Annotated in this window: 82 protein-coding genes and 1 tRNA gene (1 of these 83 only partly in view); 49 read left to right on the top strand and 34 right to left on the bottom strand. The window is 62.7% G+C overall.

The features are described from left to right. The 4 genes from AB7783_RS19570 to AB7783_RS19555 all read left to right on the top strand — a co-directional run. Window positions 1–16, top strand: the final stretch of a protein-coding gene (locus tag AB7783_RS19570) for a hypothetical protein (RefSeq protein ID WP_184512101.1). The gene continues 518 nt to the left of window position 1, outside the view; the window shows 16 of its 534 coding nt (coding positions 519–534); the start codon falls outside the window, past its left edge; its stop codon occupies window positions 14–16. Between the two features lie 221 nt (window positions 17–237). Then, entirely contained in the window at window positions 238–846 is a 609-nt protein-coding gene (locus AB7783_RS19565; protein ID WP_120288019.1) for a hypothetical protein, read from the top strand. Between the two features lie 177 nt (window positions 847–1,023). Beyond that, window positions 1,024–1,227 (top strand): hypothetical protein, encoded by a 204-nt coding sequence (locus AB7783_RS19560; protein WP_068729147.1) that lies wholly within the window; start codon window positions 1,024–1,026, stop codon window positions 1,225–1,227. Between the two features lie 105 nt (window positions 1,228–1,332). Beyond that, a complete protein-coding gene (locus AB7783_RS19555) occupies window positions 1,333–1,875 on the top strand; it encodes a methylated-DNA--[protein]-cysteine S-methyltransferase (protein ID WP_093757381.1) in 543 nt (180 codons plus the stop codon). 79 nt (window positions 1,876–1,954) lie between these two features. Here the strand turns inward: AB7783_RS19555 and AB7783_RS19550 are convergent, their stop codons facing one another. The 3 genes from AB7783_RS19550 to AB7783_RS19540 form a co-directional block, all read right to left on the bottom strand. Continuing rightward, entirely contained in the window at window positions 1,955–2,572 is a 618-nt protein-coding gene (locus AB7783_RS19550) for a glutathione S-transferase family protein (RefSeq protein WP_441230771.1), read from the bottom strand. A 69-nt stretch (window positions 2,573–2,641) separates the two neighbouring features. Next, the gene (locus AB7783_RS19545) at window positions 2,642–3,484 is read right to left on the bottom strand and encodes a fumarylacetoacetate hydrolase family protein (protein ID WP_441230770.1); all 843 of its coding nucleotides are present in this window, start codon (window positions 3,482–3,484) and stop codon (window positions 2,642–2,644) included. 89 nt (window positions 3,485–3,573) lie between these two features. Continuing rightward, complete coding sequence (locus AB7783_RS19540; protein ID WP_441278543.1) at window positions 3,574–4,425, bottom strand: MBL fold metallo-hydrolase; 852 nt, start codon at window positions 4,423–4,425, stop codon at window positions 3,574–3,576. A gap of 130 nt (window positions 4,426–4,555) precedes the next feature. On the opposite strand from AB7783_RS19540, the gene AB7783_RS19535 reads away from it, so the two are divergent. Then, complete coding sequence (locus tag AB7783_RS19535) at window positions 4,556–4,969, top strand: DUF3775 domain-containing protein (protein WP_175367645.1); 414 nt, start codon at window positions 4,556–4,558, stop codon at window positions 4,967–4,969. Window positions 4,970–5,041: 72 nt separating this feature from the next. Here AB7783_RS19535 and AB7783_RS19530 read toward each other — a convergent pair whose 3' ends face one another. Further along, window positions 5,042–5,824, bottom strand: a complete 783-nt coding sequence (locus tag AB7783_RS19530; RefSeq protein WP_441278542.1) for an SDR family oxidoreductase — start codon at window positions 5,822–5,824, stop codon at window positions 5,042–5,044. Between the two features lie 86 nt (window positions 5,825–5,910). After that, entirely contained in the window at window positions 5,911–6,426 is a 516-nt protein-coding gene (locus tag AB7783_RS19525) for a CvpA family protein (protein ID WP_175367647.1), read from the bottom strand. A 111-nt stretch (window positions 6,427–6,537) separates the two neighbouring features. Here AB7783_RS19525 and AB7783_RS19520 point away from each other — a divergent pair, with 111 nt between their 5' ends. From AB7783_RS19520 to AB7783_RS19495, 6 genes are all read left to right on the top strand, one after another. Next, window positions 6,538–7,299: an SDR family NAD(P)-dependent oxidoreductase gene (locus AB7783_RS19520; RefSeq protein WP_441278541.1), complete on the top strand. Its 762-nt coding sequence runs from the start codon at window positions 6,538–6,540 to the stop codon at window positions 7,297–7,299. Window positions 7,300–7,582: 283 nt separating this feature from the next. Continuing rightward, window positions 7,583–7,659 (top strand) — tRNA-Met (locus tag AB7783_RS19515). A 424-nt stretch (window positions 7,660–8,083) separates the two neighbouring features. Continuing rightward, complete coding sequence (locus AB7783_RS19510) at window positions 8,084–8,785, top strand: STN domain-containing protein (RefSeq protein WP_441278540.1); 702 nt, start codon at window positions 8,084–8,086, stop codon at window positions 8,783–8,785. 124 nt (window positions 8,786–8,909) lie between these two features. Then, complete coding sequence (locus AB7783_RS19505; RefSeq protein ID WP_441278539.1) at window positions 8,910–9,461, top strand: RNA polymerase sigma factor; 552 nt, start codon at window positions 8,910–8,912, stop codon at window positions 9,459–9,461. A gap of 9 nt (window positions 9,462–9,470) precedes the next feature. After that, on the top strand, window positions 9,471–10,493 hold the full coding sequence (locus AB7783_RS19500) for a FecR family protein (protein ID WP_441278538.1): 1,023 nt from the start codon (window positions 9,471–9,473) through the stop codon (window positions 10,491–10,493). A 205-nt stretch (window positions 10,494–10,698) separates the two neighbouring features. Beyond that, window positions 10,699–23,055 (top strand): filamentous haemagglutinin family protein, encoded by a 12,357-nt coding sequence (locus tag AB7783_RS19495; RefSeq protein WP_441278537.1) that lies wholly within the window; start codon window positions 10,699–10,701, stop codon window positions 23,053–23,055. 5 nt (window positions 23,056–23,060) lie between these two features. Here the strand turns inward: AB7783_RS19495 and AB7783_RS19490 are convergent, their stop codons facing one another. From AB7783_RS19490 to AB7783_RS19470, 5 genes are all read right to left on the bottom strand, one after another. Beyond that, a complete protein-coding gene (locus AB7783_RS19490) occupies window positions 23,061–24,779 on the bottom strand; it encodes a protein kinase domain-containing protein (RefSeq protein ID WP_441278536.1) in 1,719 nt (572 codons plus the stop codon). Between the two features lie 70 nt (window positions 24,780–24,849). Continuing rightward, window positions 24,850–25,671 carry a formate/nitrite transporter family protein gene (locus AB7783_RS19485; protein WP_175367737.1) on the bottom strand — a complete coding sequence of 274 codons (822 nt, stop codon included), beginning with the start codon at window positions 25,669–25,671 and terminating at the stop codon, window positions 24,850–24,852. A gap of 47 nt (window positions 25,672–25,718) precedes the next feature. Beyond that, window positions 25,719–26,063 carry a nitrite reductase small subunit NirD gene (gene nirD / locus AB7783_RS19480; protein WP_441278535.1) on the bottom strand — a complete coding sequence of 115 codons (345 nt, stop codon included), beginning with the start codon at window positions 26,061–26,063 and terminating at the stop codon, window positions 25,719–25,721. Window positions 26,064–26,065: 2 nt separating this feature from the next. Continuing rightward, complete coding sequence (gene nirB, locus AB7783_RS19475; RefSeq protein ID WP_441278534.1) at window positions 26,066–28,543, bottom strand: nitrite reductase large subunit NirB; 2,478 nt, start codon at window positions 28,541–28,543, stop codon at window positions 26,066–26,068. A gap of 415 nt (window positions 28,544–28,958) precedes the next feature. Further along, the gene (locus AB7783_RS19470; protein ID WP_441278533.1) at window positions 28,959–30,506 is read right to left on the bottom strand and encodes a methyltransferase domain-containing protein; all 1,548 of its coding nucleotides are present in this window, start codon (window positions 30,504–30,506) and stop codon (window positions 28,959–28,961) included. Window positions 30,507–30,740: 234 nt separating this feature from the next. Between AB7783_RS19470 and AB7783_RS19465 the strand changes: the two genes are divergently transcribed. The 3 genes from AB7783_RS19465 to AB7783_RS19455 all read left to right on the top strand — a co-directional run bounded on the left by AB7783_RS19465 (window position 30,741) and on the right by AB7783_RS19455 (window position 33,339). Further along, window positions 30,741–30,977 carry a ribbon-helix-helix domain-containing protein gene (locus tag AB7783_RS19465; RefSeq protein ID WP_089265762.1) on the top strand — a complete coding sequence of 79 codons (237 nt, stop codon included), beginning with the start codon at window positions 30,741–30,743 and terminating at the stop codon, window positions 30,975–30,977. Window positions 30,978–31,071: 94 nt separating this feature from the next. Further along, complete coding sequence (locus AB7783_RS19460) at window positions 31,072–32,328, top strand: aminopeptidase (RefSeq protein ID WP_441278532.1); 1,257 nt, start codon at window positions 31,072–31,074, stop codon at window positions 32,326–32,328. A 48-nt stretch (window positions 32,329–32,376) separates the two neighbouring features. Continuing rightward, window positions 32,377–33,339 carry a GlxA family transcriptional regulator gene (locus AB7783_RS19455; protein ID WP_441278531.1) on the top strand — a complete coding sequence of 321 codons (963 nt, stop codon included), beginning with the start codon at window positions 32,377–32,379 and terminating at the stop codon, window positions 33,337–33,339. Window positions 33,340–33,342: 3 nt separating this feature from the next. Here AB7783_RS19455 and AB7783_RS19450 read toward each other — a convergent pair whose 3' ends face one another. After that, the gene (locus AB7783_RS19450; RefSeq protein WP_176454660.1) at window positions 33,343–33,999 is read right to left on the bottom strand and encodes an XRE family transcriptional regulator; all 657 of its coding nucleotides are present in this window, start codon (window positions 33,997–33,999) and stop codon (window positions 33,343–33,345) included. A 140-nt stretch (window positions 34,000–34,139) separates the two neighbouring features. Here AB7783_RS19450 and AB7783_RS19445 point away from each other — a divergent pair, with 140 nt between their 5' ends. The 5 genes from AB7783_RS19445 to AB7783_RS19425 all read left to right on the top strand — a co-directional run bounded on the left by AB7783_RS19445 (window position 34,140) and on the right by AB7783_RS19425 (window position 39,637). Further along, entirely contained in the window at window positions 34,140–35,033 is an 894-nt protein-coding gene (locus tag AB7783_RS19445; protein WP_441278530.1) for a class II glutamine amidotransferase, read from the top strand. Beyond that, window positions 35,033–35,719 (top strand): protein glxC, encoded by a 687-nt coding sequence (locus tag AB7783_RS19440; protein WP_089265767.1) that lies wholly within the window; start codon window positions 35,033–35,035, stop codon window positions 35,717–35,719. The genes AB7783_RS19445 and AB7783_RS19440 overlap by 1 nt, the downstream gene beginning before the upstream one ends. Beyond that, window positions 35,719–37,050, top strand: coding sequence for an FMN-binding glutamate synthase family protein (locus AB7783_RS19435; protein ID WP_089265768.1), 1,332 nt, complete (start codon window positions 35,719–35,721; stop codon window positions 37,048–37,050). The genes AB7783_RS19440 and AB7783_RS19435 overlap by 1 nt, the downstream gene beginning before the upstream one ends. A 39-nt stretch (window positions 37,051–37,089) precedes the next feature. Beyond that, on the top strand, window positions 37,090–38,394 hold the full coding sequence (gene glnT, locus AB7783_RS19430) for a type III glutamate--ammonia ligase (RefSeq protein ID WP_089265769.1): 1,305 nt from the start codon (window positions 37,090–37,092) through the stop codon (window positions 38,392–38,394). Between the two features lie 91 nt (window positions 38,395–38,485). Next, a complete protein-coding gene (locus tag AB7783_RS19425; protein ID WP_441278529.1) occupies window positions 38,486–39,637 on the top strand; it encodes a DUF3095 domain-containing protein in 1,152 nt (383 codons plus the stop codon). A gap of 15 nt (window positions 39,638–39,652) precedes the next feature. Here the strand turns inward: AB7783_RS19425 and AB7783_RS19420 are convergent, their stop codons facing one another. Both AB7783_RS19420 and AB7783_RS19415 read right to left on the bottom strand, forming a co-directional pair. Continuing rightward, window positions 39,653–40,096 carry a DUF2147 domain-containing protein gene (locus tag AB7783_RS19420; protein ID WP_441278528.1) on the bottom strand — a complete coding sequence of 148 codons (444 nt, stop codon included), beginning with the start codon at window positions 40,094–40,096 and terminating at the stop codon, window positions 39,653–39,655. 144 nt (window positions 40,097–40,240) lie between these two features. After that, window positions 40,241–40,765 (bottom strand): GNAT family N-acetyltransferase, encoded by a 525-nt coding sequence (locus AB7783_RS19415; protein ID WP_093757224.1) that lies wholly within the window; start codon window positions 40,763–40,765, stop codon window positions 40,241–40,243. Window positions 40,766–40,881: 116 nt separating this feature from the next. On the opposite strand from AB7783_RS19415, the gene AB7783_RS19410 reads away from it, so the two are divergent. The 12 genes from AB7783_RS19410 to AB7783_RS19355 all read left to right on the top strand — a co-directional run bounded on the left by AB7783_RS19410 (window position 40,882) and on the right by AB7783_RS19355 (window position 50,554). Continuing rightward, window positions 40,882–42,123, top strand: a complete 1,242-nt coding sequence (locus tag AB7783_RS19410) for an MFS transporter (RefSeq protein WP_441278527.1) — start codon at window positions 40,882–40,884, stop codon at window positions 42,121–42,123. 106 nt (window positions 42,124–42,229) lie between these two features. After that, a complete protein-coding gene (locus AB7783_RS19405; RefSeq protein WP_093757222.1) occupies window positions 42,230–42,829 on the top strand; it encodes a superoxide dismutase in 600 nt (199 codons plus the stop codon). Window positions 42,830–42,999: 170 nt separating this feature from the next. After that, complete coding sequence (crcB, locus tag AB7783_RS19400; protein ID WP_320445587.1) at window positions 43,000–43,374, top strand: fluoride efflux transporter CrcB; 375 nt, start codon at window positions 43,000–43,002, stop codon at window positions 43,372–43,374. Window positions 43,375–43,463: 89 nt separating this feature from the next. Continuing rightward, window positions 43,464–43,676 (top strand): hypothetical protein, encoded by a 213-nt coding sequence (locus tag AB7783_RS19395; protein WP_320445586.1) that lies wholly within the window; start codon window positions 43,464–43,466, stop codon window positions 43,674–43,676. Next, entirely contained in the window at window positions 43,673–44,431 is a 759-nt protein-coding gene (locus AB7783_RS19390) for a metal ABC transporter ATP-binding protein (RefSeq protein WP_320445585.1), read from the top strand. The genes AB7783_RS19395 and AB7783_RS19390 overlap by 4 nt, the downstream gene beginning before the upstream one ends. 5 nt (window positions 44,432–44,436) lie before the next feature. Then, entirely contained in the window at window positions 44,437–45,306 is an 870-nt protein-coding gene (locus AB7783_RS19385) for a metal ABC transporter permease (protein ID WP_441278526.1), read from the top strand. A gap of 11 nt (window positions 45,307–45,317) precedes the next feature. Further along, window positions 45,318–46,211, top strand: a complete 894-nt coding sequence (locus AB7783_RS19380) for a metal ABC transporter substrate-binding protein (RefSeq protein ID WP_320445583.1) — start codon at window positions 45,318–45,320, stop codon at window positions 46,209–46,211. 51 nt (window positions 46,212–46,262) lie between these two features. Beyond that, window positions 46,263–47,306 (top strand): CobW family GTP-binding protein, encoded by a 1,044-nt coding sequence (locus AB7783_RS19375; RefSeq protein ID WP_184512079.1) that lies wholly within the window; start codon window positions 46,263–46,265, stop codon window positions 47,304–47,306. Beyond that, complete coding sequence (locus tag AB7783_RS19370) at window positions 47,306–48,328, top strand: WD40 repeat domain-containing protein (RefSeq protein ID WP_441278525.1); 1,023 nt, start codon at window positions 47,306–47,308, stop codon at window positions 48,326–48,328. The genes AB7783_RS19375 and AB7783_RS19370 overlap by 1 nt, the downstream gene beginning before the upstream one ends. A 96-nt stretch (window positions 48,329–48,424) precedes the next feature. Continuing rightward, the gene (locus AB7783_RS19365) at window positions 48,425–49,141 is read left to right on the top strand and encodes an MgtC/SapB family protein (protein WP_089265780.1); all 717 of its coding nucleotides are present in this window, start codon (window positions 48,425–48,427) and stop codon (window positions 49,139–49,141) included. Between the two features lie 105 nt (window positions 49,142–49,246). Further along, window positions 49,247–49,585: a hypothetical protein gene (locus AB7783_RS19360; RefSeq protein ID WP_175367751.1), complete on the top strand. Its 339-nt coding sequence runs from the start codon at window positions 49,247–49,249 to the stop codon at window positions 49,583–49,585. Window positions 49,586–49,813: 228 nt separating this feature from the next. After that, window positions 49,814–50,554, top strand: coding sequence for an acetoacetate decarboxylase (locus tag AB7783_RS19355; RefSeq protein ID WP_441278524.1), 741 nt, complete (start codon window positions 49,814–49,816; stop codon window positions 50,552–50,554). Window positions 50,555–50,675: 121 nt separating this feature from the next. Here AB7783_RS19355 and AB7783_RS19350 read toward each other — a convergent pair whose 3' ends face one another. The 7 genes from AB7783_RS19350 to AB7783_RS19320 all read right to left on the bottom strand — a co-directional run bounded on the left by AB7783_RS19350 (window position 50,676) and on the right by AB7783_RS19320 (window position 56,942). Further along, window positions 50,676–51,005 carry a GIY-YIG nuclease family protein gene (locus AB7783_RS19350; protein WP_068728996.1) on the bottom strand — a complete coding sequence of 110 codons (330 nt, stop codon included), beginning with the start codon at window positions 51,003–51,005 and terminating at the stop codon, window positions 50,676–50,678. Window positions 51,006–51,237: 232 nt separating this feature from the next. Beyond that, window positions 51,238–52,683, bottom strand: coding sequence for a homospermidine synthase (locus tag AB7783_RS19345; RefSeq protein WP_093757214.1), 1,446 nt, complete (start codon window positions 52,681–52,683; stop codon window positions 51,238–51,240). Window positions 52,684–52,811: 128 nt separating this feature from the next. Then, window positions 52,812–53,216, bottom strand: a complete 405-nt coding sequence (gene rnk / locus AB7783_RS19340; protein WP_309942932.1) for a nucleoside diphosphate kinase regulator — start codon at window positions 53,214–53,216, stop codon at window positions 52,812–52,814. A 271-nt stretch (window positions 53,217–53,487) separates the two neighbouring features. Continuing rightward, window positions 53,488–53,874, bottom strand: a complete 387-nt coding sequence (locus tag AB7783_RS19335) for a RidA family protein (protein ID WP_175367756.1) — start codon at window positions 53,872–53,874, stop codon at window positions 53,488–53,490. A 54-nt stretch (window positions 53,875–53,928) separates the two neighbouring features. Then, entirely contained in the window at window positions 53,929–54,525 is a 597-nt protein-coding gene (locus AB7783_RS19330) for a GNAT family N-acetyltransferase (protein ID WP_441278523.1), read from the bottom strand. A gap of 148 nt (window positions 54,526–54,673) precedes the next feature. Then, window positions 54,674–55,816, bottom strand: coding sequence for a type III PLP-dependent enzyme (locus AB7783_RS19325; protein WP_068728986.1), 1,143 nt, complete (start codon window positions 55,814–55,816; stop codon window positions 54,674–54,676). 874 nt (window positions 55,817–56,690) lie between these two features. Continuing rightward, on the bottom strand, window positions 56,691–56,942 hold the full coding sequence (locus AB7783_RS19320) for a hypothetical protein (protein ID WP_068728984.1): 252 nt from the start codon (window positions 56,940–56,942) through the stop codon (window positions 56,691–56,693). Between the two features lie 130 nt (window positions 56,943–57,072). Here AB7783_RS19320 and AB7783_RS19315 point away from each other — a divergent pair, with 130 nt between their 5' ends. The 6 genes from AB7783_RS19315 to AB7783_RS19290 all read left to right on the top strand — a co-directional run bounded on the left by AB7783_RS19315 (window position 57,073) and on the right by AB7783_RS19290 (window position 63,862). Beyond that, complete coding sequence (locus AB7783_RS19315) at window positions 57,073–59,163, top strand: M3 family metallopeptidase (RefSeq protein WP_441278522.1); 2,091 nt, start codon at window positions 57,073–57,075, stop codon at window positions 59,161–59,163. Between the two features lie 13 nt (window positions 59,164–59,176). Further along, on the top strand, window positions 59,177–59,812 hold the full coding sequence (locus tag AB7783_RS19310; RefSeq protein ID WP_244527976.1) for a DUF1007 family protein: 636 nt from the start codon (window positions 59,177–59,179) through the stop codon (window positions 59,810–59,812). Between the two features lie 89 nt (window positions 59,813–59,901). Beyond that, window positions 59,902–61,071 (top strand): nickel/cobalt transporter, encoded by a 1,170-nt coding sequence (locus AB7783_RS19305; protein ID WP_441278521.1) that lies wholly within the window; start codon window positions 59,902–59,904, stop codon window positions 61,069–61,071. Between the two features lie 72 nt (window positions 61,072–61,143). Then, window positions 61,144–62,181: a ferrochelatase gene (gene hemH / locus AB7783_RS19300; protein WP_441278520.1), complete on the top strand. Its 1,038-nt coding sequence runs from the start codon at window positions 61,144–61,146 to the stop codon at window positions 62,179–62,181. A 237-nt stretch (window positions 62,182–62,418) separates the two neighbouring features. Then, window positions 62,419–63,408: an SPFH domain-containing protein gene (locus AB7783_RS19295; RefSeq protein ID WP_089265787.1), complete on the top strand. Its 990-nt coding sequence runs from the start codon at window positions 62,419–62,421 to the stop codon at window positions 63,406–63,408. Between the two features lie 10 nt (window positions 63,409–63,418). Next, window positions 63,419–63,862 (top strand): NfeD family protein, encoded by a 444-nt coding sequence (locus AB7783_RS19290; RefSeq protein WP_441278519.1) that lies wholly within the window; start codon window positions 63,419–63,421, stop codon window positions 63,860–63,862. Here the strand turns inward: AB7783_RS19290 and AB7783_RS19285 are convergent, their stop codons facing one another. Beyond that, the gene (locus tag AB7783_RS19285) at window positions 63,863–64,204 is read right to left on the bottom strand and encodes a winged helix-turn-helix transcriptional regulator (protein ID WP_115032956.1); all 342 of its coding nucleotides are present in this window, start codon (window positions 64,202–64,204) and stop codon (window positions 63,863–63,865) included. It abuts the gene before it with no gap. A 73-nt stretch (window positions 64,205–64,277) separates the two neighbouring features. Between AB7783_RS19285 and AB7783_RS19280 the strand changes: the two genes are divergently transcribed. Further along, window positions 64,278–64,826: a carboxymuconolactone decarboxylase family protein gene (locus tag AB7783_RS19280; protein ID WP_089265790.1), complete on the top strand. Its 549-nt coding sequence runs from the start codon at window positions 64,278–64,280 to the stop codon at window positions 64,824–64,826. A gap of 6 nt (window positions 64,827–64,832) precedes the next feature. On the opposite strand, the gene AB7783_RS19275 is transcribed toward AB7783_RS19280, so the two are convergent. Further along, the gene (locus AB7783_RS19275) at window positions 64,833–65,810 is read right to left on the bottom strand and encodes a KpsF/GutQ family sugar-phosphate isomerase (RefSeq protein ID WP_410001886.1); all 978 of its coding nucleotides are present in this window, start codon (window positions 65,808–65,810) and stop codon (window positions 64,833–64,835) included. A 258-nt stretch (window positions 65,811–66,068) separates the two neighbouring features. On the opposite strand from AB7783_RS19275, the gene AB7783_RS19270 reads away from it, so the two are divergent. After that, window positions 66,069–67,757 carry an outer membrane beta-barrel protein gene (locus tag AB7783_RS19270; protein WP_441278518.1) on the top strand — a complete coding sequence of 563 codons (1,689 nt, stop codon included), beginning with the start codon at window positions 66,069–66,071 and terminating at the stop codon, window positions 67,755–67,757. A gap of 33 nt (window positions 67,758–67,790) precedes the next feature. Here AB7783_RS19270 and AB7783_RS19265 read toward each other — a convergent pair whose 3' ends face one another. Then, complete coding sequence (locus AB7783_RS19265; protein ID WP_089266229.1) at window positions 67,791–68,063, bottom strand: hypothetical protein; 273 nt, start codon at window positions 68,061–68,063, stop codon at window positions 67,791–67,793. A 199-nt stretch (window positions 68,064–68,262) separates the two neighbouring features. On the opposite strand from AB7783_RS19265, the gene AB7783_RS19260 reads away from it, so the two are divergent. Next, on the top strand, window positions 68,263–69,759 hold the full coding sequence (locus tag AB7783_RS19260) for a sensor domain-containing diguanylate cyclase (protein WP_441278517.1): 1,497 nt from the start codon (window positions 68,263–68,265) through the stop codon (window positions 69,757–69,759). 3 nt (window positions 69,760–69,762) lie between these two features. Here the strand turns inward: AB7783_RS19260 and AB7783_RS19255 are convergent, their stop codons facing one another. Then, entirely contained in the window at window positions 69,763–70,647 is an 885-nt protein-coding gene (locus tag AB7783_RS19255; RefSeq protein WP_068728967.1) for a UTP--glucose-1-phosphate uridylyltransferase, read from the bottom strand. Between the two features lie 262 nt (window positions 70,648–70,909). Between AB7783_RS19255 and AB7783_RS19250 the strand changes: the two genes are divergently transcribed. Together AB7783_RS19250 and AB7783_RS19245 are read left to right on the top strand one after the other, a co-directional pair. Further along, a complete protein-coding gene (locus AB7783_RS19250; RefSeq protein WP_441278516.1) occupies window positions 70,910–72,307 on the top strand; it encodes a lytic murein transglycosylase in 1,398 nt (465 codons plus the stop codon). A gap of 97 nt (window positions 72,308–72,404) precedes the next feature. Continuing rightward, window positions 72,405–73,370, top strand: coding sequence for a Bug family tripartite tricarboxylate transporter substrate binding protein (locus AB7783_RS19245; protein ID WP_441278515.1), 966 nt, complete (start codon window positions 72,405–72,407; stop codon window positions 73,368–73,370). Window positions 73,371–73,422: 52 nt separating this feature from the next. On the opposite strand, the gene AB7783_RS19240 is transcribed toward AB7783_RS19245, so the two are convergent. Continuing rightward, window positions 73,423–74,310, bottom strand: a complete 888-nt coding sequence (locus tag AB7783_RS19240) for a TauD/TfdA dioxygenase family protein (protein ID WP_441278514.1) — start codon at window positions 74,308–74,310, stop codon at window positions 73,423–73,425. A 118-nt stretch (window positions 74,311–74,428) separates the two neighbouring features. Beyond that, window positions 74,429–75,223: an SDR family NAD(P)-dependent oxidoreductase gene (locus AB7783_RS19235; protein ID WP_441278513.1), complete on the bottom strand. Its 795-nt coding sequence runs from the start codon at window positions 75,221–75,223 to the stop codon at window positions 74,429–74,431. A 106-nt stretch (window positions 75,224–75,329) separates the two neighbouring features. On the opposite strand from AB7783_RS19235, the gene AB7783_RS19230 reads away from it, so the two are divergent. Both AB7783_RS19230 and AB7783_RS19225 read left to right on the top strand, forming a co-directional pair. Further along, entirely contained in the window at window positions 75,330–76,064 is a 735-nt protein-coding gene (locus tag AB7783_RS19230) for an SDR family NAD(P)-dependent oxidoreductase (protein WP_441278512.1), read from the top strand. 82 nt (window positions 76,065–76,146) lie between these two features. Then, window positions 76,147–76,509: a CsbD family protein gene (locus tag AB7783_RS19225; RefSeq protein ID WP_441278511.1), complete on the top strand. Its 363-nt coding sequence runs from the start codon at window positions 76,147–76,149 to the stop codon at window positions 76,507–76,509. Between the two features lie 156 nt (window positions 76,510–76,665). Here the strand turns inward: AB7783_RS19225 and AB7783_RS19220 are convergent, their stop codons facing one another. Together AB7783_RS19220 and AB7783_RS19215 are read right to left on the bottom strand one after the other, a co-directional pair. After that, window positions 76,666–78,369 (bottom strand): SGNH/GDSL hydrolase family protein, encoded by a 1,704-nt coding sequence (locus tag AB7783_RS19220; RefSeq protein ID WP_441278510.1) that lies wholly within the window; start codon window positions 78,367–78,369, stop codon window positions 76,666–76,668. Window positions 78,370–78,536: 167 nt separating this feature from the next. Further along, window positions 78,537–78,917 (bottom strand): DUF930 domain-containing protein, encoded by a 381-nt coding sequence (locus tag AB7783_RS19215; RefSeq protein ID WP_441278509.1) that lies wholly within the window; start codon window positions 78,915–78,917, stop codon window positions 78,537–78,539. 242 nt (window positions 78,918–79,159) lie between these two features. Between AB7783_RS19215 and AB7783_RS19210 the strand changes: the two genes are divergently transcribed. Continuing rightward, window positions 79,160–79,510: an endonuclease domain-containing protein gene (locus tag AB7783_RS19210; RefSeq protein ID WP_441278508.1), complete on the top strand. Its 351-nt coding sequence runs from the start codon at window positions 79,160–79,162 to the stop codon at window positions 79,508–79,510. A gap of 63 nt (window positions 79,511–79,573) precedes the next feature. On the opposite strand, the gene AB7783_RS19205 is transcribed toward AB7783_RS19210, so the two are convergent. Further along, window positions 79,574–81,031 (bottom strand): glutamate synthase subunit beta, encoded by a 1,458-nt coding sequence (locus tag AB7783_RS19205; protein WP_441278507.1) that lies wholly within the window; start codon window positions 81,029–81,031, stop codon window positions 79,574–79,576. Window positions 81,032–81,178: 147 nt separating this feature from the next. Further along, on the bottom strand, window positions 81,179–85,936 hold the full coding sequence (gene gltB, locus AB7783_RS19200) for a glutamate synthase large subunit (RefSeq protein WP_184512061.1): 4,758 nt from the start codon (window positions 85,934–85,936) through the stop codon (window positions 81,179–81,181). 547 nt (window positions 85,937–86,483) lie between these two features. Here gltB and AB7783_RS19195 point away from each other — a divergent pair. Continuing rightward, the gene (locus AB7783_RS19195; protein WP_441278506.1) at window positions 86,484–87,329 is read left to right on the top strand and encodes a hypothetical protein; all 846 of its coding nucleotides are present in this window, start codon (window positions 86,484–86,486) and stop codon (window positions 87,327–87,329) included. A gap of 92 nt (window positions 87,330–87,421) precedes the next feature. On the opposite strand, the gene AB7783_RS19190 is transcribed toward AB7783_RS19195, so the two are convergent. Continuing rightward, entirely contained in the window at window positions 87,422–87,898 is a 477-nt protein-coding gene (locus AB7783_RS19190) for an Hsp20 family protein (protein WP_176454637.1), read from the bottom strand. Window positions 87,899–88,097: 199 nt separating this feature from the next. On the opposite strand from AB7783_RS19190, the gene AB7783_RS19185 reads away from it, so the two are divergent. Together AB7783_RS19185 and AB7783_RS19180 are read left to right on the top strand one after the other, a co-directional pair. Continuing rightward, window positions 88,098–89,045, top strand: a complete 948-nt coding sequence (locus AB7783_RS19185; protein ID WP_439074617.1) for an alpha/beta fold hydrolase — start codon at window positions 88,098–88,100, stop codon at window positions 89,043–89,045. Between the two features lie 12 nt (window positions 89,046–89,057). Further along, on the top strand, window positions 89,058–89,696 hold the full coding sequence (locus tag AB7783_RS19180) for a LysE family translocator (protein ID WP_441230716.1): 639 nt from the start codon (window positions 89,058–89,060) through the stop codon (window positions 89,694–89,696). 3 nt (window positions 89,697–89,699) lie between these two features. Here AB7783_RS19180 and AB7783_RS19175 read toward each other — a convergent pair whose 3' ends face one another. Next, entirely contained in the window at window positions 89,700–90,452 is a 753-nt protein-coding gene (locus tag AB7783_RS19175; protein WP_439074619.1) for a sulfite exporter TauE/SafE family protein, read from the bottom strand. Between the two features lie 93 nt (window positions 90,453–90,545). Between AB7783_RS19175 and AB7783_RS19170 the strand changes: the two genes are divergently transcribed. Then, on the top strand, window positions 90,546–91,439 hold the full coding sequence (locus AB7783_RS19170) for a LysR substrate-binding domain-containing protein (RefSeq protein WP_441278505.1): 894 nt from the start codon (window positions 90,546–90,548) through the stop codon (window positions 91,437–91,439). Window positions 91,440–91,449: 10 nt separating this feature from the next. On the opposite strand, the gene hisN is transcribed toward AB7783_RS19170, so the two are convergent. Continuing rightward, on the bottom strand, window positions 91,450–92,232 hold the full coding sequence (hisN, locus tag AB7783_RS19165; protein ID WP_120287185.1) for a histidinol-phosphatase: 783 nt from the start codon (window positions 92,230–92,232) through the stop codon (window positions 91,450–91,452). A 619-nt stretch (window positions 92,233–92,851) separates the two neighbouring features. Further along, on the bottom strand, window positions 92,852–93,016 hold the full coding sequence (locus AB7783_RS19160; protein WP_175367776.1) for a Flp family type IVb pilin: 165 nt from the start codon (window positions 93,014–93,016) through the stop codon (window positions 92,852–92,854). Between the last annotated feature and the right edge of the window lie 161 nt (window positions 93,017–93,177).

The raw sequence follows: 93,177 nt of genomic DNA, 5'->3' as shown, positions 1-93,177 counted from the left end.
GCTGAAGGACGACTGATCGTCGGAATGGCGGCCTGCGTTGTGGGTCGTACATGCACCATAAGCGGGTAATGGGCGGAAGATCGGCAACCGAGCAGCCGGGAAGGGACGACCGGCCGCTGCGATCATTCAGCCACGATTCAGCTGCAGCATTCCATCCTCTGCCAACCGGGCTCGTTGAACCGGTTTCGCTCCGCGATCGACTTTCCCTGGTCGCTCCAATTTGCCGAGGAGATCTTCATGCGTTCCATCCTTCGCCCCGCCATCGCCGCCCTGACCATCGCAGGCCTTGCGACGATTCCCGTCACTGGCGCTGCATATGCGCAGGCGCAGAAACAGCCCGCCGCAAAACAGACGCCGCCCACGCCGGCACCCACCGCAGCTCCCGCACAAAATGCGCCGGCGCCAAAGCAGATTGCGCTGACTGACAAGCAGATCGAGCAGGTGCTGGCCGCACAGAAGGATCTTGATGCGGTGACCGCAAAGCTGCCGCAGCAGGCGCCAGACAAGCCGGATCCCAAAGTGGTCGCGCAGCTCGATGACGTCGCCAAGAAAAACGGCTTTGCGAACTACGGCGACTACAACGACGTCGTCGAAAACATCATGCTGGTGCTGGGCGGCTTCGATCCGCAGACCAAGAAATATGTCGGCCCCGAAGTGGTCTTCAAGCAGCAGATCGCGGCCGTGCAGGCCGATAAGAAAATGCCGGCCAAGGACAAGAAGGCCGCGCTCGCCGATCTCAACGCCGCGCTCAAATCGCCGCCGCCAGCAGTCGAGAACAAGGGCAATATCGATCTCGTCGGCAAATATTACGACAAGCTGGCCGCAGCGATGCAGAACGACGAGTAAGTCTGCCATTGCCATCGCACGGCTTGGACTTCTGAAGATCGGGGCCGCTATGTGGTCCCGATTTTCGTTGGAGGCCTGGCCAACGCTACGAAATAACGCCTTGGCGTGCTCCGAATTGTTGTCTAAGCCCTCGTTATTCCGGCTTTCACGAGCCTTTCACTGACGCGGGAGACCGACATGTCGAATCCGAAAGAAGTTCCCGCCCTCCCGCTGAAGGGCTACAGCCTGTTGGACTTCCAGCCTGATCCGACCGTGGTCGGCATCTCCTTCGACACCGAGGCGGGTGTGTTCATGTTCGTGGCCACCAAGGAAATCCTCGACATGCTCGGCCAGGCTTTCATCCACAAGGCCGCCTCAATGCCGTCGCGCGAGCAGAGCTGAGACAAAGCTGTTTGCCGCTCCGGAATCGGGTGGCGAATGGCTGAAGATCGTCGCAAACTCCGGACCTCACCACATCGGATGCTGATGCGATCGATGGAGGCTCATATGACCGACGTTCAGTTCACTCTCTTCGACACCGCCATCGGCCGTTGCGGCATCGCATGGGCCGATCGCGGCATCGTTGCTGTGCAATTGCCGCAGCCGGACGAAAAACAGACCCGTGTACGCATCAAGCAGCGCCATGCGGAGGTCGTCGAGGCCGCGCCGCCGCCTGCGGTACAGGCAGCCATCGACGGTATCGTCGAACTGATGACCGGCAAGCCGGTCGATCTTCTCGATATCGATCTCGATCTCACCGACGTCCCCGAATTCAATCGCAACGTCTATGCGATTGCCCGCCAGATCCCGCCGGGCGCGACGCTGACTTATGGCGATATCGCCAAGAAGCTCGGCGGTGTCGAACTGTCACGCAATGTCGGGCAGGCGATGGGGCAAAATCCGTGTCCGGTGATCGTGCCGTGTCACCGGGTGCTGGCTGCCGGCGGTAAGCCGGGCGGATTTTCGGCCAATGGCGGCGTCGAGACCAAGCTCAAGATGCTCGCCATCGAGGGCGCGTATGTGAATCACACGCCCTCGCTGTTCGATTAGACCTGCCGCAAGATCGCCGCAGGCCTGACGCAGGATTTTCGCAAGCTGACGTGAAATTGCGTCAGGTCGCTTTTCGGTTCTAACCCTTTGGCGGAACGGAGATCTTCACCGATTCCCGCTGCAACATCTTGTTGTGGAAAGCGTCGAGTTTCGGAAACGCCTTGCGCCATCCGCAATCCGGGAAGCGGAAGTCGGCATAACCGAGCACGCAGACGAGCGCGATCTGCGCCGCATCCATCGGACGCGTCAGAATGTCCGGATGATTTTCGAAACGTGTGAGCCCCTGCCATGCGCGATCCCACTGATCGTCATACCAGGCCTGCCACAACAGCTCTTTCGGGCGCACGCCGACTTCGTAGCGGCACAGCAGCATCGCATCCGTCATGCCCTGCAGCATCGAATGCTCGCTCTTCACTTTCCAGCGCGCCGGACCCGCGGCCGGGATCAGCTTGTTGCCGCCGGCGAGCTCGTCGAGATATTCGGTGATGACATATGAATCCACGATGACATTGCCGTCATCGAGGATCAGCGCCGGCAATTTCCTGACTGGGCTGATGTCATGCGAATAGGCTTCGTTTTTCTGGGTGGGGGCGACAGCGGCAGGCGTCAGTTCGATCTTGTCGATCAGTCCGAGTTCGATCGCCGCGATGCGCACCTTGCGTGCAAAGGGCGAACCCGGAGAAAAAGTCAGCTTCATGTTGAGTATCTTTCATAAATTGAAAAAGCGCGGACACGCCCATGCATGTCCGCACGAGATCAAGGGCGCTTAAGCCGCAACCACTTTCTGCTTCTGCTCGCCGAGCTTCTCGATGCCGAGCGTCATGACGTCGCCTACTTCGAGGAATTTCGGCGGCTTCATGCCGAGGCCGACGCCGGGCGGCGTGCCCGTGGTGATGATGTCGCCGGGCATCAGCGTCATCATGCCGGACAGATACGACACGATCTGCGGCACATTGAAGATCATGGTCGCGGTCGAGCCGGTCTGGCAGCGCTTGCCGTTGACGTCGAGATACATGCTGAGCTTGTGCACGTCGCCGACTTCGTCTGGCGTCACCAGCCACGGGCCGAGCGGGCCGAACGTGTCATGCGACTTGCCCTTGGTCCACTGGCCGCCGCGCTCGATCTGGAAGAAGCGTTCGGAAACGTCATTGCAGACGCTGTAGCCGGCGACATATTTCAGCGCATCGGCTTCGGTCACATATTTGGCTTTGGTGCCGATGACGATGGCGAGTTCGACTTCCCAGTCGAGCTTGGTCGAGCCGCGGGGCTTTTCCACATCGTCATTGGGGCCGCACAGGCTGTTCAGCGCCTTCATGAAGACGATCGGCTCCGACGGAATCGGCATGCCGGATTCGGCGGCGTGGTCGGCATAGTTCAGGCCAATGGCGATGAATTTCGGCTTGCCGCCAACGGGCGAGCCAATGCGCGGCGAGCCGCTTACGGCAGGCAGCGACGCCGGGTCGAGCGCAGCGAGCTTGGCAAGATTGGCAGGCGCAAATGCATCGTCAGCCAGATCCTTCACCTGGCCGGAGAGGTCGCGCAGCTTGCCGTCCTTGTCGATCAGTCCCGGCTTTTCGCTGCCGAACGCGCCGTATCTTACGAGCTTCATTGTCGTCTCCCTTGGGGCTTGCCTGAAAGGTTGTGGAACAGGGCGCGGGGAAATTCAACCGCGCGACAGAAAGGTCAGAGCCGCAAAAATCAGTGCTGCAGCGCGGCAAATCTGAAAGCATCGCCCTCGCGCATGATGTGGCCGGCACCGAAGTGACCGCCGATCACCAGTGTCGGCGTATCCGCAAAACGCGAGAACAATGCGCGCCGCGATACGGCGGATTGCAGGGGATCGGCATCCGCCGTGGACGACCAGTCGAGATGCGCCATCTGCACCGGATGATGTGCGGCGTCGCCCGTCAGCAGCGCTTCCTTGCCTGCGGATTTGATGTGCACGCTCATATGGCCGGGGCTGTGGCCCGGTGTCGGGATCAGCGTGACCTCGTCCGAGAGTTGCGCATCGCTGGCAACGAGATCCATCAGCCCGGCATCGGCGATAGGCTTTACGGAATCGTTGAACACGGCGAGATGCGACGCCGTATCGCTATGCGCCGCCCAGTAGTTGTATTCGTGCTGCCCGAACACATAGCGTGCATTCGGGAATGTCGGCGTCCATTGGCCAGCGACCAGTTTTGTATTCCAGCCGACATGATCGACATGCAGATGGGTGCACAGCACCGTGTCGATACTGTCCGGCGCGAAGCCCGCCGCCGTCATGTTTTCGAGGAACGGCGTGTGCAGATTATTCCAGGTCGGCACCGAACGGCCCTGCTTGTCGTTGCCGAGACACGTATCGACTATGATCCTTTGCGTCGGCGTTTCCACCACCAGCGCATGGATCGACATTTTCAGCCGGCCTTCAGGAGTTGCAAATTCCGGCATCAGCCACGGCAGCGCATGGACCTCATCGGGGCCGACCTGCGGGAGAATGAAGCGTGTGCTGCCAATCGTCTCGCCTTCGATGATCTGCGTGATCCTGACTTTGCCGACCGTCCATTGCATCAGGCGTTCACCCCATTGTTCTTTTTAGGGCTGGAAAGATGCGGGTTTCCGGCGTGGCGCGCAATGGATCATCTCGCGGGGCTGCGCGTTGTCAGAGTGGAACACCGGGCCCTGCAGCGAGGAGCGTGCGATGCCAGAACTAGCGATTTCATCCGAGAAAGTGGGCTTCCTGATCGAGAAGGCCCGGCAGTTCGATGCCAAGGATATCGCCTCGGATCCCGATTCCGGTTCGAACGGCGCCGATGACGATATGATCGATGTGCTTGAGGACAATGGCGAAGATCCCGTGGCGCGGGAAATCGCGGGCTTCATCAGCGCGCTCACCGAGGACGAGCAGATCGACCTCGTCGCCCTGATGCGGCTGGGACGCGGCGACGCCACCATCGATGAATGGAGTGACTTGCGCCGCGAGGCCGCAGAGGGCCGCAACGGGCGCACAGCGCGCTATCTGCTCGGCGAGCCATTGCTGGGCGATCTCCTCGCCGAAGGCCTGGAAGAATTCGGCGTCGATTGGTCCAGCGAACGCACCACGCCGGTCCATTGAGCGCGTAACACAAAAACAAAAGGCGATCGGCATGCGAGCCGATCGCCTTTTCGCGTCTTGAGATATCGCCGCTTACATCGTGCCGGGGAAAGCGCCGCCATCGAGCACGATGTTCTGGCCGGTGATGAAGCCGGATTTAGCGCCGCACAGCCAGGCGCAGGCCTGACCGAATTCATCGGCTTCACCGAAGCGACCCGACGGATTTTCGGCCGCGCGCTTGGCCAGGATCTCGTCGACCGAAAGACCTGTCGCCTTGACTTGGCCGGCGGCAACGCCCTTCAGGCGGTCGGTGTTGAACGGGCCGGGCAGCAGGCCGTTGATGGTGACATTCGCACGCACGGTCTTGCGCGACAGGCCGGCGATGAAGCCGGTCAGGCCGCTGCGTGCGCCGTTCGACAGGCCGAGCACATCGATCGGCGCCTTCACGGCGGCCGAGGTGATGTTGACGATGCGGCCGAACTTGCGCTCCATCATGCCGTCCACCGTCGCCTTGATCAGCTCGATCGGGGTCAGCATGTTGGCATCGATGGCCTTGAGCCAGTCGTCGCGGGTCCAGTTGCGGAAATCGCCGGGTGGCGGGCCGCCGGCATTGTTGATGAGGATGTCGATCTGGCCGGCTGCCTTCAGCGCAGCTTCGCGGCCTTCGACCGTGGTGATGTCACCGACGACTTCGGTGACCTCGACGCCCGGATAGGCCTTGCGGATATCGGCAGCGGCTGCCGCCAGCACGTCGCCGCCGCGTGCAGTCATCGTGACATGCACGCCTTCTGCGGCCAGCGCTTCGGCGCAGCCACGGCCGAGGCCCTTGCTGGATGCGCAGACAAGCGCGCGGCGGCCTTTGATTCCAAGATCCACGATATCACTCCTGAAGTTGTCGAATTGGCGAAGAAAAGAGGGGGCCAGTCTAGCTCGTCGCAAGCGGCCTGATAAGGGCACCGACGTCAGAGCCGGTGCGCGCGTTTCCATTGCTCGATGGTGGCAGTCACGTCCGGCGGCAGCGATTTGACGCCCTTCTGCCCGGCCAGCGACAGCAGGGGCCGCAGCTGTGAGCCGGTCATATAGGCTGGCTGCCTGTCGGCCGGCACCAACTGGTCGAAGATCAGCACCAGCGTCACCGCGATCAGGCCGACGCGAATGGCGCCGAGCAAAGCGCCGCCGAGCCGGTCGCCGATGCCGATCTCGTGGCCGATCACGTCGTTGATTGCCATGCGCAGCAGCGAGCCGAGCACGATGCCTGACACGAGAAAGATCGCGAAGAACAGCAGTGAATTTTGCGTGGTCGAAGCGGCGGCGGCGCCGGACAGTTGCGGCGCGATCAGCCCGGTGATCCAGACGGCGATCGGCATCGCCAGCAGATAGCCCAGGATGGTCACGGCGCTGCGCAAGAGGCCGGCGCGGAAGCCGATGACCATGGCGACGATCAGGCCGACATAAACGACGACATCGAAACTATTCATCGCGGCTTCGTCCCCATGCGGCAATTCCGCTTCAAAGAAATCGGCTGAGCGCGCCGGTTTGCGATCGCGGCAAGGCCGGGTATCACTAGGGCAAAATCAAAGGGAAATGCCATGTCCGGGATATTCGACGTCAGTAAAGAAACCATCCTCATCACCGGAGCCTCGCAGGGCCTCGGCCGACGATTTGCGCGCGTGCTGTCCGCGCATGGTGCAGCTGTGGTGCTCGCAGCGCGGCAGATGGGCAAGCTAGATAGCCTGCAGAAGGAAATCACGGACAAGGGGGGCCGCGCTGTCGCGGTGTCGATGGACGTCACCGACAATGCCTCGATCGCAAATGCGTTCGATGCCGCTGAAGCTGCGCTCGGGCCGGTCAGCGTGCTGATCAACAATGCCGGCATCGCGGTGGAGAAGATGGCCATCGATCAGACTGAGGCGGATTGGGACGCGGTCATCGGGGCCAATCTCAAGGGCGCCTATTTCGCGGCGACCGAAGCCGCGCGCCGCATGATCGCGCATAAAGTGGAGGGCAATATCGTCAATATTGCTTCCGTCCTCGGATTCGGGCTGACCAAGGCGGTGTCGCCTTATGCGATCTCCAAGGCCGGCATCGTGCAGGCGACCAGGGCACTGGCACTGGAACTCGCCGCGCACCGCATTCGCGTCAATGCGCTGGCGCCAGGCTACATCGATACCGACATCAACCACGCCGCCTGGGACACGCCCGTGGGCGAGAAGTTGATCAAGCGCATCGCGCAGCGCCGGGTCGGTCATGAGAGCGATCTCGACGGTGCCATTCTGCTGCTGGCTTCGCAGGCATCGCGTTACATGACCGGCAGTACCGTGACCGTGGATGGCGGCTTTTTGCTGAATTAGGCCGCCAGAGCCCGTCCAGCGGGCCTGAAACGCCGGTTTCGGCGGTTGCATCCGGGTCGTGCCGGGTTGTGCCGAAACAGGGCAGATTGTCGTTTTCCCGGACCGTCATAAAAGCGCAAAAAGATCGCCGCTGCCCCTTTCCAAAGCAGGCAGGCATTGGTACATACCCCTCGCACCGAGGGCTTTGCCCCGGTTGCCTTCTCAGGAAGCCTCCGGACTGGGATCGATCGACGCCTTGGCGTTGGCCGACTTCGTTTCGTCTCTGGTTTTCCGAAAGGTTTGGCGCGGGGTGGAGCAGCCCGGTAGCTCGTCAGGCTCATAACCTGAAGGTCATAGGTTCAAATCCTATCCCCGCAACCAAACCACTAAACAAAGCCCAGCAATCTCAATGGATTGCTGGGCTTTGTTTTTTGATGCTGGAATCGGCACCAGTAACATCAATGATTTAGCCTGTAGGCTCAGGTCACCCCGCAACCATGTGTGTAGTTGGTGTAGGCACAGCAGCGAACCACAACGACTGCGCATTTCGTCGTATCGAGGACGCGATTCTGAGGGAAGCATCGGGGCGGTCGATACAAACACATCTGAGAGCTGCAAAACGTCAAAGAATGGTATTGGAAGATTTGACAATGCCGGCGTTGCGCGTGCCGCGCTTGATGGCTGAGACCGTGACCTGTAAGCGTCCTGTCAGCATGTTTTTGCGATTGCATTAACGACATCGCATCGGCGAGATCAGCTGCGGACGAATTTCTCCGTCTGATCGAGGGCTCGGCAAGGGAGCGTGATGCCATCGCATCTGGAAAATGCCGCCTTCGTTGTAGTCGTCCTTGGATTGTTGATGGCGGCCCCGGGCGCAGCCGTTGCTGCCAGTGATCCGGCCGCCGCGCCGCATCAGGCCGCCACGCAATGGCAGATCGATATGCCGCCCCAATCAGTGGATGAAGCCATCTACCAGCTCGGCGTCGTGACCGGCGTCCAGATTTTTGCTGACGGACAGGTCGTGGCCGGCCGCCGCGCCAGGAGCATTTCGGGGGCGTATACGGCGGAAGATGCGTTAAAAACCGTGCTGGCCGGGACTGGACTTGTTGTCCGCGCGACGGGGATGGGCTCGCTATTGGTGACGGAGGCGTTGTCGGCGCCAAAAAGCGAGGAGCTCCGTCGCCACTATTCCACCGAGTTGCAGCGTAGGGTCGTGAAATCGCTCTGTGCAGCAGCGGACCCGGGCATCGGAAATTATCGGCTCGCTTTGCGGATGTGGATAACGGAGCAGGGGCGTCCCGAACGTGTGGACCTGCTCAGCTCGACCGGCGATCGGGACCGCGACCTCCGTATTCGCGACGTGCTGCAAGGCATTTCAGCGAGCAAGCCGCCAGAAGGGGTGCCGCAGCCGGTGATCATGGTGATCTTGCCGCGATCTTCGCAGGATAGTGGTGATTGTAATCCGCACCAAGCCGTGCCGGCGGGACTGGACGGCCGGAAGCCGTGACGGGCGATAACGTCCTGTCACAATATTTCCATAAAGGGACGTGGCGCATAAGTGTCCTCGCTCGGCCGAAGGCTTGAGCGGGCCGCACGCATTCGCGCCTGTTTCGAGTTGGAATGACCATCGTATGAGAGTGAGCGGGCAGGCGCTGTTGTTGCAGACATTGCTGGACGACTACGGTCCGTTGCGAAGCAGGCTTGCGCGGCGCCTTGGCTCTCCTGACGCTGCCGACGATGTCTTGCAGGAAGCGTATTTGCGCCTTGGCCGGATCGAAGAGCCTGGCGCCATTCAGCATCCAAGGAGCTATCTTTTCAGGATTGCTCTCAATATCGCTGCCGATCGCCGCCGCTCGGAGGCCCGGCGGCTCGATCGATCGGAGGTCGAGCTCCTGCTCAAACTGGAGCATGACGAACTCGATCCCGAACGCGTCGCTGCCGGCCGGTCGTCAATGCGTCAGCTTGTCCAGGCGCTGGAGCAACTGCCAGATCGCCGCCGCACGATCTTTCTGGCTGCGCGCACAGAGGGACGGGCGATTTCCGACATTGCGGCGCAGTTCGGGATTTCGACGCGGATGGTCGAGCGAGAGCTCAAACAGGCGCTCGACCATTGCCGCGAACACCTCGAAATAAATCTGTCGCACAAGTTCGGTCCCGGCCACCCTGTGGCGTCTAAGGATTGAGGGAACATCGTGCGCGACGCGACATCTAATCCATCGGGCGACATTTCAGCGACGAGCGGCGATGGCCCACTCGCCGTGGAGGCCACCGCATGGCTGGTCCGATTGGCGTCAGGAGAGGCGACCAGCGAAGACGCCGCTGCCCTGCAGCGATGGCGTAGCCAAAGCTCCGCTCATCGTCAGGCCTTTGCTGAAGCGAAGCTTTTGTGGGAGGTGCTGGGTCCGGCGGGCGATATGGTGCGCGAGCGCGCGAAAGTCTCTGCTGTGCAAGCCCTGGTCGCTACAAACGTCATAGCAAGCCGTCGGAATGTGAAACTCGGCCGCCGCGCATTTCTTGGCGGGGCGCTGGCAGCTTCCGTTGCAGCTGTCGGTTATGTCGGGGCGCGGCCACCATTTCGCCTATGGCCGTCACCCGGCGAATTGACGGCGGATTATCGGACGGGAACCGGCGAACGCCAGACGATCGCATTGGCGGACGACGTCTCCATCGTCATGAATACCCAGACGAGCATCGACATCCGCTCCGGAGCAGCCGGCACGCGCGCATTCGAACTGATCGACGGCGAAGCAGCCGTGACGGCGAAAGCCTCTTTCGAGGTCTTTGCTGCCAACGGCCGTGTCACGGCATCCTCCGCCCGCTTCAGTCTGCGCAGGGATCAGGCTTCGGTCTGCGTGACATGTTTGGAGGGAGCCGTCAGGGTCAACCGCCACGATCAACTCGTCGAGGTCCTGACCGGGCAACAAGTTGTCTACGACGACAACGGATTCAGGCCGGTGGCTCCGATCGACGTTGCCGTTGCCTCGGCATGGGAGCGCGGACAATTAATCTTCCGTCACGAGCCGCTCGCGCGTGTTGTGCAGGAACTCAACCGCTATCGGCCAGGAAAGATCGTGCTATTGAACGATAGACTCGGCGAACGTGACGTCGTTGCGACATTTCAACTTAGCCGCATTGATGAAGCCGTCGTCAATCTCGCGCAGACCTTCAGCGCACGGCTGCGCCGCCTCCCGGGCGGAATGGTTCTGCTCAGCTGATCTCAGATTTTTTCAGAAAAGTTGCGGCGCGTGGTTCGGACTCGATCGCAGGGTGGCGGTCTTAGAGGTGAAGGGGTGCAAACCCGCTGACATCTCACGTTCAACCTCGCGAGTTATTTTCATGGTGTTTGAAAAAGCCGGCTTTCGTTCCAGGAAATTCCGGTCCAGCGAGTATGGTGAGCTGTCGGGTCAATCAGCAGAGGCGATGTCGTTCGCGAGCCGGAAGTTGTCGCGGCGATTGCTGCTGACGGGTGCGAGTACGCTGGCGCTGGTTCTCGCCGCGCCGGATCTCGTCTACGCCCGTTCTCTGAACGGCAGCGGCGGCGGTGTGGTGTCGGCGCCCAACATCGCCTCTGATGCCGCTACACTGGCGGCGCAGCAGGCCGCAGCGGTGGCACGGCAGACACAGAGTTCGCTGGCGCGTGCAGCGCGCGCCTTGCAGGACATGCAGGCACTGCAGGCAGCCGCGCGCGCCGCAGCAGCCGCAGGGCAGACCTCGGTGACGGCGCCGCTCCATGTGCCGAACGGCCTCGGCGCCGGTGGTCTGCTGCCGAACATCCCGGCGGGATGGTCCGGGGCCAATACGCCGACGCAGGGCGTGGATGGCGCGGGGCAGACCCAGGTCAATATTCGGCAGACCACGCAACAGGCGATCCTGAACTGGCAGAGCTTCAATGTCGGCGCACGCACCACGCTGACCTTCGATCAGCAGGGCAACGCCAGCTGGGTGGCGCTCAACCGCGTCAACAACGCCACAGCGCCGAGCCAGATCCTCGGCACCATCAAGGCCGATGGCCATGTCTATGTGATCAATCAGAGCGGCATCATTTTCGGCGGCAGCAGCCAGGTCAATGTCGGGTCGTTGATCGCATCGACCGCCGATATCACCGACGCCCAGTTCCGCAGTAATGGCATCTACAGCACTCAAACCGGTAACATCTATGCGCCGAGCTTCACGGCCGCGGGCGGTAAGGTCGTCGTCGAGGCCGGCGCTTCGATCAGCACGCGTGCGCCATCGTCGGTGACCTCGGGCGGTGGCACTGTGCTGCTGATCGGCTCGCAGGTGGAGAATGCCGGCAGCATCGCGACGCCCAGGGGCCAGACCTTGTTGGCGGCCGGCGACAACTTCATCCTGCGGCGCGGCTTCGGCACCGAGGGCAATGCGACATCGACGACGCGCGGCATCGAGATCTCGACAGCCATCGGCACCGGCAGCCAGAGCGGCAGCGTCAGCAACAGCGGTCTGATCCTCGCGCAGCAGGGCGACGTGACACTAGCCGGACGCACACTGGTCCAGAACGGCGCGCTGATCGCCACCAGTTCGGTCAATACCCGCGGCACCATCCATCTGCTCAATTCCGCAGCGGACCGCCAGGGCAGCGTCACGCTGGGCGCAGGCAGCGTCGCCGCGATCCTGCCCGAACTCGACAGCAGCGAGACCGCGCTCGACAGCCAGCGCGATGCGCTGATCGCATCCTCGGCGGCAGCCAATCTGCTGCGCGCCGGCAGCGCCACGGGGGTGTTCGACAATCTGTCGATACTGGCGGATCGCCAGGACCAGTCCCGCGTCGAGATCGTCACCGGCGGCGTGGTCAATTTCCAGAACCAGTCGCAGACCATGGCGCAAGGCGGCCAGGTCGCCGTCAGCGCCGGCACGCGGGTGTTTGCCGAAACCGGATCGAGCATCGACGTCTCCGGCGTGCAGGGCACGGTGCGGCCGATGTCGGCCAACCAGGTGCTGGTCAACGTCCAGGGCAACGAACTCAGGGACTCGCCGGTCAACCGCGACAGCGGCGCACTGCTCAACAAGAATGTCTGGATCGATATCCGCGATCTCGTTCTGGTGCCCGCCGGCACCGGCGGCTATGCCGGCGATCGCTACTACACCAAAGGCGGTCTGCTCGAACTCGGCGGTTATCTCGCCAACACCGCCCACACCATCGGCGAATGGGCGGCGCTTGGCGGCACGATCACGCTGTCGGCCCCGGAGGTCGTCGCGCAGCAGGGGGCAAAGTTCGATATCTCCGGCGGATCGGTGAGTTATGAGGGCGGACGGATCTATTCGATCCGGCTGATCGGCATCGACGGTCGTCTTTACAGTTTCGATAACGCACCGGCCGACATGAAGTTCGTTGTAGCCGCCGGCGGCTTCGTGCGGACGCATAACATCCAGGGCAAGGTCTCGGAGCAGCTCACCGAGGTTTGGACATCGCCATTGGCGCGGTCGTCGACCTGGCGTTACGAAGCCGGCTATACCGTGGGCCGCGACGCCGGCCGGCTCAATCTCTCGACGCCGACATCGGTATTCGAGGCTGACATCATCGCCGACGTCATCACCGGCGAGCGGCAGGCCAGCGCACGCGCCGCCAATGTCGCGGATGGCTACAAGCAGGTGCAGAATGCCGCGCCGGTCGCGGGTACGCTGGGGATCGGGCAATACACCGCGCTTGGTCGAACCAATCTCTACACCAGCAATGTCCGGATCGGCGACATCGCCGATGTTGGTAAGGGCATCGCCGCAGGCGACGTGATTCCCGCAGAGCGTACGAACACGGTGTGGCTCGACGCCGATCGCCTCAGCGATCAGCGGCTCAGCGGCCTGCAACTCGGCACCCGCGGCAAGATCGTCATCGATGGCGACCTGACGCTGGCCGATGGCGGGATACTTGATCTGATCGCGCCGGTGATCGACATCAAGGCTGACGTCACTGCTCATGGCGGCGCGATCAATGCCACCAATGTGTTCACTTCGTCGGTGGTCGGCACCCAGGGGCTGACGCTGAACGGTACGTCGAGGATCGCGGTGCGCACGGGCGCCACGCTCGATCTCAGCGGACTGCGCAGCGCCGCGTCCGATGGCGCAGACCCGACCGCACTCGCATATCTCAATGGCGGCGCGGTGTCGCTGCAATCCACACAGGACGTGGTGCTCGAGGACAAGGCCCTGATCGACGTGTCGTCGGGCGTCGGCATCTTGCGCAACGGCAAGGTCCAGGGCGGCCGCGGCGGCAATGTCACGCTCAAGGCCAATGCCAACGGCGTCGGTGGCGATGGCGAACTCATTGTGGCGGGCGACGTACGCGGTTACGGCATGAGTGGTGGCGGCACGCTGACGCTGCAGGCCGGTCGCGTGGTGATCGGGGATGCGCCCGCCGTCCCGGAAACAGGCACGCTGGTGCTGGCGACGGATTTCTTCGCCAGAGGCTTCGCTGCCTATGTGATCATCGGCAACCGCAGCCTAGCTATGACCGAAGGTGCAGCCGTCGATGTCACGATGCCGGTCTACCGCTTTGCGCTCGGCGCGCCATCCGGACTTCAGGTCTGGACGCCGCCACTCTATGCGGAGAATTCATCGACCGGCGTGCTGACCCAGCGCGGCGGCGCCAGCCTGACCCTGCAGGCCGGCAATAATCAGTTGCTGGCGAGCGATCTGCCGTCGGTCGATCTGAGCATTGGCAAGAATGCGGCGATCAATGTCGATCCCGGCAACGCCATTACGCTGAGCAGTGCCGGCCAGTTGACGGTGGACGGTTCGCTGCACGCGGCAGGTGGCAGCATTGCGCTGAAGACCATCGATTTGATCACGACCGAGGCCGACAAAGTTGCGGCCACCACCAATAGCCGTTCGATCTGGATCGGCGAGGCCGCACGGCTGGATGTGGCGGCACAGGCCGTGACTGCCCGCGATGCGCGCGGTCGACGCTACGGTGTGGTCGCCAATGGCGGCAGCATCGTCATTGGCGGCGAGATCGACGGCGCGCTCGGGCAGGCGACGTCCTCGAATAACTTCATCGTGGTGCGGCCCGGTGCCGTGCTCGATGCATCGGGCGCCGCGGCAACGCTCGACATTTCCGGGCGTGGCGCGGTCGATGTCGCCAGCAATGGCGGCAGCATTTCGCTGGTATCAAACAACGGCTTGTTCCTGGACGGCACCATGATCGCCCGCGCGGGTGGTGCCGGTGCCGCCGGCGGCAGTCTCAATATCTCGCTGCAGATGCTCGAATACCGCATCGCCAGCGGTGATCCGGTGAATCTTCCGCTTGCCGATCCGGCCTACCGCGCATTGCGCCGGATCGTGATCGCCGATCTGCAGGGCGAGTCGGTATTGAGCGCCGGTCTGCAGGCCGGTGCGGCCGATCCGGCCCTGGCCTATGGCTACGGACGACTTGGCGCCGACACCGTGGCGAATGGCGGCTTCGACAATTTGTCGGTGATGAGCAGCGCCATCGGTTTCGACGGCGATGTCAGCCTGCGTGTCGGGCAGAGCCTCAATCTCTACAGCGACATGGTGATGCCGGTCGCCGGGAGTGCGCAGGATGCGCGGATCTCGCTGGCGGCCGCCTATGCGCGATTGGCGCAGATCAACTATGTCTACAAGGAGCCGGATGCGCAGAAGTCCCGTACCCCGGTCTTCACCGCAGCGCCGACGCGCTACGACGTTCAGCTCAACGTCGCGGCGGATCTGATCGACATTCGCGACACCGTCAATCTGAATTTCGGAATTACGCGCCTGGCAAGCGCCGGCGACCTGCGCTTCCTGCAGGGCGTGCGGCCGGTGCCCGGCGTGCCGGTCGTTGGCGCGATCACCACGTCGCTGCTCAGCCCCGGCAGCATCACCCTGCGCGCGGCGCAGGTCTATCCGGCGACCGGCACGGTCGCGCAGGTCCAGGTCGGGCAAAACACCGTGAATGGCGTGATCGGCTACGATCCCGTGCGAATTCTGCGCATCGAGGCGACCTCGGCCGAGATCCCGACGGTGCCGTACTCGGTGTTCGGCGACCTCACCCTGGCGGCCGCCTTTGTCGAGCAGGCCGGCGTCGTTCGCGCGCCGCTCGGCAAGCTGACGATCGGCACCGGCCAGTACGAGGGGTCGAACTCCACCCGCGTCAGTTTGCTGGCGGGCAGCCTGACTTCGGTGAGCGGGCGTGGCCTCGTGATGCCCTATGGCGGCACGGTCGACGGGTTGAGCTACCAATATAACGGCAAGGACGTGACGCTGATCGGCGCGGGCGGGGCGGGCTCCACGACCTTGCTGATCGGCATCGCCTTGGGCGGCAAGAGCGCCATCGTCGATTCCGGCGCGGTGCTGGACCTCTCCGGTGGCGGCGATCTCACCGGTGCGGGCTTCATCAGCGGTCGCGGCGGTTCGGTCGATATTCTGCGCACGTCATTCCGCAACGCCAATCCCGCGAATGTTTTCAGCGCCTCGGGCAATGCGGTCTATGCGATCGTCCCGAATTTCAAGGGCGACTATGCCCCCGTCGGCGCGGATGCCGGCGCCGGCAATCCGCTGGTCGGACGCCAGATCACGCTGGATGGCAGCACGCCCGGACTGCCGGCCGGCACCTATACCCTGATGCCCTCGACCTATGCGTTGTTGCCCGGCGCGTTCCGCATCGAGATCGGCGCACAGCAGTCACGCACTGCCCTCGCCGGGGCCGTTCCAGTCGCCAATGGGTCGTACCTCACGTCCGGCCAGCTCGGCTTTGCCAATACGGCGATCAGGGACAGCCTCGCCAGCCAGGTCGTGCTGACGCCTTCCACGGTCGTGCGCAACTATTCGCAATACAATGAGACCAGCTATGCCGATTATGTGGTGGCCGATGCCGTGAAGCGCGGCGTGCCGCGGGCGATGCTGCCGGTCGATGCGCGCAGCCTCGTTCTTAATCTCAACCCCGGCGCCGGCATCGATGCATTCCGCTTCGACGGCACGGCGCGGTTCGATGCAGCGAGCGGCGGCTATGGCGGCGCCGTGATGGTCGCGACCTCGTCCGGCGGCGGCTACGATATCGAGGTTCTTGCTGCCGGCGCGGCGGCTTCGGCCGGCTTCCTGGGCCTGTCGCTGGATTCGGCGATGCTGAACGCACTCGGCGCGTCGCGGCTGGTGATCGGCGGCGTGCAATTCGTCGTGTACGGCCAGGGCGGCCGGCTGGTCGATAGTTACGACTCGACGCAATATATCTATCTCCGTCAGGGCTCATTGCTGTCGGCGCCGGAAGTCTTTTTGATGGCCAACAGCGGGAATTACTTGACCGGCTCCGGGATCGTCATCGAGCAGGGCGCCCATATCAACACCATCGGCAATGGTGCGGCGGCCTACGACTCGCGAAATGGCTATGTCTACGCCGCGACCGGCAACCAGGTGATGGTCTCCAATGGCTTGCTCGATCTGGTGCCGAACACGGCGGCGGCGAATGCTGTCACGGCCAGTGGCGTGCGCATCGGCGTCTGTGACAGCGGCAATTGCAGCGGTCAGACCGAAATCTACTCCGAAGGCACCGTCGCGCTGGTGACGCCGAACCAGTTCCAGCTCGACGACGCCGTACGTTACGGCACCCGCAATCTCACGCTCTCGGTCAGCCGGATCAATCTCGGCGACAGCGCCGTGCTGAACGACGCCGCGGCGCGTAACATCCTGCCGAGCGGGCTGTCGATGAACCAGGCATTGCTCGACCGCCTGCTGCGCGGCGATACGCGCTACGGCGCGCCGGGGCTCGAGACGCTGACGCTGTCGGCGTCCAATGCCGTCAACATTTTTGGCACCGTCACGCTCGACACCGTCGATCCCGCCACCGGCAAATCGACGCTGGCCAATCTGGTACTCAGCGCCCCGGCAATTTACGGCGCCGGCGCCGCCGGCGATGTCGCCACCATCCGCACCGGCAACTTCATCTGGCGGGGATCGACGCTGACGCCGGGCGAACTCGTCGCCAATGGTGCGGGTACCGGCAGCGGTACGCTGAACATCGCGGCCGATCGCATCGTGTTCGGCTACGGCCCCAATTCGCGCCCGAGCGGCAACGATATCGACAACCGGCTGGCGCTCGGCTTCGCCAATGTCAATCTGTCGGCGACCGACCGCGTCAGCGCCAACCAGCAAGGCACCCTGTCGGTCTATCAATCGCGCGGCACCTATGTGGCCGGGCAGGGCTACAGCTATAGCGGCGGCAACCTCACCATCGCCGCTCCTTTGGTGACCGGCGAGGGCGGCTCGGTCAACAGCATCACGGCGGGCGGCGCCCTGCGGCTGGTCGGCGCTGGCGCGGTCGCTACCGACACGCTCGGCGCGCAACTGACGCTGAGCGGCGCCAGCATCACGCTCGATACCGCGATCGTGCTGCCGAGCGGCAAGCTGACGTTGAAGGCGACTGGCGACATCACATTGACCGGCGCGTCGCGGATCGACGTCGCCGGCCGCGAGGTCGTGTTCAACGATGTCAGCAAATATAGCTGGGGCGGCGACGTCACGCTCGACAGCGGCACCGGCAATGTCCGTCAGGCATCGGGCTCGGTGATCGATCTTTCGGCGCGCTTCAACAATGCCGGGAGCCTGACCGCGATCGCGCTCGATGCTGCGGCCGGCACGGTCGATCTGCAAGGTGCGATCCTCGGCACCACCGAGGGCCGCTACGATGCCGGCGGCACACTGGTGCCGTATCGCGCCGGCAGCGCCACCGTGCGCGCGCAGACGCTCGGCGATTTCGCCGCGCTCAATACGCATCTCAATGCCGGCGGCGTCTATGGCGCACGCAGCTTCCAGATCAAGCAGGGCGATCTCACCATCGGCAACGAGTTGAGGGCCAATGAGGTCAACGTCTCGCTCGACAACGGCGTGCTCACGGTGGCTGGGACCATCGACGCCAGCGGCGAGAGCGTCGGCACTATTCGCCTCGCTGCGAAGCGCGGCCTGACGCTGACAGGATCGGCGGTACTCGATGCCCACGGCACGGTGCTGCGGGTCGATAGCTACGGCAAGATCATCGACAGCCCGAACCGCGCCATCGTCGAACTCAGTTCGGGCAACGGCCGGCTGACGCTGGCGCAGGGTGCACGCATCGATCTGCGGCACGGCACCAATGCGGCGGTGGGCTCGGCGGCGGGACAGAACGATGGTCTCGCCCGCGGTACGCTGGAGCTGAACGCGCCGCGGATCGGCAGCAGCGGCAACGTCACCGATGCCGACGCGGCGACCTATGGCGATATCGATATCGATGTCGGCGGCATGCCGATCATCCAGGGCGCGCGCTCGATCGCCGTCAATGCGATGCGCAGCTACGACGATGCACCCTACGCAGCGGATCCCGCCGCCAACGGGCGGCTCTATCAGTTCATCAAGCAGACGTGGCTCGACGGCAAACATGCCGAAAGCAACGATTTCATCAATGCGGCGCTCCTCAACGCCGCGCTTGTCAACGGCAAGCTCGCGGGTCTCAATAATGCAACTTATCGCGATGCCTTCCATCTGCGGCCTGGCGTCGAAGTCGTCAGCAAGACGCCGGATGGCGATCTCGTCGTGCAGGGCGATCTCGACCTGTCCGGTTACCGCTATGCCAGCCTTAACCCGCATTCACAGCTCACCGGCATCGCCGGAGACGGCTCGGGCGAAGCGGGCGCGCTCACGCTGCGCGCCGGCGGCGATCTCACCATTTACGGCAGCATCAATGACGGCTTCACAGCGCCGCCGGCGACGCAGGACGACAAGGGGTGGCTGCTGCTGCCCGGCGTGGAATTCACCGGTGCGGACATCACCATCCCGCGCACCGGCGTGATCCTGGCAGCCGGCACCAAATTCGGCAGCGGCAAGACGTTGAACTTCGATCTGCCGCTGCAAGCGTCGAGTTTCGACGCGGGCACGGTGATCCCCGTGGGAAGCTCGTTAAGCGCGCCGATGAATCTGGCCGCAGGAACCGTGCTGAGCGCCAATGTGCGCGATCAATTCGGCACGTTGCTGTTCGCGGCGGGTTCGATCGTCACTGCGCCCGTCACGCTTCCGGCCGGCACGCAGTTCGATGTCGGCATGAAGCTGCCGGGGTCCGCGTCGCTGGCGGCGATGATCTGGCCGAAGGGTGTCGCGCTGCCCGTAGCGGGCACGCTGAGCAGCGATCTCGCGCTGCCGCTTGGCGCGGTGCTGCCCTCGGGCACCAATGTCCTGCTGCCCGGCGGCTTGACGTCGGTCGACTTGCGGCCCGGTGCGGCCGGCAAATTATACGGCGCGGCGGCGATGCTGCCGGAAGGTTCGCAGTCGTGGTCGGTGCGGCTGGTGGCCGGCGCTGATACTGGCGCGGCCGACAGCCGCCTGATCAATCCGAGCGCGAAGCATGGCAATCTGGTGCTCGCCGACAATCACTACGGACTGTATGGTAAGCCGACCCCCGAGAGCATCCTCCTGACCTATTACGGCTGGGAGAGCTACATTGCCGACGGTGACCCCGCGGATTATGTCGGCAAACCGGTCGACTATGATTTCTTCGGGACCACCATTTGTTCGGACGATCCGATGGTCTGCGAATTGTCCGCCAATCCCACCTTCGACTATCTGCCCGGGAGCACGCGTTTCAGCGTCGTTCGAACAGGAGCGGCCGACCTTGACCTCATCGCATCCGGCAATGTGCAAATGGGCACACTGTACGGCGTCTACACCGCCGGCACGTCCTCGACCACGACCAACAACTCGGGCGATCCGTACAATCTGCCGCGGGCCAGAACCGCCTCGGGCACGGTGCTTGGCGACCTCAACAAGGGCTACGAGAAATTCGTCGATGGCGGGGCGGACAGCCTGGCGCGCGCCTGGTATCCGACGGGCGGCGGCAACCTGATCATCAAGGCGGGCGGCGATCTCACCGGCAATCTGATGACCTTGCCGGTCTACACGAACGGGGTCGGTCGCCCGAACGCGAAAGATATAGGCTACAATAGCGCGGCGATCGGCAACTGGCTGTGGCGGCAGGGCACCGGCGCTACGCTGGGCGGCGACGCCGATCAGGCCACCGCCTGGTCGATCAATTTCGGCAGCTACGTCTCGCCATCGATCCTCAGCCAGGTCAGGGCCGACACCTTGATCGGCTTCACCGGTTTCGGCACCCTGGGCGGCGGCAACCTCCGCGTCGATGTCGTCGGCAATGCCGGCATCGTCACGCTGATGGGCAACAACAACATCACGTCGACCCGGGTGGACGTCCAGGATCAGTTCTCCAACCAGCGCACCCAGGGTCTCGTGCTCGCCGTGGGCAGCACTGGCCGGGTCGGCGCCGATGGCAGCCTGACGCTGACCGGCGGCGGCGACCTCGACCTGCGGGTCGGCGGCAAGCTGAACCCGGCCTCGCTCTACACCAACAGTGCCTTCAACGGCACCGTCACCAATATGCGCGGCGACACCCAGATCGCTACAGGTTCGCTGGGCATATTGAGCCCGACCTATGGCGTCCAGCCGCTCGAGCAGTCGCCGCGCGAAACCCGGGCCTTTGATCCGTTTACGTCAACGCGGGTATTGGCCTTTGGAGGGTTGTTGCTGGCGCCCGGCGATTCGACCTTTACGCTGAACAGCGGCAGCGACCTGGTGCTGTCCGGCGCCAGCGATCCCGGCCGCATTACCACGGTCGTCGATGCACCCTATGGGCGCGACGGCGCGGCCGGCGGCACCAGCTGGTTCTCGCTATGGACTAACCATAGCGCTATCAACCTGTTCTCCGCGGGTGGCGACCTGGTGCCGCTCAGCCTCGGCGCCGTTTTACCCTCCACCGACTCGGCGATCATGTATCCGTCGATCCTCACTGCGGTCGCGGCTGGCGGCAGCTTCTACTACGGCAATGCGATCTCCGATCGCTCCGCCCCGGTCACGAACGTCTACGCGCCGCTGCTGCTGGCGCCTTCGGCCAACAGCAAGCTCGAATTCCTGGCCTCGGATTCGATCTATTCAGGAGGCTTTACGGTTGCGCGGAGCAGCGCGTCGGCGTCGTCGCTGGCGACGCCGTTCCGCCCGGCTTTCACCGTGGTTGACGCGGTCACTGGCGGGACCAAGTTCAGCAATCTGTCGGCGACCGGCAACGTGGCCTATGAGAGCCAGGGCATCCTTCCATTGTTTGCCTTCGGGCCCAACACCGCGACTGCGGAATGGGGCGATCTCGATCCGGCGCGGTTATACGCCGTCAGCGGCGATCTGGTCGGCGTCAGCAGCGGCCGCACCGTGACGTTTGCGGCCAATGATCCGACGCGGGCCGGGCAGGTCTGGTATCAGGGCGCAGGCCCGGTGCGCATGATGGCCGGCCGCGACATCGTCGGCAGTGGTACCGCGCTCGGCGTCACCGAGGACGGGCTGGGGGCAGGTTACAAAACCTATTTCTCCTCGACTGGCAACCTGTTCGTGCACAATTCCGAGACCGACGTCTCGCTGGTGCAGGCCGGACATGACATCATCTATAGCAGCTTCAATATCGGCGGCCCCGGCACTCTGCAGATTTCGGCCGGCCGCAACATCCTGATGGACGACAAGGCCAGCGTCGTCTCCGTAGGCCCCGTGGTTGCGGGCGACAACCGTCCCGGCGCCAGCGTCGCGATGCTGGCCGGTATCGGCGCCAAGGGGCCGGATTATGACGCACTGCTGCGCTATCTCGATCCGGCTAATCTGGTGCCGGCGGGCACGCCGCTCGAAGGCTCGGGCAAGGTCGCCAGGACTTACGAGAAAGAACTCGCAGCGTGGCTGCAGCAACGCTATGGCTTTGTGGGGACTGATGCCGAGGCCCACGCCGCGTTCGTTGCACTGGCGCCGGAGCAGCAGCAGATCTTCTTGCGCACCGTCTATTTCGCCGAACTGACCGCCGGCGGTCGCGAATATAACGACAGCGCCAGCCCGCGCTATCGCAGCTATCTGCGCGGCCGCGATGCGATCGCCGCGCTGTTCCCCGACGCTGCGGAAGTGTCGGGCGACATCACCATGTTCGGCAGCTCCGGTGTGCAGACTTTGTTCGGCGGCGACATCCAGATGTTGACACCATCAGGAAAATTGGTGGTCGGCGTCGAAGGCGTGGCGCCTCCGGCTACGGCGGGTCTCGTGACGCAAGGTGCGGGCAATATCCAGATCTACAGCCAGGGCAGCGTGTTGATCGGCCTGTCGCGCATCATGACGACCTTCGGCGGCAATATCATCGCATGGACGGCGAATGGCGACATCAATGCCGGCCGCGGTGCCAAGACCACGGTGGTCTATACGCCACCGAAGCGGGTCTACGACATCTACGGGAATGTCACGCTGTCACCGACGGTGCCGTCGTCGGGCGCCGGCATCGCGACGCTCAACCCGATCCCGGAAGTAAAGGCCGGCGATATCGACCTGATCGCGCCGCTCGGCACCATCGATGCAGGCGAGGCGGGTATCCGCGTCTCGGGCAATATCAACCTCGCGGCATTGCAGATCGTCAACGCCGCCAACATCCAGGTGCAGGGATCGTCATCCGGCATTCCGACCGTGCAGGCGCCAAGCATCACCGCGGCCTTGTCCACCAGCAATGCAACGGCGGCGACGCAGCAGACGGCGACGCCACAACAAGCCGCCAACAACAATCCTTCAGTGATCATTGTCGAAGTGCTCGGCTATGGTGGCGGTGGTGACACCGAGCACGACGAACAGCGTAAGCGTGACGACCGCCGGGGCATGCTGGAGCCGCCCGAGGTGCGTGACGCCTACAACGATCGCAGCGCTGTGCAGATCGCCGGCTATGGCGAACTGAGCGACGCAGAAGCGGGCATCTTGACTACAGAGGAGCGTGAGAAGCTTCGGCGGCGATGATGCCTTTAGCGCCTCGCCAGCAAGACAACGACAGCTATGGTGAGCAGCAGCGACAGGCCCTTCCATACCATGTTCGGATTGCGCTCCAGGAGCGGCACGGTCGGCGGATTGAGAAATTCCGCCTTCGGATTACGCAGGTCGTAAATATACTCGGAGAGTTCGTCATAGCGTTTCGCCGGGTCAGGGTGCACGGCCTTGCGCAACACGCCGTCGATCCATTCAGGGATGTCGCTGACATTGTTGAGCAGCGATCGATAGCGCAACTTGCGGTGCTGCGCGGTATTCGTAGCCTTCGCGACCTCCGCTCCGTAAGGCAGCGTCCCGGACAGCATCTGATAGGTGAGGGTCCCAAGCGCATAGAGGTCGGATTGCGATGTGGCGCGCTTGCCGAAAAACAACTCGGGTGCGGTGTATTGCGGCGTGCCGAGAATGTCGCTGTGCTTGCCGGGTGAATCAGCTTCGGCGACGCCGTTGACGCGGGTCGAACCAAAATCGATGATCTTCACCGTGCCCGTCTTGTCGATCATGATATTGTCTGGCCGAATGTCCTGATGGATCATCTCCATCCGATGGAACGCCTGCAAGCCGCGTGCGATCTGCTCGGTGATGCCGCGCACGGTTTCCAAATCCGGCTTCGGATTGTCGAGCATCCACTGCTTCAGCGTCTGGCCTTCGATGAATTCGGCGACGATGTAGAGGTAGTTGCGCTTGCGCGACTGTCGGCACGGCTTCAGCACATGCGGACTATCGATGCGCCGCGCCACCCATTCCTCGATCATGAACCGCTTGAGATAGACCGGGTCGTCGCGCAGATCGATCGACGGAATCTTGATGACAACCTGTTCGCCGCTCTCCAGATCGATCGCGAGATAGATGTGGCTACGGCTGCTGCCATGAAGTTCGCGCACGATCCTGTAGCCGTCGAACACCGCGCGAGCTTCGAGCAGTGGCGGCAGCGGCAATTGCGGCATCAGAATGTCGCTGGCCTCACCATCCGGCACCGCATCTATCCGCACGATCTGTACGGTGAGGTTGTCCGGGCTGTTCTGTGCATAGGCCTCGTCGACGATCAGCCTCGCGGCAGCGTCGAGATCGTCGGCGTGATCGGCGATCGCCGAAGTGATGAAGCGCGCCCCAACGAAATCATAGACGCCGTCGGTGGCGAGGATGAAGACATCGCCGTCGTCGATCTGCAGCACCTGATAGTCGATCTCGATTTGCGGGTTCACGCCAAGCGCGCGGGCGAGGTAGCTCTGCTCGGATGAGATTACGACGCGATGGTCGGTGGTAAGTTGCTCGAGTGCGCGGTCCGATACGCGATAGATGCGGGAATCGCCGACATGAAAGAGGTGCGCTGCGCGTGCGCGTATCACCATTGCACTCAGCGTACAGACATAGCCGCGATCCTTGTCGTAATGGTAGCGGCCGCGCTGGGTCTGGGATTGCAGCCACGAATTGGTCGCAGCGATGACGCGTTGCGCCGATGTCTTCACCGACCAAGATTCGGATGTGCAGTAATAGTCAGTGAGAAACGATTTGACCGCAGATTCGCTGGCTTCGCCGCTGACCGCGCTGCTGCTGATGCCGTCGGCGATAACGACGGCAATGCCTTTGAGGCTCAACAGCGGCTCGGTCGGAATCAGGGCGCCGTGGAAATCCTGATTGATGTCCTTGCGGCCCTTGTCCGAATATCGGCCGACCGAGATCGTTAGTTCACGCGGCATGGGTCACGCACTAAGAGGACGCCCCAGCTGGAGAAGCCGGGGCGTCGTGTTGCGAGGATTGCGGGGCGGCCTAGCGGGCGAGACTAGCAACGCGCTTCGGAGCTGTCTTGATGTGTGTTGCATACAGCGTTAGGCCGGTGAAGGTAAGACCGCCAATGAGGTTGCCGAGCACGGTCGGAATCTCGTTCCAGATGATGTAATCCATGATCGTGAACTTGCCGCCGAGCATCAGGCCGGCAGGGAACAGGAACATGTTGACGATCGAATGCTCGAACGTCATCGCGAAGAAGACCATGACCGGCATCCACATCGCGATGACTTTGCCGCTGACGGTTGTTGAGATCATCGCGCCGACCACGCCGGTTGAGACCATCCAGTTGCAGAGCATGCCGCGGATGAACAGCGTCAGCATGCCGGCTGCGCCATACTGCGCATAGCCGAGCGTGCGGCCTTCGCCGATATGGCCGATCACTTGACCCACCTTGTCCGGCGGCGTCGAGAAGCCGAAGGTAAACACGATTGACATCATGATGGCGACGATGATCGCACCCATGAAGTTGCCGATGAAGACGAGCCCCCAATTGCGCAGTACGCCGCCGACAGTGACGCCGGGGCGCTTGTCGAGCAACGCCAGAGGCGTCAGCACGAAGACGCCTGTGAGCAGGTCGAAGCCGAGCAGATAGAGCATGCAGAAGCCGACCGGGAAGAGGATCGCGCCGATGATCGGATAGCCTGTTTGCACCGTGACGGTGACGGCAAACACCGCGGCGAGTGCGAGGATAGCGCCGGCCATGAAGGCGCGGATGATGGTGTCGCGCGTGGACATGAAAATCTTGGATTCGCCGGCATCCACCATTTTGGTCACGAATTCTGAAGGGACGAGATAGGCCATTACTTGAAAACTTTCTTTGGAGCGGGGTCGGTTGATGTGGCGTGCACCTATGGGGCGGCGGCGACGCTCATATTGAGATAGATGCGGCCGTTCTCGAGCTTGACCGGGAAGCTGCGCGCGCAGCCCTTGTCAGCACCCGCGGCTTCTCCATCATCGAGATTGATGATCCAGTTATGCAGCGGGCAGGCGACCTTGCGACCGTGCACGATGCCTTCGCTGAGTGGACCGCCCTTGTGCGGGCAGCGATTTTCCAGCGCAAACACCTCGTCGCTGGCAGTGCGGAATACCGCGATCTCGCGCCGAGGAGTCTTCACCGTGCGCGCGCCGCGTTGCGGGATCGCGCGCAGTGGGCCGACGTCGAACCAGAAGTCGTTGGATGGGACCATTGTCATGTTCATTCTGCCGGGACGGCTATAATCGAGTTGAGTGTTGCGAGCGGCGTAAATTCATGCTGTTCGCGGCCGGCGGCGCGTTCGGCCCAGGGATCCCTGCGGACCGCGCGCTGTGATTTCTCGAAGCGCGCCAGCAGCGCGCGACGGTTGTCGGCGTCATCCATGATTGCCGCGCGTACCTTGTCGAGGCCGGCATTTTCGACCCACTTCCAGACGCGTTCGAGATAGCCCGCTTCCTCGCGGTACATCTGCATGAAGGCGGCGATGTATTCGATCGCCTCGTCCTCCGTATCGACATGGCCAAGCAGATCGGTCTGGCGGACATGCAGGCCTGCCGCACCGGCGATGTGGATGTCGTAGCCGGATTCGACGCAGATCACGCCGATGTCCTTCACCGTGGATTCCGCGCAGTTGCGCGGGCAGCCGGAGACGCCGAGCTTCACTTTCGCAGGCGCCCATGAGCCGCACATGAAACGTTCGAGCTTGACGCCGAGACCGGTCGAATCCTGCGTGCCGAAGCGGCACCATTCGGAGCCGACGCAGGTCTTCACGGTGCGCAGGCCCTTGGCATAGGCTGCGCCGGAGACGAGGCCCGCACTGTTGAGCTGCGCCCACACCGCGGGCAGGTCTTCCTTCCGCACGCCCAGCAGATCGATGCGTTGGCCGCCGGTGACTTTCACCGTCGGAATCTTGAAGCGGTCGGCGACGTCGGCGATGGCGCGCAATTCGTCAGGAGTGGTCAGGCCGCCCCACATGCGCGGCACAACGGAGAAGGTGCCGTCTTTCTGGATGTTGGCGTGGACGCGCTCGTTGATGTAGCGCGACTGCGCATCATCGGCATATTCGCCCGGCCACGCGCAGAGTAGATAATAGTTCAGCGCCGGGCGGCAGGACGGACAGCCGCAAGAGGTTTTCCACGCCAGTTCCTGCATCACGGCGGGAACGGACTTCAACTCCTTCGAGAGAATGAAGCCACGGACTTCGCTATGGGTGAGGTCGGTGCATTTGCACATCGGCTTGCGGCCGGCGGCGGAGTAATTGTCGCCGAGCGTGGCCGCGAGCAGCGATTCCACCTTCGCCGTGCATTGGCCGCAGGAGGCCGATGCCTTGGTGCGGGCGCGCACATCGTCGAGGGTGGTGAGGCCGTGTGCGGCGATCGCCTGGGTGATCGCGCCCTTGCACACGCCGTTGCAGCCGCAGATTTCGGCATCGTCGGACAGCGCTGCGACAGCAGCGACCGGATCGAGGGCAACGCCGCCCTGATAGGCCTGGCCGAGGATCAGCGCGTTGCGCATGGCGCCGATATCGACGTTCTTTTTGAGGAGGTCGAAATACCACGAGCCGTCGGCCGTATCGCCATAGAGCACCGCGCCGATGATGCGGTCGTCGCGCAAGACGACACGCTTGTAGATGCCGCGGGCAGGATCGCGTAGCACGATCTCGTCCTTGACGTCGCCTTCGGCGAAATCGCCGGCCGAGAACAGATCTACGCCGGTGACTTTCAGCTTGGTCGAGGTGGTCGAGCCGATATAGCCGTCCACGGTTTCGCCGGCGAGGGTCGCCGCGAGGGTCTTCGCCATGTCATACAGGGGCGCGACAAGGCCGTAGCACTGGCCGCGATGCTCAACGCATTCGCCGACCGCATAGATGTTGTCGTCGCTGGTCCGCAGATGATCGTCCACGACGATGCCGCGCTTGACGTTGAGGTCGGCTAGCTTGGCGAGTGCGGTGTTCGGGCGGATGCCGACCGCCATCACGACGAGATCGGCCGGTAGGGTCCGACCATCGTCGAGCCGGACTGACTCGACACATGTGTCACCGAGGATGGCTGCTGTGTTGGCTCCGGTCAGCACCTCGATGCCGCGCGCCTCGATCGCCTTTTGCAACAGATAAGCGGCATTGGGATCGAGTTGGCGCTCCATCAGTGTTGGCATCAGATGGACAACGGTTGTTGTCATGCCGCGCATAGCCAGGCCGGCTGCGGCCTCGAGGCCGAGCAAGCCGCCGCCGATGACGACAGCGTGGCCGCCCTTGCCGGCTGCATCGAGCATCAAGTTGACGTCGTCGAGATCGCGATAGGTGACGACGCCGGGCAGTTCCGCGCCGGGTACCGGAATGAGGATCGGCTTCGAGCCGGTTGCGATAATCAGCGTGTCATAAGTCTCGACCGCGCCGGACTGTGTGGTGACGGTTTTCGCAACGCGATCGATCGCGACGACGAGTTCGCCGCGCCTGAGATCAACCTTGTTGGTCGCATACCACTCATCGGTGTGAATCAGAATGTCGTCATATGCCTTCTCGCCGGAGAGCACCGGCGACAGCATGATGCGGTCGTAATTAACACGCGGCTCCGCGCCGAACACCACTACGTCGTAGCGGTCTGGTGCGCGTGCGAACAGCTCGTCCATGACGCGGCCGGCGGCCATGCCGTTGCCGAGGATGACGAGCTTCTGCTTCTTTGCGTTCGGTTGATCGAGCATGTGCAAACCTGTTTGGACCGCTGCCGATCGGAAACAGGAACTCGCTCACCAAGCCCGGTAGGGATGGAGTCACGATGACCGCTTCGCACCTGACAATCAGGAAGCGAGCTGTGTCCCTGCGCTTGAAACCAGCAGCGGTTTCAGCATCCGGCGGACGGCGGTCATCATTGACGTAGATATTATTAGCAAATGGCGTGCCAACGTACCTGTCGTCTAACATTCTGATTTTTCGACTATTTCTAAATGAGCTCGGCTGTCGCAGATCAGTCGTGCCATTAAAACGAGCGGCGTTACTGATTTCCTAGGCAGATGATTAAATCTTGTGCGGTGCGCTGCAGGTTCGAGATGGCTCCCGATCTGTGCAGACCACAGGCTCGACGACCGACGCGCGCCTGGCGAAGATCTCGTCAATTTATTAGAGGATCGTTGCGGTGGTGAGCTGGCCGTTCTCGGTGCTCGGCCGGGCACGGCGACGCAGCACATAAAGCGTGCCGAGGGCAGGGCGCCCTGCTTCGAGGCGCAGCTCGGAATTCTCCTTGCATACGATTTCGAAGTTCGTCGCGGCGCAGGTTTCGAAATATGTCTCGCTATGGGCGAACCTTCCTGACGAGAGCAACGTGAAGTCGCCGTGACCCGCGCCCTCGATGCTTGCTGCGAAGAGGCCACCCGCAGGGAGCGCGCGCGCAATCAGGCCGATGAGTTCTTCCAGCCGGCCGAGATAGATCAGAAGATCGGCAGCGAAGACGAGATCGAAGCTGCGCGGGCTGTCCGCGAGATAGCTCACGACATCGGCCTTGATAAGGTCGTGATAGGCGTTCCGCCGTGTTGCGATGGCGAGCATCTTCTCCGACAGGTCGATGCCGGTCAGCCGCGCGCCGAACCGCCTGAGTGGCTCTGCGGCCAACCCCGTTCCGCAGCCGAGATCCAGAATGGTCGCAAGTGTCGGTCGGCAGGACGCAACCATATCGGCGAGTTGCTGCGGCACCTTGTAGCCAAGAATGTCCACAAGCTTGCTGTCGAAGCCCTCGGCGAATTCGTCGAAATGCGATTCGACGTAGGCCGCTGGTGCGCGATCATGTGTCCGTCCACCGACGGCATCCAGCAAGTAGCGCTGCACGGGATCGTCCGGCCGGCCTTCCAGTCGCAGGCGTCCGACCGTGGCAGCGGCTTCATTCATGCCATAGGCGCTGAACAACGCGAATGCTGTGCGCAAGACCTCGTCCAGTGGTTCGGTCTCTTGTCCGGCAAGCGTCGGGTAGCGGGTGATGGCGCCCTGAATGCCGCCGTCCAGCATCGAGGCAAAGGTACGCGCACGGGCGTAGAGACGTAGTGTGACGCCTTCCAGTGGCACAAAGCCGTTTGCGGTTGCCAAGGCATCGGCGCTCTCGCCAAACCGGCCGGCCATGTAGAAGGCCTGTCCGAGGCAAAGATGCGCGACCGCATCGATGCCGCCCCAGGATAGTGCGTGTTGCAGATGCATGATCGCCTGCTCCGGACGGTGGGAGCCGAGATACAGCACGCCCAGGCCGAGATGAGCGTCGCCAAGCGAGGCATCGCCCGACAGAGCGCGCAGATAGGCCGCTTCAGCATCATTGATACGCTGCAGCCGGTAGGCGAGGCTCGCATATTGCAGCCATGTCGTCGCGTGGTCCGGATCGATGGCGAGCGCGCGCAACGCACTTGCTTCCGCCAGTTCGTCGCGACCGCTCAATTGATAGTCCGTCGCGAGCTCACGCCAGGCGGTGACGTCCGTCGGCATCAGTGCAAGTGCAGCAAGAAGCGCGTCGATAGCGACGTCATGCTGGCCATGGTTGCGGTTGATCGTTGCAAACTGCCGCAGCACAGAACATGCGTTGTCGGATTGCTCCATCAGCAGCGCGAAGACGGCGTGCTCCTTCATCCAGCGATCGATCTGATCGGCGGCGTGCTGGGCGTCCGGAAGTGCGAGCGTAGTGGAATCCATCGAGTCAGTCAGGAAGGTCGAATCCGAAGTTGTGCACTATGCTGCTTCTGCTCAATGCGCGCCGCGAAAACAAGGTAGCGATTGTGCCGCAGAGGTTGTGTTTCTGATATCAGGTTGCGCGATGCGTAGTCGTCTAAGGTCGCATCATCTGATCTGTTGCCGCGGGTTCCAATCCGTATAAGCTGTCCTGAAAGAAAAACGACCACTGGGCGGAAATGAAATGGAGGAGGCGCGGTGAAATCACCCGTCGTAAAGCGATCGATCGTCGTCGCCGGACACAAGACAAGCGTCAGCCTCGAAGAGGCGTTCTGGACGGCGCTGAAGGAGATCGCCGGCATGCGCCGGATCACGATGTCGCAGCTCGTCGGCGAGATCGACAAGAACCGACAGCAGAACAACCTGTCCTCGGCGATCAGGCTTTACGCGCTGGCCCATTACCAGGCCCTCGTCCCGCAGTCCGGGCTGTCGTAGGCGTCCGGTAAGCCCTGCGGCGGACCGGCTGGCGGCAAGGCGCATCTGCGCCTACATTCGGTCCAGCCACTTCCACATCAGTCAGGGCCTCTGCATGACCGTTCACCAGCGCAATTTGTCCACCCCCATCGATCCCGTGAAGCTCGACCGTCTGGCCGAAGTCGCCGTGAAAGTTGGGCTGCAACTTACGCCGGGGCAGGATCTACTGCTGACCGGCCCCGCCGCGGCGCTGCCGCTGGTGCGCAAGATCGCTGAACATGCCTACAAGGCCGGCGCAGGTCTGGTGACGCCGTTTTTCTCCGATGAAGAGATGACGTTGGCGCGCTACCGCTACGGCCACGATGTGTCGTTCGATCGCGCCGCCGGCTGGCTCTATGAGGGCATGGCCAAAGCGCTCGGCAACAACACGGCGCGCCTCGCCATCGTCGGCGACAATCCGATGCTGCTGTCCAACGAAGACCCCGCCAAGGTGTCGCGCGCCAGCAAGGCGAATTCCATCGCCTATCAGCCGGCGCTGCAGAAGATCGCCGGCTTCGACATCAACTGGAATATCATCGCTTATCCCACGCTGTCCTGGGCCAAGCAGGTGTTTCCCGGCGATGAGGACGACGTTGCCGTGCAGAAGCTTGCGGATGCGATCTTCGCGGCGTCGCGCGTCGACAATGCCGATCCCATCGCCGCCTGGGCCAAGCACAATGCGGCGCTGCGCAGCCGCACCGAATGGCTGAACGCGCAGCGCTTCCACGCGCTGCATTTCATCGGGCCGGGCACCGATCTCGTGGTGGGTCTTGCCGACGGCCATGAATGGGAAGGCGGCGCGTCGACCGCCAAGAACGGCATCATCTGCAACGCCAATATCCCGACCGAGGAAGTCTTCACGACGCCGCATGCCGCGCGTGTCAACGGCCATGTCCGCTCGACCAAGCCGCTATCCTATCAAGGCACGCTGATCGACGACATTGCCGTGCGATTCGAGGACGGCAAGATCGTCGAGGCGAAGGCCTCACGCGGCGAGGAAGTGCTCAACAAGGTGCTCGACACCGACGAAGGCTCGCGTCGGCTCGGCGAAGTGGCGCTGGTGCCGCATTCGTCGCCGATCTCGGCCAGCGGATTGTTGTTCTACAACACGCTGTTCGACGAGAATGCTGCCTGCCATATCGCGCTCGGCCAGTGCTATTCGAAGTGCTTCGTCAATGGCGGCGATCTCACGCCCGAGCAGATCGCGGCGCAGGGCGGCAACAAGAGCTTCATCCATATCGACTGGATGATCGGCTCCGGCGGGATCGACATCGATGGTGTCCACACCGACGGCCTTCGCGTGCCGGTGTTCCGCAAGGGCGAGTGGGCGTAACGCTGCAGCTATGATCTGAATGGGCGCGGAAATTGAGTCTTCAAATCTATGGCCCAGCCCCACCGCGTCGGCTTTCTCCTGATCGACGGCTTCGCGCTGATGTCCTTCGCCTCGGCGATCGAACCGCTGCGCGCCGCCAATGTGCTGGCCGGCAAGAAACTGTATCAGTGGCTGCAGATCTCGACCGGCGCCGACGCGATCCTGGCGTCGAACGGATTGTCGGTGGCGTCCGATCACACCATTGCCGACAGCGTGCGTTACGACACGGTGCTGGTTTGTGCCGGCGGCAATCCCGCTGGTTTCGATGATGCCAAGCCGCTGGCGTGGCTACGTCGCCTCGCGCGCTCGGGCTGCGCTATCGGCGGCGTCTCCGGTGGGCCGTTCATTCTGGCCAAGGCCGGCATACTCGATGGCGTTCGCTGCACGATCCATTGGGAGCATCTCGATGCGTTCATCGAAGCCTTTCCCGAGATCGAGCCGACGCGTACGCTGTTCGAGATCGATAGCAACCGGCTCACCTGTGCCGGTGGTGTGGCCGCGCTCGACATGATGCATGCCATCATCCGCCGCGATCACGGCCAGGCACTGGCAGCGAAAGTCAGTGACTGGTTTCTGCAAACCGCCGTGCGTCTCGGCGACGACAGCCAGCGCATTTCATTGCGCGAGCGCCTCGGCACCAGCAATCGCGCCGTGCTCTCGGCGATCGCCGTGATGGAACGGCGTCTGGCCAGCCCTGCGCCGCGCGACGAGCTGGCAAAAATGGCCGGCGTGTCCGTGCGACAGCTTGAGCGGCTGTTCACCGCGCATCTCGGCGTAACCATCGAGCAGCATTACCTGAGCCTGCGTCTCGCCAAGGCCCGCGCGCTGTTACAGCAGACCAGCATACCGGTGGTCGAGATCTCGGCCGAATGCGGCTTCGCCAGCGCCAGCCATTTCGCACGGATGTATCGGCGGGCCTTCGACGTGCCACCGTCGCAGGACCGGATGCCGGGGAAGAGCAAAGCGAAGTGAGGCCTAGCTCCGCCGCGGATAAATAATCACAGACAGATACGTCATCGGTGCTTTCACGAGTTCCTCAGGCCCGTGCCGCGCGGCGGCGTCGAAGAACAGCGTGTCGCCGGGCTCCATCAGATAGGTCTGGTCGGCATGGCGATAGCGCACCTTGCCTGTCAGCATGTAGATCATCTCGACACCGGCGTGACGGAAGTTACTATAGGCCTCGGCATCCTCGTTCAGCGTGATCAGATAGGGCTCGACGCCGAGCTCGCCGTGGATCGACTGGCCGAGCAGTTGATAGTGATGACCGGACTTGGTGCCGCGGCGTTCGATCTTGACGCCTGTGCCGGCCTTCACGAAGGAGCAATCGCGCTCTTCCTCGGTCTCGCGAAAGAATCTGGAGATCGGCACGTTGAGCGCTTTCGAGAGTGCATTCAACGTCCCCAGCGATGCGGAGATGCTGCCGGTCTCGATCTTCGACAACATGCCGGTCGAGATGCCCGCCGATGTGCTGAGCTCGGCCACTGTCAGCTCCAGCTCCTTGCGGAGCTGCCGCACTTCATTGCCGATCTTGGATTCCAGGGAGCCACCGACTTCCAGCGGCGCGTTCGAACCGGTGCGCAGCTCCTCCAGCTTTGAGCGGGCGGGCGATGATTTCGTTTTCTTCGGTTTCACTTTCACGATGGCGTTTCCTGCAGCGTTGATTTCCCGACAATAGCAATATTTCTTGTCAGGAAAACTATTTTCTCTGTGGTTGACATGGCGGTTTTGTTTCGGGCAAGGTCCACGCGCATTCAACGAGCGAGACGCGAGCCATGTGCGGCATTGCCGGTCTGTTTCTGAAAGATCAAAAGCTGGCCCCCGAATTAGGCGGGTTGCTCTCCGGCATGCTGGAAGCGCTGAGCGATCGCGGCCCTGACTCTGCAGGCTTTGCTGTTTATGGCGACGGCGATGCCGGACAGATCAAGCTGACGCTGCGCGCTGCGCCGTCGTTCGATTTTGCTGAACTGATGGCATCGCTTGGTAAAATCGCCGGCGCACCGATTTCGTATCAGGTGCACGATACCCACGCCGTCATCAGCGTTCCCACCGATTGCGAGGCTGCTGTCGCATCTGTGCTCCTCGGCATGAAAGACGTCGACATGGTTGCGCGCGGCAAGCGCATGGCTGTGTTCAAGGAAGTCGGTCTGCCCGCTGACGTGGCCAAGCGCTTCGGTCTGAACGCGATGGCCGGCACCCATGCCGTCGGCCACACCCGCATGGCGACTGAGTCCGCAGTGACCACCAATGGCGCGCACCCCTTCACCACGGGCACGGACCAGTGCCTCGTGCATAACGGTTCGTTGTCGAACCACAATGACGTTCGCCGCGAGTTGATCCGCCAGGGCATGACGTTCCGCACCGAAAACGATTCCGAAGTGGCCGCCGGCTATATCAGCTCGCAGATGGCGGCAGGCGCATCGCTGCAGGATGCAATGACCTCGTCACTCTCCGCGCTGGATGGTTTCTACACATTCGTGATCGGCACCGAGTCCGGATTCGGTGTGCTGCGCGATCCCATTGCCTGCAAGCCAGCCGTGATGGCCGAGACCGATCGCTGGGTCGCCTTCGGCACCGAATATCGTGCGCTGGTCGATCTGCCGGGAATCGACGTCGCCAAGGTCTGGGAGCCCGAACCCGCCAAAGTTTATTTGTGGGAGCGGCACTGATGCCTTCGGTTGATCTTGCGTCCTCGCCGCTGCGCGAACTCAACAGCGCGCTGCATGCGCTGACTGATAACACCAACGCGACGCACTGGACCGTCAGCAATCCGCGCGGCCAGCACAATATCGCGGTCGGTCTCGATTTTCCGGTCGAGATCGAGATCGACGGACACGTCGGCTATTACTGCGCCGGTATGAACAAGCAGGCGCGCGTCACCGTGCGCGGCAATGCCGGGCAGGGTGTCGCCGAAAACATGATGTCGGGCCGCGTCCATGTCACGGGCGATGCCTCGCAGGCTGCTGGCGCCAGCGGCAATGGTGGCCTGCTGGTGATCGACGGCAATGCGTCCGCGCGTTGCGGCATCTCCATGAAGGGCATCGATATCGTCGTGAAGGGCTCGGTCGGCCATCTCTCCGCCTTCATGGCGCAGGCCGGCAAGCTCGTGGTGCTCGGCGATGCCGGCGAGGCACTCGGCGATTCCATCTATGAGGCGCAGCTCTTCGTGCGCGGCTCCGTCGCCAGCCTTGGTGCGGATTGCATCGAGAAGCCGCTCAAGGACGAACACAAGACCGAGTTGAGGCGGCTGCTCGATGAAGCCGGCGTCGAAGGCGTCAGCCCCGACGAGTTCAAGCGCTACGGCTCGGCGCGTAAGCTCTATCACTTCCACATCGATAACGTCGGATCATACTGATGAGCGCGCAAGACCGCTGGATCCATACGCCGCCGCGCAAGTCCGCGACCTTCGATGATGCAGCCATTGCGGAAATTCGCCGTGCGGCCGCGACCGGCATCTATGACATCCGCGGCGCCGGCGCCAAGCGCAAGCTGCCGCATTTCGACGATCTGCTGTTTCTTGGCGCCTCGATCAGCCGCTATCCCCTCGAAGGTTACCGGGAGAAATGCGCCACCGATGTCGTCATCGGCGCGCGTTTCGCCAAGAAGCCGATTCATCTGAAGATTCCAATCACCATCGCTGGCATGAGCTTCGGTGCGCTGTCCGGTCCCGCCAAGGAAGCGCTCGGTCGCGGCGCATCGGCGGTCGGCACATCCACCACCACAGGCGACGGCGGCATGACGCCGGAAGAGCGTGGTCATTCCGATCTGCTCGTCTATCAGGTGCTGCCGTCGCGTTACGGCATGAATCCGGACGACCTGCGTAAGGCCGATGCAATTGAAGTCGTGGTCGGGCAGGGCGCCAAGCCCGGTGGCGGCGGCATGTTGCTCGGCCAGAAGATTACCGAGCGCGTCGCCGGCATGCGCCGTCTGCCCGTCGGCATCGACCAGCGCTCGGCGTGCCGGCATCCGGACTGGACCGGGCCCGACGATCTCGAAATCAAGATCCAGGAACTGCGCGAGATCACCGACTGGAATATCCCCATTTACGTGAAGGTCGGTGCCTCACGCCCGTATTACGATATCGCGCTCGCGGTGAAATCCGGCGCCGATGCCATCGTGCTCGACGGCATGCAGGGCGGGACGGCTGCGACGCAGGATGTGTTCATCGAGAATGTCGGCCTGCCGACGATGTGCGCGATCCCGCCTGCGGTGAAGGCGCTGCAGGATCTCGGCATGCATCGCAAGGTGCAGCTCATCGTCTCCGGCGGCATCCGTAATGGCGCTGATGTGGCCAAGTGTCTTGCGCTTGGCGCGGATGCGGTGGCGATCGGCACGGCCGCGCTGATCGCGCTCGGCGATAATGATCCGGCGCTGGAAGCCGAGTACCAGAAGCTCGGCACCACCGCCGGCGCCTATGATGACTGGCATGAAGGCCGCGATCCCGCTGGCATCACCACGCAGGATCCTTTGCTGGCCGCGCGGCTCGATCCCGTGATCGCCGGCCGCAAGCTCGCAAACTATCTCTCTGTGATGACGCTGGAAGCGCAGACCATCGCACGCGCTTGCGGCAAGAGCCACGTCCACAATCTCGAACCGGAAGATCTGGTGGCGCTGACAATGGAGTCGGCGGCCATGGCGAGGGTCCCTCTCGCGGGAACGAACTGGATTCCCGGCAGCAATATCTAACGAGCCATTATGGCTGGATGATCTTCGGAGCGCGTGTCAATGACGACCTGGACCGAACTAGCCAAGCAACACGATCTCAAATATTTCCTCATCGCCTTCGTCGATCTGTTCGGCGGCATGCGCGCCAAGCTGGTGCCGGCGACCGCGATGGACGGCGTCGCCAAGTCCGGAGCGGGCTTTGCCGGTTTCGCGGCATGGTTCGACATGACTCCAGCCGACCCCGATGTCCTCGTGATGCCGGACATGGATACGCTGACGCTGCTGCCATGGAAGCCCGGCGTCGCCTGGGTCACCGGGGATCTTTATATGGGCGGCAAGCCCGTGGCGCAGAATCCGCGTCAGGTGCTGAAAGGCCTCATTGCTAAGGCGGCGGGGCAAGGCGTCGAACTCAAGACCGGCGTCGAATGCGAGTATTTTCTGATCTCACCAGATGGCACCGCGATTTCCGATCCGGCAGATCAGCAGAGCAAACCATGCTACGACCAGCAGGCGCTGATGCGGCGCTACGAGATCGTCGCCGAAATCTGTGATGCGATGATTGCGCTCGGCTGGAAGCCCTATCAGAACGATCATGAAGACGCCAACGGCCAGTTCGAGATGAACTGGGAGTTCGACACCGCGCTGAAGACCGCCGATCGCCACGCGTTCTTTAAGTTTATGGTCAAGTCGATTGCCGAAAAGCACGGCTACAAGGCGACCTTCATGCCGAAGCCGTTTGCCAATCTCACTGGCAACGGCTGCCACGTCCATGCGTCACTATGGTCGACCAAGGACGGCTCGAACGTGTTCGAGGACGAGAGCGGCGAGTTGGGTCTCTCGAAGACGGCCTATCACTTCATCGGCGGCCTCGTTCATTCGGCCGAAGCGGTTTGCGCTATCACCAATCCCACGGTGAATTCCTACAAGCGCATCAATGCGCCGCGCACGCTCTCGGGCGCGACATGGTCGCCGAACACGGTGACCTACGGCGGCAACAATCGCACGCATATGATCCGCATTCCCGATGCGGGCCGGTTCGAATTCCGTTTGCCCGATGGTGCGGTGAATCCCTATCTGCTGCCGGCGACCTTGCTCGCCGCTGGTCTCGACGGCATGGCCAACAGCCGCGATCCCGGCCCGCGCCTCGACATCAATATGTATACGGAAGGCGCGAAGGTACCGAAGGCAAAGCAGCTGCCGCTGAACCTGCTCGATGCATTGCGGGCGCTCGAAGCATCCGACGTGTTGAAGGCGCAGCTCGGCGAGGTCGTGGTCGGATCGTATCTCAAGCTCAAACACAGCGACTGGAATGAGCACTGCCGTCAGCTCACCGAATGGGAGCGGCAGACGACTTTGGATTGCTGATACCGCACGTTCGTCGAAATTGCGTGCTATGAGTTCTGCCTCAGGAGCGTCATTGGGTTGACGCAACGTTGTCGCAGGATCATTTCGCACCATGACGACCGGCGTCAGCGCGTTTTACGACGGCATTTCAATATTTTACGGTTTCGACCGGGTGATGGACCCGGCTTTGTACATGCCGCTGCCGGATGACTGGATCATCGGCGTCGCCGATATCGTGGAATCCACCAAGGCCATCGCCGAACAGCGCTACAAGGCCGTCAACATGGCCGGCGCTGCCGTCATCGCGGCCGTGACCAATGCGCTGGACGGCCGCGAATTCCCGTTCGTGTTCGGCGGCGATGGCGCGAGCTTCGCAGTCTCACCGGACGATCTCGATCGCGCCCGCGGGGCTTTGGCGGCGACGGCGACCTGGGTGAAGCACGATCTCGATCTCGTGATGCGGGTGGCCCTGGTCCCGATCAAGGACATCCGTGCGCAGGGGCCGGACGTGCGCGTGGCGCGCTTCGGTCCATCGAAGAATGTGTCCTATGCGATGTTTTCCGGTGGCGGATTGGGCTGGGCAGAGGCCGCGATGAAGCGCGGCGAATTCGCGGTGATGCCGGCACCTGTCGGGACCTATCCCGATCTCTCCGGGCTCTCATGTCGTTTCGAGGAAATTCCATCGGCGCACGGTTTGATCCTGTCGGTGCTGGTGACGGCCGCAGCGGGCGCCGAGCCATCCGCATTTCGCCGCGTCATCGAAGACATTATCGCGCTGGTCGAACGCAGTCCAAATGCGGGCCGTCCCGTACCCGCAGGCGGTCCCGCGATGACGTGGCCGCCCGCGGGTCTCGGCTACGAAATCCGAGCTGGCCGCGGCGCGAAATCGCTTTCGCGCTTTCGTATCTGGGTGACGACGCGAACGCTGTTCGTTTTTGTGTTGATGCGTTTTGGCATTAGCGTCGGCGGCTTCGTGCCGAAGACCTATGTGCAGCAGTTGGTCGAGAACTCGGATTTCCGCAAATATGATGACAGCCTGCGCATGATTCTGGATTGCACGCCCGATCTCGAACGCGCGCTGGAGCAGCGTCTTGTTGCGGCGGGCTCGGAAGGAACGGTGCGCTATGGCCTGCATCGGCAGGATGCGGCGATGATGACGTGTTTCACGCCGTCAGCCATCCGCAGCGATCACGTTCATTTCATCGACGGCGCGCGCGGCGGTTATGCCTCGGCGGCCACCGCGTTGAAGGCCATGTCAGTCTGAGAGAAGCGAACTGAGTTACCGGCCGACGCGGGTCCAGTTCTCGCCACCGCAGAATGCGCCGACACAGCCTTCGACCTTCAGCGTGTTAGGGCCGACCAGCGCCACGTTGCTGGTATAGATCTTCCCGTCATCGGCATTATAGATCCGGCCCGACCACGTGTTCGCTCCGGTAGGGCGCATATCGTAGAACAGGTGAACACCGATCATCGAACGTTTAGCCAGCGCGGGATCGGGATTCTTGTCGTCGATCGGCGGCTTGCCGGTCTGCGGATCGATCTTGTCGCGCAGCGAGACGACGGTGCCGCACAGGATGGTGCCGCATTTGCTGACCCGCACCTGTGCATCGCCGGCCTGGGTCTGCCAGACACCCGTTGCTTCGCCGCCCGATTGGGCTTGCGCAGCGGAGCCTGCGAACACTGCACCCAGCAATGCGATCATAACAGTCAATCTGGCGGCCATGCGTGTCTCCTCGGATCAGGCGGTCTGCATAACAAGAAATGGGATTTGTGCAATGCCGCGGCGATGCGTTTGAGACTACTCAGCGTCTCAAATGATCATGATCGATTCAATTTGACGCAGCTTGCTCAGGTCAACCGGTGGCGGTCACCACGGCAGCCCGCACAGGTCCATCTCGCCTTCATGCGGCGCTCGCTTCAGGTAGGACACCAGCGGGGTCATGACATCGAAGCGTACCCGCTCGCCGTGCTGTTCGGCATAGACCTCGCCGATGAACGGCTTCCAGTTGCGGCGGGTGTAGAAATCCAGATTGTGCGGTTCACAGAATAGCAGCGCAAAATCGGTGGCGCGTTCGTCTTTCAGCGTATGGAGTGCGGCGGTGAGCGCCAGACTGGCCAGACCGCGACGACGATAGTCGGGATGCGTCACAACGCCGCCGATGCCGCCAATCCGCGTCTTGCGATCCTTCCATATGCCTTCGCGCCGATACAGGCCGACATGGCAGACCGGCTGTCCGTCGTCCTCCACGATGACCCGCAATTCGGGATAGGCGAAGACCACGTGTCCCCAGGGCAGTTTCTCGACCGCCTCGCGCGGCCAAACCAGGTCGAACAGCGGTTTGACGCTCGGCCATGAGGCATCGCCGGTCACAATCTCGATTTCGATGCTCATTTCGGTCGCCACCTCTGCGCTTTGTGCAGCCCTTATAGGTCGGTCCGAGGGTAGTAAACCTGTCGAATCCAGTGCTTATCTTAGAATAATATTCTAGGGATCAAGGAAACGTTGGAATGACTGAGGCGGAGCTCTCCAAATACCAGCGCTGGGCGATTTTGGCCGGCGCGGCGACGCTGCTCAGCCTGGCCATGGGCATGCGCCAGAGCTTCGGCCTGTTTCAACCCTCGATTCTGCGCGACACCGCCATCACCACGGCTGATTTCTCCCTGGCCACCGCTTTGCAGAACGTGATCTGGGGCATCTCGCAGCCCTTCATCGGTGCTATCGCCGATCGTTTCGGCACCCGTCACGTGATGATCATCGGCGTTGTGATCTATGCGGCCGGCCTCGTCTTCATGATGGTCGCGACCACGCCGCTGGTTTTCACCCTGGGCGCCGGCCTTTGCGTCGGCCTCGCACTGTCTTGCACGGCGTCGAGCATGACCATGACGGTAGCTTCGCGCAGCGTCTCCGCCGCCAAGCGCAGCGTCACCATGGGCGCGGTGTCGGCTGCAGGTTCGCTCGGTCTCGTCATCGCGTCGCCGCTGGCGCAGACGCTGATCTCGACGGCGGGCTGGCAAGTGGCGCTGATCGGCTTTCTCGGCCTCGCTGCGGTGATGCTCCCCGCTGCGCTGTTTGCTGGCCAGTCTGACAAGATCGAACGCGCACCGGCGGATGAGCTGCAGCAATCTTTGGGAGAAGTGGTGCAGTCCGCACTCGGTCATTCCGGTTATATCGTGCTGGCGTTGTCGTTCTTTGTCTGCGGCCTGCAGCTCGTATTCATCACCACGCATCTGCCGAATTATCTGGCGATCTGCGGCCTCGACGCGTCGCTTGGCGCCACCGCGCTGGCAATAGTCGGTCTGTTCAATGTGTTTGGCTCCTATGCCTTTGGCTGGCTTGGCGGCCGTTATCCGAAGCAGATTTTGCTCGGCGGAATTTACATCGTTCGCTCGTTGGCGCTCGCCACTTATTTCTATTTTCCGGCGACGCCGACCACGACCATGGTCTTCGCAGCCGTGCTGGGATCGCTGTGGCTCGGCGTGGTCCCGCTGGTGAACGGCCTCGTCGCGCAGCTGTTCGGGTTGCGCTTCATGGCGACACTCACGGGCATCGCCTTCCTCAGCCATCAGGCAGGATCTTTCCTGGGCGCCTGGGGCGGCGGCATGATCTTCTCTCATCTCGGCAATTACGATCGTGCCTGGCAATTCGCCGTCGTGATCGGGATGATCGCCGGATGCTTCCAGATGCTGATGAATGTGAAGCCGCCAGTGCGGCGCGATGCCGTCTCCGCCGCAATGCCGAGCGCGGCCTGATCGCGAAGCGATCGGGGATCGCAAAGATGGGAGTGTCGGAGCCGGGCGGAACCTTCTATAAGGGTTCCCGTTAAGCCAACTCTCCCATTATTGCGGATCTTGACCCATGACCTTCACGCTTCCCAATCTGCCTTACGCCTATGACGCGCTCGCGCCGCATATGTCGAAGGAAACGCTGGAATTCCATCACGATAAGCACCATCAGGCTTACGTGACCAACGGCAACAACCTGCTGAAGGGCACCGAATTCGAAGGCAAATCGCTTGAAGAAATCGTGAAGGGCTCGTTCGGCAAGAATGCCGCGCTCTTCAACAATGCCGGCCAGCACTACAACCATCTCCACTTCTGGAACTGGATGAAGCCGAACGGCGGTGGCGACAAGCTGCCCGGCCGTCTGGAGAAGAAGATCACCGAGGATCTCGGCGGTCTCGAGAAGTTCAAGACCGACTTCGCCGCTGCAGGCGTTGGCCAGTTCGGCTCCGGCTGGGCCTGGCTCTCGGTCAAGAACGGCAAGCTGGAAATCTCCAAGACCGCGAACGGCGAAAGCCCGTTGGTCCATGGCGCGACCCCGATCCTCGGCGTCGACGTCTGGGAGCACTCCTACTACATCGACTACCGCAACCGTCGTCCCGACTATCTCAAGGCGTTCGTCGATCACCTTGTGAACTGGGAATATGTCGACGAGCAGTTCGGCAAGGCGGTCTGATCGCTTTCGATTTGCGTTTAATGACGCGCGGGAAGGGCGGTGGCGCAAGCTGCCGCTTTTTTTCGTTGTCGTGACGTTTTCGTGTCTTGCTCGGCCTGCTGCGACTTGCCGCCGCAGACACGCTGCGGCAGAACGGAATGACGTGAGCCACCAAGCGCAGCGGGTGTTCGATGAATTACGTTTTGGTTTTTGTCGGCGGCGGCCTCGGCGCCACCCTGCGCCATGTGATCAACATGACCTGCGCCCGCTGCATGGGGACGGCATTCCCGTGGGGCACCTTCATCATCAACATCACTGGCTCCACGGTGATGGGCCTGATCGCCGGCTATCTGGCTTACAAGGGCGAGGCCTCGCAGCCCTGGCGCCTGTTCCTGATGACCGGCATCCTCGGCGGCTACACGACGTTTTCGGCCTTTTCACTGGATACGGCAGTGCTCTATGAGCGCGGCGACCTAGGCCTCGCACTGGCCTATGTGCTGGGCTCGGTGGTGCTATCGATTGCCGGGCTTTTTGCCGGCCTGGCGCTGGTCCGCCACTTCGCCTGAACCCTCCCAGGCTTGCGGTATGTTATAATATAACATAAATAAGGGGCAGGCGCCTTGGCGCCGGATATTCATTGGCCAGGCCCGATTTCATGGCGCACTCCCATTCCCACGGTCATGACCACTCCCATGGTCACGCGGACGGCCACGGTCATACCCACAGCCATGGCCCGGCAAGCCCGCATCCGGCCCAGCCCGCGCCCTGGTCGATCTTGCGCATGACGTTGCCCGCACGGCTGGGGGCTGCGCTGGCGGTCTCCGCAGCGCTCTGGGCGGTGGTTCTGCTGGCGATGAGGCCATCATGACGACACAGCTCGCTTTCCAGAACGTCACGCTGGGTTATGACCGGCATCCGGCCGTGCATCACCTCAATGGCGAGATCGCAGCTGGCAGTTTGCTCGCGGTGGTCGGGCCGAACGGCGCGGGCAAATCCACGCTGTTTCGCGGCATCGTCGGCATCCTGAAGCCGCTGACGGGCGCGATCACACTTGGCGGCCTGAAGGCGCGCGACATCGCTTACCTGCCGCAGAGCGTCGACATCGACCGCACATTCCCTATCTCGGTGTTCGACTTCGTCGGCACAGGGCTTTGGCGCAAGACCGGGATATTCGGCGGCCTTGGCAAGAACGCACGCGAGCAAATTGGACGGGCCCTCACCGCTGTTGGCCTCAACGGATTCGAGAACCGCAATATCGGCACGCTGTCCGGCGGCCAGATGCAGCGGATGCTGTTTGCGCGGGTGTTGTTGCAGGACGCACGCGTTATCGTGCTCGACGAGCCGTTCAATGCGATCGACGCCAAGACGTCGGCTGATTTGATTGCGCTGGTGCGTCACTGGCATGCCGAGAAGCGCACGGTACTGGCGGCGCTGCACGATATGGAGATGGTACGCGCGCATTTCCCGGAGACGCTGCTGCTAGCGCGCGGCTCCGTGGCCTGGGGACCGACCCAGCAGGTGCTGACGGCGGATAACCTGCTGGAGGCGCGGCGCATGTGCGAAGCCTTCGACGATGGCGCCGGCACCTGTGTTGTCGATGCCGCACACTCGCGGGCGGCCTGATCGACATGCTCTACGATGCGCTGATCGCGCCTTTCCTCGAATTCGAATTCATGCGCCGCGCGCTGGCCGGCGTGGTTGCGCTCGCGCTCGGCGGCGCGCCGATCGGCGTGTTCCTGATGCTGCGGCGGATGAGCCTTGTCGGCGATGCTATGGCGCATGCGATTCTGCCGGGGGCGGCGATCGGCTTCCTGTTCTCGGGGCTAAATCTGTTTGCGATGACGTTTGGCGGCCTGATTGCAGGCTTTTCCGTCGCTTTGCTGGCAGGGCTGGTGTCGCGCGTGACCGTTATCAAAGAAGACGCATCGCTTGCCGCGTTCTATCTCGTATCACTCGCAGTCGGCGTCACCATCGTTTCGATGCGCGGCACCAATATCGATCTGCTGCACGTGCTGTTTGGCAATATTCTCGCACTCGACGATCAGACGCTGCTGGTGATCGCGTTCAACGCGACGATCACACTGGTGGTGATGGCGGTGATCTATCGTCCACTGGTGATCGAATGCGTCGATCCGGTGTTTCTGCGCACGGTCTCGCGCGCCGGTGCACCCGCGCATCTGGCGTTCCTTGCGCTGGTCGTCGTCAATCTCGTCAACGGCTTCCACGCCCTCGGCACGCTGCTCGCGGTGGGGCTGATGATCCTGCCGGCGGGCATCGCGCGGTTCTGGTCGCGCGATATCACGGGGATAATGATGATCTCCGTCGCGAGCGCGATGGCCTCCGGTTACTTCGGTCTGGTGCTGTCGTTCCAGACCAAGGTGCCGTCCGGCCCCGCGATCATTCTGGTCGCCGCGGTGCTCTACGTATTTTCGGTTTTGTTCGGCAATGTCAGTGGCTTGGTGAGGCAGTTGTTCCCCGGCCGGCATCTTGAGGCGTAGGTGTGTCAGTTATGCGGAAATGCAGCGTATTTGTCCTTTGTGCCATCCTGTCGCTCGTCAATGCGATCGTCCCGGCGCGTGCGCAGGACAAGACCCAGAACAAGATCGATGTCGTCGCGAGTTTCTCCATCCTGGGTGACTTCGTGCGCAATGTCGGCGGCGAGCGGATAGCTGTCACGACCCTGGTCGGCCCGAATGGCGATGCGCATGTCTACACACCAACGCCGCGTGACGCGAAAAAGATCGCCGATGCGAAGCTCGTTGTCGTCAACGGCCTCGGCTTCGAAGGCTGGCTGCCGCGGTTGGTGAAATCATCCGGCGGCAAGGCTGTCATCGTCACCGCGACACAGGGCATCGCACCGCGCAAGCTCGACTCGCACGAGGATCCGCACGCCTGGCAATCGGTGGCCAATGCCAGGATCTATGTCGCAAACATTCGCGATGCGCTGGCCAAGGCCGATCCTGCCGGTGCCGACACCTACAAGGCGAACGCCGAGGCCTATCTCGCGAAGCTGACAACCCTCGACGGTGACGTGAAGGCGGCTGTGGCTTCCATCCCCTCAGCGCACCGCAAGGTAATCTCGACCCACGACGCCTTCGGCTATTTCGCGGCGGCCTATGGCATCGAATTTATTGCGCCGCAGGGCGTTTCGACGGATTCGGAGCCCAGCGCGAAGGATATCGCGGTCATCATCACCCAGCTCAAGATCTCGAAAATTCCGGCCGTTTTTCTGGAAAACATCGCCGATCCCCGGCTGATGCGCCGGATCGCCGCCGAGACCGGGGCAAAAATCGGCGGAACGCTGTATTCCGACAGTCTGACGCCCGAAAACGGCGATGCACCCACTTACATTGATATGGTCAGGCACAATATAAAGGCGCTGACGAGCGCGCTGACCAGTTAGCGCAGGGGCACCCCTGCTGCCGGCGCTGCACAAGACCCCGCCGGAGTGATCATGTCTGAAGCGACTGCCAACAAAATTCCCGTGACCGTGCTGACCGGCTATCTCGGCGCCGGCAAGACCACGCTGCTGAACCGCATCCTGTCGGAAAACCACGGCAAGAAATACGCTGTGATCGTCAACGAGTTCGGCGAGATCGGTATCGACAACGATCTCATCATCGGCGCGGATGAAGAAGTTTTCGAGATGAACAACGGCTGCGTCTGCTGCACTGTCCGCGGCGACCTCGTGCGCATTCTCGATGGTCTCATGAAGCGCAAGGGCAAGTTCGACGCGATCATCGTCGAGACCACGGGCCTCGCCGATCCCGCCCCGGTGGCGCAGACCTTCTTCGTCGACGAGGACGTGCAGGCCCATGCACGGCTCGACGCGGTGGTGACCGTGGCCGATGCCAAATGGCTGAGCGACCGCCTTAAGGACGCGCCGGAAGCCAAGAACCAGATCGCCTTTGCCGATGTCATCGTGCTGAACAAGATCGATCTCGTGTCGAAGCCCGAGCTCGCCGAAGTCGAGGCGCGCATTCGCGCCATCAACCCCTATGCGAAGCTGCACAAGACCGAACGCGCGCAGGTGAAGCTGTCCGATGTGCTGGAGCGTGGCGCCTTCGATCTCGATCGCATTCTGGAGATCGAACCGGAATTCCTCAATGCGGACGACGGTCACGATCATCATGACCACGATCACGGCCATCATCACCATCATGATCACGGCCACGGTGGTCTGAAGCACTATCACGACGAGGATATGCACTCGATGTCGCTGCGTACCGACAAGGCGCTCGATGCCTCGACCTTCATGCCCTGGCTGCAGGACCTGATGGCCAAGGAGGGCGGCAAGATTTTACGCTCCAAGGGCATCCTGTCGTTCTCCGGCGATGACGAGCGCTATGTCTTCCAGGGCGTCCACATGATGCTCGAAGGCGATCATCAGCGGCCGTGGAAGGACGGCGAGAAGCGCGAAAGCCGTCTTGTCTTTATCGGTCGCGATCTGCCCGAGCAGCTGATCCGCGACGGCTTCGAACGCTGCATCCCCGCCTGATGATGTCCGATTTCAATCCGCTGCAGGAGCAGGAATCCATCGTCTCGGTCACCGACCGCGTGTTGCCGGTGGCCATCGGTGCATCGGTCACATCAGTGCATTTTCTCGGCGACAAGGCAGCCTTTGTCGGCGCCGAAGAGAAAGTCACGCTGGTCGATCCGGCGGGTGCGATGTCGCCCGTCGAGGTCGCATTCGGTGGCATCCTGTGCTCGACCTCCGACGGCAAGCGCGTCGTCATGGGCTGTGACGACGGCAAGGTCGTCGTGCTCGATCGCGACGGCACAGTCTCGACCTTTGCGACCGACGCCAAACGGCGCTGGATCGACAGTGTTGCGCTGCATCCCGATGGCGCTGTGGCGTGGTCGGCGGGCAAGACGGCCTTCGTGCAGGCGCCGAAGGGCGAGGTGAAATTCTTCGAGGTGCCGTCGACCGTTGGCGGCCTTGCATTCGCGCCCAAAGGTCTGCGGCTCGCGATAGCCCACTACAACGGCGTGACGCTGTGGTTTCCCAACATGGCCGGCAATGCCGAAGTGCTGGAATGGGCCGGTTCGCATCTCGGCGTGACATTCAGCCCGGACAACAAGTTTCTGGTCACCGCGATGCATGAGCCGGCGCTGCATGGCTGGCGTCTCGTCGACGGCAAGCACATGCGCATGACCGGCTATCCCGCACGCGTGCGCTCGATTTCCTGGAGCGCCGGTGGCAAGGGTCTCGCGACCTCGGGCGCGGATACGGTCATCATCTGGCCGTTCGCGAGCAAGGACGGCCCGATGGGCAAGGAGCCGGCAATGCTGGCGCCGCTCAAGGCCAAGGTCACCATGGTGGCCTGTCATCCCAAGCAGGACATCCTGGCCGCCGGTTACAGTGACGGCACCATCCTGATGGTCCGCATGACCGATGGCGCCGAGATTCTGGTGCGGCCCAACAAGGGGCAGCCCGTCAGCGCGCTGGCCTGGAATGCCAAGGGTACGCTGCTGGCCTTCGCCGATCAGGACGGCGACGCGGGATTGCTGGAGCTGTAGTTCTTTCACCTCCCCTGTGGGGAGAGGGAGTTCACGACGGTCGGTGCGAGGCGGCATTGTCATCCGCCCGTCACTTCCTGTACGCATGCAGACATCATGCGATTTTTGGCAACATTCCAGACCTACGACTTCCTCGACACGCTGCTCAGCCTGGCCACGGCCTTTGTGCTGGGCACGCTGATCGGTGCTGAGCGACAATATCGCCAGCGCACCGCGGGCCTGCGCACCAATGTGTTGGTGGCGCTCGGGGCGGCCGCTTTCGTCGATCTCGCAATGCAGCTGCACGGTGCCGATGGCGCGGTGCGCGTGATCGCCTATGTCGTCTCCGGCATCGGCTTTCTCGGTGCGGGCGTCATCATGAAGGAAGGCACCAATGTGCGCGGCCTCAATACGGCGGCGACGCTGTGGAGTTCGGCCGCGGTGGGCTCCTGCGCCGGCGCGGACATGATCGCACAGGCTATCGCGCTTACGTTTTTCGTGCTGGCCGGCAATACGCTGCTGCGGCCGCTGGTCAATGCGATCAACCGGGCGCCGCTGGACGCGAAGTCGTCGGAAGTGACCTATTACGTGCGGCTCACGGTCTCGCCCGAGGTGGTACCCGAGATGCGCGAGCGCCTGCAGGAGGCGCTGGAAGCCGCAAAATATCCGGTCGGCGATGTCGATGTGATCGAGCAGAGCGACACCCAGCAGGAGATCGTGGCCACGCTGGTCTCGACGGCCGTCGATCCCAAGGAGCTGGATGCCGTGGCCGCCCGGCTCGAGGCGTATGCCGGCGTGCGCAACGCCACATGGGACGTCAGCACCAAGGACTAGTCGTCCAAAGGAAGTCCAGGGCGCCATCGGCGATCTGCGACTTCCGGCTCGGGAACTTTGGCGGCCGGCTCCCGTTGTCACCGCACATTAACTGCGGTGGATGCCATGATCCCGACGACCCAGACGCGCGTGTTCCGGACGTATTTCACGATCGCGATCTTGGCGACCGCAGCAGGATTGGGCGCATCGACGTCGGCAATGGCGCGGCTCACGCTGACGCCACCATCCGCTCGATTTGCCCAGGCGACGCCGCCACTGCAGTCGACGCCTGGTGCCGAAAACAAGCCGTCGGCCCCCGCAGAACCCGCGACCACCGGCCAGCGCCCGCAGGAAACGCCGCCGCAGCCGGCGCGTCCGGATGCAGAAGCACGCGATGCCGGCGCCAAGCCGGCGCTGCCGCCGGCGCCGGCGGAGAAAACGGCGCCGCCGATCACCACGAAATAGCGGAGCTTTCCAGGTCGCTGTCAAAGTCCCTCATGGTGAGGAGGCGCGTTTGCGCCGTCTCGAACCATGAGGCCGGGTTCTCTCAGTGTGCCGCCATCCTTCGAGACGCGCGCGAAGAGCGCGCTCCTCAGGATGAGGACGGTGTTTGTTGACGCTGCCCGCACAATAGTCTCGCCAGTTTCATCGACCGCCTTCATACTCCCTGCCAACAGTTTCATAGGGGGCACCATGAAGATCGAAGATATCAGGCGTAACGCCTATTCGATGCCGCTGACCAATCCGTCATTTCCGCGCGGGCCCTACAAATTCTACGACCGCGAATATTTCATCATCAGCTATCGCACCGACATGGACGCGCTGCAGGCCGTGGTGCCGGAGCCGCTTGAGATCGTCGACAATATCGTGAAATACGAATTCATCCGCATGCCGGATTCCACCGGCTTCGGCGACTACACCGAAACCGGGCAGGCGATTCCGGTCCGCCTCAACGGCGTCGAGGGCGTCTATATCCACTCGATGTATCTCGACGACGATGCGCCGATTGCCGGTGGCCGCGAGCTCTGGGGCTTCCCGAAGAAGCGCGCGACCCCGAAGATCGTGGTGGAGAGCGACGTGCTGGTCGGCACGCTGCATTACGGCTCGGTGCTCTGCGCGTCAGGCACCATGGGCTACAAGCACCGGCCGGTGGATCATGATACAGTGATGCATGCGCTGACGGTGCCGAACTTTATTCTGAAGATCATCCCGCATGTCGATGGCACGCCGCGCATCTGCGAGCTGGTGCGCTATCACCTGGAAGAGATCAATCTCAAGGAAGCCTGGACCGGGCCTGCGGCGCTCGGCCTGTTTCCACATGCGCTCGCGGATGTGGCGCGGTTGCCGGTGAAGGAAGTCGTGTCGGCGCTGCACTTCAAGTGCGACCTGACGCTGGGGCTGGGCGAAGTGGCGTTTGATTATCTGGCCAAATAGGAAGCGGGCGCCTCTGCCCGACCCTCATGGTGAGGAGGCGTTCTTGCGCCGTCTCGAACCATGAGGCCGAGGTGTCGAAGTGTGCGGCCATCCTTCGAGACGGCGCTGAAGAAGCGCCTCCTCAGGATGAGGGCTGAGCATGTGGTGGTTTCCGTAAGTGAGGTAACTTGCGTCGAGCAAGTTGCTTTAATATCGCGAAGTCGCCACGGATCAGCGCTTCTTTCTTCGCCCTGCTCCAGCGCTTGAGTTTACGCTCATTCTCGATCGCGTCGGTGATGCGCTCAAACCATTGCGAATACAACAGTTCGACAGGTCTGCGTGTAGACGTATAGCCGGGAAAGGTGCCGGCGTTGTGCTGGGCTATTCTGATGTCGAGCGAGGTGCGTGTGATGCCGATATAATAACTCCCGTCGGCACACCTCACGATATAGAGAAACGCACCGTCCAGCATGGATCGGCTCCATTTTCTGAGAAATTGAAAGTTCCAATCTCGAGAATGGAGCAGTCGTTCGCACTGTCAAGTTGCTCTGCAGCCCAACCCCTCATGGTGAGGAGGCGCTTCTTCAGCGCCGTCTCGAACCATGAGGGCACGGAGCCGGAGCCCGCGGCCATCCTTCGAGACGCAAATGGCGGCTGCGAGATGCAGCCGCCATTTGCTCCTCAGGATGAGGGCGGAGTGTTCGCTACCGCACCAGCACGTTCTTGAACTGCCACGGATCGCTCGTGTCGATATCTTCCGGGAACAGGCCCGGGCGGCCTTCGAGCGGCGTCCAGTCGGTGTAGTAGCCCTTCACCGGGCCGAGATAGGGTGTCTGGATCTCCAGCAGACGCTCGAAGTCGATCTCGTCGGCCTCGACGATACCTTCCGTCGGATGCTCCAGCGCCCAGACCATGCCGCCGAGCACGGCCGAGGTCACCTGCAGGCCGGTGGCGTTCTGATAGGGCGCGAGTTCACGCGTCTCCTCGATGGAGAGCTGTGAGCCGAACCAGTAGGCATTGTTGTCGTGGCCGTAGAGCAGCACACCGAGTTCGTCGATACCGTCGACGATTTCGTTTTCGTCGAGGATGTGGTGCTTCGTCTGCATCTTGCCGGAGCCGAACATCTCGTGCAGCGACAGCACCGCATCGTCCGCCGGGTGATAGGCATAGTGGCAGGTCGGCCGGAACACCGCGGTGCCCGACGCGTCACGCACCGTGAAATAATCGGAGATCGAGATCGACTCGTTGTGGGTGACGAGGAAGCCGTATTGCGCGCCGCGCGTCGGGCACCAGGTGCGCACGCGCGTATTGGCGCCGGGCTGCATCAGGTAGATCGCAGCGCCGCAGCCGGCCTCATGGGTGTGTGCATTCTCCGGCATCCACTTTTCATGGGTGCCCCAGCCGAGTTCGGACGGCTGCACGCCTTCCGAGAGGAAGCCTTCGACCGACCAGGTGTTGACGAAGACCTCCGGCGGCTTCGGCGACTTGGAGCGTTGCGTGTCGCGCTCAGCGATGTGGACGCCCTTGATGCCGGCCTGCCGCATCAGGTCCGCCCATTCGGCCTTGGTCTTCGGCTGCGGGGCATTGAGCTTCAGGTCGGAAGCGACATTCAGCAGCGCCTGCTTGACGAAGAAGGAGACCATGCCGGGATTGGCGCCGCAGCAGGAGACGGCCGTGGTCGAGCCGGCCTTGCGGGCCTTCTTGGCGGCCAGCGTCGTTTCGCGCAAAGCGTAGTTGGAGCGCGCTTCGGCGCCCTTCGATGCGTCGAAATAGAAGCCGAGCCAGGGCTCGTTGACCGTGTCGATGTAGAGCGCGCCGAGCTCGTTGCAGAGCTCCATGATATCGACCGAGCCGGTATCGACCGACAGGTTGACGCAAAAACCCTGGCCGCCGCCCTCAGTGAGGAGGGGCGTCAGCAGTTCGCGATAATTCTCCCTGGTCAGCCCCTGCTGGATGAAGCGCAGACCATGCTTGTCGCACAGCGCCTTGCGGCCCTCATCCTTGGGGTCGAGCACGGTGATGCGCGACTTGTCGTAGTCGAGATGCCGCTCGATCATCGGCACCATGCCCTTGCCGATCGAGCCGAAGCCGACGATCACGATGGGGCCAGTGATCTTCGCGTAGATCGGCGAGGCGGGGGATGAGGACATCAGCTTCTAACTCCAGACAGGATCAAGATGAACGCGCTGCGTCGTGCGCGGTTGGGAAAGGACAGTGACGATGTGACATCAGAATGAAATTTCGGGAATGAAATCTCGATGCCGGTATTAAATGCAGCTCAGCGCCGTATGCCGACCGAGAGAACGGTCAGCGAACGTGGTTCCCCCGAGGGCGTCTCGAATGTAATGGACTGCCCCGCAGAAAGGCCGATAAGCGCGGCTCCGATCGGGGTCAATACCGAAATTCGCCCGGTGTCCACGTCGGCGGAGGTCGGATAGACCAGTGTGACGTGCTTTTCCTGCCCGCTGATATCGTCGCGGAACGTCACATCGGACTCCATGCCGACGATTCCGGGCAATGGATGAGTGTCGGGCACGATCGTCGCGCGCTCAACTTCGCCGGCCAGAAAGTCGGCGGTCACAGGGTATTTCTCTGCAGCGGCCTCGGCCAGTACGCCGAGACGCTCACGGTCGCTGCGGCGGAGTGTGATGGGCGGCAGCTCAGTGCGAAGGGAATGGATCATGGGTTTCACAGCCAAATGACGCCCGGCGCGCAAAGCGCCCGAGCATGCCAAGAATGATGAGGATGTTGAAATCGAACAAGCCCGGACGGCGCGCGCGCGTGCGCCCGGGTCACATTCCTGCTTGAAGGTGACCGGCGCGGAGCAGTAAGCGGTTGCGGGGCAGGTTCGTCATGATGGCCGAAACCTATGTATCCTGCAGTGAAAGTCAACCGGCGATGGCGCCGTTGCTAGCAGCGACGTCAAACGGGTGTGTCTGACGCGCGGTTGACGATCAGCTGCGCCGCTTGGCGGTGACTTCGATTTCGACTTTCATCTCGGGCTTGTAGAGCCCGGAGACCACGAGGAGCGTGGCAGCGGGCCTGATCTCGCCGAGATGCGCACCGGTCACCGCGAACACCTTGTCGGCGTCGCTGGCGTCGGTGATGTAGTAGATCGCGCGCACGATATCGGCCATGGCAAAGCCGGCCTCCTTCAGTGCGGCTTCAATGGTCTTGAAGCAGTTCTGTGTCTGTGCCGTGATATCTGCCGGCAAGATCATGGTGGTGTAATCGTAGCCGGTGGTTCCGGACACGAAGCAGAAATCGCCGTCGACCACCGCACGGCTGTAGCCAGCGGTCTTTTCGAATGGCGATCCGGTGGAAATCAGTTTGCGCGTCATTACCGGGCTCTCCTGCGGAGGTGAGCTCCGCAATGCCGTGTCTTGGTGGTCAAATCAAGCCGCGTGGGCCAGATCGGCAGGCTCAGCAGCCTTGCGGACCCATTTACCGCTTCCGAAGATGATGCCGCGGGCGCCATCCAGCGCTCCGGGCTTCAGCTCGAGGCCGAGCAGGCGATCACGCTCGAACGGCCCGGGCAGCGCCAGCGCGGCCAACCTGTCCGGCGAGAATCCGAAACGCTCGTAATAGGGGGCGTCGCCGAGCAGCACGATGGCGCCATGGCCGCGCGCCGAGGCCTCGGCGATCGCGTGATTCATCAACGCGGCGCCAAGGCCAAGGTCGCGGGCACCCGGATCGACCGCCAGGGGGCCGAGCATCAGTGCAGCTCGGCCCCCGGCGTCGACATGCCAAAGCCTGATCGTGCCGACCAGCCTGCCTTGCGCCACCGCCGAGAAGGCCAGGCCTTCGGCGGGCAGTCGTCCGTCACGCAGTCGCTGGCAGGTGCGGGCATGGCGCGAAGCGCCGAAGCACACATCCAGCAGAGATTCACGGGCGGCGACGTCGGAGCCACGTTCCGCACGGATCTCGTACGAAGGGGCTGCGATGGGCAAAGCAACAGTGTTGTTGGTGGCGGTCTCGTGCAGATCGGTCATGGCATGTCGGTCCCCACTCCGTTTTTCACACGGAGTGTTGTCATCCAGAATTGGAAGGTGACGGGATGAGAGCCGGCGGGCCGGCTCTCCGATTAGTCATATCCGGGGTGGATGCCGGATATAGTGAGCGAAGTCAGATTTGCAACGCTCAGATATGGAAGGTGCGGAGCGGCGGGAAGCCGTTGAACGCCACTGCCGAGTAGGTCGACGTATAGGCGCCGGTGCCTTCGATCAGCAGCTTGTCGCCGATCTCGAGAGTCACGGGCAGCGGATACGGCAGCTTCTCATACATCACGTCGGCCGAATCGCAGGTCGGGCCGGCGAGCACGCAGGGCGTCATCTCGGCGCCGTCATGCGGCGTCTTGATGGCGTAGCGGATCGACTCGTCCATGGTCTCGGCGAGACCGCCGAACTTGCCAATGTCCAGGTAAACCCAGCGCACATCGTCCTCGTCGCTCTTCTTCGAGATCAGAACGACTTCGGCTTCGATGATGCCGGCATTGCCGACCATGCCGCGGCCCGGCTCGATGATGGTCTCCGGGATCGCGTTGCCGAAATGCTTGCGCAGCGCACGGAAGATCGAACGGCCGTACTGCACGACCGCCGGGACTTCCTTGAGGTACTTGGTCGGGAAGCCGCCGCCCATATTGACCATGGAGAGGTTGATCCCGCGCTCGGCGCAGTCACGGAACACCGACGAGGCCATTGCCAGCGCACGGTCCCATGCCTTCACCTTGCGCTGCTGCGAGCCGACATGGAATGAAATGCCATAGGGCTCCAGGCCAAGACGCTTGGCGAGGTCCAGCACGTCGACAGCCATTTCCGGATCGCAGCCGAACTTGCGCGACAGCGGCCACTCGGCGCCGGCGCAATCGTAGAGAATGCGGCAGAACACGCGGGCGCCAGGAGCTGCACGCGCGATCTTCTCGACCTCAGCGGCGCAATCGACCGAGAACAGGCCGATGCCGAGCGCGTGGGCGCGCGCGATATCGCGTTCCTTCTTGATGGTGTTGCCGAAGGAGATGCGGTCCGGCGTGGCGCCAGCGTCGAGCGCCATCTGGATTTCCTGCACCGACGCACAGTCGAAGCACGAGCCCATCGAGGCGAGCAGCGACAGCACTTCCGGCGCCGGGTTTGCCTTCACCGCGTAGAACACGCGGCTATCAGGCAAAGCCTTCGCAAAGCTCTGGAAGTTGTCGCGCACGACTTCGAGGTCGACGACGAGGCACGGCTCGACATCGGTGCCCTCGTTGCGGCGGGCGCGGAGGAATTCCTGAATACGTTCGGTCATAGCACTCTCCCAAACGGCCCCGCGAAAGGGTCACGTTCAAAAAATGATGACGGTTCAGCGCTTTCGGACCCAGGCACGCGATGGAGGCGTGACAAAGCCAAAAGTACAGACCGTAAGTGCTGCCGTGGATTGGTTGGGGGTGACCCTACCGCACACCTGGCAATGAAGGACAAGCCTCTTCGGTATTCGCGCTGGCTGTTGGAAAGCCAGCAGAGACCAAAAAAGCCCGCTCCGTCGTTGCTTTAAGTCGCGTCCCCCGTTGAGAACGAGGTGCGCCGGTTCGCCTCCGGCTGCCAGTCACGGTTGCAAAGAACAAAGTCACCTTCAACGGCATCTCTGGAGAGAGATGCTGGCCTTTCGCAAAACTCCGCGAACGACCCTCGGCTTCTTCGTCCCTTGGCGGCTGTCCGGCCTCTTGTCCGGATACCTACCGACTGACACACGACCACAGGCACGTGCGAAATTGGGCAAGACCGGAAATAGGTTCTTTGACCCTGACACGCAACAATTTTTTTGGGCTGTGGGGCATTTTATTCAACGCCATCGCGCAGCGTTGCAAACGAGACGCACTCAGCGCGCTCAACATGAACGGATGTTAAGTTCGGTTAAGGAATTGGCGTAGTCTGGGGCTGGCGTGGAGTGCTGAACTACACCAGCGTCATGGTCCTGTAGTCGTCCTCTCGTGCGGCTGTCATCTCGCTCTCGGTGTCTTCTTCCGCGAGAGGAAGGATCTCGTAAACGCTACAGCTAGCGACGAATCACGAGCAGCCCGGGTGACTGGCGTTCGACTCAAGCACCCAGTTGGGCGCCCGGCCGGGCGATGACAGTCGAGTGTGAGGAAGCCGGAGAGTGGAGCTGCGCGAGCACGCAGCGATCAGCCGCGGCGGGTGAACGGCTCGATCCGTGCGGCGGTGCGCAGGAAGGCGACCATGATGGCGACGCCGCACAGGAACAGGCAAACCTGCAGGATGTGCTCGCCGGTGGTGGAGAGGCCGAACAGGATCGACAGCGCCCAGCCGCCCGCGAAGGCGGCGCCGAACACTTCCGCGCCGATCAGGATCGCCGCCGAGATGACGGTGATGACGCTGGGCCAGTAGATACGGCGAGGGGCGGTGGAGGTGGTCATAATCTCAAGGTCCTGTTTCGGGCCGCAATCTAACGAAAAAGCCTGCTGCGGCAAGCACTAAAGGGCCCAAAAAAGCCCCATCGCGTGGTATAGATCGACGCATTCTATGGGCTTCAAAGCAGGATTTCTTATGTCAGAAACGTCGGTCTCGCCGGTTGCGTCGAAAGGTCTCGAAAATCCGCTTCTGAAAGCCTGGCAGACCCCGTTCGAGACCCCGCCGTTCGACGAGATCAAGCCCGAGCACTTCATGCCGGCCTTCGAACAGGCGTTTTTCGACCATTCGGCCGAGATTGCCGCGATCGTGAACGATCCGGCCGCGCCTGACTTTGCCAATACGATCACGGCGCTGGAGCGCTCCGGCAAGTTGCTCAGCCGTGTGGCATCGGTGTTCTACGATCTGGTGTCGGCGCATTCCAATCCGGCGATCCTGGAGATCGACAAGGACGTGTCGTCGCGGATGGCGCGGCACTGGAATCCGATCATGATGAATGCCGTGTTGTTCGGCCGCATCGTGGCGTTGCACGACAAACGCGCCGAGCTCGGCCTCACCACCGAACAGATGCGTCTCCTGGAGCGGACCTATACCCGCTTCCACCGCTCCGGCGCCGGCCTCGACGAGACCGCCAAGGCGCGAATGGCCGAGATCAACGAGCGTCTCGCGCATCTCGGCACCAGTTTCAGCCATCATCTGCTCGGCGACGAGCAGGAGTGGTTCATGGAGCTGGGCGAAGGCGATCTCGATGGGCTCGCCGAGAGCTTCGTCGCCTCTGCCAGGGCCTCGGCTGACGAGCGCGGCATGACTGGCAAGGCGATCATCACCACGTCGCGGTCCTCGATGGAGCCGTTCCTGAAAAGCGCGGCGCGGCGCGACCTGCGCGAGAGGGCCTACAAGGCCTTCATCCAGCGCGGCAACAATGGCAACGCCAACGACAACAACGAGACCATCGTCGAAATCCTGAAGCTGCGCGAGGAGACCGCGAAGATCCTGGGCTTCCCGACCTTCGCGGCCTATCGCCTGGAAGACTCCATGGCGAAGACGCCGGAGGCCGTGCGCGGTCTGCTGGAGCGGGTCTGGAAGCCGGCGCGTGCCCGCGCGCTGGCCGATCGCGATGCGCTGCAGGAGCTGATCGCGGAGGAGGGCGGCAACTTCAAGCTCGCCGCCTGGGATTGGCGCTATTACGCCGAAAAGCTGCGCCAGCGCCGCGCCAATTTCGATGATGCGGCGATCAAGCCTTATCTGACCCTCGACAACATGATCGCGGCGCAATTCGACACCGCGACGCGCTTGTTCGGTATCACCTTCGCCGAGCGCAAGGACGTGCCGGTCTGGCATCCGGACGTCCGCGTCTGGGAGGTCAAGGACGCCTCGGGCGCGCTCAAGGCCATCTTCTATGGCGACTACTTCGCCCGCCCGTCGAAGCGCTCCGGCGCCTGGATGACCTCGCTGCGCGACCAGCAGAAGCTTGACGGCGACGTCGCACCGCTGGTGCTGAACATCTGCAACTTCGCCAAGGGCACCGACGGCCAGCCATCGCTGCTGTCGCCGGACGACGCGCGCACGCTGTTCCATGAATTCGGCCATGGCCTGCACGGCATGCTGTCCAACGTCACCTATCCCTCGCTGTCGGGGACGTCGGTGTTCACCGACTTCGTCGAACTGCCGTCGCAACTCTATGAACACTGGCAGGAGCAGCCGCAGGTGCTGCAGACCTTCGCCAAGCACTACCAGACCGATGAGCCGCTGCCCGACGATCTGCTGAAACGGTTCATCGCTGCCCGCAAGTTCAACCAGGGCTTTGCCACGGTGGAGTTTGTGTCGTCGGCGCTGATCGATCTTGAATTCCATACCCAGCCGGCCTCGGCCTCCGCCGATGTCGCGGCCTTCGAGAAGAAGGAGCTGGAGAAGATCGGCATGCCCGAGGAAATCGCGCTGCGACACCGGCCGACGCAGTTCGGGCACATCTTCTCCGGCGATCACTACGCGTCTGGCTACTACAGCTACATGTGGTCCGAAGTGATGGATGCGGACGCCTTCGGCGCCTTCGAGGAAGCCGGCAACATCTTCGATCCCGCAGTGGCCAAGCGGCTGCATGACGACATCTATTCGTCGGGCGGTTCGGTTGATCCGGAGGCGGCCTATATAGCGTTCCGCGGCCGTGCCCCCGCGCCGGATGCGCTGCTGCGGCGGCGCGGGTTGCTGGAAGAGCCTGAGGCGGCGTGAGGTGATGCTTCTGATGAACCGCTTTTTGGGTTTGATCGCGATCATGACTGCGCTGGCCAGCGGCATCACTGCTGCCTCCGCCCACCCGCATGTCTTCGTCACGGCATCGAGCGAATTGATCTACGCGCCGGATGGCACCATCACCGGCGTGCGCCATGCCTGGGTGTTCGACGACATGTTCTCGACCTATGCGCTGCAGGGCATCGAGAGCAAGACAAAGGGCGTCTATACCCGCGAGGAACTGGCGCCGCTGGCACAGACCAATGTGGAGTCGCTGAAGGAATTCGCCTTCTTCACCTTCGCCAAGGTGGAAGGCAAGAAGCAGCGCTTCAACGATCCCGTCGACTATTATCTGGAGAAGCGTGACGCCGCGCTGGTGCTGCACTTCACGCTGCCGTTCAAGACACCGTTCAAGGCCAAGAAGATGGAACTCGAAATCTTCGATCCGAGCTTCTTCGTCGATTTCGGCCTCGAGAAGAAAGACCCCATCAAGCTGGCCGGCGCGCCGGCCTCCTGCACGATGGCGATCCAGCGCCCGTCGGACGGCGCCGCCAAGGCGCAGACCATGAATGAAGACACTTTCATGAATGGCGAGAACAGCAATTACGGCGCCATGTTCGCCAACAAGATCACGGTCGATTGCCCATGAGTGTAACTTCATCGACAGGTTTCTCCCCGCGTCATGCCCGGGCTTGTCCCGGGCATCCACGTCTAGACACCGGCATCCGGAAGACGTGGATGGCCGGAACAAGCCCGGCCATGACGAGCGGATGGAGTGTCGTTCTTGTTTGTGCGGCAGTGCTGGTCGTCGCCGCCATGACCGACGCTTCGCTGCATCACGCTCTCGCGCAGAACCCGTTCGGTGCGCCGAAGGGTGTGCCGGACTCACAAGTTGGCGGCATCATTGGCTGGCTCCTGACGAAGCAGTCCGAATTCTATCGCGCGATGTCGGCGACCATCCGTGCCGCCAAGTCCGACGGCAGCGCGGTGTGGACGCTGCTGGCGATTTCCTTTGCTTACGGCATCTTCCACGCCGCCGGACCCGGGCACGGCAAGGCGGTGATCTCGTCCTATCTGGTCGCCAATGAAGAGACGGCCAAGCGCGGCATTGCGCTGTCCTTCGTCTCGGCGCTGATGCAGGCGCTGGTGGCGGTATTGATCGTCGGCATCGGCGCCTGGCTGCTGAATGTTACGGCCAAGACCATGTGCAGCACCGAGCGCTGGGTGGAGATCGCCAGCTATGGGCTGATTGCGGCGTTCGGCGCGCGTTTGGTCTGGAGCAAGGGGCGCGGGTTCTTCCGCGCCTTGCGGCCGTCGCTGCCGGCTGCGGGGGCGCAGCTCGCGATGGCGCATGCTAGCGCGTCCGCGCATTCCCACGATCATGGCCATGACCACCATCACCACGAGCACGCTCACGGCCACGCGCATGCTCATGCGCACGCCCATACGGCGCATGCCGAGGCGACGGCTTCAGCGCATGCGCACCATGACCACAGTCATCACGATCACGTTCATGACGAGCATTGCGGCCATTCCCACGGTCCGACGCCTGATCAGCTCGCAGGCCCCGGTGGCTGGGCGCGCGGACTGTCGGCCGTGTTCACGGTAGGCATCCGGCCATGCTCGGGCGCGATCCTCGTGCTGGTCTTTGCGCTGGCGCAGGGCATGTTCTGGGCCGGCATCGCGGCCACCTTCGTGATGGGCCTGGGAACCGCGATTACCGTGGCAACCATCGCCGTCATCGCCGTCTCCGCCAAGGGTCTCGCCGGCCGTCTGGCCGGTGGCCGCGACGGCAGCGGCGCGCTGGTCATGCGGGGGATCGAGTTCGGCGCCGCCGCGCTGGTGATGCTGTTCGGCGTCGGCCTGCTGCTGGGCTATGTCGCGGCCGAACGCGTCACCTGTTTCTGATCGCTGTCCTGCCCGTGATGGACAGTCCGTCGTCTTGACAAGCTCCAGCCAAAGCGCGAAGCCACCGGCATCATGACAAATGTCGTCTCCCTCGAGCAGCCACCGGCCTCCACCCTGGAGATACCGGAACGTGTCGGCGTCTTGCTGGTCAATCTCGGAACTCCCGACACCGCGGATACCCGCGGCGTGCGCGTCTATCTCAGAGAGTTCCTGTCCGATCCGCGCGTGATCGAGAACCAGGGCCTGCTATGGAAGCTGATCCTCAATGGCATCATCCTGACCACGCGGCCGCGCCGCAAAGCCAAGGACTATCTGAAGATCTGGAACACGGAGAAAAACGAATCTCCGTTGAAGACGATCACGCGTGCGCAGTCCGACAAGCTCGCGGCGTCACTCGATAGCCATACCCATCTCTTGGTGGATTGGGCGATGCGCTACGGCAATCCGTCGATCCGTTCCCGCATCGCTGACCTGACTGCAAAGGGCTGCAACCGCATTCTGGTGGTGCCGCTGTATCCGCAGTATTCGGCCGCGACCTCTGCGACCGTCTGCGACGAAGTGTTCCGCGTGCTCGGCACCATGCGGGCGCAGCCGACCCTGCGGGTCACGCCGCCTTATTATGATGAGCCGGATTATATCGGCGCGCTGGTGATCTCGATCGAGAAGCATCTGGCGACGCTGTCATTCGTGCCGGAAATGATCGTGGCGTCGTTCCACGGCATGCCGCAGAAATACATCGACAAGGGCGACCCTTATCAGGCGCAATGCGTGGCCACGACCGAAGCGCTGCGCAAACGGCTTGGGCCGGATGCGCCGAAGCTGCTGCTGACTTTCCAGTCCCGTTTCGGCTTCGATGCCTGGCTTCAGCCCTATACGGACAAGACCATCGAGCAACTCGCCAAGGACGGCGTGCGTCGCATTGCCGTCGTAATGCCTGGCTTCTCGGCCGACTGCCTGGAGACGCTGGAAGAAATCGCGCAGGAGAATTGCGAGATCTTCATGCATAATGGCGGCGAGCAATTCTCTGCGATCCCCTGCCTCAACGACAGCGACGAGGGCATGGACACGATCCGCCAGCTTGTGCTGCGCGAGCTGCAGGGCTGGATCTAGAAGCGCAACAAACTCAGTCCTCATCCTGAGGAGCGGCCATCTGGCCGCGTCTCGAAGGATGACGCCGTCATGAACAACTCCTGGTTCGAGACGGCGCAAGAGCGCCTCCTCACCATGAGGGACGTACTTTCGGTACCTGCTCTCGCTTTTCCCGATTTCGAACCTTAAAATCCTCCACGCCGACAAAACAACGAGGCGCCATATGTTGCGCGTCCATTTTGCCGCAGGGAGACTTTGATGTCCGGTTACGACATTTTCGCCATCGCCGTTGTACTGCTGATCATCTTCACGCTGTTTGCCGGCGTGAAGACCGTGCCGCAGGGCTATGACTGGACCATCGAGCGCTTCGGCAAATTCACCCGTACGCTGTCGCCAGGCCTCAACCTCATCATTCCGTATTTCGACCGCGTCGGTCGCAAGATGAACATGATGGAGCAGGTGATTAGCATCCCCGAGCAGGAAGTGATCACCAAGGACAACGCCACCGTCACCGTGGACGGCGTCGCGTTCTTCCAGGTGTTCGACGCGGCCAAGGCAAGCTACGAAGTGTCCGACCTCAATCAGGCGATCATCGTGCTGACCATGACCAACATCCGTTCGGTGATGGGCTCGATGGATCTCGATCAGGTGCTGTCGCATCGCGATGAGATCAATGAGCGGTTGCTGCGCGTCGTCGATGCCGCGGTGTCGCCATGGGGCCTCAAGGTCAACCGTATCGAGATCAAGGACATCGTGCCGCCCGCCGATCTGGTCGAGGCGATGGGCCGGCAGATGAAGGCCGAGCGCGTCAAGCGCGCCGACATTCTGCAGGCTGAGGGTCAGCGCCAGTCGGAAATTCTCCGTGCCGAAGGTGCCAAGCAGGGCCAGATCCTGCAGGCCGAAGGTCGCCGCGAGGCTGCGTTCCGTGACGCCGAGGCACGCGAGCGTTCCGCAGAGGCCGAAGCCAACGCAACGCGGGTGGTGTCGGAGGCGATTTCGAAGGGTGACGTTGCGGCGCTGAATTACTTCATCGCCGACAAATACATCAAGGCGTTCGGCCAGCTTGCGGAATCGCCGAACCAGAAGGTCATCATGCTGCCGGTGGAAGCCATGAGCATGCTGGGCTCGCTGGCCGGTATCGGCGAGATCGCCAAGGCGACCTTTGGCGAGAACTCGACCTCGGCCCAGGCTGCGGCGCGCCGCAGCGGATCAGTGCCGCCGGCGGGTACAACGCCGCCGCGCAGCTAGGGATTTCGCAATGACCGAAATGTTCGTCACGTTGGGGAGCTGGAACTGGTTGATCTTCGGCGTGCTTCTGATGGCGCTGGAGCTGCTGGCGCCCGGCGTCTTCATGTTCTGGCTCGGGCTGTCCGCGTTTCTCGTCGGCGTGCTCTCCTTCATCGTCACGCCGTCCTGGCAAGTGCAGATCCTGCTGTTCGGATTGTTCGCCGTTGCCGCCGTGCCGTTGTGGCGGCGGATCGCGCGCCAGAAGCCCGGCGCCAATCCGAATCCGTTCCTCAACAAGCGCAGCGACGCGCTGGTCGGCCGTGTCTGCACGCTGGATCGGCCGATCATGGACGGCGAGGGCATCGTGCGCATCGACGACACGGTCTGGCGCGTCAGTGGCCCGGATACGCCGGCTGGGACGCGGGTAAAGATCGTGAAGGCGGATGGGGCCAGTCTGACGGTGGACGTGGCCTGATCAGTCAGCCGCCAGCGATTTGCTCCACCGCTCCGCAAAGTGATGCAGTGGCAGGAAGGTGTCCTGCAACTCCCGGCCTGTATCCGTCAGCCCATAGCCGTCCGGCTGCAGCGCGATCAGACCCGCGTCTCTGAGATCGCTCAGGCGTGCCTGGAGAACGGTAGGGGAGGCGTCGTCGCAAGCCTCGCGCAGCGCCCGCGAGGTCAGGGAGCGCTCACGCAACTCCCAGAGAATGCGCAGCGTCCAGCGCCGGCCCAGCAGGTCGAGCAGCGCCATGATCGGTCGGCCGGTCGTTGAGCCGCGCACACCGCGTCTGGGCGGCTTGGAAACGGACTTTGCCATCACATTACTCTCTTGCAGGGCGCTACAAAATATGTAGCATGTCGCTACGATTATTGTAGCGCAGGAGTTGGGCATGTCACGCATCGCGCCGCTGCAGCCGCCTTATGCTTCCGACATTCAGACGCAATTCGATGCGATCATGCGCGGGGCGCCGCCGCTGATGCTGTTTCGCGTGATCGCCGGTCATCCGAGGGCATGGAGCAAATTTCGCGCAGCTGGCCTGCTTGATCGCGGACCGCTGTCGCTGCGGGAGCGCGAGATTGTCATAGATCGCACCTGCGCACTGACCGGATGCGAATATGAATGGGGCGTCCATGTCGCGACCTTTGCAGACGCGGCGAAGCTGACGGAAGCGGAGGTGAGGGCGACCGTTGACGGTGACTCACAGGCGACATGCTGGTCGTCAGCGGAACAAGCTCTGATCGCGGCAGTCGATGCGCTGCATCACCGCGCCACGCTCAGCGATGAGGAGTTCAAGACGCTGGCCGCTCACTACGATGACGCGAAAATCTTCGAGATCATCCTGCTGTGTGGATTCTATCGTACAGTGTCGTACATCGCGAACGGCTTGGCATTGCCACTCGAAGCGAATGCGGCAAGGTTCCTGCGAACTGCCAGCTAACGTGGCTTACGCCACGCCCGCCCGTAGCAGATCGTGCAGATGCACGATGCCGACGGGTTTTCGCGCGTCCGTCACCAGCAGCGCGGTGATCTTCGACGAGTTGAGGATTTCCAGCGCCTCGCCGGCGAGCAGGTCGCGGCTGATGGTCTTGGGATTCTTGGTCATGACTTCATCGACCGAGACCGTCATCAGGTCGGCGCGCATGTGACGGCGGAGATCGCCGTCGGTGACGATGCCGACCACATGGCCGTTGCCATCGGTGATGCCGACGCAGCCAAAGCCCTTCGAGGACATTTCCACCAGCGCATCGGACATCTTGGTGCCGAGCGGCTTGAGCGGCACGGCGTCGCCTGAATGCATGAGGTCGCGGGTGTATTTCAGCATTGCGCCGAGCTTGCCGCCGGGATGTAGCACGCTGAAATCCACCGACGTAAAGCCACGGCCTTCCAGCAGCGCGATCGCCAGCGCATCGCCCATCGCCAGCATCATCAGCGACGACGTCGTGGGCGCGAGATTATGCGGGCAGGCCTCGCGCGCCTTCGGCAGCGTCAGCGCGACATCGGCGGCCTCGGCCAGCGTCGAGGTAGCTTCGGAGGTGATCGCGACCACGCCGATCCTGAAACGCTTGGCATAGGTGATGAGGTTCTTCATTTCCGGCTGCTCGCCGGACCACGACAGCGCCATGATGACGTCGTCGGGCGTGATCATGCCGAGATCGCCATGGCTGGCTTCGGCGGCATGGACGAAGAAGGCAGGTGTTCCGGTCGAGGCGAAGGTCGCGGCGATCTTGCGGCCAATATGGCCGGACTTGCCGAGGCCGGTGATGATCAGGCGGCCCTTCGCCTTGAGGATCAGGTCGGCGGCGGCGACGAAGGCCGGGCCAAGGTCGGATTGCAGCGCGGTGGCCAGCGCGGTGACGCCGCTGGCTTCGGCCTCCAGCGTCCGCAGCGCCGAGGCAATCGCTTCAATGGCCTGATCGCTCATCGCTGCCGTTGTTTTCGTCGGAAGGCCGGGTGTCTTGGAGAGGGGCATCAATCGCATCCTGGGGCCGTAAATTGTCCGGCTGTGTTGCCGTCCTCTTAGCACGGCTGGGCCTGCCTGGCGAAACCCCGCCGATGCGATCTCAACGGGCCATTAACCATAAGCGTTTTAACTCCCTTAACCATGAGTTGTCGCGCGCGCCTCCGGCGTCGCTCTTGGTGGATTTCGTAAGCTTTTGATAGTGTTGGAGTTTTTCTGATCGTGAGGATAGGTCGAGTACGCGACCGTCACAACCGCGCCTGGGCCAACGGCGCGGTTTCGGCATGTCTGTGCCTGAGCCTCCTCACGCCATCTCCGGCATTCTCGCAAGCATTGACGTCAGACCTGCTGGCGCCGGTCCCGGGCGGTTTCGTGTCACCGCAGAATCTGCCGACGCGCCGAACGACGGATGCGCCGCTCCAGCCAACTGGAACGCTGCAGACCAGCCAGCTATCGCCGGATCGCATCCCGCAATCGATCATCACGCCGCCGGTGCCCGCTGTATCGGGCGCCGCCGGCACCGGGTTCGATGCGCTCAACCGCAAGCGCAAGCAGACCAAATATTATCCGGGCGCGAAGAAGCCGAAGCCGCCAGTGGGCCCCGGCAGCCCGCCGCCGCCGCTGGTGCCCGAGACGCGGCCGTCACCGCCATCGGCCAAGGCAGCCAAGCCCCCCGTTGCGCCGTCGGTTGCCGGCACCGTGGTGGGTCAGCCGCCGCGCCGGCGATTGCCGATTGATCCCGATCCTTATGCCCCGACCGGCGTGCGCGTCGGCAGCCTTCTCGTGAAGTCAGCCGTGGAAATCTATGGCGGTTTCGACAACAATCCGGCGCGTTTCGTGCAGCCGAAGGGGTCGTCGTTCTACAAGGTCGCGCCGGAGCTGCTGGCCGCAACCGACTGGACGCGGCACTCGATCATCGTGGATCTACGCGGATCCTTCACCGGCTATGAGAAGCAGTTTCCCGCAGCGCCATTCCAGACTTCGCCGGCACCCGAAAATGTCGATCGCGCCGAATTCAACGGCAAGATCGCCGGTCGTCTTGATGTCGCCCGCGACCTGCGCGTTAACAGCGAAATGCGTATGCGGGTCGGCGCGGATAATCCGGGCAGCCCGAACATTCAGGCCGGCTTGAAGGAGTTCCCGCTGTTCACGACGACTGGTGGGTCGCTGGGGGTCGAGAAGGACTTCAACCGCCTTCAGATCAAGGTCGATGGTCTCGTCGATCGCACTGTCTATCAGGATTCGAAACTGACCGACGGCACCCAGACCAACAACAATGACCGTAATTTCAATCAGTATGGCGGCGTCGGCCGCGCCACCTATGAAGTGCTGCCGGGTCTAAAGCCATTCGCCGAAGTCCAGGGCGATGTCCGTGTGCACGACGATCGGGCGGATCGCTTTGGCTATCTCCGCGATTCCAGCGGCGGCTATATCAAGGCCGGTACGACGTTCGAATTCACGCGTCTGCTGACGGGCGAAGCGTCGATCGGATATGCAGCGCGCAGCTATACGGATACGCGGCTGGAGGTTCTCAAGGGTCTGCTGACGTCAGCGTCGCTGATCTGGACGGCCACACCGCTGACGACCGCGAAATTCGTCTCGACCACGTCGATCGACGAGACGACCGTTCCCGGCGTTCCCGGCATTCTCACGCGCACCTATACGGTCGAGGTCAATCACGACTTCCGGCGCTGGCTGACGGCCACGGGCAAGTTCACTTATGTGACGCAGGATTATCAGGAAAACTTCCGCTTCGATAAGATCTACTCGCTGCAGGGTGATCTCGTTTACAAGCTGAACCGTGAAATCCAGCTCAAGGCGCAGGTGCGCCGCGATATCCTGGATTCAAACATCCTTGGCGCGAGCACGGCCTCGACCGTGGTGATGCTGGGCGTGAGACTGCAGCGGTAGCCGTCAAAATCGCTGGGCGCCACGTCGCTCGTCCTAATTCCACTTCCGCATGAACTTGGCCGTCTTCCGGCGAAATTTCACACCGGAGCCATCGGGCAATCGGATGGCGATGAAGCCGGCTGCGATACAGGCCTCGCGCTGCGGCATGTGCTCATCGGGCGCGCGCTCGGTCTCCCACCACGAGGCCCGGTGCGACGCGCGCGGCAGCGCGTCGTCGATGATCTCCTCGATCGCATCCATGCTCAGCACGAATTCGTCCTTGGTCTGGCTGGCCAGGTAGGCGCGGAGCAGGTCGTAGTCAGGCACGGAATTGTCCTCGGTATAATCTCGCAAACGTCATACGCGCCCGCGCGATCAGGCGCTACAGCGCGATTTCGGTAAATCGACATCGGAAGTGCGTCATCCGAGCATTTTCCGCAACCGTTCGTTAACGCCGTGTGGAACCCAAAGCCGGTACTTAAGCGCTCGGCAAGCATTCGCGTGCGATCCGTGGGGTACGGAGCACATGATGAAGTCGGGGAATGCAAGCACGGGAATTCGACGCTGGCCGTTATCGGCCAAGCTGTTGATTCTGTCGTCGCTGGTCACGATCATTGGCTTTTCGGCCGTTTGCGGCACTGTGATGCTCGATATGCGCCGCGGCGAGGAAGCGCTCGCGCGACAGACGGCCGAGAACCTCGCCACCTCCATCGATTCTGATATAGGTCGAACCGTTGAACAATACGATCTGTCGTTGCGCGCTGTCATTTCCGGCATCAATACGCCCGAGATCGACAAGCTCAGCAAGGAAATGCGCCAGCTGATCCTGTTCGACAATGCGGCATCAGCGCGCCAGTTTGCATCCATTCAGGTGTTCGATGCGCATGGCGATCTTATCATCGATGCGGCATCGCTCGATCCTGCCAAGCAGAGCAGTGCCGACGAAGAGTTCTTCAAGGTACACAAGTTCGACGGCGAGCGCGGGCTCTATGTCAGCAAACCGATGCTGCACCGGGGCGCGTATTCCGTCGTGCTGAGCCGCCGCATCACCGACGTCGATGGCAATTTTGCCGGCGTCGTCGCGGGTGCCATCCGGTTCGCCTACTTTCATGATCTGTTCGGCCGCTTGCGGCTGAACAAGGACGACAACATCACAGTGATCCGCCGCGACGGCGTCGTCATCATGCGTACGCCGTTTGATCTCGACGTGGTCGGCAGGGATCTGAGCAAGACCCCCGGCGTGATGCGGGCGCTGAGCCGGTCCAACGGGTCGTATTCGGGCGTCGGTGTCGTTGACCAGATCGAGCGCCTCTATGTGTGGCGCGACAGCGGTCGGCCGTTGCTCGTGATTGTCGGCCGGCCGTGGGCCGGCATCTACAGTCTGTGGTATCAGCAGGCGATCAAGATCGGCGGCATCATGCTGGCGCTGATTATCTTTATCACCGCGGTGACACTGTTCCTGGCGCGCGAAATAGGCCGCCGCGCGCACGCAGAGCACAAGCTCGAAGAACTGGCCACGACCGATGGCCTCACTGGACTGCGCAATCGCCGCAAATTCGATGCGGCGATGGAGCTGGAATGGCGTCGCGCCATCAGGCATTCACGGCCGATGGCACTGCTGTTGATCGACGCCGACCATTTCAAGGTTTTCAACGACAGCTTCGGTCATCAATCCGGAGACACCGCCCTGATCGCGATCGCGAATTGCATCGCAGGAGCGGCGAAGCGCGCCGGCGACTGTGCCGCGCGCTATGGCGGGGAAGAGTTCGCCGTGCTGCTGCCCGGTGCGTCCGTGCAGGATGCCTATGAGGTTGCCGAAACCATTCGACGTCGCGTCGAGCAGGTGCCGGCCGATCCTGCGATGCTCACGGTCAGCATCGGCGTCGCCAGCGTGAAGCCGCTGGTGACGATGGAGTGGACGGGACTGGTCGAAGCTGCCGACAAGGCGCTCTATGCGGCGAAGGCCGCAGGCCGCAACCAGTGTGTCATCGCAGGCGATGCGCACCAGGCGATTGCAGCCTAGCGCTTACTCTCCGAGGTAACGCAGCATTTCGGCGCGCAGACCTTCGCGCAGATCAGGGCGTTGCAGGCCGAACGCGATATTAGCGCGCAGGAAGCCCGACTTCGAACCGCAATCGTGCCGCTCGCCTTCGAATTCCACGCCGTAGAACGACTGGCTCTTGGCGAGGCCGATCATCGCATCGGTGAGCTGGATTTCGCCACCCGCGCCGCGCTCCTGGGTCTCCAGAATCTTGAATATCTCCGGCTGCAGGATGTAGCGGCCGGTAATCGACAGGTTGGACGGCGCGGTGCCCTTCGGGGGTTTCTCGACCATCCCGTCGATGGTGAAAGCGGCTTCGTGAGTTGGGTGGCGCTCGCCGACACCGCAGATGCCGTATTGATGCGTCATGTCCATCGGCACTTCCTCGACGGCAACGAGGTTGGATTTTTCGCCAAGCGCTCCCGCGATATCGACCATCTGCTTCAGGCAGCCCGGGGAATTCAGCACCAGCTCATCCGGCAGCACCACGGCGAAGGGCTCATTGCCGACGATATCGCGGGCACACCAGACAGCATGGCCAAGCCCGAGCGGGGCCTGCTGGCGGGTGAAGCTCATGGCGCCGGCGGCAGGCTGGGACAGCGCCAGCTGTTCGATCTCGGCAGACTTGTTGCGGCTCTTGAGTGTCTCGTCGAGCTCGAACATGCGGTCGAAGTGATCCTCGATGATGCCCTTGTTGCGGCCAGTAACGAAGATGAAATGTTCGATGCCGGCCTCGCGGGCTTCGTCGACCACATATTGGATCAACGGCCGATCGACGATGGTCAGCATTTCCTTCGGCATCGCCTTGGTGGCGGGAAGGACGCGGGTGCCGAGGCCGGCGACCGGAAAAACGGCTTTGCGAATTTTCATCAGGGGACTTTGCAATGACCTTGGAGGGGAACGACGCAGGCAGGCCAACGAAGATTGCGCCTGCTGGTTCCGTTTGCAACCGGGAACAAAGGCGGATGTGTGGTGCCGGGCTACATGTCTGCAATTATCCTTTCTGCCGCGCGGCACGTTCGCCCAGCCAGGCAAAACTGGAATAGTGTTAAGCTGATGGAAACCCTCACCGGGCCTCCTGTCATGCCACAGTCATGACCAAATTCCGGTCAGATTCCCGAGATGGATAGTGATGAAATCTGCGACGAAGATGGCGCGTAGCCTGACATGCGGTGTAGCTGCGCTCGGCGCAGTTTTGCTTACGGCAACCCTGCCCGTGGCGGCGCAGGCGCAGAGCAAGAGCGGCCCTTTCAGCCTGTTCGACAATATCTTTAGCGGATCGTCGCAGACCCAGGACCCGCCGCCACAGGCGGCACTGCCCGGCGCGCCCGGAGCGCAGCCCTGGAGCGGCGAGGACGGCGCATCCGGCCATCCGCTGATGACTGCACAGGCAATCCGCGAGGCCGCTGGTAATTTCGACAACTGCATTGCCGGACTGTGGCCTGATGCCGCACGCCGCGGCATCTCGCAGGACAGCTATCAGCGTTTCACCGCCGGGCTGACGCCGGATCTGCGAATCATGGACCTGATGGATTCGCAGCCGGAATTCACCAAGGCGATCTGGGACTATCTCGACATCCTGGTGAACGACAACCGAATGGCCAAGGGCCGCGAGGTGCTGGCGCAGTACAAGACCATCTTCGATGCGGCCGAGAAGGCCTACGGCGTCGATCGCTACATCGTCGCGTCGATCTGGGGCATCGAGTCGAACTACTCGACGATGATCGGCGATCGCAGTGTGCTGCGCTCGACGGCGACGCTAGCCTGCGTCGGCCGCCGCCAGGCCTATTTCAAGGATGAGTTTCTGGTTGCTCTGGAAATCCTGCATCGCGGCGATCTGAGGCCTGAACAGATGCGCGGCTCTTGGGCCGGAGCATTCGGGCCGACCCAGTTCATGCCGACCGCGTTCAAGCGCTTCGCGGTGGACGGTGACGGCGATGGCCGCCGCGACGTGGTGGACAATCCGACCGATCTGATCTTCTCGACCGCCAACAACCTGAAAAAGGATGGCTGGCAGAGCGGTCAGACCTGGGGCTACGAAGTCGTGGTTCCACAGGGCTTCAACTACATGCTGGCCGATAAGGCCAAGGCGATGACCCTGCCGCAATGGGAGCAGCTCGGCCTCAAGCGGGCCAACAACCAGCCGTTCCCGCGCATGATAGAAAAGGCCTATCTGCTCGCGCCCGCCGGTTCGCAGGGGCCGGGCTTCCTGATGCTGACGAATTTCCGCGTCATCATGAAATACAATCCGGCCGAGGCCTATGCGATGGCCATCGGCCATTTCGCCGACCGGTTGCGCGGCGGTCCGCCTTTCGTGCAGCCATGGCCGCGTCAGGAGCGCGTGCTGTCCCGCGCCGAGCGGCTCGAGCTACAGCAACTGCTGGCGCAGCGCGGCTTCTACAAAGGCACGCCGGACGGCCAGTTCGGCGGCCAGACCCGCGAAGCCTTGCGCAACTTCCAGGCCTCCGTCGGCGCGCCCGCTGATGGGTTTGCATCGTCGGAGATGCTGGATCGGCTCCGGGTGAGATAGGCGTCCTGGCGCAGAGGCCCATAGCGCATAACATTATACCGCAGTGCAGCATGCATGCTACGCTGGTCCCCTTGGATGCATTCTTTGGGGACTATCGATGTTGAACAGGCGCACGCTGCTGGCCGGATTGTCGGCAAGCCTTCTTCCATTTCAGGCCAAAGCGGCGTGGCCGGAACGGTCCATCACCCTGCTGCACGGTTTCGCGCCGGGCGGCGGCACCGACGCAACCTCGCGTGTGCTCGCCGAAGGTCTGTCGAAAATTCTCGGCCAGACCGTGGTGGTCGAAACCAAGCCCGGCGCCGGCACGACGCTCGCCGGGGCGCAGCTCGCCCGCGCGGTGCCTGACGGCTACACGATCTCGCTGATCACCGCGACCTATGGCGCGTCGTCGGCCTTCTACAAGAGCCTGCCTTACAAGCCGGTCGATGACCTCAAGGGTATCTGCCAGGTCTCCGAAGCGCCCTACATGTTCTCGTGTAATGCGGACGCGCCCTTCAAGAATCTCGCCGAGTTGATCGCTTCTGCAAAGAAGCAGCCGGACAAGCCGCTCACTTACGGCACGCCCGGTGTCGGCTCGGGCCCGCATCTGATCGTCGAGCAGATCGGGCAGTTGGCCGGCGTGAAGTTTCAGCACATTCCGTTTCGCGGCGGCGCTCAGGCCGTTGTCGAAGTCCTCGCGGGGCGCATCGATTTCATGGTCGATCCGCCGATCTCGATGATCGAGCAGATCAAGGCCGGCAAGTTCCGCGCACTCGCCGTGACGACGGCTGAACGCTTCCCGTCTTTCCCCGATATTCCCACCGTGGCCGAAGCGGGCTTTCCCGGCTACGCCGCGCCGGGCTGGTACAGCCTCGTTGGCCCGGTCGGCCTTCCCGACGACGTCGTGGCAAAGTTGAACGCTGCGACGGTCACACTGCTCAAGGATGAGAGCGTGAAGGAGCGGCTGCTGTCGCTCGGTAGCCAGGCTAAGGCCTCGCAGCCGAAGGAGGTCATCGATCTCCTCGCCTCCGACGTGAAGCGCTGGAGCGAGGTGCTGGAGAAGGCAAAGATCGAGCGGATCTAGGAGACAGACAGGCGCGCTGCATCATGCGGCGCGCCTGTCTTTGAACGGCAGGTTATTCCGCCGCCTGCTGCGCCACGGTCGGCGCATTGCCGGCGACTGTGGCCCGGCGCATGTCGCGCGGCTGCGACTGGTCGTAGCGGCGGACGCGATGCATGGTCTGGCGATTGTCCCACATCACGAGGTCATGCAGCGTCCATTTGTGGACATAGACGAATTGCGGCTGCGTGGCGTGTTCGTTGAGATCGCGTAACAATACGCGGGCTTCGGGCACCGACATGCCCTGGATCGCGCCGGCATGCGACGACAGATACAGCGACTTCCGGCCATGCACCGGATGGGTGCGCACCAGCCGCTGCAGCACCGGCTTGAACATCTCTTTCTCTTCGTCAGTGTAGTCGAGAAAGCCGAGCGCGCCGCGCGAGGTCATCAGCGAATGTTCGCAGATCATGTCCTCGATCTCTGCCTTGGTATCACCGTCGAGCGTATCATAGGCCGCGCGCATGTCGGCGAATTCGGTATTACCACCCTTCGGATTGACCACGCGCGCCGACAGCAACGAGAATTTTGCCGGAATCGGCCGGAAGGAGCTGTCCGAATGCCACAGGCAGTTACCCAGATTGAACAGGTGCGCCCGGCTGTCTTTCGGCAGCGGCTTGCCGTCCTTGCCGAGATTGGATACGTCGGCCAGCCCCGATGTGAGCCGGTAGTCTTCCTTCTTGGTGACGGAGCCGCCTTTTCTGTTCTCTCGCTCGCCGAAATTCTGCGCGAAAGCGAGCTGCTGTTCGTCGGTGATATCCTGCTTCGGGAATATCAGGACGGCATAGTCATCCATGCCGCGCTCGATGGTCGCAGCATCGTCTGGGCTGACCGGCTTGGTCAGATCGACGCCGGTCACTTCGCCGACGAAAAAGGGATGCAGTTTGCGGATCGTCACGGGCATTGCAGATTTCCTCCGTGTGGAATGGTTGACCCATTCGATTGCGGCTTCCGGTCGTAACCGGGCCACTTGAGAAAAATGCTACGCCCGTGCGGAGTGATGTCAATCGGCGCGAATGCAGTTACGCATTGCGTGCCATGAGGCCGCCGTCGACCGGGATCACCGCGCCTGTGATATAGGACGCGGCAGGCAGGCACAGGCTTAGCGTCACATGCGCGACTTCTTCCGGCTCTCCGTAGCGGCGCAGAACGGTGCGGCGCTTGGCGAAGATCACCTTGTGCTCGTCGCTGATGCGTTCAGTGATCCCCGTCGTGATCGGGCCGGGACAGATGCAGTTCACCGTGATGCCGTCGCGGCCGAGTTCCACTGCGAGTGAGCGCGTAAGCCCGGTGACGCCGGCCTTCGCTGCGGAATAGGGACTGTGCAGTGCGGTGGCGCCGAGCGCTTCGGTGGAGGCGATATTCACGATCCGCGGCGAGGGCGACTTGCGCAAGTATGGCAGCGCGGCGCGGATGATGCGCTGGTGCGAGGTCAGCATCACGGCGATGGCGCGATCCCATGCGGCGTCATAGCCGTCCTGGTCGATCGCGGTGCTCACCGAGATGCCGGCATTGTTGACGATGATATCGAGGCCGCCGAAATGCGCAGCGACGTCGCTAACCACTGTGCGGATGCGATCGGGATCGGCAACGTCGAGCGTCCAAGCGTGTGCGCTGCCGCCGCCTGATGTGATCGCATCCGACACTGCCGCAATCCCGTCCGCCGAAATATCCGTGACGGCAACATTGGCGCCTTCGTCGCCGAACACGCGCGCCGTCGCGCGGCCCATGCCGCTTGCGGCGCCGGTGACGAGAACTGTGAGGCCGCGCACCGAGCGGCTGAGTTGTTTGTAATCCGACTGCTCGAAATTTGACAACGCATCCTCCGAATTGTGCGCCTTCATGATGAGGCTTGATTGAAGGCTTGCACCGATCGCGGGCGCGGTCAAACATGCGCCGATAAAATCAAGAAGGACATCAGGGATGAACGAACTCGATTTCAGCGGCCAACAGGTGCTTATCGTCGGCGGATCCAGCGGCATTGGCAACGGCATGGCGCAGGCATTTCGCGCGCGCGGCGCACGCGTGCATGTGTGCGGTACGCGCGCCAAGGCCAGCGACTATTCCATCGATGACGGCTCCGATCTCGACGGACTCGGCTACAGCCAGCTCGATGTTGGCAGCGCGTCGGCCATCGAGGCCTTCGATCCGAAGCTCGATCGGGTCGATGTGCTGATACTCGCGCAGGGTGCTGTGATCTATCGCCGCGGTGAATTCGAGATGGATGGCTTTCGCAAGGTGATGGAAGTCAACCTGATGAGCCTGATGGGCTGCGCGACGAAGTTTCATGCGCAGCTCAAGGCAAGCAAGGGCCGATTGATCATTGTCAGCTCCACCGCGGCCTATCACGCCACCAAGGGAAATCCCTCCTACAATGCGTCGAAGACCGGCGCAGTTGGGCTCACGCGCACATTGGCGCAGGCGTGGTCGGAAGACGGTATTCGCGTCAATGGTATCGCGCCGGGGCTCGTTGACACCAAGATGACAAAGGTCACGACAGCGAATCCGAAGCGGCTGGAAGGCGCGATTGCTAGGATCCCGCTGCAGCGTCTCGGCACGCCTGCCGACATGGCCGGCGCTGCATTGTTCCTGGCGTCGCCGCTGTCATCCTATGTCTGCGGTCATACACTGGTCGTCGATGGCGGTTTGATCCTTTAAATTCACGGCGCCTGCATCGCGGCGGAACCAGTACTGGCTTCAGGCATTACACCGGCGAGAATTTCCTCACGGAGTAATGGACATGGACAAGGACCGTATTGCGGGCGCAGCCAAGGATGCAGCTGGCAAGGTTGAAGGTGTGATCGGCCGAGCCACGGGCGATGAGCGGACTGAAGCCTCGGGCCGCGCGCGCGAAGCGACGGGCACCGTGCAGAACCTGTATGGCCAAGCCAAGGATGCCGTGCGCGACGCATCGGACGCCGCCACCAGCTATGCCAAGGATGCGCTCGACAGCGATGTCTATCGCGACGGGACGCAGGCGATCACCGACAAGGTCCGCGAGAATCCGCTGGGCTCGCTGCTGATCGCAGGCGCTATCGGCTTTGCGCTGGCGATGCTGATGACGCGTCCGCCGCGCCGTCGTCCGAACCGTTTCGGTTATTGATAGCAGATCACGGCTGACATAACGGACGCCGCAGAAGTGTCAGCGGCCGGATCTGAGAAAACGTCCAAGAAAATATCCAAAGCAAAAATCCCTCAGCCCGCAAAGGCTGAGGGATTTTTTTGACTCTGAAATTTCGCGTCGGAATTTTTCGCGCGGTTAGCGCGTGAAGAAACCGGAGGGGGCGGAGGCGGCGGGGCCGACATTCGCCGGCGGGCGCGGACCGGGTGCCTGGGCCGGGCGGGGGCGCTGCGGCGCCTGCTGGACGGGCGCGCGGCGCGGCGCATCGTCGAAGCCAAAGAAACTACCGAAGGATGACGGCGCTTCGGTGGCGATGACGGGCTTCGGCTTTTTCTTCGGTGCGGCCGGCGCTGCCATCACCGGAACGATGCCATCCGGCCCTGTCGTCGCAGCGACGCCGCTCGTGCCTGAGGTAGCAGGTGTGGCTGCAGCAACGGGAACGTCGCCCTTGGCCTGTTCGCGGCCGATCTCGCGGCGCGGCCAGGCGAAGTCATCGGCGCGGCCGGCCGGTGCGGCGAGCGGCTCGCCTTTGACCAATACACGAGCCACCAGCGCATCGACACTCACCGGCTTCACGCCGGGGCCGCCGAGCAGTTGATCGGTGCCGACCGAGGAAGCGACCAATGGCACGATGGGGCCGGCCAGCGGACGCGGCGGCGGCGCGCCAGGCACGGCATTGAGATCGGGTGTCGCAGGCTCGCTCGGCAGCGCGATCGGCGCGGAGCGGCCGGAGAGCAAACGGGTAATCTCGCGCTCGACGTAATGCGCCATCTTGCGGGCGCCGGCCTTGGTGAAATAGACGCCGTCGGCCGAGCGCAGCCGGCGGATCTGGCCTTCGAAATCCGGGCCCTGCTGCAGGAAGCGGCCGGCTTCATCGACGAAGCCGTCCCAGATATCGACATAGGTGATGCCGGCCTTGGTCGCGGCGTCGCGATAGAGATTGTCGAGATAGAGCATGTCGGCGGTCGCCTTGGTGCCGCGCACTGCCGGCAGGCCGACCCACAGCACGGGCACGCCCTTCGCCTTCACGACGTTGATCATCTCCTCGATCTTCTTCGAGTAGAGCTCGCCCCAGCGCTCGTCGCGGAAATCGACCATGCCGCCGGTGCGCGCGCCGCGCTCGGTCACGATCGAACCGGGATCGGGAATATCTGCATCGTCAGCTTCGGGCTCGGCCGGCTTGTCACCGGGCTTCACCTCGGCCGCACTGTCTTTCTTCTCGTCCTTCTTGGCGCCCTTCTTCTCGGCGGCCTTGTCGGGCTCGCGGATTGCGACGCGGTCATTGAGGCCGAGCATGACGACAATCGCATCGGGCTTCTCGGTGGCGAGAATGCCCTTGGCTGCCGCGGCCCAATCGGCGGGCTCGCCTTTCGGCTGATAGCGCAGCAGGCCGGAGACGGTCTTGTGCTTGCGGATCACGCCCATGTCGGGCTGTTCGGCATAGGCGTCCTCGAGGCCGTAAGCGAGCCAGTCGGCCATGCTGTCGCCGAGCACCAGCACGTTACGCTCGGCCGGGGCATCGCGTTTTTCCGGCGAGGGTGCGCGCGAATAGTCCTCGCGTGGAGCGGCCCGCTTCGGCGCCTGTTGCTGCTGGAACGGCGCGAAAAACGGGCTGTCATTGCCGCCGCCGAACCAGCCGAAGCCGCCACCGCCGCCCTGCGGCACATTGCGCTGCGGACGCGGTGGAGGTTGCTGCGGACCGCCGAAACCGAAAAATTGCGCCGACGCGGGACCCACGATGCCGATCAGGAGGCCCAGCGCCACGGCGAGCACCATCAGCGTGCCCTTTTCGGCACGCCAGTGGTCGATCCGCCATCTCGGCAAGTTGGGCTTCTGTGACATGCGCCTCGACCGCAATCGCAGGGTCCGCAGACCCGGGTTCCCGCTCGACATACTACCGGATTCGGGCCGCAAGCGGGCAGCCGCGATCCCGCCATCAAGCGCCGCCGGGCGTTAACGTCAAGCAAATCCCGGAACTTTTAGCGGCAGGGTGAACGGCGAGGCCTGGATTACTTCCAGAGCCCCAAAGACTGCCATTTGGCGGGCGGAATGACCGTTCCCGTCTTGTAGGTGAAATCCAGCACCGTCTTGTGGTCCGGCGTCGCCTTGCAGGTGAAGGCGACCTGCATCCATTTGCCGCCCGCGCGATAGGCGCCGCCCTTGGCGATCAGCGTATTGCCGAGATGCTGCGGCGGCATCAGCGCGTCGGATTTGGCGCGCTCGACGCGCGGGCCGCCCTTGCTGATCCGGCGCATCGCCTCGAAGTCGCAGACCTGCTCCAGCCGGGTCTTGGGATCGAGCTTGCCGAGGGCCGCCATGAAGCGGGCATCGCTGGCATGGGCCTGCGGGACGAGCGCCACGAGGCCGAGCGGAATAAGCAGGAATTTCATGCGGGAAGGGACAACACGTTTGGAAGGATGAACCGACGGGATGACATCCGCTTAGCGTGTCCGGAGGTTGCTGACTACCCACTCTGGGATGCGCTGCGCGCCCGGTCGCGCTGTGCGAGTCCCGGTCATGAATGGGGTCGACGCGCGCACGCGCCGTCTGTCCCGCGCCGCCGCGCAAGTTGGCCTTCCGGTGGTCCCCTTTGATGTGAGGGGGATAGAGCGCCGAAAGGCGCAACTTTGTAGTGACGCCGCAGGAGGCGAAGCTGTGGGTGAAGCTGCGTGAGCTGAAGCCGCTCGGCTTTCACTTTCGGCGGCAGGCGCCGATCAAGCACGTCATCGTGGACTTCGTGTCGTTTCGTGAGTGTCTGGTCATCGAAGTCGATGGCGGACAGCATAATTTCGATGAGGCGGCGCGTCGGGATGAAGCGCGGGATGCGTTCTTGCGCGGCGAGGGATTTCGCGTGATGCGGTTCTGGAATTTCGAGGTGGATCGGAATCTGGATGGCGTGATGGAGTCGATAATCGGAGCTCTGGGCTCCCCCCACCCGGCTGGCCTTACGGCCGTCCACCCTCCCCACAAGGGGGAGGGATAAGAAAGGAGCCTCGACACTTTCGCGTCGAGGCTCTTGAAGCTCACAGTTAGATCACTCGTCGCCTTACCTCGGCAGCGTCGTCGTCCCCATCAGCGCCTGATCGATGGCGCGGGCGCACAGGCGGCCTTCGCGGATCGCCCAGACCACCAGTGACTGGCCGCGGCGCATGTCGCCGGCGGAGAACACCTTGGGCAGCGAGGTCGCGAAGTCCGTCGTTGCGGCGCGGACGTTGCCGCGCTGGTCGAGATCGACGCCGAGGGTCTTCAGCATGCCTTCGTGGACGGGATGGACGAAGCCCATGGCCAGCAGCACGAGATCGGCCTGCAGCGCAAATTCCGAGCCGGGGATCGGCTTGAACTTGTCGTCGACTTGCACGCAGTTCAGCTTGGTGACCTTGCCGTCTACGCCTTCGAAGCTTTGCGTCAGCACGGCGAATTCGCGCTTGGCGCCTTCGGCCTGGCTCGACGAGGTCCGCATCTTCAGCGGCCAGTTCGGCCAGGTCAGACCCTTGTTCTCCTGCTCGGGCGGAGCCGGCATGATTTCGAGCTGGGTCACCGACAGCGCGCCCTGACGCAGCGAGGTGCCGATGCAGTCGGAGCCGGTGTCGCCGCCGCCGATGACGACGACATGCTTGCCGCCGGCCAGGATCTCCTTGACGTCGCCGAGCGGCTCGTTGCCGACGCGGCGGTTCTGCTGCGGCAGGAAGTCCATCGCGAAATGGATGCCGTCGAATTCGCGGCCGGGGATCGGCAGGTCGCGGCCGTGCTCGGCGCCGCCGGTCAGCGCGATGGCTTCATATTCCTTGAGCAATTCGGCGGGGTCGATGGCGCCGGGTGATGTGCCGCCGACAGCCTTGCCGTAATGGAAGGTGACGCCTTCGCCTTCCATCTGCGCGACGCGGCGATCGATGATGTGCTTTTCCATCTTGAAGTCGGGAATGCCATAGCGCATCAACCCGCCGGCCTTGGCGAACTTCTCATAGACATGGACGTCGTGGCCGGCGCGCGCGAGCTGCTGTGCGCAGGCCATGCCGGCGGGACCGGCGCCGATCACGGCGACCTTGCGGCCGGTCTTCACAGCGGAGACCTGCGGCTTCAGCCAGCCATTGTCCCATGCCTTGTCGACGATGGCGCATTCGATGGTCTTGATGGTGACCGGGTTGTCATCGATGTTCAGCGTGCACGAGGCTTCGCACGGTGCCGGACAGATGCGGCCGGTGAATTCCGGGAAGTTGTTGGTCGAGTGCAGGTTGCGCGAGGCTTCTTCCCAGTTGCCGCTATAGACGAGGTCGTTCCAGTCCGGGATCTGGTTGTTGACCGGGCAGCCGGGCGTGCCGGGCTGAACCGAGCCGGTGCCGTGGCAATAGGGAATGCCGCAATTCATGCAGCGCGCGGCCTGATCGCGGGTGTCTTTCTCACTGAGCGGAATGACGAACTCGTTATAGCCCTTCAGGCGCTCGGCAACCGGCGCATACTTGCGGTCGTGACGATCGATTTCCAGAAAACCCGTGATCTTGCCCATTACAACTGACGCCTCTGAACTCTTAAGTTCCAAATTCCGTCCTCATCCTGAGGAGCGGCCACTTGGCCGCGTCTCGAAGGATGCGTGATTTGTCCCTCATGGTTCGAGACGGCGCTGCGCGCCTCCTCACCATGAGGGCCTTTTTCCTTACGCGCCGATCGCGATCTGCGGTTCGGCCTCGGCGCTTTTCGCTTTCAACTCGCGCAGCGCGCGGCGGTACTCGACCGGCATCACCTTGCGGAATTTCGGCAGCCAGGTTTTCCAGTCCGCGAGGATCATCGCAGCCTTGGCCGAGCCGGCATATTTCGCGTGACGCGTGATCAGCACATGCAGGCGCTCGATGTCGCTATCGAGCAAGTTGGCGAATACGTCCACCTTGCCATGGGCTTCGAGATCGCCGGAGTGGTGATAGGTGTTCTCGGCGATCATCTCTTCCGAGAGAACCGGTTCGAGTTCGACCATCGCCATGTTGCACAGCTTCGGGAAGTCGCCGGTTTCGTCGAGCACGTAAGCCACGCCGCCGGACATGCCGGCCGCGAAGTTACGGCCGGTCTTGCCCAGCACCACGACGATGCCGCCGGTCATGTATTCGCAGCAGTGATCGCCGGCGCCTTCGACGACGGCCACGGCACCGGAGTTACGCACGGCGAAACGCTCGCCGGCGACGCCGCGGAAGTAGCATTCGCCCTCGATCGCGCCATACATCACGGTGTTGCCGACGATGATCGACTCTTCGGGCACGATGGCGGAATGAGCCGGCGGACGCACGATGATCTTGCCGCCCGAGAGACCCTTGCCGACATAGTCGTTGCCTTCGCCTTCGAGATCGAAGGTGATGCCCTTGCACAGCCAGGCGCCGAAGGCCTGACCGGCGGTGCCCTTCAGCGACACCTTGATGGTGTCGTCCGGCAGGCCGGCATGGCCGTAGATCTTGGCCACCGAGCCCGCCAGCATGGCGCCGGCCGAACGGTTGGTGCTGTTGATCTTGGTGTCGATCTTTACCGGCGCGCCGCGGTCGAGCGCGGGCTGCGCCTGCTTGATCAACTCGCGATCGAGCACGGCTTCGAGGTGATGGTCCTGATCCTCGGTGTGATAGATTTTCTGGCCGGGCAGTTCGGGCTGGCGCACGAACAGCTTGGAGAAGTCGAGACCCTTGGCCTTCCAGTGCGACACGAGGGCCGACTGGTCGAGCATCTGCACCTGGCCGACCATCTCGTCGAAGTTGCGATAGCCGAGCTGGGCCATGATCTCGCGGACTTCCTCAGCGACGAAGAAGAAGTAGTTGATCACGTGCTCGGGCTGGCCGGTGAAGCGCTTGCGCAGCACCGGATCCTGGGTGGCGACGCCAACCGGGCAGGTATTGAGATGGCACTTGCGCATCATGATGCAGCCGGCAGCAATCAAGGGCGCGGTGGCGAAGCCGAATTCGTCGGCGCCGAGGAGCGCGCCGATGACGACGTCGCGGCCGGTGCGGAAGCCGCCGTCGACCTGGACGATGATGCGGCTACGCAGCCGTTCACGCACCAGGGTCTGATGGGTTTCGGCAAGACCGATTTCCCAAGGCGAACCCGCATGCTTGATCGAGGTCAGCGGCGACGCGCCGGTACCGCCTTCGAAGCCGGCGATGGTCACATGGTCCGCGCGCGCCTTGGCGACGCCCGCGGCGACCGTGCCGACGCCGATTTCCGACACCAGCTTGACCGAGACCTGGCCCGTCGGATTGACGTTCTTGAGGTCGTAGATCAGCTGCGCGATGTCTTCGATCGAATAGATGTCGTGATGCGGCGGCGGCGAAATGAGACCGACGCCCGGGGTCGAGTGGCGCACGGCGGCAATCGTCGCGTCGACCTTGTGGCCGGGCAACTGACCGCCTTCGCCGGGCTTCGCGCCCTGCGCCATCTTGATCTGCATCATGTCGGAATTGACGAGATATTCCGTGGTGACGCCGAAACGGCCGGACGCGACCTGCTTGATCGCCGAACGCATGCTGTCGCCATTCGGCATGGGCTTGTAGCGATCCGACTCCTCGCCGCCTTCGCCGGTGTTCGACTTGCCGCCGATCCGGTTCATGGCGATGGCCAGCGTGGTATGCGCCTCGCGCGAGATCGAGCCATAGGACATGGCGCCCGTCGCAAAGCGCTTGACGATGTCCGCAGCGGATTCGACTTCGTCGAGCGGCACGGGCTTGCGCTTCTCGTCTTCGGCCGTCTTGATCTTGAACAGACCGCGCAGCGTCAGCAGACGCTCGGACTGTTCGTTGAGGATCTTGGCGAAGGCCTTGTAGCGATCCTGCGAGTTGCCGCGCACCGCATGCTGCAGCAGCGATACCGACTCGGCGTTCCAGGCGTGATCCTCACCACGGCTTCGATAGGCGTATTCACCGCCGACATCGAGGGCGGTCTTGTAGATCTGGATCTCGCCGAACGCCTCGTTGTGGCGACGCACGGTTTCCTCGGCAATTTCGGCGAGGCCGACGCCTTCGATCTTGGTGTGGGTGCCCGTGAAGTACTTCGTCACGAATTCCTGACGCAGGCCGACAGCGTCGAAGATCTGCGCGCCGCAATAGGACTGGTAGGTCGAGATGCCCATCTTCGACATGACCTTGAGCAGGCCCTTGCCGATCGACTTGATGAAGCGCTTGACGATTTCGTAGTCGTCGAGCTGCACCGGCAGCCGGTCCTTCATGGCGATGATGGATTCGAAGGCCAGATACGGGTTGATCGCTTCGGCACCATAGCCGGCGAGGCAGGCGAAGTGATGCACTTCGCGCGGTTCGCCGGATTCGACGACGAGGCCCACCGAGGTGCGCAGGCCGGTGCGGATCAGGTGATGATGCACGGAGGCGCAGGCCAGCAGCGATGGAATTGGAATGCGATCCGAGCCGGCCATGCGGTCGGACAGGATGATGATGTTGACGCCTTCGCGCACCGCAGCTTCCGCACGGGCGCACAGTTCATCCAGCACCTGCTCCATGCCTGCCGCGCCGAAACCGGCATGGAAGGTGGTGTCGAGGGTACGCGAGACAAAGTGCGACTCGGCGACATCGGTGATCGAGCGGATCTTTTCGAGATCCTGGTCGGTCAGGATCGGCTGGCGCACTTCGAGACGCTTGGTGGTCGCAACGCCCTGCAGGTCGAACAGGTTCGGCCGCGGTCCGATGATCGAGACGAGACTCATGACGAGCTCTTCACGGATCGGATCGATCGGCGGGTTGGTGACCTGCGCGAAGTTCTGCTTGAAATAGGTGAACAGCGGCTTCGGCTTGCTCGACAGCGCCGAGATCGGCGTGTCGGTGCCCATGGAGCCCGACGCTTCCTCGCCCTGCGACGCCATCGGCGTCAGCAGGATGGTGACGTCTTCCTGGGTGTAGCCAAAGGCCTGTTGGCGATCGAGCAGCGGCAGGTTGGAGCGCTGGCCCTTGGCCGCCGCGTCCGGGAGCTCTTCCAGAACGATCTGGGTGTGTTCAAGCCACTCGCTATAGGGATGACTTGCGGCCAGCGTCGCCTTGATCTCGTCGTCAGGGATCAGACGGCCCTGGACGAGGTCGACCAGCAGCATCTTGCCGGGCTGCAGACGCCACTTGGTGATGATGTCTTCTTCCGGAATCGCCAGCACGCCCATTTCGGACGCCATCACGATGCGGTCGTCCTTGGTGACGAGATAACGTGCGGGGCGCAGACCGTTACGGTCCAGCGTCGCGCCGATCTGGCGACCGTCGGTGAAAGCAAGCGCAGCAGGACCGTCCCACGGCTCCATCATCGCGGCGTGATATTCGTAGAAGGCGCGGCGCTGCTCATCCATCAGGGGATTGCCGGCCCAGGCTTCCGGAATCATCATCATCACGGCGTGGGGCAGCGAGTAGCCGCCCTGCACCAGGAATTCGAGCGCGTTGTCGAAGCAGGCAGTGTCCGACTGGCCTTCATAGGAGATCGGCCACAGACGGCTGATGTCCTTGCCATACAGTTCGGACTCGATCGACGCCTGACGCGCCGCCATCCAGTTGACGTTGCCGCGCAGCGTGTTGATTTCGCCGTTGTGCGCGACCATGCGGTAGGGATGCGCCAGCGACCAGGTCGGGAAGGTGTTGGTCGAGAAGCGCTGATGCACCAGTGCCAGCGCGCTTTCGAAATCCTCTTCGTGCAGGTCGGCATAGTAGCTGCCGAGCTGGTCGGCGAGGAACATGCCCTTGTAGATGATCGTGCGACACGACATCGAGCACGGATAGTAGCCGGCAAGGCCGCGCTCGCGGCGCTGATAGATCGCCTGCGAGATCGACTTGCGGAGAATGTACAGACGACGTTCGAATTCGTCCTCGTCGGCGATCTTGGCTTTGCCGATGCCGATGAAGACTTGCATGTTGGCAGGCTCGGTCGGCTTCACGCTTTCGCCGAGCGATGCGTTGTCGGTCGGGACGTCGCGCCAGCCGAGCAGCTTCAGGCCTTCGGCCTTAATCTGGTCGCCGATGATGCCCTGAATGACTTTCCGCCACGCGGTATCACGCGGCATGAACAGCGCGCCGATGGCGTATTGGCCAGGCTCCGGCAGGCTGAAGCCGAGTTCCGCAGTCTTGCGGACGAAGAACTTATGCGGGATCTGCACCAGAATACCGGCGCCGTCGCCAAAGCGCGGATCTGCGCCGGTGGCGCCGCGGTGCTCGAGGTTGCACAGGATGCTGATCGCGTCAGACACAATCTGATGCGACTTGCGGCCCTTGATGTTGGCAATGAAGCCGACGCCACAGGCGTCCTTTTCCTGCGACGGGTCATAGAGGCCCAGCGCCGGCGGACGGTAGGTATGGAGTTCCGGTTTGATGGCGGTGTCTTTCACGTTAGCCGATTTGATAGCCGGGGCCGCCGAATGCGTGCCGGTTTCGATCAATTGGCGCTCGTGCTCTGATCCGCTCATCTTCGTCCTCTCAACCCCCGTCGGGGTTCTGCCACCCTTGTCGGCGCACCTTTGACGCTCGCGGAACCCGTTCGGGCTACCGCTCGCGCGTCTTGCGAGCCTCGTTTTCAGAATTCAGACTGGTGGTGCCCATCGTCCCCGGCGGCCACCCCATATCTCGCCTTAAAGGCATTTCGTCTCAGCAGGCGTGTTTTTTAGTCGCGACGCCTGCTTATGTTGCAAACCCTGTGCCGGATTTGCCACCAAAAATTGCGACAGTGATGCTGTCCTAACCAGGACTTTGCCAAATTTTTATCTAGCACACAAGCGCGCTTGAGTCCGTCGTCGCATAGCAACAACGCATGCCAAATTGTCCAAGCTGGCGTCGACACATTCAGCCCGGAGGTGCCGCGTTCCGGCCAAAGGCTGGCCCAAGGGCTGCCGGATTCAGCGGTGAGGTTGCGCAGTGCTCGTTAACGCCTGTGGCAGCGGTGCTGGCAGGCGAGCGAAGCGTGAGGTTCAGGAAGTTGAACACTCTCCGGGCGCGGGGGCGTCGAAGGAGCATGCAATGAAGGTACTTGTGGGATGTCTGGCCTCGGCCGGTCTGTTGCTGGCGAGCGGCGCTGTACAGGCACAGGCGCTGCCGCCGATGCGCGGCGACGTTGCCGCTGTGGCGCAGGTATCCGATGTCGGCGGTCCCTATGCGGCCATGCCGCCCGTGGAATATGCGGAGCCGCGCCCCTATGGCGTGTTGCGCCGCGGTTATGATCTGGCGGTGCTGCCGCTGCGCGAGGTCTATTCGATCCTCCGCGAGGCCGGCTTCTCTGCCCTCGGCATGCCGCAGCAACGCGGCCTCATCTACACGGTTGCGGCGATCGACCTCGACGGCGAGGACGGCCGGTTGGTGATCGATGCGCGCAGCGGACGCATTCTGCGCTTCATTCCGGCCTATCGCATGGGCGACCGGATGAGCGAGGAGATCGACACGCGCTATGGCCCGCAAGGCGCAGTGCCGACCCTGCCGCAATATCGCCGCCCGCCGTTTACGGCCGGAACGGCAACGCCCGCGCCGAAGGTTGCCAGCCGCACGACGAGCGTGCCGCTGCCGAAGCGGCCACCGGTGCGCGCGGTTGCGGCGCCGGCCAAGCCTGTTACGCCAGGCGAGACCAAGCCGGTCGCAGTCAAACCACCTGAAACGCCGCCCGCCGCTGCGCCCGTGCAGCAATCGGCCGTGACTGAGCAGAAGCCGGCTGAGACGAAACCGCCGGAAACGACAGGTGCTGCGCCGTCGACCTCTACTGCCTCGAAGCCGGAGGCCGCAGCACCGACGGTTCCGCCTCCCGCGACGGAAGCAAAGCCTACAGAGCCTAGTAAGCCTGCGGACACTCCTCCGCCCGTCCAGGGCATGGAATAGTTAGTGCAGCGCTGCGCACATAACAAAACGCCCCGGATTGCTCCGGGGCGTTTCATTTACAGCTACACTTACTTTACTTCACAAAGTCGCGGTTACGCGGCGACTTTCTCGGCCGAGCCGTCGACCACCTGCGGCGCGCTCACGGCGCCGGTGGAAATCGGAATGCTGCGCGGTTTCTTGGCTTCCGGGATCTCACGGACGAGGTCCACATGAAGCAGGCCGTTCTCGAGTGAGGCGTTCTTCACCTGTACGAAATCGGCAAGCTGGAAGGCGCGTTCGAAGGCGCGGGCGGCGATGCCACGATATAGCACTTCGGCCTTGCTGCCATTCTCGTTGGCAGCCTTCTCGCCCTTGATCGTCAGCGTGTTTTCCTTCGCGACGATGGAGAGCTCGTTCTGCGCAAACCCGGAAACGGCGACGCTGATACGGTATTCGTTCTCGCCGGTGCGCTCGATATTGTAGGGCGGATAGCCCGGCGCTGCGTCACCTGTGCTCTGATCGAGCAGATTGAACAGGCGGTCGAAACCGACGGTGGAACGATAAAACGGGGTGAGATCATAGCTACGCATTGGATAGTCCTCCATTGAGCGACTGTTGCAATAACCCGCCCGCCATAAGGGCCGGGCTTTCGTGTCATGCAGCCTAGAGAGGCCTGCACGAAGCTGATATGGGAGGGGTCTGGCGGCTCGCAAGGGGGGCCGAAAGATTCGCGCCGACCTGTCTCCCGCCCTTGAAATCCCGCGTTTTTCGCCTAACCGGTCCCCCGCCATGACGCTCGTCTCCATTCCCGCCAACCCCGTTCCCGAGGGGGCCGTGTCCGGCACCATCAAGACGCCGGACGGCGCTGAGCTACGTTTTGCGCGCTGGGCGCCGACGACCGGGCGCAAGGGCACGGTCTGCGTGTTCAGCGGGCGCGGCGAATATATCGAGAAGTATTTCGAGACCGTGCGTGACCTGCGCGACCGCGGCTTTGCAGTGGCCATGATCGACTGGCGCGGGCAGGGGCATTCGTCGCGGCAGTTGCGCGATGGCCGCAAGGGTTACGTGCGCAGCTTCTCGGATTTCGAGATCGACGTCGAAAGTTTCGTGCAGCAGGTGGTGATGCCGGATTGCCCGCCGCCCTATTTCGCGCTGGCGCATTCGATGGGCGGCGCGGTGATGCTGCGTGTGGCGCATTCCGGCAAGCGCTGGTTCGATCGCATGGTGCTGTCGGCGCCGATGATCGATCTGCCGGGCCGTTCGACCTCGCTGCCGGCGCGGTTGTTGTTGCGTGTCATGCGCTGGACCGGGCAGGGCGGCAACTACATTCCCGGCGGCAATGGCGAACTGGTCGGGACCTCGTCATTCCCCAATAACAAGCTGACCAGCGATCCGGTGCGCTATGCGCGCAACGCGGCGATCCTCGAAGAGGATCCGACGCTCGGCATCGGCTCACCGACGGTGGCCTGGGCCGATACGGCGATCCGTGGGATGCACGGCTTTCGCGAGGCCAGCTATCCCGTGAAGATCCGTCAGCCGATCCTGATGCTGGCGGCTAGCAACGACCAGGTGGTGTCGACGCCGGCCATCGAGGAATTCGCCTATCACCTGCGTGCCGGCTCGCATCTGGTGATCGCCGGCTCCCGTCACGAGATCCTGCAGGAGCAAGATCGCTATCGCCAGCAATTCTGGGCGGCGTTCGATGCGTTCGTGCCGGGCACGCCTCTGTTCAAGTAACGAAAGTCACTCATGCTCGGTATTCACGGCCTCTGGCTCTTCATCCTCTCCGGCATCCTGCTCAACATCACGCCGGGGCCGGACACGGCCTATATCGTCGGGCGCAGCGTGCAGATGGGCTGGCGCGGCGGCGTCGCGGCAGCGCTGGGGATCAGTGCAGGATGTCTGGTCCATGTCTTCGCCGCGGCGGTCGGATTGTCGGCGCTGCTGGCGGCGTCATCTTATGCTTTCACCGCAGTGAAATGGATCGGTGCGGCCTATCTGCTTTACACCGGCGTGCAGATGCTGCGTGCGCGGGCATCGACAGTTGCAACGAACGACGCTGCGGAAAAGCCGCTGCTGTCGCTTCGGCAGGTGTTCTGGCAGGGCGCCTTCACCAACGCGCTGAACCCGAAGGTGGCGCTGTTCTTTCTCGCCTTCCTGCCGCAATTCGTCGACGTGGATGCGCCCAGCAAGGCGTTGGCTTTCATCGTACTTGGGCTGATCTTCATCAGCACGGGCACGATCTGGGGGCTCGGCACGGCCATTGTCGCGGCCAAAGCCGCCAGCCGCGTTCGGCAATCCAGTCAGGCAATGGTGTGGATCAACCGCGCGCTCGGCGGCGTGTTCATCTATCTCGGCATCCGCGTGGCGATGCTCGAAACACGCTAGCGTTTACTTCAGCACCGCGAAAGTGGCGGTGACGGAGAGATAGATCCCGAGCAGCAGCATCGCGATCAGGAACCAGCGGCGGAACTGCTCGGGCTCCATGCGGTCGCGCACCGCCTGGCCGATGAACATGCCGGCAAAGGCGGTGATCATTGCGACAATGCCGGGCACCGCCGTCGCGGCCGTGAGCAGACCGGCGCTGGTGAGGTTGAACGCCTGGGCCATCGTGGCGACGGTGAAATAGAGGCCGAGCGCCTGCACCAGTTCGTTTTTCTCCATGCCGATTGACTGCATGAACGGCATGGAGGGAATGACCTGCACCCCGGTGGCCGCGGAGACCACGCCGGTCAGCACGCCGGCGATACCGCCGACCCACTTCTCGTTTTGCGGCGCCGTCTTGAACTGGAATTTCACCAGCGTCACCACGGCATAAATCACCAGCAGTACGCCGAGCACGATCGAGCCGTATTTGGCGTAGGGGCCGGTCATCAGGCTGCCGCAGAGCCAGATGGCCACCGCAGTGCCGATCAGCAGCGGCCACAGCCGGCGAATGATGTCGCGCAGATAGGGGCCGGCGAAGGTCTGCCAGATATTGGTGACGATGGCGGGCACGATGACGATGGTCAGCGCCTGCACAGGCGTCATGGTCACTGCCAGCAGGCCCATCGAGACGGTGGGCAGGCCGAGGCCGATGACGCCTTTGACGAAGCCGGCGAGCGCGAAAACAGCAGCAATCAGAATGAGCATGGAATCGATCATGGTGCGACACATTGACCGATCGGCCCGGCCGGCACAATCTGGAGGTTACGGAGACTGCCTTCGTTTGGAACGAAGGCTGGTGCGGAGAACGCCATGCATGCCGACCTTGTCGATCTCAGACTGTTCGTCGCGGTGGCCGAGGCGCGCAGTATCACCGCGGGTGCTGCCGCTGCCAATCTGGCGCTGGCCTCGGCGAGTGCGAGGATCAAGGGCTTGGAAGCGACAGTCGGCGTGCCGCTGCTGAAACGCGGGCGGCGCGGCGTCACACTGACGTCAGCCGGCGAGAGCCTGCTCGGCCATGCCCGCATCGTCATGCAGAATGTCGAGACCATGCGCGGCGACATGGCGGCCTATGCCAATGGAATGAAGGCCAGTGTGTCGATGCTGGCCAATACGGTGGGCCTGTCCGAACATCTGCCGAAGGCGCTGGCAAGTTTCCTGCGCGAGCACCCCAATGTCAGCCTCGAGGTCGAGGAGCGCGAGAGCGCCGATATTGCACAGGCAATCGCTGCCGGCATCGCCGATTTCGGTTTCGCGGCCGAGCATACGCTGCCGGACAGTCTGGAACGCTTCACCTTCAACGAGGACCGGCTGATGCTGGTGACGGCGCCGCGCAGCGATCTCGCCGGCCGCCGACATATCGATTTCCATGAGATCATCGACCGCGACTTCATCGGCCTCACCAATGCGACGGCGCTGCAGAACCACATCGGCAAATATGCGGCGAAGCTGGGCGCGCGACTGCGCTACCGGGCGCAGATGCGGGATTTCGATGCGATGTGCCAGATGGCTGCGGCGGGAGTTGGCATTGCGATTGTGCCGGAAGTTGCGGCACGGCGCTGCGCACGGTCGACGGCGTTGGCGTTGATCCGGATTCGCGATCCTTGGGCCAATCGAAAGCTGGCGATCTGCTTTCGCAGCCTGAAGACGTTATCCCGTCCCGCGCAGCAGATGATCGAGCATCTGCGGGCTGCAGCGCGGGCGTAGCAATGCGCGATCAGGCGTTGAGGATCTTCAGCGCCGCCTCATGCACGCGCGGGTCGCCGGCGGCGACGATGCGGCCACCGTTCTGCGCGGGCTTGCCCTCCCACGTTGTCACCACGCCGCCGGCGCCGGTGATGATCGGGATCAGGGCTGCGATATCGTAGGGCTTCAGCTCGGTCTCGATGACGAGGTCGAGATGACCAGCGGCGAGCATGCAATAGGAATAGCAATCGCCGCCGTAGCGCGTCAGCCGCACGCCTTTTTCGACGTCGTGAAATTTTGCGCGATCGGCGTCGCCCATCAGCCGCGGGCTGGTGGTGAACAGCGTGGCGTCCTTCAGCGATGCGCAGCGGCGCACGGCAAGCTTGCGGGTGGTGTTGTTGGGGCCCTGGTAGCGCGCCGAGCCGCTGTCGCCGCTGAAGCGCTCGCCGATATAGGGCTGGTGCATCATGCCATAGACCGGTGTGCCCCGATGCAGCAGCGCGATCAGCGTGCCCCAGATCGGGAAGCCGGAGATGAAGGATTTGGTGCCGTCGATCGGGTCGAGCACCCAGACATATTCGGCGTCTTCGCGTTCGGTACCGAATTCCTCGCCAACAATGCCGTGCTGGGGGAAGTTGGCCTTGATCAGCCGGCGCATCACCGCTTCGGCAGCGCGGTCGGCTTCCGTGACCGGGTCGAAATCGGTGCTGTTCTTGTTGTCGATACTCAGCGAGGTGCGAAAGAACGGCAGGATGGTCTCGCCCGACGAGGTCGCAAGACGACCAATGAAGGCGTTGAAGTCGATGACCGTCACGGAGAGGTCCTTTGTTGCGGCTGCTGGATGGGGACGTGTCGCTTCCTATACAGCGCAGGGCAACGACTCGCATCTGCGGTGATCGAAATCTCTCTGCGATTCCCCTAAGCCACAGCACTGAATCGGATTGCGATTTCCCTAAGATTCCTGATGTCCGGCATCAGAAATTGGTCAATGAAATGAATATATGATCATTTCTTAAATAGGTCAAAGCTACTGTCATTTCTATATCGCGTTGATTTTGCTTGTAGAAATTATGACGCCTATGCCTGAATGGTGCGATCACCATGCGAAATTTGCATGGAAATTTGCCCGAAAACTCTTGCACTTGGTGCGTCGCGGCTGCATATTGTTGCGGTGCGGTAGCGCTTGCGCTATCGCTGCCCTCCTTGGGCGTTTCCTCCCTAGACTTGGACCGCTTGCTATCGCAAGCGGTCCTTTTTTCTTGTCGGAGGAGTTTTGCATCACGGCGTGCCGACGTGGCTGCCGGCGATTGTCTTTATGTCGCCTGGCCTGTTCGTCGCCTGGCACCCCGACAGCCTCGGGCCCATTGCGACGTCAGTCATCAAGCAAGACTTATTCGGCTGAGAACCTCAAGCCGGTGTCCACGTCGTGGCGGTTACTTCAGCGACCCGTTGATCTCGGTGAACTTGCCGTTGAGGTTGGTGCCGAGGCCGTTGACGACGGCGATGATGGCCAGCGAGATGCCGGCGGCGATTAGCCCGTATTCGATCGCAGTCGCTCCCGATTCGTCCGACCAGAATTTCTTGATCATGTTCTTCATGTTCTCTCCTGCCATTTTACGCGGTTCCAATCCGCGGAACCACGCTGGTGGGGATAACCTAAAGTTGCATTAATCCCGGTGGTAAAACTCTGCCCCATCTCTAAATCCAGCGAAAATTGACAATTTGTCGCACGAAATAAGCGCTGCCGTGACCCGGCGGT

This window comes from Tardiphaga sp. 172_B4_N1_3, assembly GCF_052076035.1.
GTDB classification, from domain to species: domain Bacteria; phylum Pseudomonadota; class Alphaproteobacteria; order Rhizobiales; family Xanthobacteraceae; genus Tardiphaga; species Tardiphaga robiniae.
The sequence above is the reverse complement of the archived record's forward strand: the minus strand, read 5'-3'. Positions and strand labels throughout refer to the sequence as shown.

Bases quoted from the DNA above. Each gene is read 5' to 3' on its own strand.
- AB7783_RS19565 (WP_120288019.1), top strand. From the start codon at position 238: ATGCGTTCCATCCTTCGCCCCGCCATCGCCGCCCTGACCATCGCAGGC.
- AB7783_RS19560 (WP_068729147.1), top strand. From the start codon at position 1,024: ATGTCGAATCCGAAAGAAGTTCCCGCCCTCCCGCTGAAGGGCTACAGC.
- AB7783_RS19555 (WP_093757381.1), top strand. From the start codon at position 1,333: ATGACCGACGTTCAGTTCACTCTCTTCGACACCGCCATCGGCCGTTGC.
- AB7783_RS19550 (WP_441230771.1), bottom strand. From the start codon at position 2,572: ATGAAGCTGACTTTTTCTCCGGGTTCGCCCTTTGCACGCAAGGTGCGC.
- AB7783_RS19545 (WP_441230770.1), bottom strand. From the start codon at position 3,484: ATGAAGCTCGTAAGATACGGCGCGTTCGGCAGCGAAAAGCCGGGACTG.
- AB7783_RS19540 (WP_441278543.1), bottom strand. From the start codon at position 4,425: ATGCAATGGACGGTCGGCAAAGTCAGGATCACGCAGATCATCGAAGGC.
- AB7783_RS19535 (WP_175367645.1), top strand. From the start codon at position 4,556: ATGCCAGAACTAGCGATTTCATCCGAGAAAGTGGGCTTCCTGATCGAG.
- AB7783_RS19525 (WP_175367647.1), bottom strand. From the start codon at position 6,426: ATGAATAGTTTCGATGTCGTCGTTTATGTCGGCCTGATCGTCGCCATG.
- AB7783_RS19520 (WP_441278541.1), top strand. From the start codon at position 6,538: ATGTCCGGGATATTCGACGTCAGTAAAGAAACCATCCTCATCACCGGA.
- AB7783_RS19510 (WP_441278540.1), top strand. From the start codon at position 8,084: ATGCCATCGCATCTGGAAAATGCCGCCTTCGTTGTAGTCGTCCTTGGA.
- AB7783_RS19505 (WP_441278539.1), top strand. From the start codon at position 8,910: ATGAGAGTGAGCGGGCAGGCGCTGTTGTTGCAGACATTGCTGGACGAC.
- AB7783_RS19495 (WP_441278537.1), top strand. From the start codon at position 10,699: ATGTCGTTCGCGAGCCGGAAGTTGTCGCGGCGATTGCTGCTGACGGGT.
- AB7783_RS19490 (WP_441278536.1), bottom strand. From the start codon at position 24,779: ATGCCGCGTGAACTAACGATCTCGGTCGGCCGATATTCGGACAAGGGC.
- AB7783_RS19485 (WP_175367737.1), bottom strand. From the start codon at position 25,671: ATGGCCTATCTCGTCCCTTCAGAATTCGTGACCAAAATGGTGGATGCC.
- nirD (WP_441278535.1), bottom strand. From the start codon at position 26,063: ATGACAATGGTCCCATCCAACGACTTCTGGTTCGACGTCGGCCCACTG.
- nirB (WP_441278534.1), bottom strand. From the start codon at position 28,543: ATGCTCGATCAACCGAACGCAAAGAAGCAGAAGCTCGTCATCCTCGGC.
- AB7783_RS19470 (WP_441278533.1), bottom strand. From the start codon at position 30,506: ATGGATTCCACTACGCTCGCACTTCCGGACGCCCAGCACGCCGCCGAT.
- AB7783_RS19460 (WP_441278532.1), top strand. From the start codon at position 31,072: ATGACCGTTCACCAGCGCAATTTGTCCACCCCCATCGATCCCGTGAAG.
- AB7783_RS19455 (WP_441278531.1), top strand. From the start codon at position 32,377: ATGGCCCAGCCCCACCGCGTCGGCTTTCTCCTGATCGACGGCTTCGCG.
- AB7783_RS19445 (WP_441278530.1), top strand. From the start codon at position 34,140: ATGTGCGGCATTGCCGGTCTGTTTCTGAAAGATCAAAAGCTGGCCCCC.
- AB7783_RS19440 (WP_089265767.1), top strand. From the start codon at position 35,033: ATGCCTTCGGTTGATCTTGCGTCCTCGCCGCTGCGCGAACTCAACAGC.
- AB7783_RS19435 (WP_089265768.1), top strand. From the start codon at position 35,719: ATGAGCGCGCAAGACCGCTGGATCCATACGCCGCCGCGCAAGTCCGCG.
- glnT (WP_089265769.1), top strand. From the start codon at position 37,090: ATGACGACCTGGACCGAACTAGCCAAGCAACACGATCTCAAATATTTC.
- AB7783_RS19425 (WP_441278529.1), top strand. From the start codon at position 38,486: ATGACGACCGGCGTCAGCGCGTTTTACGACGGCATTTCAATATTTTAC.
- AB7783_RS19420 (WP_441278528.1), bottom strand. From the start codon at position 40,096: ATGGCCGCCAGATTGACTGTTATGATCGCATTGCTGGGTGCAGTGTTC.
- AB7783_RS19415 (WP_093757224.1), bottom strand. From the start codon at position 40,765: ATGAGCATCGAAATCGAGATTGTGACCGGCGATGCCTCATGGCCGAGC.
- AB7783_RS19410 (WP_441278527.1), top strand. From the start codon at position 40,882: ATGACTGAGGCGGAGCTCTCCAAATACCAGCGCTGGGCGATTTTGGCC.
- AB7783_RS19405 (WP_093757222.1), top strand. From the start codon at position 42,230: ATGACCTTCACGCTTCCCAATCTGCCTTACGCCTATGACGCGCTCGCG.
- crcB (WP_320445587.1), top strand. From the start codon at position 43,000: ATGAATTACGTTTTGGTTTTTGTCGGCGGCGGCCTCGGCGCCACCCTG.
- AB7783_RS19395 (WP_320445586.1), top strand. From the start codon at position 43,464: ATGGCGCACTCCCATTCCCACGGTCATGACCACTCCCATGGTCACGCG.
- AB7783_RS19390 (WP_320445585.1), top strand. From the start codon at position 43,673: ATGACGACACAGCTCGCTTTCCAGAACGTCACGCTGGGTTATGACCGG.
- AB7783_RS19385 (WP_441278526.1), top strand. From the start codon at position 44,437: ATGCTCTACGATGCGCTGATCGCGCCTTTCCTCGAATTCGAATTCATG.
- AB7783_RS19380 (WP_320445583.1), top strand. From the start codon at position 45,318: ATGCGGAAATGCAGCGTATTTGTCCTTTGTGCCATCCTGTCGCTCGTC.
- AB7783_RS19375 (WP_184512079.1), top strand. From the start codon at position 46,263: ATGTCTGAAGCGACTGCCAACAAAATTCCCGTGACCGTGCTGACCGGC.
- AB7783_RS19370 (WP_441278525.1), top strand. From the start codon at position 47,306: ATGATGTCCGATTTCAATCCGCTGCAGGAGCAGGAATCCATCGTCTCG.
- AB7783_RS19365 (WP_089265780.1), top strand. From the start codon at position 48,425: ATGCGATTTTTGGCAACATTCCAGACCTACGACTTCCTCGACACGCTG.
- AB7783_RS19360 (WP_175367751.1), top strand. From the start codon at position 49,247: ATGATCCCGACGACCCAGACGCGCGTGTTCCGGACGTATTTCACGATC.
- AB7783_RS19355 (WP_441278524.1), top strand. From the start codon at position 49,814: ATGAAGATCGAAGATATCAGGCGTAACGCCTATTCGATGCCGCTGACC.
- AB7783_RS19350 (WP_068728996.1), bottom strand. From the start codon at position 51,005: ATGCTGGACGGTGCGTTTCTCTATATCGTGAGGTGTGCCGACGGGAGT.
- AB7783_RS19345 (WP_093757214.1), bottom strand. From the start codon at position 52,683: ATGTCCTCATCCCCCGCCTCGCCGATCTACGCGAAGATCACTGGCCCC.
- rnk (WP_309942932.1), bottom strand. From the start codon at position 53,216: ATGATCCATTCCCTTCGCACTGAGCTGCCGCCCATCACACTCCGCCGC.
- AB7783_RS19335 (WP_175367756.1), bottom strand. From the start codon at position 53,874: ATGACGCGCAAACTGATTTCCACCGGATCGCCATTCGAAAAGACCGCT.
- AB7783_RS19330 (WP_441278523.1), bottom strand. From the start codon at position 54,525: ATGACCGATCTGCACGAGACCGCCACCAACAACACTGTTGCTTTGCCC.
- AB7783_RS19325 (WP_068728986.1), bottom strand. From the start codon at position 55,816: ATGACCGAACGTATTCAGGAATTCCTCCGCGCCCGCCGCAACGAGGGC.
- AB7783_RS19320 (WP_068728984.1), bottom strand. From the start codon at position 56,942: ATGACCACCTCCACCGCCCCTCGCCGTATCTACTGGCCCAGCGTCATC.
- AB7783_RS19315 (WP_441278522.1), top strand. From the start codon at position 57,073: ATGTCAGAAACGTCGGTCTCGCCGGTTGCGTCGAAAGGTCTCGAAAAT.
- AB7783_RS19310 (WP_244527976.1), top strand. From the start codon at position 59,177: ATGAACCGCTTTTTGGGTTTGATCGCGATCATGACTGCGCTGGCCAGC.
- AB7783_RS19305 (WP_441278521.1), top strand. From the start codon at position 59,902: ATGGCCGGAACAAGCCCGGCCATGACGAGCGGATGGAGTGTCGTTCTT.
- hemH (WP_441278520.1), top strand. From the start codon at position 61,144: ATGACAAATGTCGTCTCCCTCGAGCAGCCACCGGCCTCCACCCTGGAG.
- AB7783_RS19295 (WP_089265787.1), top strand. From the start codon at position 62,419: ATGTCCGGTTACGACATTTTCGCCATCGCCGTTGTACTGCTGATCATC.
- AB7783_RS19290 (WP_441278519.1), top strand. From the start codon at position 63,419: ATGACCGAAATGTTCGTCACGTTGGGGAGCTGGAACTGGTTGATCTTC.
- AB7783_RS19285 (WP_115032956.1), bottom strand. From the start codon at position 64,204: ATGGCAAAGTCCGTTTCCAAGCCGCCCAGACGCGGTGTGCGCGGCTCA.
- AB7783_RS19280 (WP_089265790.1), top strand. From the start codon at position 64,278: ATGTCACGCATCGCGCCGCTGCAGCCGCCTTATGCTTCCGACATTCAG.
- AB7783_RS19275 (WP_410001886.1), bottom strand. From the start codon at position 65,810: ATGAGCGATCAGGCCATTGAAGCGATTGCCTCGGCGCTGCGGACGCTG.
- AB7783_RS19260 (WP_441278517.1), top strand. From the start codon at position 68,263: ATGATGAAGTCGGGGAATGCAAGCACGGGAATTCGACGCTGGCCGTTA.
- AB7783_RS19255 (WP_068728967.1), bottom strand. From the start codon at position 70,647: ATGAAAATTCGCAAAGCCGTTTTTCCGGTCGCCGGCCTCGGCACCCGC.
- AB7783_RS19250 (WP_441278516.1), top strand. From the start codon at position 70,910: ATGAAATCTGCGACGAAGATGGCGCGTAGCCTGACATGCGGTGTAGCT.
- AB7783_RS19245 (WP_441278515.1), top strand. From the start codon at position 72,405: ATGTTGAACAGGCGCACGCTGCTGGCCGGATTGTCGGCAAGCCTTCTT.
- AB7783_RS19240 (WP_441278514.1), bottom strand. From the start codon at position 74,310: ATGCCCGTGACGATCCGCAAACTGCATCCCTTTTTCGTCGGCGAAGTG.
- AB7783_RS19230 (WP_441278512.1), top strand. From the start codon at position 75,330: ATGAACGAACTCGATTTCAGCGGCCAACAGGTGCTTATCGTCGGCGGA.
- AB7783_RS19225 (WP_441278511.1), top strand. From the start codon at position 76,147: ATGGACAAGGACCGTATTGCGGGCGCAGCCAAGGATGCAGCTGGCAAG.
- AB7783_RS19220 (WP_441278510.1), bottom strand. From the start codon at position 78,369: ATGTCACAGAAGCCCAACTTGCCGAGATGGCGGATCGACCACTGGCGT.
- AB7783_RS19215 (WP_441278509.1), bottom strand. From the start codon at position 78,917: ATGAAATTCCTGCTTATTCCGCTCGGCCTCGTGGCGCTCGTCCCGCAG.
- AB7783_RS19205 (WP_441278507.1), bottom strand. From the start codon at position 81,031: ATGGGCAAGATCACGGGTTTTCTGGAAATCGATCGTCACGACCGCAAG.
- gltB (WP_184512061.1), bottom strand. From the start codon at position 85,936: ATGAGCGGATCAGAGCACGAGCGCCAATTGATCGAAACCGGCACGCAT.
- AB7783_RS19195 (WP_441278506.1), top strand. From the start codon at position 86,484: ATGAAGGTACTTGTGGGATGTCTGGCCTCGGCCGGTCTGTTGCTGGCG.
- AB7783_RS19190 (WP_176454637.1), bottom strand. From the start codon at position 87,898: ATGCGTAGCTATGATCTCACCCCGTTTTATCGTTCCACCGTCGGTTTC.
- AB7783_RS19185 (WP_439074617.1), top strand. From the start codon at position 88,098: ATGACGCTCGTCTCCATTCCCGCCAACCCCGTTCCCGAGGGGGCCGTG.
- AB7783_RS19180 (WP_441230716.1), top strand. From the start codon at position 89,058: ATGCTCGGTATTCACGGCCTCTGGCTCTTCATCCTCTCCGGCATCCTG.
- AB7783_RS19175 (WP_439074619.1), bottom strand. From the start codon at position 90,452: ATGATCGATTCCATGCTCATTCTGATTGCTGCTGTTTTCGCGCTCGCC.
- AB7783_RS19170 (WP_441278505.1), top strand. From the start codon at position 90,546: ATGCATGCCGACCTTGTCGATCTCAGACTGTTCGTCGCGGTGGCCGAG.
- AB7783_RS19160 (WP_175367776.1), bottom strand. From the start codon at position 93,016: ATGAAGAACATGATCAAGAAATTCTGGTCGGACGAATCGGGAGCGACT.